Source organism: Isoptericola sp. F-RaC21 (genome assembly GCF_038593535.1).
Taxonomy (GTDB): Bacteria; Actinomycetota; Actinomycetes; order Actinomycetales; family Cellulomonadaceae; genus Isoptericola.
Window position 1 is genome coordinate 397,351 of the sequence record NZ_JBCFYX010000002.1, and the last position, 115,343, is coordinate 512,693.

Sequence of the window (115,343 nt, forward strand, 5' to 3'; positions counted from 1 at the left end):
CACCGCGCCGCGCTGGGACGACGACGCCGCCGACCCGGGGTCCGGCGCGCCCGGGTGGGTGCGCGACGCCGCGGCGGAGGCGCACGACGGGGGGCCGGGCGACGGCCGGCCGCGGGCGCGCGGGGCGTTCTCGCACCTGGACCCCGAGGCGCTGCTGGAAGGGCTGAACCCGCAGCAGCGGGCCGCCGTCGAGCACGCGGGCTCGCCGCTGCTCATCGTCGCCGGCGCCGGGTCGGGCAAGACGCGGGTGCTCACGCACCGCATCGCCTACCTGCTGGCCACGGGCCGGGCGCGGGCGGGGGAGATCCTCGCGATCACGTTCACGAACAAGGCCGCGGCGGAGATGCGCGAGCGCGTCGAGCACCTGGTGGGCCCCGCCGGCGGCCGGATGTGGGTCTCGACGTTCCACTCCGCGTGCGTGCGGATCCTGCGCAAGGAGGCCAAGACCCTCGGCCTGCGCTCCAGCTTCTCCATCTACGACGCGGCGGACAGCCAGCGCCTCATCACGCTCGTGACCCGCGAGCTGGACCTCGACGCGAAGAAGTACCCGGCGCGCTCGCTGGCGCACAAGATCAGCGACCTCAAGAACGAGCTGATCGACCCCGAGACGTACGCGCAGAGCTCGGGCGCCGACGCCACGGAGGAGGGCTGGCGCGAGCGCGCCGCCCGCGCGGCGTCGTCGGGCTCGCTGCCGTCGCAGGGGCCGGAGTTCGACACGGTGCTGGCCGACGTCTACCGCCGCTACCAGCAGCGCCTGGCCCAGGCGAACGCGCTCGACTTCGACGACATCATCATGACCACGGTGAACCTGCTGCAGGCGTTCCCGAACGTCGCGGAGCACTACCGGCGCCGGTTCCGGCACATCCTGGTGGACGAGTACCAGGACACGAACCACGCGCAGTACGTGCTGGTGCGCGAGCTGGCCGGCGCGACGGCGGACGGGCCCGGCGTCGACGGCCTCGACCCCGCCGAGCTCACCGTCGTCGGCGACGCCGACCAGTCGATCTACGCGTTCCGCGGCGCCACGATCCGCAACATCGTGGAGTTCGAGGAGGACTACCCGGACGCCACGACCATCCTGCTGGAGCAGAACTACCGCTCCACCCAGACGATCCTGTCGGCCGCGAACGCGGTGATCTCGCGCAACCCGGACCGCAAGCCGAAGCGGCTGTGGACCGACGCCGGGGCGGGGGAGAAGATCGTCGGCTACGTCGCCGACGACGAGCACGGCGAGGCGCGGTTCGTCGCGGAGGAGATCGACCGGCTGGGCGACTCCGACGGGGTGCGCCCCGGCGACGTCGCGGTCTTCTACCGCACCAACGCGCAGTCGCGCGCCCTGGAGGAGGTGCTGATCCGCGTCGGCCTGCCGTACAAGGTGGTGGGCGGCACCCGGTTCTACGAGCGTCGCGAGATCAAGGACGCGGTCGCCTACCTGCGGGCCCTCGCCAACCCGGACGACGACGTCAACCTGCGCCGCGTGCTCAACGTGCCCAAGCGCGGCCTGGGCGACAAGGCGGAGTCGCTGGTCGCGTCGTTCGCCGACCGCGAGCGGGTCTCGTTCGGGGCGGCGCTGGAGCGCGCCGACGAGATCGGCGGCATGACGAGCCGCACGCTCAAGCCGCTCACCGCGTTCCGCGACATGATGCGCGAGCTGCGCGCCCTCGTCGACGACGGCGAGCCGCCCGCCACGATCCTCGGCGCGGTGCTCGACCGGACCGGCTACCTGGCGGAGCTGCGGGCGTCCGACGACCCGCAGGACGCGTCCCGCGTCGAGAACCTCGCCGAGCTGCACGCCGTGGCGGCGGAGTTCAGCGAGCTGGACCCCGAGGGCGACCTGGCGGACTTCCTCGAGCGCGTGTCCCTCGTCGCCGACGCCGACCAGATCCCCGACGAGGACGTGGCCGACGGGGAGGCCGAGCAGGAGCCCCAGGAGGACCAGGGCGTCGTCACCCTCATGACGCTGCACACCGCCAAGGGGCTGGAGTTCCCCGTCGTCTTCCTCACGGGCATGGAGGACGGCACGTTCCCGCACATGCGGTCCCTGCACGACGACTCGGAGCTCGCCGAGGAGCGGCGCCTGGCGTACGTCGGGATCACGCGCGCGCGGCAGCGGCTGTACGTCAGCCGGTCGGCCGTGCGTTCCGCGTGGGGGACGCCCAACGAGTTCCCGCCGAGCCGGTTCCTCGAGGAGGTGCCGGACGAGCTGTGGGACTGGCGGCGGCGCGAGTCGTCCACCCAGTACCTGCGGCGCGGCGGGTCCGCCTGGGGTGGGTCGGCGCGGAGCGGGGCGGCGCGCGGCGGGGCCCGCGCGGGCTCGTCGGGCGGCACCTGGTCGCCGCAGCGGAAGTCGCCGTCCGAGGGGGTCGGCGGCCGGATCGGCCGGCCGAAGGACGCGGCCACCCCGGCCGGGTCGGCGGGCACGGGCGCGACGTTCGGCTCGGCCACCCCCCGCAAGGACGCGGACGTCCCGTCGCTCGACGTCGGCGACAAGGTGACGCACGACGCGTACGGCCTCGGCACGGTCGTGTCGCTCGAGGGGAGCGGGCCCAACGCCGTCGCGCGGATCGACTTCGGCGCGGACGGCACCAAGCGGCTGCTGCTGCGGTACTCGCCGGTCACCAAGCTCTGAGTCGGGCGTCGCGGAGGGGAGAGGTCCCCATCGCGGCAGGTCGCGGGCGTGGGCTAGCGTCGCCGGCACAGGGCAGACCGAACGGATGAGGAGCGCATGGGCAGGCTGGGTGCGGACGTCGACGAGCTCGCGCGACTGGCGCGCACATTGGACCGGGCCGCGGAGACCTTGGAGGACGACCGACGCCTGGTGGCACGGCAGATCCGGGGCACGGGCTGGGACGGCGGCGACGCCCGGCGGTTCCTGTCCGAGTGGGAGAGCAGCCACAGCCCGGTGATGCGGGAGGCGTCGCAGGCGTTCGCCGCCGTCGCGCGCCACGTGCGCGCGCAGGCCGACGAGCAGCGGAAGGCGTCGGGCCTCGGCGGGTCGGCGCCCGCAGGCCCGGGCGGCCCCGCCGGTCCGGGCTCGCCTGCTCCGGGGACGACCACCCTGTCGGGGGACGCGACCGCCCAGGACGAGGACCTCAAGAACTCCCTGAACGGCTGGTCCACCGGCAGCACCGCGGCGGGGCTCGCGCAGGACGGCATCAACGCGATCGCCCTCAAGGGCTCCAAGCTCGCCGAGGCCGCCGACCCGTTCTCGACCCGGACGATCTCGACCCTGTCGGACCTCGGCCCCGGCGGCAAGATCATGAGCGGCATGAGCAAGGGCTTCGGCGTCGCCGGCATCGGCGTGGGGGCGTTCCAGGTCTACGAGGGCATCAAGACGGGCGACCCGTACTATGCCGCGGACGGCGGGGTCACGGTCGCGCTGTCGACGGCAGCGATGATCCCCGGGGTCAACGTGGTCGGCGCGCCGGCCGCCGCGATCTGGGGCGGGGCCTCGCTCATCAACGGCCTGGTCTCGGAGGAGCCGCTGACCAAGAACATCGCCGACGGGATCGGGCACCTCGGGGACGCCGCCTCCAAGGTGGGCGACTTCCTCGGCTTCTGAGCCGGTCGCCCGCACCCGACCGACCCGCACACGATCGACCGAAGGACGAGATGACCACCCCCACCACCACCGCGAACGACGCCGTCGTGGAGCTCACCAGCTACGAGCTGATGACCCTGTTCCACGTCGCGACCACGCCCGAGGCGCAGCGCACCCGGGAGGCGATGCGGCTGCCGGCGCTCGAGGACGGCTCGCCGCTGCTGGACGCCGCCCTGGCCTCGCTCGTGCTGCGCGGGCTCGCCGACGACCAGGACGGGCGGCTCGTCCCGGCGGGCGCGCTCGTCGGGCTGGTGAACGTGCTGGGTACGGCGACGTCGTGGGTCGAGGTGGTCGTGACCACCGAGCACGTGCGCCAGGGCGCCCTCGTGGTGGTCTCGCCGCACGGGCACGCGCTGCTCGAGGCACGGCCCAGCCGGGTGTGGCAGGCGGTGCCCCTGGAGGCGCAGGTGCCCGTGCTCGCCACCGCTGCCGGCTACGTCGCGGCGGGCTTCGAGTCACGTCCGGAGCGGCCCTTCGGCGGCGTCGTCACGCTGATCGACGGCGCCGGCTCCCGCACCACGGGCGTGCGCGTGGACCCTGACGGCGCCTGGTCGGTGGTCCGCGGCTCGGGCGAGACGCTCTCCGAGCCGGCCCGCGTCGAGCCGGACCCCACGTTCGCGTTCCTCGCGGAGGCCGCGGCGTGACGGGCCCGGGCCCTCAGGACCCCGGACGCCGGTCCGTGGCCGCGCTGTGGTTCGGCGCCACCGACCCGGGCGTCGTGCGCCGGCTCGCGACGCTCGCGACGCTGGCCGCCGTGGTTCCCGCCGTGATCGGCGGGTTCGTCGCCGTCATGTGGTGGTACGCCCAGGTGTCGCACCGAGCGACGTCGGGCTCGCGCGGCTACGTCGAGGGGTCGCCCTTCCCGTGGCTGCCCGTCGGGCTCCTGGCCCTGCTCACCGTGGCGTGCGTCGTCGTCGCCGTCGTCCAGTGGGCGCGGTACGGCCGGCTGCGCCGGGACGCCGCGGGGCCTCAGCGCTAGCAGGCCGCGCATGGGGACCGCTCCCCATCGCACCGACCGCCCCGCCGGCCCTACCGTCGTCGCGACGACGACGAGCGCGGGGGTGCGGTGATGGGCAGGCTGGGCGCGGACGTCGACGAGCTGTCGCGGCTCGCGAGGGCGCTGGAGGCCGCCGCGGAGACGCTGTCGGACGACCGCCGGCAGGTCGGCGCCGCGATCCGCCGAGCACGGTGGGACGGGTCCGACGCGGAGCGGTTCCGCCACGACTGGGGCGCCGTGCACGGGCCGCGCCTCGACGCGGCGGCCCGGGCCCTCGAGGACGGGGCGTCGACGCTGCGCGCCGAGGCACGGGCGCAGCGGCGTGCGTCCGACGGGTTCGACGTCGGCCCGACGGGGTCGCGGTACGCCGCAGGTGCCTGGGCCACGATCACCCCGCCGCCCGCGGTCGTCGCGACGGCGCTCGGCGACGTCGAGGCGCCGGACGGTGTCGGCGGTCGGGTCACGACGGGGGTGAGGCAGGCGCTCCGCCTGCTGGACGTCGCCGGCGGCTCCCCGACGGTGGACGACGGCGTCCGGTGGGTCCTGGGCGGTGACTCGGCCGAGCTGTTCGGGGCGTCGCCCGCGTGGGGCGTCGTGCCCGAGGGGGACGGCCTGTGGTCCGACCGGCCGCTCCCGCAGGACCCCGTCGCCGTCGGGGACACGGCCCTCGACCTGCTCGGACTCCGGAGCCACCCATGACCCTCAGCACCGTTCGACCCGACACGATCGAGGACCGACGCATGATCCAGCATCCCGCCCCGCGACCGACGACCGCGCGCGCGACGCCGCCCGCGAACCTGGTCCGCCTGACGGGGCACGAGCTGATGACCCTGTTCCACGTCGCGACGCCGCCCGAGGCGCAGCTGACGCGCGAGGCGCTGCTGCTGCCGGCGCTCGCGGAGGGTGACCCGGTGCTGCGTGCGGGGTTCAGCTCGCTCGTGCTGCGCGGCCTGGCGCGCGACGAGCACGGCCGCCTGGTGCCGGTGGGACACCTCGCGGCGCTGTGCGCGGTGCTGTTCACCGCCACCCAGTGGACCGAGGCCGTGGGGACGGTGGGGGACCAGCGGCACGCGGCGATGATCGTCCGGTCGCCGCACGGCAGCGCGATCCTCGAGTCGCGGCCCACCGGCATCTGGCAGGCGCTCCCGGTCGACCCGGACGTCGCCACGGCGCGCGCGGCCGCCGGGTACGTCGCGGCGAGCTTCGGCGCGCTGACGGGCCGGCCCTTCGGCGGGGTGGTCACGGTCGCGGACGCGCACGGCGCCCGGACCGCCGGGGTCCGCGTGGACGACGACGGGACGTGGACGCTCGTGCACGGCCCGGTCGACGACCTGCGCGGCCCGGAGCGGGTCGCCGCCGACGCGGCGTTCGGCCTGCTGGAGGAGGCGCTGGGCTGACGCGGCGCCTCAGGCGGCGTGGCGGGACCGCTCGACGGCGAGGCGCAGCGCGGCGACGTCGGAGCCGGCCTCGCGCAGCGCGGCCTCGAGGACGCGGCCGCCCGGGCAGTCCGCCCGCACGACGCCGAGCAGCAGGTGCCGTTGGTCGATGCCCTTGTCGCCGAGGCGGACGGCCTCGCGCAGCGCGAGCTCGAGCGCCTTCTTCGCGTCGGGCGCGAACGGGTGGTGCGAACGGCGCCGGCCCTGTCGGCCCGCGCGGTCGAGCGCGCCCTGACCGAACACCTCGTCGGTGCGGCGGCGGACCTCCGCGAGGTCGATCCCGACGGCGGCCAGCGCCTCGTCGTCGAGCCCGCCGTCCGCCGCGACCGACCGCCGGGCCCGGGCCGCGACGTCCGCCGGGTCGAGCCCGCCGTCGTGCAGCGCGCCGGCCGCGGCGCCGCCCGACTCGGCGAGCGTCACCACCAGGTGCCGCGTGTCGATCGTCGCCGAGTGCAGGGCCTGAGCCACCTCCTGGGCGCCCACGACCGCGGCGCGCGCGTCCTTCGTGAACCTCTCGAACATCAGATCCTCCTGCCGTGCTTCTTGTGGACCGCCTGCCTGCTGACGCCGAGCGCGTCCGCGACGTCCTGCCACGACCAGCCGAGGCTCCGCGCCCGCTCCACCTGGAGCAGCTCGAGGCGGTCCGCCAGGTCGCGCAGCGCGCGCACCGCGCGGAGGCCTTCTCCCGGGTCGTCGCCGGCGGCCGCGCCGACGAGCGTCTTCTCCGTCATGGCGTCAACTATGGTTGACGATCGGTCCCGTGTCAACCCGGGTTGACGAGCGGAGGAGAGGCTGTTTACTGACCGATCGGTAGGGTTTACGGTGTGCGGCGACAGGCGTCCTCGGGCGCTCGAACGACACAGGAGTCGTCATGCCTCATCTCCGCACCGGGCGGTCCCGCCGCCCGATCCTCGCCGCCACGCTGCTCGCCGTCGTCGCGTCCTCGACGCTCGCCGCGGTGCCCGCGACCGCCGCCGTCGCGACCGCCGCTGCGCCCGCGGGCTCGCCCGCGACGTGTGCGTCGGCCGTCCCTGCCGGGACCAGTCGCGTCGACGTCGAGCTCGACGGGACCACCTATCCCGTGCGCGTGCACGTGCCCGACGACGCCCGGCGCGACAAGCCCCTCCCGACGGTCGTGAACCTGCACTTCAGCAACGGGAACGCTGACATCCAGGCCGACTACAGCGGGCTCGACGACGTCGCAGACCGCGAGGGCTTCATCACCGTCGCGCCCGACGCCGCCATCCCGACCGGCGACTCGGACCTCGGCCCCGTCGGGGTGTGGAACGTCCCGGGCGTTCCCACCGTGGCCGGGCAGTACCCGCCCGCGGGGGCGCGGGACGACGTCGCCTTCCTTACCCGCGTGATCGACACCGTCGTGGGGCTCGGCTGCGCCGATCCGCACCGCGTCTACCTCACCGGCCACTCGGGCGGCGCACGCATGGCCTCGGCGTACGCCTGCGCGCACCCGGAGAAGATCGCGGCCGTCGCGCCCGTCGCGGGGCTGCGGTCCGGCACGCCCGACCAGGACGACCCGTCCGCCGTCGTCCCCGGGTCCTGCACGCCGTCCCTCCCGGTGCCGGTGATCACCTTCCACGGCGACGCCGACACGACGAACCCCTTCGAGGGCAACGACGACCCCCGCTGGGGCTACCCGGTCACGCAGGCCGTGACCGGCTGGGCGCACCTCGACGGCTGCGCGGCGCGGCCGCGACAGACGCCCGTCACGACGCACGTCACCCGCGTCACGTACGCCGGCTGCGACCAGGGCGCGCAGGTCCAGCTCTACCGGGTCGCGGGCGGTACGCACAGCTGGCCGGGGAGCGACCTCGACCCCACGGCGACGCAGGAGGTCGACGCGGCGAGCCTGATCTGGGACTTCTTCTCCCACCGCCGGCGCTGACGGCCGACCCCGGCCTGTGGGATCGGTCACCTCGGGCCGGGGTTTCTCCGCGGGACGTCGCGGCCGTGTCGCGGCTCGGACTACCCTGTTCGGGGATGTCTTGATGTCGAGACATCCGTTCGTGCCGGCCTCTGCCGACCCAGGGGCACCACCGATGGAAGGACGCAGCAGGGTGGACCTGTTCGAATACCAGGCTCGCGACATCTTCGAGAAGCACGGCGTGCCCGTGCTCGGCGGCGTCGTCGCGACGACGCCCGAAGAGGCTCGCGCGGGTGCAGAGAAGCTCGGCGGCGGGACCGTCGTCGTCAAGGCCCAGGTGAAGACCGGCGGCCGCGGCAAGGCCGGCGGCGTCAAGCTGGCCCACTCCCCGGCGGAGGCCGAGGAGAAGGCCACCGAGATCCTCGGGATGGACATCAAGGGCCACACGGTCCACCGCGTGATGATCGCGCAGGGCGCCAAGATCGCCGAGGAGTTCTACTTCTCCGTGCTCCTGGACCGCGCGAACCGCAACTACCTCGCCATGTGCTCCGTCGAGGGCGGCATGGAGATCGAGCAGCTCGCCGTCGAGCGTCCCGAGGCGCTGGCCCGCGTCGCCGTCGACCCGATCGTCGGCATCGACAAGGCCAAGGCGCGCGAGATCGTCGACGCCGCGAACTTCGCCGAGGACCTCAAGGCCCCCGTCGCCGACGTCATCCAGAAGCTCTGGACCGTCTTCACGGCCGAGGACGCCACGCTCGTCGAGGTGAACCCGCTGGTCCGTACCGAGGACGGCTCGATCGTCGCCCTCGACGGCAAGGTCTCGCTGGACGACAACGCCTCCGAGGTGCGCCACCCGGACCACGAGGCGCTCGAGGACAAGGCCGCGGCGGACCCGCTGGAGGCCAAGGCCAAGGAGAACGGCCTCAACTACGTCAAGCTCGACGGCGAGGTCGGCATCATCGGCAACGGCGCGGGCCTCGTGATGAGCACCCTCGACGTCGTCGCGTACGCCGGCGAGGAGCACGGCGGCGTCAAGCCCGCCAACTTCCTCGACATCGGCGGCGGCGCCAACGCGACCGTCATGGCCAACGGGCTCGACGTCATCCTGAACGACCCGCAGGTCAAGAGCGTGTTCGTCAACGTCTTCGGCGGCATCACCGCCTGCGACGAGGTCGCCAAGGGCATCGTCGGCGCGCTGGAGATCCTCGGCGACGAGGCCACCAAGCCGCTGGTCGTGCGCCTGGACGGCAACAACGTGGACCTCGGCCGCGCCATCCTGCGCGAGGCCAACCACCCGCTGGTCACCCTGGCCGAGACCATGGACGGCGGCGCCGCCAAGGCCGCCGAGCTGGCCCACCTCTGAGCGCCCCGCCGACGTCGAAAGCAGAGATTCGAGAGCTATGTCGATCTACCTGAACAAGGACAGCAAGATCATCGTCCAGGGCATCACCGGCGGGATGGGTGCCAAGCACACCGCCCTGATGCTCGACTCCGGCGCGCAGATCGTGGGCGGCGTGAACGCCCGCAAGGCCGGCACCACCGTGACCCACAAGGACCACGAGGGCAACGACGTGACGCTGCCGGTCTTCGGCACCGTCAAGGAGGCCATGGCTGAGACCGGCGCGAACGTGTCGGTCCTGTTCGTGCCCCCGGCGTTCACCAAGGACGCGGCGATCGAGGCCGTCGACGCCGAGATGCCGCTCATCGTCGTCATCACCGAGGGCGTCCCGGTGCAGGACTCGGCCGAGGTCTTCGCCTATCTCCAGGGCAAGAAGACCCGCATGATCGGCCCGAACTGCCCGGGCATCATCACGCCGGGCGAGTCGCTCGCCGGCATCACGCCCCACACCATCACCGGCAAGGGCCCGATCGGCCTCGTGTCGAAGTCGGGCACCCTGACCTACCAGATGATGTACGAGCTGAAGGACCTCGGGTTCTCCACCGCCATCGGCATCGGCGGCGACCCGGTCATCGGCACCACGCACATCGACGCGCTCGAGGCCTTCGAGAACGACCCGGAGACCAAGGCGATCGTCATGATCGGCGAGATCGGCGGCGACGCCGAGGAGCGCGCGGCGGCGTACATCGCCGAGCACGTGACGAAGCCCGTCGTCGGCTACGTGGCGGGCTTCACCGCCCCCGAGGGCAAGACCATGGGCCACGCCGGCGCCATCGTCTCCGGCTCCGCGGGCACCGCGCAGGCCAAGAAGGAGGCCCTCGAGGCCGTCGGCGTCAAGGTCGGCAAGACGCCGTCCGAGACCGCCGAGCTCATGCGCGAGATCCTCAAGGCGCTCTGACAGATCCGCTGGTTGAGCTTGTCGAAACCCCTCGAGGTTTCGACAGGCTCTACCAACGACGTGGGTTCGACGAGCTCAACCGGCGGTTCGACGACGGCGCCCGTCCCTCCGGGGGCGGGCGCCGTCGTCGTGTCTGCACCGCGCCGGGGGCGCGGCGGGTGACGATGGGCCGGTGAGCGCACCACCCGGAACCCGACCCGCCCGCACCGCCCGGACCGTCGACGGCGACGGTCCGGCGCGGCGCCTCGGCCGCGGGAGCGAGCGGTTCGCCGCTGCGACGTCGGGCGCCTGGGCGACGGTGCAGGGCGTCGTGCTGTCAGGTGCCGTCGTCGTGCTCCTCGCGGTGGTCGGGGTGCTCGGCGGGGCGCCGGACTCTGCCTGGACCGGCGCCGTCGGCGTGGCCACCGGCCTGTGGCTGCTGGGCCACGGCGTGCCGATCGACGCCGGGGCCGGCGCGATCACGCTCGTGCCGCTCGGGATCGGCGCGCTCGCCGTGTTCACCACCTACGTGTCGGTCAAGCGGTCCGCCCTGCCCACCCTGGCCGCGTGGGTCGCGGCGACCGCGACCTACGCCGTCGTGACCGTCGCCCTCGCCGCCGCGACCGCCGGCGTGGCGGGCGGCGACGGGCTCGCGGCCGGGGCGCCCCGGCTGGCCCTCGCGGCGCTCGGCGGCGCCGTCGTGGGCGGTGCGGGGTCCGCGCTCGGCATCCTCGTGCCGCCGGACCGGCCCGAGGTGGTCGTCCCCGGCGGCCTGATCGACCGGGCCGTGCCGGACGTCGTGCGCCTCGGCCTGCAGGCGGGGACGGTCGCGCTCGTCGCGCTGGGCGGCCTGGGCGCGGCGCTCACCCTCGTGTGGGTCGTCGCCGGGCGTGCGACGTCGGAGGACGTGGTGACCGGGCTCGACCCGGGATGGATCGGCGGGATCGTCTTCGCCGTCGCGCAGCTCGCGCTGCTGCCCAACCTGGTGCTCTGGGCGACGTCGTGGCTCGCCGGCACGGGGTTCGCCGTCGGGCAGGGCACGTCGTACGCCCCGGGCGGCACGGAGACCGGCCCGCTCCCGGCCGTGCCGCTGCTGGGCGCGCTGCCCGGCCCGGACTGGTCCGGCCTGACGGCGGCGGTCGCGGGGCCGCTCGCGGTCGTCGCGTGCGGCGCGCTCGCCGGCTGGTTCGCGTGGCGGCGGCTCGACCCCGACCGCGTGCGCTGGGTCGACCTGGCCCAGGTGCTCGCGGGGACGGTGCTGCTCGCGGTGGTCGTCACGACCGTGCTGCAGCGGTGGGCCGGGGGAGCGGCGGGCGCCGGGCGCCTGGCCGAGGTGGGTGCCGAGCCGCTGCTGACCGGCGCCGTGGTCGCCGTCGAGGTCGGGGTCGGCGCGGCGGTCGTGCTGGCGGGCGCGTACCTTCAGGTCGGCGCGCGGCTGCGGCGGGAGTAGACCCGGCGTCGGCCCGGAGGCCGCCCGGCGCGGCGGGAGCGCGCGGGTAGGGTGACGTCGTGCAGACCCCGTCCGGCCACCCCGTCGCGTCCACCTCTGCCCAGGGCACGGCCCAGGCCAGGCTCGTCGTCCTGGCCTCCGGGGGCGGCTCCAACCTCGCCGCGCTGCTCGCGGCCCACGACGACCCCGCCTACGGCGCCCGCGTCGTCGGTGTCGTCTCCGACAAGCCCGGGGCCGGCGCGCTCGACCTCGCCCGCGACGCCGGCGTGGCGTCCGTCGTCGTCGCCCCGGGGGACTTCGACGACAGGCCCGCGTGGAACGTGGGCGTGGCCGAAGCCGTCGCCGTCTTCCGGCCCGACTACGTGGTGCTGGCCGGGTTCATGCGCATCCTGGCGCCGTCGTTCGTGGAGCGGTTCGCGGGGCGCATCGTCAACACCCACCCCGCGCTGCTGCCGTCGTTCCCCGGCGCGCACGGCGTGCGCGACGCCCTCGCCTACGGCGTGAAGGTCACCGGCTGCACGGTGCACGTCGTCGACGCCGGCGTCGACACCGGGCCGATCCTCGCGCAGGCCACCGTGCCCGTGCTCGACGGCGACGACGAGGCCTCCCTGCACGAGCGGATCAAGGTCGCCGAGCGCGCGCTGCTCGTCGAGACCGTCGGCCGCGTCGCGCGCGACGGGCTGCGCGTGGACGGACGCCGGGCGGCCATCGGCTGACCGGTGCCGCCCCGCGAGCTGTCAGGGCGAGCGCGCTGCATCCCGTGCGCTCGCCCTGACAGGTCGGTGTCAGACGGCGGACCAGCCGCCGTCGGAGGCGACGATGGTGCCGTTGAGGTTCACGGCGTCGCGGGACAGCAGGAAGGTGATCGACGCCGCGAGGTGCTCCGGCGTCGCGACGCCGGGCAGGTTGCCCATGTACTTGCCGAGCCGCGGGGCGCCGAACTCGGCCTGGCCCGGGCGCAGCCCGGTGGCGACGCCGCCCGGGGCGACGGCGTTCACGGTGACGCCCGTGCCCGCGTACATCACGGCCGATGACTTGGTCAGCCCGACCACCGCGTGCTTGGACGCGGTGTACGCGGCCCCGGCGGCGGAGCCGCGCAGGGCGGCCTCGGACGCGACGTTGACGATGCGGCCGTCCTTCGCCGCGAGCATCCCCGGCAGGACGGCGCGCATCAGGCGCATGGTGCCGTCGAGGTTGACGCGCAGCACGCGCTCCCAGGTCGCGTCGGTCATCTCGTGCACCGCGCTCATGTCGTCCATGATCCCGGCGACGTTGGCGAGCGCGTCGACACGGTCGCCGGCGGCGCGGACGATCTCCTCGACCGACTCGGCGGCGGTGATGTCGCCCGCGACGGCGACGATCTCGGCCTCGGGCAGGGAGGCGGCGAGCTCGTCGAGCTTGTCCTTCGCGAGGTCGACGGCGACGACGCGGCCGCCCTCGCGCGCGACGCGGGAGGCGACGGCGCGCCCGATGCCCGACGCCGCGCCGGTGACGATCACGGTCTGGCCGGCGAAGCGGCCCGGGGTGATCCGCTCGGCCCACGGCTGGGCGGCGGGGGACTCGGTGGGGGTGTCGGCGTCGTCGGGGGCCTGCTCGCGGTAGGCGGCGACGAGGCCGGCGACCATCTCGGCCGGGAACTGCCCGTTCGACAGGGTGACGAGCTGCTCCAGCGGCAGGTTCCGCGCCGGGGCGAGGGCCTCGGCCGACGCGCCGGCCTGCTCGAGGACGCCGGCGAGGATGCGGCCTCCGACGGGGTGGTCGAGCCACTCGCCGACGGTCGAGGATGCGGACAGGGCCATGGTGATCTCCTAGGTGACGGGTCCCGAGCTAACAACCGGACAACATTGTCCGGTTGCTAGTGTATTCCGGTGCCCACCTCTCGCACCAACCCCGGCCCCGCGGCCGCCGCCCGCAACCGGGCCGCCCTGCTGGAGGCCGCGCACGCCGTCTTCGCGGAGTCGGGCACCGCGGCCCCGCTGAGCTCGATCGCGCGGCGCGCGGGCGTCGGGCAGGGCAGCCTCTACCGGCACTTCCCGGACCGGCTCTCGCTCGTCGCCGCCGTCGTCGAGGAGAACGTCGCGGAGCTCGAGGCCGCCGCCGCCGCCGACGGCGCGACGCTGGCCGACCTGCTCGGCACCACGACGCGGCACGCCGTCGAGTCCGTGGCGGTCGTGGACCTGCTCGTGGCCGACCGGCCGGGGCGGATGCTGCAGCTGCGGGAACGGGTCGAGACGGCGCTCGCGGCGCACCTCGACGCCGCGCTGGCCGCCGGGGACGTGCCGCCCGGGACGACGGTCGCCGACGTCATGCTCGGCGTCGAGCTCGTGGCCGGGGCGCTCACCCGCAGGCCCCCGGCCGAGCGGACCGCCACGGCCGTGCACGCGTGGCGGCTCCTCGGGATGCGGGTCGTCCTGCCGTGACTCCGGGCGACGGCGTTCGGTAGACTCGCCGCGGCCGTGACTGGCGAAGGTGGACAACCACCGGGGAGCGGCCGCCCCCAGATCGACCCGCGATGCGCGCCGCCCGCCTGGGTGCCAGGGTCTTCGAGAGACACGACTCTTCGAGGAGACCGCATGTCAGTCGCCCACTCCGCCCCCCATGTCTCGGCCCCCGACGTCCAGCTCGCCGACGACGCCCAGCGTCCCGTGAAGCGGGCGCTGCTGAGCGTCTACGACAAGACCGGCCTGGTCGAGCTCGCCACCGCGCTGCACGCGGCCGGCGTCGAGCTCGTCTCGACCGGCTCCACCGCCGGGAAGATCGCCGACGCCGGCGTCCCCGTGACCCGCGTCGAGGAGCTCACCGGCTTTCCCGAGTGCCTCGAGGGCCGCGTCAAGACGCTGCACCCGCGCGTCCACGCCGGCATCCTGGCCGACACGCGCAAGGCCGACCACCTCGCCCAGCTCGCCGACCTGGGCATCGAGACGTTCGAGCTCGTCGTCGTGAACCTCTACCCGTTCGCCGCGACGGTCGCGTCCGGCGCGGGTCCCGACGAGGTCGTCGAGCAGATCGACATCGGCGGGCCGTCGATGGTCCGCGCCGCGGCGAAGAACCACCCGAGCGTCGCCGTCGTCGTCGACCCGGCCCGGTACGACGACGTCGTGGCCGCCGTGACCGGCGGCGGGTTCACCTTTGCCCAGCGCAAGCGCCTCGCGGCGGCAGCGTTCGCGCACACCGCGCAGTACGACGTGGCCGTCGCGTCCTGGTTCGCGAGCGTCTACGCCCCGGACGAGACCGCGCTCGAGTCCCACATGCCCGACGTCACCGGGGCCGCGTTCGAGCGCGCCGCGGTGCTGCGCTACGGTGAGAACCCGCACCAGAAGGCCGCGCTGTACACGCGGACCGACGGCGGCACGGGCCTCGCCCAGGCCACGCAGCTGCACGGCAAGGCGATGAGCTACAACAACTACGTCGACGCCGACGCCGCCTGGCGCGCCGCGCACGACCACTCCGGCCCCGCCGTGGCGATCATCAAGCACGCCAACCCCTGCGGCATCGCGGTGGGCGACGACATCGCGCAGGCCCACGCCCGCGCGCACGCCACCGACCCCGTCTCCGCGTACGGCGGCGTCATCGCCGCCAACCAGGTGATCACGAAGGCCGCGGCCGAGAGCATCGCGCCGATCTTCACCGAGGTCGTCGTCGCCCCGGGCTTCGAGCCCGAGGCGCTGGAGATCCTGCAGAAGAAGAAGAACGTGCGCCTGCTCGTGGTCGACACCCCGCCGCACGCCGTCGCCGAGAACCGCCCGATCTCCGGGGGCATGCTCGTCCAGGAGGTCGACCGGTACCAGGCCGAGGGCGACGACCCGAGCACCTGGACCCTCGCCGCCGGCGAGGCCGCGGACGAGGCCACGCTCGCCGACCTCGCGTTCGCGTGGAAGGCCGTGCGCGCCGCCAAGTCCAACGCGATCCTGCTCGCCGCCGACGGCGCCGCCGTCGGCATCGGCATGGGCCAGGTCAACCGCGTCGACTCCTGCCGCCTGTCCGTCGAGCGTGCCAACACGCTCGCCGAGGGCGACTCCGGCCCCGTCGAGCGGGCGCGCGGCGCCGTCGCGGCGTCGGACGCCTTCTTCCCGTTCGCGGACGGCCTGCAGGTGCTGCTCGACGCCGGTGTCCGCGCGGTCGTGCAGCCGGGCGGGTCCATCCGCGACGCCGAGGTGATCGAGGCCGCGCAGGCCGCCGGCGTCACGATGTACCTCACCGGCACGCGCCACTTCGCGCACTGACTGCCCCGCCGGTCGAGCCTGTCGAGACCCGGTGCTTCCGCTGGTTGAGCTTGTCGAAACCCGGTAGGCGTGGGTTTCGACAGGCTCAACCGGCGACCGCAGCCTTGAGCCGGACGGAGGGGTCGGTGGCCTTCGCGAGGTCGAGCCGCAGCGGCTCGCCGCGGCCCATGAGGCGGCGGACGCCGCCGACGTCGCGCGGCGAGTCGACGAGGAGGACGGCGCTGACCGTCGCGACGCCGTCCGCCCCGCCTGCGGCCGTGCCAGGGCCGGCCGGGTCGAGGTACAGCGCCGCCCACGGGCCCGCGCCGGGGGTGCCGCGCAGCACCACCGGCGAGTCCGTGGCGGGCAGGCCGAGCAGCGCCAGGTCGTGCCCGAGCTGCTGGGAGAAGACGTACGGCGCGTGCGCGGCGCCGGCCGGCTCGACGCCGAGCATCGCGCGGACGGTCGGGTCCGGGTCGTGCAGCGCCGCCGACCAGTGCCCGCCCGGCACCGTGCCGAACACCGGGTGCGCGCGCGAGGCGACGTCCCCGACCGCCCACACGCGCGGGTGGCCCGGGACGCGACCGTCGCCGTCCACGAGGAGCGCGCCGCGCGGGTCCAGCGGCAGCGTGCCGGCCAGCCAGCCCGACGCCGGCCGGGCGCCGACCGCCGTGAGCACGAGGTCGGCGGGCACGCGCTCGCCGTCGGCCAGCACCACGCCCGCGTCGTCGACCGCCGTCACCGCGGCGGCCGTGCGCAGCCGCACCCCGGCGTCCGCGTACCAGCCCGCGAGGTGCGCGCCGACGCCGGGCCCGAGCTGTCGTGACAGCGGGGCGCCGGCGGCCTCCAGGACCGTCACGTCGGCCCCGGCGCCCGCCGCCACGCCCGCGACCTCGGCGCCGATCCACCCCGCACCGACGATCACCAGGCGCAGCCCGCCGTCGCGGCGCAGCGCCGCCCGCAGGCGGTCCGCGTCGGCCGCGTTGTGCAGCAGCGACGACGCGGCGAAGCCGGGCGGGACGATCGGTGCGGAACCGACGGCGAGGACGGCCGCGTCCGCCGCGACCTCGCCGCGCGCCGTCGTCAGGACCACGCCGTCCGGCCCCGACGCCAGCGCCCGGGCCGGCTCGTCGAGGCGCACGTCGTCGGCCAGCGCGTCGACGTCGACGCCGAGGTCTGCGCTCAGCCACACGGGCTCGGGCCGCGACAGCAGCTCCTTGGACAGCGGCGGCCGGTCGTACGGCGGCACCCCCTCGGCGCCGAGCAGCGTGATCCGCCCGTCGAAGCCGTGCGTGCGGAGCGCGGCGACGGTCTGCGCGCCGGCGAGGCCGGCACCCACCACGACGACGGACCGGGGGACGGGGGAGGGGCGGGACGTGGCGGCGGAGGTCGGCTCGGGCACGGTCCTCACCGTAACCCCGCGGGTGTGGAGGTCCGGCGCTCGCCCTCCCGCCGCGACGGTAGGCTCGGCTGCCGTGGATCCCCGTGCGCTGCCCGACCCCCAGCGAGAGCCCGGAGGGCACGAGCCCGCGTCCGGTGGGCACTCCGTCGGGGCCGCGGCCGAGGAGCCGGCGCGCGCCCTGCCCGGCCCCGAGCGCGCGATCGTCACCGTGCTCAGCGGCATCGTGCTCGCCGTCGTGCTCGGCGTGCTCGTCGGCGCCCGCGTCGGCACCGGCACCATCGCGCTCACGCTCGCCGTCGCCGGCACCTGGCGGGCCATGTCGTCCACCGGGCCGGTCGGGCTCGTCGTGCGCAGCCGGGGTTTCGACGTCTTCCTGTGCTGGGGCGGCGCCGTCGTCATCGGCGCGCTGGCCCTGACCGCCCCCGGCCTCGGCTGAACCTGTCGCCCGCACGCGGGCGAGCCGAGGCGACCGGGGACCGACACCGTCGGCGGGCCGTCGTAGCGTCTCCCGGATGACGAACACGGACCCGACCGAGCCGTGGCGGCTGTGGCTGGCCGACGGCGGCGCCCTCGTGGCCGAGCTGCACGTCGACCCCGCGCGCTCCGACTTCCCGTTCCTGTGCGCACGGGTGGAGCGCGGCCCTGCGTTCGGCCCAGTGGCGCAGCTGTTCGCGGACGAGGTGCGTCTCTCGGAGGCGGAGGACGAGGACGACGACTCGGACGGGGAGGACTGGGAGGCGGCGTACGCGGCGATCCGTGCGGCGACCCGCCTCACCTCCCCGGACGGGCGCACCGTCCCCGAGTACCTGCTCCACGTCGACGGCGACGAGGCGTGGTGGCGCTGGTCCGACGAGACGTTCGGCTGAGCCGCCGCCGGACGACGAAGGGCCGGCACCCCGCGGGGTGCCGGCCCTTCGTGCGTGGTGCGGGTCGTCAGGCGCGCGGGGCGTCGCCCTTGCCCTCGGGGCCGTCCTCGCGGGGCGCGGGCTCGTCGACGCCTGCGCGGTCCCACTCGCCCTCGTTCTCGTCGACCTCCGCCTGCGCCGGGAGGGCGCCGTCGTCGACGACGTCGTGCTGGCGGGGCTCGTCGCCCAGGTCGTCACCGGCCGCGGATCCGACCTCGACCCGGGAGAGCGAGGGGATCGGGGCGAACGCCCGGTAGAACAGCGCGGCGAGCGCGCCGCCCAGCAGCGGGGCGACGATGAACACCCAGAGCTGCCCCCACGTCCAGCCGCCGCCGAACACCGCCGAGGCGAACGACCGGGCCGGGTTGAGCGAGGCGTTGGTGACCGGCCAGGCGACGATCAGCATCGCGCCGAGCGTGAGGCCGATGACGACCGGGGCGAACGTGATCTTCGAGCGCTTGCTCGTCACGCCGAGGATGACGCCGACGAACACCGCCGTGACGATCACCTCGACGAGGATCGCGGCCCACATCGAGAACTCGGCAGGCGTGCCACCGCTCTGCGCGGCGGACGCGGTGAGGGCCGCGAGGGGCGAGTGCGCGCCGAAGCCGTTCGCGGTGCCCTGGAAGACCGCGGCCTTGTCCTCGGCCCCGGTGAGCGCCGGGAACGTGTCCGGGATGATCGAGAACATCACGGCCGCGGCCGCGGTGCCGCCCACGAGCTGGGCGAGCCAGTACGGCACGAGGTCGCGCCAGGAGGCCCGGCCCGCGAGCGTCAGGCCGAAGGTGACGGCCGGGTTGAAGTGGCCGCCGGAGACGCCGCCGACCGCGGCGATGGCGCCCATGACGAGGATGCCGCCGGCGAGCGCCACCGGGAGGATCTGGCTGTTGTTGACGGCGTTGAACGTCGCGGTGCCGACGATGCCGAGCACCAGCACGAACGTGCCGAAGGCCTCGGCGGCGAGCCGCGCGAACAGGCCGTACTCCGTGGGGGCGGCCGCCGTCTCGACGTCGACCGAAGCCGTACCGCTCTCGGCGGCGATGTCCTGGGACATGAGGGTCCTTCTCTGCTCGGGAGACGGGCGTCTCGGTGTGCCCCCCGCGGTGGGAGGGCCGGTCGTGCGTGACCGGCCCTGGGGCCGGCTGCGCGGGCATGCTTCCACCGTGGTCTGAACGGTTGCTGAGCGCGGGCCGACGGTGGCGCTTCTGGCACGTTACCGCGCGTCGTCCCAGGTCGCGCTCTGCCACGACGGTCGGCGTGCCGGCCGGGAGCTCGTCCGGGGTGGCGGTCGACCCCGGCGCCCGGCTGCGTCAGAGTAGGGGCATGACCACACCAGTGAACGTCACCGTCACCGGGGCGGCGGGCCAGATCGGGTACGCGCTGCTCTTCCGGATCGCGTCGGGCGCGATGCTCGGCCCCGACACCCCCGTGCGGCTCCGGCTGCTGGAGATCCCGCAGGCGGTGAAGGCCGCCGAGGGCACCGCGATGGAGCTGGACGACTGCGCGTTCCCGCTCCTGGACGGCATCGACATCCACGACGACCCGACGGCGGGCTTCGAGGGCACCAACGTCGCGCTGCTGGTGGGCGCCCGCCCGCGCGGCCCGGGCATGGAGCGCGCGGACCTGCTCGAGGCGAACGGCGGCATCTTCGGCCCGCAGGGCCGGGCCATCAACGCGGGCGCGGCCGACGACGTGCGCGTGCTCGTGGTGGGAAACCCCGCCAACACGAACGCCCTGATCGCGGCGTCGAACGCGCCCGACGTGCCGAAGGACCGGTTCACGGCCATGACGCGCCTCGACCACAACCGCGCGCTGTCGCAGCTGGCGAAGCGGGCGGACGTCCCCGTCTCCCAGGTGCGCCGCGTGACGATCTGGGGCAACCACTCCGCGAGCCAGTACCCGGACGTCTTCCGGGCCGACGTCGCGGGCACGCCGGGCTCCCGGTACGCGGAGGAGGACCGGCTCTGGCTCGCCGACGACTTCATCCCGACGGTCGCCAAGCGTGGCGCCGCGATCATCGACGCCCGCGGGGCGTCGTCGGCGGCGTCCGCGGCGAACGCGGCGATCGACCACGTCCACGACTGGGTGCTGGGTACGCCCGAGGGCGACTGGACCAGCGCGGGCCTGTGGTCGACCGGGCAGTACGGCGTGCCCGAGGGGCTGGTCTCGTCGTTCCCGGTGACGTCGTCCGGCGGGGCGTGGGAGGTCGTCGAGGGGCTCGAGATCGACGACTTCTCCCGCGAGCGGATCGCCGCCAGCGTGCAGGAGCTCACCGAGGAGCGGGAGGCCGTGCGCGCGCTCGGCCTGATCTGACGAAAAATCTGCGGCGGAGCGTCGGGGGCGCCGCATAGGCTTCTCGGGCCATGATCGACGCCCCTGCCGCCCGCGCGGACCAGACCACAGCCGCCGCGACCCTGCCGTCGACGGACCCGTCCCGCCGCCTCGACTGGCGGCGGCTGCGCGGGCCGGTCGCCGCCGTCGCGCTGGTCGCGCTCACCCTCGGCGCGGTCGGTGCCGCGCTGGGCACCGTCGTCGCCGGCCGCCTCGCGGAGGACCCGACGGGGGCGCTGCTGTCGCTGCTCGCGCTCTGCGTCGTCGGCGCCGCACTGTTCGACACGGCCGGACAGGTCGTGTGGGCGGGCGTCGTCGACCGCGCCGAGGGGCGGCTGCGCGGCGACCTGCTCACCGCGGCGCTGCACCAGCCGCTGGCCACGCTCACCGAGCAGGCCGTGGGCGAGGTGCTCGACCGGGTCGACGACGACACGCACGCGGTCGGCACGCTCGTGCGCCGCCAGCTCTGGGGCGCCGGCCGCACCGTGGTCGGCGTCGTGCCCATGTACGTGGTCGCGGGCCTCACCTGGTGGCCGGCCTGGGTGCTGTTCCCGCTGCTGGGTGCGCTCGCGGGCGTCCTCGTGCGGCCGATGCTCGGCGAGATCGCTCGCCGCAAGGTGATCGAGGAGGCCGCGTGGACCGACCACGCGGCGGCGTTCGAGGAGTCGGTCGCCGCCCGCGACGACCTGCGCACCAGCCTCGGCCAGCCCTTCGCCGTCCGCCGCCTGGCCCAGCGCTCCGCGGACGTGCACCGCAAGTTCCGCGACGTGGTGATCGTCGAGTCGAAGATGCTGCGCCGGGCCGGCCTGGTGCTCGCGTCCCTGCTGGCCGGCGTCGCCGTGGCCGGGGCCGCCCTGGCCTCCGGCGGCAACCTCGCGGTCCAGGAGCTCGTGACGCTGTTCCTCGTCACGGCGATGTTCGTGGGCCAGGTGGACAACCTCATCCACCACCTGCCGGACATCCAGGAAGGCCTCGGCGCGATCACGCGCATCAAGCAGATGCTCGGCGTCGAGCCCGAGCCGACGGGTGGCCGCGACCTGCCCGAGGGGCCGGTGGGGATCGAGCTTCGCGACCTGCACTTCTCCTACTCCGAGGGCACGTTCGCGCTGCAGGGCGTGAACCTGCACGTGCCCGCCGGCCAGACCGTCGCGCTCGTGGGCCGCACGGGCTCCGGGAAGTCGACGCTCGCGTCGCTGCTGTCGCGGGCCGTCGAGCCGGAGCCGGGCACGGTGCTGGTGGGCGGCGTCGACGTGTGCGACCTCGACCTGCAGAAGCTGCGCGCCGCCGTGGGCGTGGTCACGCAGCGCACCGAGATCCTTGCCGGCACCCTGGCGGAGAACATCGCGCTGTTCGCCGACGTGCCGCGCGAGGACGTCGAGGCCGCGGTGCGCGAGCTGCGCCTGGACGCGTGGGTGTCCGGCCTGCCCGACGGTCTCGACACGCTGCTCGGCCCGGGCGGCACGTCGCTGTCCGCAGGAGAGGAGCAGCTCGTCGCGTTCGCGCGCCTGCTCGTGCGCGACGTCCAGGTCGTCGTGCTCGACGAGGCGACCGCCCGGATGGACCCGCTCACCGAGGCGCGCGTGGTCGCGGCGTCCGAGCGCCTGCTCGCCGGCCGCACGGGCGTGCTCGTGGCGCACCGCCTCACCACGATCGAGCGCGCCGACCTGCTGGCCGCGCTCGACCACGGCCGCGTCGTGCAGCAGGGACCCCGGGCCCAGCTCGCCCGCGAGGACGGCCCCTACCGCGACCTGCTGCTGGCGAGCGACGCCGCGGACGCGCCGGTGGTGGAGCCTGTCGCGAGTGCTCGGGTGGTCGAGCCTGTCGCGAGTGCGCCGGCGGTTGAGCCTGTCGCGAGTGCGCCGGTGGTTGAGCCTGTCGAAACCCGGCACGTGGTGTCGACAGACTCCACCAGCGAGGCGGTCGGCGGGCGGCGGCGCCGCGGCGCGCCGCCGGAGCTGTCGGACCCGGGCGAGGGACCGAGCCTGGCGCGGGGCGTGCTGCACGCGCTGTTCGTGCGGCCCGCGTGGGGCGTGGTCGGTGCGGCGCTGTTCCTCGTGGCGAGCCTGGTGTCGGCGCAGGGCGCGCTCACCGGGTTCCTGTGGGGACAGGCCGTGGAGGATCTCGGCGACGGCTTCCCGACGGCGCTCATGGTGTCCTTCGTGGTGCTGCTCGTCGCCGCCCCGCTGGCCCTGGCCTGGGCCCTGTACGTCTACCCGCGCTGGTGGGTGGAGGTGCTGCTGCGGGTGCGGATGGCGGTCATGACCGGCCAGACCCGGCAGGAGCGGCTGCGGGCGACCCCGCCCGGCGAGGTCGTGGCGCGGGCCATGGACTCCGACCGCTTCGTCCGGTACGCGGACCGCTGGGTCGACTTCGTCAACGGCCTCGTGATCGCGGGCGTGACGGCGCTGCTCAGCGGGTCGTGGCTGGCGGGCGGCGTGCTCCTGGCCGTGATGGTGGTGTCGGCGGCCGCGTCGGCGATCGGCCGGCCGATCGCGGGCCGCTCGGCCACGCGCTCGTCCGCCGCCCGGGCGCGGTTCGGACGCGCCCTGGTCTCGGCGCTCGACTCCGCGCGCACGGTCAAGCTCGCCGCGCGCACGCCGCAGGTGCACGCGCACCTGCACGAGGTGGACGGCGGCCGCGTGCGCGCGGCGATCTTCGAGCACCGCGTGCAGGCCGCCCTCGACGGCGTGCCGATGATCATGGTGCAGCTCGGCGTCGTCGCGGCCTGGGCGGGCCTGCTCACCGGCACGTGGGGGCTGGCCACGGCGCTGCTGGTCGCGAACGCGGTGAACGGCTTCGGCTGGTTCGGCGTCGTCGCGGGGGCGGTCGTCACGGAGGCGCCCGGCACCCGGTCGTGGCAGCGGGCCACCGGCCGGTTCGCGGCCGGCGCGGACCTCATGGACCTCCCGGCGGGCGTCGACCTCCTCACGGGCGACGCGCCGCGGCCCGCCGAGGGGCGGCGCGAGGAGCTGGAGCGCCTGCGCCTGGAGGGCGTCACGGCGGTGCACGACGACGGCACCATCGGCGTGTCCGGCGTCGACCTGGAGGTGCGGCGCGGGGAGCTCGTGCTGCTGCTCGGCCAGGTGGGGTCGGGCAAGTCGAGCCTGCTGTCGGCGCTGAGCGGCCTCATGGAGCACACCGGCAGCATCCGCTGGAACGAGCGGGACGTCGCCGACCCGCAGGCCTTCCTGCGCCCGGGGCAGGTGGCGCACGTCGCTCAGGTGCCGCGCGTGCTGTCCGGCACGTTCAGCGAGAACGTGCGCCTCGACCACGAGCGCGACGTCGACGGCCCGGTCGCCGCGGCGCGCCTCGGGCAGGACGTCGAGGAGGCGGGCGGGGCGGACGCGCTGGTCGGGCATCGCGGCGTGCGGCTGTCGGGCGGCCAGGTGCAGCGGCTCGCGCTCGCCCGCGCCCTGGCGACGGACGCCGAGCTGCTGCTGGCCGACGACGTCTCCAGCGCGCTCGACGCCACCACGGAGATCGAGCTGTGGGCGTCGCTGCGCGAGCGCGGCACCACCGTGGTCGGCGCGACGTCGAAGCGGGCGGCCCTGTCGCGCGCCGACCGCGTCGTCGTCCTCGCCGACGGCGAGGTGGCGGAGGTCGGTCCGTGGCACGAGCTCGCGCCGCGCTGGGGGCACCTGGCCGGCTGAGGGCCGCACGACAGAGGGAACGGCGGGGCGCCCGAGGTGGGTGCCCCGCCGTTCCCGCGATCGTGCCCAGGGTGCTGGAGGGCCCGGAGCATCGACCGCTCCTACCAGCGAAAACTCTGCATCGATGTATCGCCCGGAGGTGTCCGCCGGCGATTGCCCCGGCGAAATGTGAGCGCTAACATCACGTCGCCGGCGGCGGCTGACAGCTGTCGCCCAGCACGACGAACGGTCCCGGTGTCGACGACGCGCCGGGCCTCGCGCGAGACGAAGGAGTGGCGTGGACGTGCACAGATCACAGAGCAGGACCATCAGAACAGGCAGACGCCGACGACAGGTCGCGCTCGCGACGGCGACCGCCGCCGCCGTCGGGGCGTCGCTGCTGGCGTCGACCTCCGCGGCGTCCGCCGACCCCGGGGACGCGGACCGGAGCGCGGCCCCGGCGTCGTCGATCACCGTCGACGGGGCCGGCGCGGGCCGGACCTACGACGGTGTCGGGGCGACGTCGGGCGGCGGTGCCACCACGCGGCTGCTGCTCGACTATCCGAAGCAGGAGCGCGACGAGGTCCTCGACTACCTCTTCACGCCCGGGTACGGGGCGTCGCTCCAGCTCCTCAAGGTCGAGATCGGCGGCGACACCAACACGACGGACGGCTCCGAGTCCAGCCACATGCACGAGCGCGGCGTCGTCGACTGCGACGCGGGCTACGAGTGGTGGCTGATGGAGGAGGCGACGAAGCGCAACCCCGACATCACGCTGGGCGGGCTGGCGTGGGGCGCTCCCGGGTGGCTGGACGAGTACTACTCGCAGGACACGATCGACTACTTCCTGAGCTGGCTCGGCTGTGCCGACCAGCACGGGCTGCACATCGACAACATGGGGCTGCGCAACGAGCGCGACTACGACATCCCCTGGGTCAAGAAGTTCCGCAAGGCCCTTGACGACGCCGGCTACGAGGACGTCCGGATCATCGGCGCCGACCAGGCCGCGGTGAAGGGCGAGTGGCAGATCGCCGCCGACATGGTGGCCGACCCGGAGCTGGCCGACGCGGTCGGGCTGCTCGGCAACCACTACTCGTTCGGCCCCAGCTCCGAGAAGGCACGGTCGTTGAACAAGCCGTTGTGGATCTCGGAGGGCGGGCCGTGGTCCGCGGAGTGGGGGTTCGGCGGCTCGGCCAAGTCGGTCCCGTCGCTCCTGAACCACGCGTACATCGAAGGGCGCATCACCGGGGTCAACTTCTGGAACCTCCTCACGTCGTACTACGAGGGCCTGAGCATCTCCGACGCCGGCCTCATGCGCGCGAACACGCCGTGGTCGGGCGCCTACCAGGTGCAGTCCGCGATCTGGGCGGTGGCGCAGACCACGCAGTTCGCGTCGCCGGGCTGGCGCTATCTCGACACGGCGTCTGGGTATCTCGCGGCGGACGACACGACGCAGGGCAGCTACGTGACCCGGCGCTCGCCCGACAGCGGCGACTGGAGCACCGTGATCGAGACGATCGGCGCCGCAGGCCCGCGACAGGTCTCGCTGTCGGTCACGGGAGGCCTGGACGCCGACGACCTGCACGTGTGGCGATCCAGCGCCGACGAGCAGCTCGCGCAGCAGCCGGACCTGGTGCCCGCCGCCGACGGCACGTACACCGTCACGGTTCCCGCGGACTCCGTGGTGACCGTGACGACGGCCGAGCGTCGAGGCCGGGGCGAGGCCGCCGGCCGGGCGGACTCCGCCTTCCCGTTCCCGTACCACGACGGTCTGTCGCGCGGTGGCCCGAGCGGTCAGACGCCGTACTTCTCCCAGATGGAGGGCGCGTACGAGGAGCGGCCGTGCGCGAAGCCGCGCAAGGGGACGTGCCTGACCCAGGTCTCGCCGGAGCCCGCCATCTCCTGGGCAGCCTGGAAGAAGCCCGCGGGCATCATCGGTGACCTCGACTGGGCCGACTATCAGGTGTCCGTCGACGCCTACGTGCCGGCGTCGGGCCAGGCCCAGGTGCTGGGTCGGGTGTCGAACGACGCGATGCAGCCGGTCCCGAACGGCTACGGGTTCACCGTGACGGCGGACGGCACGTGGTCGATCGGCCGCGGGGAGCCCGGCGGCCGCACCTGGGCCGAGCTGACGACCGGGTCCCTCGAGCGCGGCGGGCCGGGCTGGCACCGGCTCGGCCTCGCGTTCGACGGCGACGTGATCACGGCCTCGGTGGACGGCGCATCGGTCGGGTCGGTCACCGACAGCACCTGGGTGAGCGGGATGGCAGGGCTCTCCGGCGACTACTCCCCGACGCAGTTCGCGGATCTCGCGATCGAGCCGCTGGACGACGTCGTCGTGATCGACGACGCCGCGGCGGGCGTGCGGTACGACGGCGACTGGGCACGATGCACCGAGAAGCGGCATCGCTGCGGTGACTACACCCCCGCTCAGGTCCGCGCGGCATCGGCGGGCACGATCGCGGGCAGCGACCGCAGGGGCGACGTCGTGACCGTGAGGTTCGAGGGGACCCAGGGGACGCTGGTCGGTGCCAGGAGCCCGCACGGAGGCGACGCTCTGGTGTCGGTCGACGGCAACGCGCCCGAGCGGATCTCCTTCGGCCGGTCGGGCCCCGACTCGGTGGTCCGCTGGCGCACCCCGGTGCTGATCGACGGCGTGCACACGCTGCGCGTCGAGGTCGCGGGGTCGGGCTGGGTGGGGCTGGACGCCGTCGAGGCGGTCGCCGGGCGCGGACACGCGAGCTCGGTGGACGACCAGGAGACCGGGACCGGGCAGGGCCGCCTCGACTACCGGGGCGACGGGTGGACGAGCTGCCCGGGATGCATCAACCGCACCGGTCTCTACCACTCCTCGGTCACGTCGACGCAGGCAGCGGGCGACTCGGTCGACTTCCGCTTCACCGGGAGCGCCGTCGACCTGTACGGGCTGCGCGCGTCCAACCAGGGGACGGCGACCGTCCTGATCGACGGCCGCGAGGCGGGCACGGCCGACTTCTACGGCAAGCAGCGCGCCGGCAACCAGCTGATCTGGTCCAGCGGTGAGCTGGAGCCCGGGGAGCACACGGTCACGCTGAGGTCGACCGGGTCGGGGAGCGGCTCGGGGACGGAGATCAACGTCGACCGGTTCGTGGTCCGGCAGTAGCGCGCCGCTGGCCCGGCCCGTCGGCGAGTCGACGTGGCCGGGCCGGCATCGATGAGCTCGCCCCCGGGGACGGGCGGTGTCTCGAGACGCCGCTCGTCGCCGGGGCTCCGTTCGCCCGGGGGCGGACGCTGTGCCGCAGTGACGCCGGAGCCCTGTCTTTGGCGCCCGAAGCGAAGCGGCCGGCCTTGACCGGCGGCCAATCGTCGTCCGGTCGGTCCGTGCGCTGCGGTGATCAGGGCGAAGATCCTGACGATCTGGACCGTGAGCGCGGGATCTCGACGCTCGTCGCCCGGCGTCGTGACCGGATCGTTACGCCTTCGTGTCCACTGCCCTTTGACTTCGGAACTCGAACGCAGCAAGGTGTACCGCGGACCGGCTCGGCCGTCCGGGGACGAACCCGGCGTCCGGGCGCCGGCGGCGAAGGTCGCTGCCGGGGGACACTCGACGACGAGAAGGAGCGCGAGGATGCGACTCGCCAAGACGATGAGCGCGGTGGCCGCCGGTGCGGTGCTGACGCTGGGCCTCGCCGCGTGCGGCGGCTCCGGTGCCGGCGGTGGCGGCGGCGACGCGGGCGGTGCCGCCGGGAACGGTGACGACGACATCAAGGTCGGCGTCGCGATGCCGACGCAGACGTACGAGCGCTGGATCCAGGACGGCAACAACATCAAGAAGGGCCTGGAGAAGCTCGGCTACGAGGCGGACCTGCAGTTCGCCAACGACGACATCCCGACCCAGACGCAGCAGATCGACTCGATGATCACCGAGGGCGTCGACGTCCTCGTCATCGCCTCGATCGACGGCACCGCCCTCTCGAGCCAGCTCGAGGCGGCGGCCGCGGCGAACATCCCGGTCATCGCCTACGACCGGCTCATCCGCGACAGCAAGAACGTCGACTTCTACGTCACGTTCGACAACTACGAGGTGGGCGTCCAGCAGGGCACCGCGCTGCTGCGCGGCCTCGGGCTGGTCGACGAGAAGGGCGAGAAGACGGGCGAGAAGGGCCCGTTCAACATCGAGCTCTTCGCGGGGTCGCCCGACGACAACAACGCGACCTTCTTCTGGCAGGGCGCGATGGACACCCTCAAGCCGTTCCTCGACGACGGCACGCTGAAGGTCCCGTCGAAGCAGACGAAGTTCGACCAGGCCGCCACGCAGCGCTGGGAGCAGGAGACGGCGCAGAAGCGCATGGAGAACCTGCTCACCTCCACCTACAACGACGGCACCAAGCTGGACGGCGTGCTCGCCCCGGCCGACCCGCTGTCGCGCGGCATCATCACCGCCCTCAAGGGTGCCGGCATGGGCCCGACCCTGTCGGACGGCCTGCCGGTCGTCACCGGGCAGGACGCCGAGATCGCGTCGGTCAAGCTCATCCAGGACGACGTGCAGTCCTCGACGATCTTCAAGGACACCCGCAAGCTCGCCGACCAGGCGGTCAAGGCCGCGCAGGCCTTCGCCGAGGGCAAGGAGCCGGAGGCGAACGACACCAAGACGTACGACAACGGCGTCAAGGTGGTGCCGTCGTACCTGCTCGACTTCGACACCATCTTCAAGGACGACATCCAGTCAAAGCTCGTCGACACGGACTACTACACCGCGGACGAGATCAAGAAGGGTCAGACCGACTGACCTGATCCTCCGGGACGGGGCCGCCCCACGCGGGGCGGTCCCGTCCCGGGCCGCGCGTGCAGCTCGCGCGGCCCGCACCCACTCAGAAGGGACGAAGGGCGCATGAACGCTCCCCACGTCATTGCCCGGGCAGCCGAGGGGGCCGCGCGATGAGCACCATCCTCGAGATGCGGTCGATCATCAAGGAGTTCCCCGGCGTCAAGGCGCTCGACGGCGTCGACCTCGACGTCCGCCGGGGCGAGATCCACGCCATCTGCGGCGAGAACGGCGCCGGCAAGTCGACGCTGATGAAGGTGCTGTCGGGTGTCTACCCGCACGGCAGCTACGACGGCGAGATCGTCTACGACGGCGAGACCGCCACGTTCTCGTCGATCAACGACTCCGAGAAGCGCGGCATCGTCATCATCCACCAGGAGCTCGCCCTGGTGCCGTACCTGTCGGCCGCCGAGAACATCTTCCTGGGCAACGAGCAGCGGGGTCGCTCCGGGCTCATCGACTGGAACAAGGTCAACACCGAGGCCGCCAAGCTCATGGCGCGCGTCGGCCTCGACGAGAACCCCGTCACGCCGGTGAACCAGCTCGGCGTCGGCAAGCAGCAGCTCATCGAGATCGCCAAGGCGCTCTCGAAGGAGGTGCGCCTGCTCATCCTCGACGAGCCGACCGCCGCGCTGAACGACGACGACTCCGAGCACCTGCTGGACCTCCTGCGCCACCTCAAGGGCCAGGGGATCACCTCGATCATCATCTCCCACAAGCTCAACGAGATCGAGGAGATCGCCGACCGCACCACGATCATCCGCGACGGCCGCACGATCGAGACCCTCGACATGAGCGAGGCCGGCTCCACCCAGGACCGGATCATCCGCGGCATGGTGGGGCGCGACCTCGAGCACCGGTTCCCGGAGCGCTCGACCGTCGTCGGCGACGAGGTGCTGCGCGTGGAGGACTGGACGGTCTACCACCCCACGCAGATCGGGCGGAAGATCGTCGACGGCGCCTCGTTCAACGTCCGCGCGGGCGAGGTCGTCGGCATCGCCGGCCTCATGGGCGCCGGGCGCACCGAGCTGGCGATGAGCATCTTCGGCCGGTCGTACGGGCGCGCGATCTCGGGCCGCCTGTTCAAGGACGGCAAGGAGATCCAGGCGCGGACGGTCGCGGAGGCGATCGAGCACCACATCGCGTACGCCACCGAGGACCGCAAGGTCTACGGCCTCAACCTCATCGAGGACATCCGGCGCAACGTGTCGTCCGCGGGGCTGGGCAAGCTCGCCCCGCGCGGCTGGGTCAACGACAACGAGGAGATCCGGATCGCGGAGGAGTACCGCACCAACCTCAACATCAAGTCCCCGGACGTCCTGTCGATCGTCGGCCAGCTCTCCGGCGGCAACCAGCAGAAGGTCGTGCTGTCCAAGTGGCTGTACACCGACCCGGACGTCCTCATCCTCGACGAACCCACCCGCGGCATCGACGTCGGGGCCAAGTACGAGATCTACACGATCATCAACAAGATGGTCGCCGCCGGGAAGGCGGTCGTGGTGATCTCCTCCGAGCTGCCCGAGCTGCTCGGCACCTGCGACCGCATCTACACGCTGGCCTTCGGCCGCATCACGGGTGAGCTCCCCGTCGCCGACGCGACGCAGGAGCGGCTCATGGAGCTCATGACCCTCGAGCGCGACCAGCCCCTGCCCACGAAGGAAAACGCCTCATGAACGCCATCGCCTCGGCCCGGGACATGCTGACCCGGAACCTGCGGCAGAGCGGGATCCTGGTCGCGTTCGTCGTGATCGTCGCGATCTTCGCGCTGCTCAACCCGATGTTCCTGTCGCCGACGAACCTCACGAACATCGTCCTGCAGTACACGTACATCCTGATCCTGGCGATCGGGATGGTGATGATCATCGTCGCCGGACAGATCGACCTGTCCGTGGGATCGGTGGTCGCCCTCACGGGCGCGGTGTCCGCCGTCGTCGTCATCAAGCAGGGCCTGCCCTGGTGGATGGGCGTGCTCGCGGCCCTCGTCGTCGGCCTCCTGGTCGGCGCGTGGCAGGGCTTCTGGGTGGCCTACGTCGGGATCCCGGGCTTCATCGTCACCCTGGCGGGCATGCTGCTGTTCCGCGGCCTGACCTACGTGGTGCTGGACAACATCTCCCTGTCGCCGTTCGGCACGCCGTACTCCGACATCGCCAACGGCTTCCTCAACGGCCTGCTCGGCGGGTACGGCGTCGACGTCTTCACGCTGGTGATCTTCGCCATCGGCGTCGTCGGCTACGCGGTGGCGCAGTGGCGCGGCCGGCAGAGCAAGATCGCGTACCACCAGACCGTCGAGTCGATGCCGCTGTTCGTCACCAAGCTCGTGGTGATCGCCGCCGTCGTCATGTGGTTCGCCTACCAGCTGGGCAGCTACCGCGGCCTGCCGGTGGTGCTCATCATCCTCGCGGTGCTGACCATCGTGTACACCCTCGTCACGCAGAAGTCGGTGTTCGGCCGGCACGTGTACGCCGTCGGCGGCAACAAGCACGCCGCCGAGCTGTCGGGTGTCAAGGTCAAGAAGGTCAACTTCTGGATCTTCGTCAACATGGGCCTGCTCGCCGCGGTGGCGGGCGTCGTGTACTCGTCCCGCATGAACGCCGCCCAGCCGGCCGCGGGCAACATGTTCGAGCTCGACGCCATCGCGGCCTGCTTCATCGGCGGCGCCTCGACCTCGGGCGGCGTCGGCCGCGTGGGCGGGGCGATCATCGGTGGTCTCATCATGGCGGTCATCTCGAACGGCATGCAGCTCATGGGCGTCTCGACGTCCGTGCAGCCCATCGTCAAGGGTCTCGTGCTGCTGCTGGCCGTGGCCTTCGACATCTACAACCGGCGCCGCGCGGCCGCGCTGCGCTGAGCGGCCACGCACTGCAGGCGCTCGCGGTCACGACGACGCGCGGGACGGCGGACCCCCGCCGCCCCGCGCGTCGTCGCACCATAGACTCCCCGGCGTGAGAGGACGGCTGCCGATGGTGGGATCCCAGTCCTCGTTGCGCGAGGCGAACCGGGCCCGCGTCGTCGACGCCGTGAAGCGGCACGGCGGCCTCACGCAGGTGGAGCTGTCGGGCGCCACGGGGCTGTCCCCGGCGACGGTGTCCACCATCGTCAAGGAGCTCGTCGCCGCGGAGCTCGTCGAGGTGCGCAACACCGTCCGCTCGGGCCGGCGCGCGCAGCTCGTCACGCTGGCGCACCGGGTGGGGCTCGTCGCCGGGGTGCTGGTCGGCACCCGGCAGCTCACCGTGGCGATCGCGGACGTGTCGCACGAGGTGCTCGCCGAGCAGGTGCTGCCGCTGCCGGCGGAGCACCGCGCGGACACCAGCCTCGACCGGGCGGCACTGCTCGTGGTCGACCTGCTGGAGCGCGTCGGCTCCGAGCTCGACGAGGTGCTCGGCATCGGGCTCGGCCTGCCGGCGCCCGTCGACGCGTCGAGCGGCCAGGTCACCGTCCGGGGCATCCTGCGCGGCTGGGACGGCGTGCCGGTGGCGCAGGTGCTGTCCAAGCGGCTGGCCCGGCCGGTGTTCGTGGACAACGACGCCAACCTGGGCGCGCTCGCCGAGAGCACCGTGGGCGCGGCCCGCGAGGTGCACGACGCGCTGTACGTGCGCGCGGGCCACGGCGTGGGCGCCGGGATCGTGCTGGCCGGGCGCGTGCACCGCGGGGTCGCGGGCACGGCCGGCGAGATCGGGCACGTGCAGGTGGACCCGGGCGGCAACATCTGCTCGTGCGGCAGCCGCGGCTGCCTGGACACCGTCGTGGGGGACCGGGCGCTGCTCGAGCCGCTGCGCAGCAGCCACGGCCACCTCACCCTGGCCGACGTGGTGCGGCTCGCGGGCGAGGACGACCCGGGCTGCCGGGAGATCGTGGCCGACGCGGGCGCGGTGGTCGGCGGGGTGGTGGCCGGGCTGGCCACCTCGCTCAACCCCGAGCTGGTCGTGGTGGGCGGGGCGCTGTCCACGACGGGCGAGGTCTTCCTCGGGCCGTTGCGCGAGGCGCTGCGACGGCGCACCCTCCTGCAGCAGGTCGTGCCGCTGGAGGTGGTGCCGGCCGCGCTGGGCACGCGCGCCGAGCTGGAGGGCGCCCTCGCGCTCGCGCTGCAGCACACCGACCTGCTGGAGCAGCAGGCCGACGCCGGCCCGCCCGGGGCCGTGGTCGTGGGACAGATCGGGACGGGGAAGGGGAACCGGTGAGGGCTCGCACGCCGCTGCTCGCGCTGCGGCAGGTCAGCAGGTACTTCGGCGCCGTCGAGGCCCTGGTCGACGTCGACCTGGAGGTGCACGCGCACGAGGTGGTCGCGCTCGTGGGCGACAACGGCGCGGGCAAGTCGACGCTCGCGCAGATCGTGGCCGGCGTGCTGACGCCGAGCTCGGGGCAGGTGGAGATCGACGGGGAGCCGGTGTCCATCTCCTCGCCGTCGGCGGCGAACCAGCTCGGCGTCGCGAGCGTCTTCCAGGACCTCGCCGTGTGCGAGAACCTCGACGTCACCGCGAACGTCTTCCTGGGGCAGGAGCTGCGGGGCCGGGGCGGGCTGCTGCGCGACGGCGCGATGGAGACCGAGACGCGGGAGCTGCTGGAGCACCTCACCGTGCGCATCCCGTCGGTGCGCACCCCGCTGCGGCACCTGTCCGCGGGGCAGCGGCAGGCGGTCGCGATCGCGCGCACCCTCATCGGCCAGCCGCGCATCGTGGTGCTCGACGAGCCGACGGCAGCGCTGTCGGTGGCGCAGACCGCCGAGGTGCTGACGCACATCCAGCGGCTGCGCGAGCTGGGGCTCGGCGTCGTGCTCATCAGCCACAACCTCAACGACGTGCGGGCCGTCTCGGACCGCATCGAGGTGCTGCGGCACGGCCGCAACAACGGCTCGTACCCGGCCACGGCCACGCACGAGGAGATCCTCGCCGCGATCACCGGCGCCGCCTGAGCACCCGGGGAGACGCCCCGAAGGTCACGAGCACGACACGGCTTGAGTTCGTTTGTTGACCTCAAGAATCGGCAGGTCTAGCGTCGCCGGTGCGTTGCTCACCGGGCCGTCGCCGCCGACGACCCGTCGCTCGAAGGAGAGTCGATGGCCGAGAACCATGCCGTGCTCGAGATGCGGTCGATCACGAAGGAGTTCCCGGGCGTCCGCGCGCTGGACGACGTCTCCCTCGAGGTCCGGGCCGGCGAGATCCACGCGATCTGCGGCGAGAACGGCGCGGGCAAGTCGACGCTCATGAAGGTCCTGTCCGGCGTGTACCCGCACGGTTCGTACACCGGCGACATCCGCTTCCAGGGCGAGGTCGTCGAGTTCAAGGACATCCGCTCCAGCGAGCAGGCGGGGATCGTCATCATCCACCAGGAGCTCGCGCTGATCCCCGAGCTCTCCGTCACGGAGAACATCTTCCTCGGCAACGAGGTCCGGGCCCGGGTCGGGATCGACTGGGGGACGGCGCGGCAGCGGGCCACCGAGCTCCTCGCGCGCGTGGGCCTGCGGGCCTCGCCGGACACGCTGGTGAAGAACCTCGGCGTCGGCCAGCAGCAGCTCGTCGAGATCGCGCGGGCCCTCGCCAAGGAGGTGCGCCTCCTCATCCTGGACGAGCCGACGGCGGCGCTCAACGAGGACGACTCGGAGCACCTGCTCGACCTCCTGCGCGGCCTGCGCGCCAAGGGCCTGACCTGCATCATGATCTCCCACAAGCTCAACGAGATCGAGGAGATCGCGGACTCGATCACGATCATCCGCGACGGCCGGACGGTCGAGACGCTCGACGTGCGCGCGGGCGGCATCGACGAGGACCGGATCATCCGCGGCATGGTGGGCCGCTCCCTGGCGTCGCGGTTCCCGGACCACACCCCCCGGGTCGGGGAGACGTTCTTCGAGGTCGACGGCTGGACGGTGGAGCACCCGGACGTCCCGGGGCGCCTGGTGTGCAAGCAGTCCACGTTCCACGTGCGCCGCGGCGAGATCGTCGGCTTCGCCGGGATCATGGGCGCCGGGCGCACCGAGCTCGCCCGGTCGATCTTCGGCCGCAGCTACGGCCGCTACCTGTCGGGCACGATCCGGATGGACGGCAAGGAGATCGTCGTCGCCGACGTGCTCGCCGCCATCCGGCACCGCATCGCCTACGTCTCCGAGGACCGCAAGGCGCTCGGGCTCAACCTGCTCGACACGATCCAGCAGACGATCGTCTCGGCGAACCTGCCGCGCGTCTCCAGCGGCCCGGTGATCGACCACGACCGCGCCTACCTCGCCGCCGAGGAGTACCGGAGGTCGCTCGCCATCAAGTCGCCCAGCGTGCGCGACGGCGTGGCCACCCTGTCCGGCGGCAACCAGCAGAAGGCGCTGCTGGCGAAGTGGATGTTCACGGAGCCGGAGCTCCTCGTCCTCGACGAGCCCACCCGCGGCATCGACGTCGGCGCCAAGTACGAGATCTACGGCCTCGTGCAGCGCCTGGCCGACCAGGGCAAGGGGGTGGTCGTCATCTCCTCGGAGCTGCCCGAGCTCATCGGGCTGTGCGACCGCATCTACACCGTGTTCGAGGGCCGGGTGACCGGCGTCGTCGACCGGGCGGACGCCACCCAGGAGGAGCTCATGCGCCTGATGACCGGCGCGCCCGCCCCCGCGCGCTGACACGCGGCGTCACACCCGTCGACGTCACACCCCATCCAGGAACGAAGGACGAGGATGTCTTCACTCAAGCAGCTGTTCGGCGGGGGGATCCGCCAGTACGGGATGGTGATCGCGCTCCTCGCGCTCATCGCCTTCTTCCAGTGGCGGACGGGCGGTCTGGTGCTCACGCCGTCCAACGCGCAGAACATCATCATCGGCAACAGCTACATCCTCATCCTCGCGATCGGGATGGTGCTGGTGATCATCGCGGGGCACATCGACCTGTCCGTCGGCTCGGTCGCCGCGGTGACGGGCATCATCGTGGCCATCGCCCTGCGGGACTGGGGCATCCCCTGGTGGGCGGGCATCCTGCTCGGCCTGGCCGTCGGGGCGGTGATCGGCGCGTGGCAGGGGTTCTGGGTGGCGTACGTCGGCATCCCGGGCTTCATCACGACGCTCGCCGGCATGATGCTGTTCCGCGGCCTGAACCAGCGCATCGGCCACTCCTCCACGGTGCCCGTCCCCGAGGAGCTGCAGCGGATCGGCGCGGGCTACCTGTGGGAGTGGGGGCCGAACACCGGGCTGAACAACTCCACGCTGCTGCTGGGCGCGCTCGCCGTCGTCGCGGTGGTCTGGTCCGAGCTGCGGCGCCGCGCCCGGGCCACGCGCCTCGGCCTGGAGCAGCCGCCGCTGTGGGTCGTCGTGGTGCGCGTCGTCGTCGTGGCCGCCGTGATCGCCTACGTCACGTTCCTGTTCGGCAGCGGCCGGTACGGCACGTCCTTCCCGATCGCGGGCCTCGTGCTGGTGGCGCTCGTCATCCTGTACAACTTCGTCGCGTCGCGGACGATCGGCGGCCGGCACGTGTACGCCGTCGGCGGCAACCGGGCCGCCGCCGCCCTTTCCGGGATCAACATCCGGCACGTGAACTTCTTCGTGATGATGAACATGTCGATCCTGGCCGCGGTCGCGGGGATGGTGTTCGTGGGCCGCGCGACGGCGTCGGGGCCGTCCGACGGCAACATGTGGGAGCTCGACGCCATCGCCGCGGTCTTCATCGGCGGGGCGGCCGTGTCGGGCGGCGTGGGCACCGTCGTCGGGTCGGTCATCGGCGGCCTGGTGATGGCGGTGCTGAACAACGGCCTGCAGCTCATGGGCGTGGGCTCGGACACGACGCAGATCATCAAGGGGCTCGTCCTGCTGGTCGCCGTGGCCTTCGACGTGCACAGCAAGGTGACCGGACGGCCGTCGATCATCGGCCTGGTCTTCCCGTGGCTGGGCAGGAAGAACCGCGGGGCGACGCCCGGCTCCGACGAGACGGGGCCGGAGGTCCCCGTCGCCGACGGCGCGAGCTCGCGCGGCTGACCCCGCCGACGCGGCCGACGTCGCCAGGCGCCGGCGCACGATCCACGAACTGGCACCCGACGAAGGGTGTCGCGAAGAGAAAGTGGGACCCCATGAAGACGAAGTTCGCGACGGGGCTCGTGGCCCTGGCTGCGGCGGGCGCCCTCGCGCTGACGGGCTGCTCGTCCTCGGACCGGGGCGGTCCCGGCGCCGAGGAGTCGGGCGGCGCCTCGGCGGCCGCCGGGTTCGAGGACGGCGCCAAGATCGGCGTGGCCCTGCCGCAGAAGACGTCGGAGAACTGGGTGCTCGCCGAGAACCTGTTCAACGACGGGCTCAAGGAAGCGGGCTACGACCCGATCGTCCAGTTCGCCAACGGCGGCGTCTCGGAGCAGCAGAACCAGATCCAGGCGATGATCGAGCAGGGCGTCAAGGTGCTCGTGGTGGGCGCCATCGACGGTTCGCAGCTCGGCTCGCAGCTCGAGGCGGCGAAGGCCCAGGGGATCCCGGTCATCGCCTACGACCGGCTGCTCGAGAACACCGACGCGGTCGACGTGTACGAGGCGTTCGACAACTTCCACGTCGGCGAGCTGCAGGGGCAGTCGCTGCTCGAGGGCCTGGCCGACCGCAAGGGCGAGGCGCCGTACAACATCGAGCTCATCGCCGGCTCGCCCGACGACGCGAACTCGAAGCCGTTCTTCGACGGCGCGATGAGCGTGCTCCAGCCGAAGATCGACGACGGCACCCTCGTGGTGAAGTCGGGCCAGACCAGCCAGCAGCAGGCGGCGACGCAGGGCTGGGAGGCGGAGAACGCCCAGAACCGCATGGACACGATCCTGTCGGGCAGCTACAAGGACGCGGACCTCGACGGCGTGCTGTCGCCGAACGACACGCTGGCGCGCGCCGCGCTGACGTCGGCCAAGCAGGCCGGCAAGGACGTGCCCGTCCTCACGGGGCAGGACTCCGAGGTCGAGTCCGTGAAGTCGATCATGAACGGGGTGCAGTACTCCACGATCTACAAGGACACGCGCAAGCTGGTCCAGGCGACGATCGACGCCGTCGACGCCTACAAGGCGGGCGACGAGCCCGAGGTGAACGACACCGAGTCGTACGACAACGGCGTCAAGGTGGTGCCGGCCAACCTGCTCGAGCCGGTCATCGTCACCAAGGAGAACGCGGCCGACGTGTACGCGGGCGACCCGAACCTGGAGGACCTGACGAAGTGACGGCCTGACGCCGCCGGCACGCCCGGCCCGCGGGGATCCGAACCCCGCGGGCCGGGCGTCGTCGTCAGGACGTCGCGGACCCGCCGTCACCGGGCTCGCCGCCGTTGAGGACGTCGAGCACGGCGTGGTACGCGGCCTTCTTCTGACCGTTGCCGTCGAACAGGAGCGGCGTGCCGCTGGCGCGCCACGAGTCGGTGTCCCGCACGCCCCACACGGTGATGCCGGTGCACCGCTCCACCGCCAGGCACGCCTGCGTCACGCCGGAGAACTGCTCGGCCTGCGAGCCTCCCGAGCCCTCGATGTCCAGCTCGGTGATCTGCACGTCCACGCCCAGGTCGGCGAAGCGCTGCAGCGTCTCGTGGTAGTTGTTCGGCACCGGGTTGCCGCTGTTGAAGTGGGCCTGGAAGCCGACGCAGTCGATCGGCACCCCACGGGACCTGAAGTCCTTCACCATGGCGTAGACGGCCTGGGTCTTGGGGTTGGTCCAGCTGTCGGTGTTGTAGTCGTTGTAGCAGAGCTTGGCGTCCGGGTCGGCGGCGCGGGCGGCCTCGAACGCCGCCTCGATCCAGTCGTTCCCGGTGCGCTGCAGGTTGGAGTCGCGACGACTGCCGTCGCCGTTGTCGGAGAACGCCTCGTTCACCACGTCCCAGGCGTAGACCTTGCCCCGGTAGTGGGTGGCCACCTGGGTGACGTGGTTCAGCATCGCCTGGCGCAGCGCCGAACCCTCCATGGACTGCATCCAGCCGGGCTGCTGCGAGTGCCACGCCAGCGCGTGGCCGCGCACCTGCTTGCCGTGGCCGGTGGCCCAGTCGACGATCCGGTCGCCGGCGGAGTAGTCGAACACCCCCTGCTGCGGCTCGGTGGCGTCCATCTTCATCTCGTTCTCGGCGGTGATCATGCCGAACTCGCGGTCGGCGATCGTCGTGTACTGCGTGTCGTTCAGCTTGCCCTGCGCGAGCGCGGTGCCGAAGTAGCGGCCCTGGTCCGCGGCGGCCTCGTGCAGGGTGCTCCCGGCGGCCTGGGCGCTCAGGGCGGTCGCGGCGAGCAGGCCGAGACCGGCCACCGTCGCTCCCATCGTCACGCGCCATCTCCTCGTCGTGCGGTTCATCGATCCCATCCTTCGTTCTCGAGCCTGCTCATCCTTGAGTGGTGCTCGGCCACGAGGCCTCGTCATCGAGCGGTCGGGGTCGCCGACGTCCCGAGGCTAGGTAGAAAACGATTTCGAATCAACCCGAGCGGGTGAATTTCTCTCGAGGGCGGGGTCGTCTGTGCGCGGCCCGACGGGCGGTCGTCAGCGCGCTGGGCGGTCGTTCCGACCGAAGTGGTCGTGCGGGTCGATGTGCGCGAGGACCTTGCCGAGCGCGCCGGTCAGCGTGCGGAGCTCGTCCGGGCCGAGGTCGTCGAAGACGTTCTCCAGCACGGTGCGCGCGTGGCCGGGGGCGCTCGCGACGACCTTGCGCCAGCCGTCCTCGGTGAGGTGGGCGATGGTCGCGCGGCGGTCGTCGGGGGCGGTGCAGCGCTCGACGTAGCCGCGCCCCTCGAGCCGGCGTGCCACGTGCGAGAGGCGGGGGAGGGTCGCGCTGGTGAGGCGTGCGAGCTCGGTCATGCGCAGGGCACGGTCGGGGGCCTCGGAGAGCATCGCGAGCACCATGTACTCGAAGTGCGTGAGGTCGGCGTCGCGGCGCAGCTGCTGGTCGAGGGCGGAGGGCAGCAGCTCGATCACCGCCTGCAGCCGCAGCCAGGTGCGCATCTGCTCGGCGTCGAGCCAGCGCGGCTCCTCGGCAGCCCGCCGTGCGCCCCCTGTCGCGTCCCGCGTCGTCGTCACGTGGTCCCTCCCGGATCGGTCCCCTCGAATGAAGGTTGACGCTACAACTATAGCGGTCTATGTTGGTTGTAGCGTCAACCAAACGGGTCGACGACGGATCCTCAGGAGGAACCATGGCCACCATCAGCATCCTCGGCACCGGGAACATGGGCACCGCGATCGCCGGGCTCGCGCTCGCCGGCGGCAACGACGTGCAGGTCGTCGCCCGCGACGTCGCCAAGGCCGCGGCGGTCGACGCCGCCGTCACCGCCACCGCGTTCGGCGAGCCGCTCACGGGGGAGATCGTCGTCCTGGCCCTGCCGTACCCGGCGCTGGACGACGTCGTCGCGACCTACGGCGACCAGCTCGCCGGCCGCACCGTCGTCGACCTCACCAACCCGCTCGACTTCGCCACCTTCGACGCGCTCGTCGTGCCCGCGGACTCCTCGGCGGCGGCCGGGCTGGCGGAGAAGCTCCCCGGCGCGACCGTGCTCAAGGCGTTCAACACGAACTTCGCCGCGACCCTCGCGAGCGGCACCGTCGGCGACGTGCCCACCACCGTCCTCGTGGCCGGCGACGACACCGACGCCAAGGCCGCCTTCGCCGCCGCGTTCGCGGGCTCTGCCGTCCGCGTGGTCGACGCCGGATCCCTCAAGCGAGCCCGCGAGCTCGAGGCCCTCGGATTCCTGCAGCTGACCCTCGCCGCCGGGGAGAAGACCCAGTGGACCACCGGGTTCGCGCTGCTCTGAGCCTCGTCCACCCCCAGCACCAGGAGCCGATCATGACCCGCCACCCCGACCTCCTCGCCGCCGACACCGCGATGGGCGCCGTCACCCTGCACGTGGGCGACCTCGGCGCGATGAGCGCCTACTACCGCGAGGCGATCGCCCTCGAGGAGATCCCGGCGCTAGGTGCGCCGGACCGGGTGGTGCTGGGGCGCGGCGGCGTGCCCGTCGTCGCGCTCCAGCACACGCCGGGCCTGCCGGCGACCTCGCGGAACCAGGCCGGGCTGTTCCACACGGCCGTCCTGTTCGACACCGAGGAGGCGCTCGCCGCCGCCGTCGCGCACGCCGCGCAGCACCCGCTGTCGAGGTTCGCGGGGAACTCGGACCACTGGGTGTCGCGGGCGTTCTACTTCACGGACCCCGAGGACAACGGCATCGAGCTCTACTGGGACCGGCCGCGTGAGGCCTGGCAGCACGACGGCGGCGGCCGCGTGGCGATGGGCTCCGACTGGTTCGACCCGCAGGAGTTCCTGCGGCGGCACCTCACCGAGGACGCCCTGGCCGGCGCCACCGGTCAGGCCGCCCAGGTGGGGCACGTCCACCTGCAGGTGGGCGACATCCCCACGGCGCAGCGGTTCTACGTCGACACCCTCGGCTTCGAGATCATGGCGACGTACCACGGCGCCCTGTTCGTCGCGGCGGGCGGGTACCACCACCACATGGCGATGAACACCTGGAACAGCGCCGGCGCCGGGCCGCGGGCCGCCACGCTCGGCCTCGGCCAGGTGGCCCTCACGGTGCCGACGCGCGACGAGGTCGGCGCGCTCGCCGACCGGCTGCGGCACGCCGGCGTCGCGGTGCGCGACGACGACCGGACCCTGCGCTTCGACGACCCGTGGAACACGCTCGTCGAGGTGTCGGTCGCCTGACCCGGCCAACCGCCTGTTCGGCAGTGGGCGGGGCGGCGGCGGTCAGCGGAAGACGACCGTGCGGTGGCCGTCGAGCAGCACGCGGTGCTCGGCGTGCCACCGCACGGCGCGCGCGAGGGTGCGGCGCTCGACGTCCTCGCCGATCGCGACCAGGTCGGTCACGGCGCGCGAGTGGTCCACGCGCTCGACGTCCTGCTCGATGATCGGGCCCTCGTCGAGGTCGCCCGTCACGTAGTGCGACGTCGCGCCGATGAGCTTGACGCCGCGGTCGTGCGCCTGGGCGTACGGGCGGGCGCCCTTGAAGCTCGGCAGGAACGAGTGGTGGATGTTGATGACCTTGCCCTGCAGGTCGCGGCACAGCTCGTCCGACAGGATCTGCATGTACCGCGCGAGCACGACCAGCTCGACGTCGAGCTCGCCCACCAGCTTGCGAAGGCGGTCCTCGGCCTGCGCCTTCGTGTCCTTCGTGACCGGCACGTGGTGGAACGGCTTGCCGTAGAACGCGGCCATGTCCGCGAGGTCCGGGTGGTTGCCCACGACGCCGACGACGTCGACCGGCATGCCCTGGTACCGCTCGCGGTACAGCAGGTCCGCCAGGCAGTGCGGCGCCTTGCTGACCAGCACCAGCGTGCGCAGGCGGCGGCCGACGACGTCGAGCTGCCAGGTCATGCCGAAGTGCTCCGTGACCGGGGCGAGCGCGGCGGTCAGCGCCTCGCGCCCCGCCTCCTCCTCGACCTCCAGCTCGACCTGCACGCGCATGAAGAACAGCCCCGACGCCGGGTCCCCGAACTGCTGCGACTCGGTGATGTTGCCGCCGTGCTCGGCCAGCACGCCCGCCACGGCGTGCACGATCCCGGGGCGGTCGGGGCAGGAGAGGTTCAGCACCCATTCGGTCGTCACCCGGCCATTGTCGCCGACGGCGCTCGGCGCGCGACGACATGTCCGTCGTCCGTCTGCCACGATGTCCCCATGAGCGAGGCACGCGGCACTGACGCCCAGGAAGTCCAGCAGGAGAACGACGACACGCTGCGGATCGCGCTGGTCGCGGACGACCAGGCGGGCGAGCTGCTGACCCTGCGCCGGGCGGCGTTCGTCAGCGAGGCGCAGCTGTACGACGACCCGCACATCCCGCCGCTGACGCAGACGCTGCACGAGCTGCGTGACGACATGGCGCGCGACGACGTCGTCACGGTCGGCGCGTGGGAGGGGCACCGGCTGGTGGGGTCGCTCCGCCTGGAGATCGAAGGCCCGAAGGCGACGATCGGCCGGCTCGCCGTCGCGCCGGACCAGCAGGCCAAGGGCATCGGCACGTCCCTGATGTTCGCGATCCTGCAGTTCCTGCCGTCCGAGGTGACCGAGGTGTGGGCGTTCACGGGCAAGGACTCCAAGAGGAACCTCGCCATGTACACCAAGCACGGGTACGAGGAGCAGTACGACCGGGCGGCGGGCAAGCTCACGCTCACCTACCTGCGCCGGGTGCTGGGCGAGGTCGACGCGAGGAACGCGGCGCAGGACCGATGACCGACGCCGGTGGGCGGGCCGCCGCGCGTCCCCGGTCGCGGCGCCCGTCGATGGCCGACGTCGCGGCGGTCGCGGGGGTCTCACACCAGACGGTCTCCCGGGTCCTCAACGACCATCCGAGCGTGCGCGGCGAGACCCGCGAGCGCGTGCTGGAGGCCATCGCGGGCCTCGGCTACCGGCGCAACAGCGCCGCGCGGGCGCTGGCGACGGCACGCTCCACGACCCTCGGCGTGGTCACGACGGGGTCGGCGCTGTTCGGCCCCACCAGCACGCTCATCGCGATCGAGGGCGCCGCCCGCGACCAGGGGTACTACGTCTCCGTCGCCACCTTGCGGCGCTACGACGCCGAGGCGATGCACGAGGCCCTGGAGCACTTCATGGACCAGGGCGTCGAGGCGATCGTGGTCATCGCGCCGCAGGACGACGTCGCGGCCGCCGTCGAGTCCTTCCGCGCGCCCGTGCCGGTGCTGGTGGTCGCGGCGCTGGAGAAGCTGCCGCGCGACGCCGGCACGACGGCGGCCGGGCCGACGACCCTGTCGCTCGCCGTCGACCAGCGGGCCGGGGCGCGCGCCGTGACCGAGCACCTGCTCGACCTCGGGCACCGCGACGTGCTGCACGTCGCCGGGCCGCAGGACTGGTTCGACGCCCGGGAGCGCGCCGCCGGCTGGCGGGAGGCGCTCGAGGCGCGGGGGATCGTGCCGAGCCGGCCGCGGTTCTGCACGTGGTCGGCCGAGGACGGGTATTCCGCGGGCCGCGACCTGGCGGAGGCCGTGGTGGCGCAGGAGGGCCCGACGGCGGTCTTCGCCGGGAACGACCAGCTCGCGCTCGGCATCCTGCGCGCGTTCTGGGAGCGCGGGCTCTCCGTGCCCGACGACGTGTCGGTGGTGGGCTTCGACGACGTCGCGGGTGCGGCGTACTTCGTGCCGCCCCTGACCACGGTGCGCCAGCCGTTCGGGGTGCTGGGGGAGCGCAGCGTGGCGATGGTCGTGGCGGCGCTGGCCGGCGGGAGCGTCCCGACCGAGCGGATCGTGCCGGAGCTCGTGGTGCGCTCGAGCACCGCGCCGCCGCCGGACCATCTCGCGGGGACCTGAACTACCTCGCGGGGACCTGAACTACCTCGCGAAGATCTGAACTACCTCGCGGTGATGTGAACTACCTCGGCAGGGTTGGGCGCGCGCCATGTGAGCGCTAACATGAATCGACCACCACGACGCCCGGGACGGCCGGGCAGGGACGGAGCAACGATGACGCAGGCGGCGCAGCCGGACGGCACCTCCGCGATCCGGGAGGCGATCGCCGAGGGTCGTGCCTCGCTGGGTATCGAGCTCGGCTCCACCAACATCAAGGCGTGCCTGATCGGGCCGGACCACGCGCCCCTCGCGAGCGGCGCGCACGCCTGGGAGAACGACCTCGTCGACGGCGTCTGGACGTACTCCCTCGACGCCGTGCACGCGGGGCTGCAGGGCGCCTACGCCGCGCTGGTGGCCGACGTCGAGCAGCGCTACGGCGTGCGCCCCACCACGTACGCGGGCCTCGGCGTCTCGGCGATGATGCACGGCTACCTGCCGTTCGACGCCGACGACGAGCTGCTCGTGCCGTTCCGCACCTGGCGCAACACGAACACCGGGCCCGCGGCGGCGGAGCTGTCCGCGCTCTTCGGGCACAACATCCCGCTGCGCTGGTCGATCGCGCACCTCTACCAGGCGATCCTCGACGACGAGCCGCACGTGCCGCAGGTCGCGTCGTTCGCGACGCTCGCCGGCTACGTGCACCGCGCCCTGACCGGGCGCCACGTGCTCGGCGTCGGCGACGCGTCGGGCATGTTCCCCATCGACCCGGCCACGGGCGACTACGACGCACGGATGCTCGAGCAGTTCCGGCACCTGGCCGCCGCCAAGCGGCCCGGCCTGCACGTCGAGGGCCTGCTGCCGCAGGTGCTCACCGCGGGCGAGGACGCCGGCCGGCTCACCCCCGAGGGCGCTGCGCTGCTCGACCCCAGCGGCACGCTGCAGCCGGGCGTGCTGTTGTGCCCGCCCGAGGGCGACGCCGGCACCGGCATGGTCGCGACCAACTCCGTCGCGCCGCGCACCGGCAACATCAGCGCGGGCACGTCGATCTTCGCCATGGTGGTGCTCGAGAAGCCGCTCACCAGCGTGCACCACGAGCTCGACCTCGTCACCACGCCGGCGGGCGACCTCGTCGCGATGGTGCACTGCAACAACGGCGCCAGCGAGCTCGACGCGTGGGCCGGCGTGTTCGGCCAGTTCGCGGCCGCGCTCGGACGGCCGGCCGAGCCGGACGCCGTCTTCGGCGCGCTCTTCCGGGCCGCGCTCGACGGCGCGCCCGACGGCGGCGGGCTGCTCGCGTACAACTACCTGGCCGGCGAGCCCATCACGGGCCTCGACGAGGGCCGCCCGCTCGTGGTGCGCACCCCCGACAGCCGCCTGACGCTCGCGAACTTCGCGCGCACCCAGATCTACGGGGCGTTCGGCACGCTCGCGCTCGGCATGCGCGTGCTGCACGGCGAGGGCGTCGCGATCGACACGATGTTCGCCCACGGCGGCCTGTTCAAGACCGCGGGCGTGGCCCAGCGGCTGCTCGCGGGCGCGATCGACGCGCCCGTCGCCGTGGGGCAGACGGCGGGGGAGGGCGGCGCCTGGGGCATCGCCGTCCTCGCGGCCTACGCGAGCGCCCGCGCCGAGACCGCCGCGGCCGGAGAGGCGGCGCCCGCCCTCGACGCGTACCTGACCGAGCGCGTGTTCGCCGGCGTCGAGCTCGACGTCGCCGCGCCGGACGCCGCCGACGTCGCCGGCTTCGCCGCCTATCTGGAGCGGTACTCCGCCGGCCTCGCGGTCGAGCGCGCCGCCACCGCAGCCCTCTGACGACACCCCTGTCGCGACCCGAACCCCCGCACTGGAGAAGCACATGAGCACCCTCACCGAGGTCCCCGCGCACCTGCGCGAGGCCGTCGACGCCGCCAAGGAGAAGGTCGCGGCCCTGCACGCCGAGCTGCCCCGCTGGGAGCTCGTCGTGTGGACCGCCGGCAACGTGTCCGAGCGCGTGGTGAACCCGGACGGCGACGACCTGCTGGTCATCAAGCCGTCCGGCGTCGCCTACGACGACATCACCCCGGAGTCCATGGTGGTCTGCGACCTGGACGCGAACCTCATCGAGGGCGACCGGTCGCCGTCGTCCGACACCGCCGCGCACGCCTACGTGTACTCGCACATGCCCGAGGTGGGCGGCGTCGTGCACACGCACTCCACCTACGCGACGGCCTGGGCCGCGCGCGCCGAGGAGATCCCCTGCGTGCTGACGATGATGGCCGACGAGTTCGGCGGGCCCATCCCCGTGGGCCCGTTCGCGATCATCGGCGACGACTCCATCGGCCGCGGCATCGTCGAGACCCTGAAGGACTCGCGCAGCCCCGCGGTGCTGATGCGCAACCACGGCCCGTTCACGATCGGCAAGGACGCGCGGGCCGCGGTCAAGGCCGCCGTGATGTGCGAGGAGGTGGCCCGCACCGTGCACGTCTCGCGCCAGCTCGGCGAGCCGCTGCCCATCGCGCAGGAGCACGTCGACTCCCTCTACGCCCGCTACCAGAACGTCTACGGCCAGCACTGACACCCATCGGCGGTCGAGCCTGTCGAAACCAGGTTTCGACAGGCTCGACCAGCGGGTCTCGACCGGCTCGACCAGCGACATCGACTCTCGAAGGAGACGCACCACATGAGCAAGCCGTACGCCGACCGCGAGGTCTGGTTCTTCACCGGCAGCCAGGACCTGTACGGGCCGGAGACGCTGGAGCAGGTCGCCCAGCAGTCGCAGGAGGTGGCGCGCGCGCTCGACGCGTCGTCCGACGTGCCCGCGACCGTCGTGTGGAAGCCCGTGCTCAAGGACGCGGACTCCATCCGCCGGGCGATGCTGGACGCGAACGCCGACGACAAGGTGCTCGGCGTCATCACGTGGATGCACACGTTCAGCCCCGCGAAGATGTGGATCTCCGGGCTCGACGCGCTGCGCAAGCCCCTGCTGCACCTGCACACGCAGGCCAACGTCGAGCTCCCCTGGTCGGAGATCGACATGGACTTCATGAACCTCAACCAGGCCGCGCACGGCGACCGGGAGTACGCGTACCTGGCCACGCGCCTGGGCGTCGCGCGTACCACCGTCGTCGGGCACGTGTCCAACCCCGCCGTCTCGCGCCGCGTCGGCACCTGGGTGCGCGGCGCCGCGGGCTGGGCCGCCACGCACGAGCTGAAGCTCGTCCGCTTCGGCGACAACATGCGCAACGTCGCCGTCACCGAGGGCGACAAGACCGAGGCGGAGCTGCGCTTCGGCGTCTCCGTCAACACGTGGGGCGTCAACGACCTGGTCGCCGCCGTCGAGGCGGTGGACGCCGCCGCCGTGGACGCGCTCGTCGCCGAGTACGAGGACCTCTACGACGTGGTGCCCGAGCTGCGCAAGGGCGGCGAGCGGCACGAGTCGCTGCGCTACGCGGCCCGCCAGGAGATCGCCATGGAGGCGTTCCTCGTCGAGCGCGGCGCCAAGGCGTTCACCACGAACTTCGAGGACCTCGGCGGCCTGCGCCAGCTCCCCGGCATCGCGGTGCAGCGCCTCATGAGCAAGGGGTACGGCTTCGGCGCCGAGGGCGACTGGAAGACCGCCGTCCTGGTGCGTGCCGCGAAGGTCATGGGCGAGGGGCTGCCCGGCGGCGCCTCCCTCATGGAGGACTACACCTACGACCTCACGCCCGGTTCCGAGGTCATCCTCGGTGCCCACATGCTCGAGGTCTGCCCGTCGCTCACGACGACGAAGCCCAAGGTGGAGATCCACCCGCTCGGCATCGGCGACCGCGAGGACCCGGTCCGCATGGTCTTCGACGCCGACGCGACCGAGGGCGCCGTCGTCGTCTCGCTCGCCGACATGCGCGACCGCTTCCGCCTCACCGCGAACGTCGTGGACGTCGTCGCGCCCGCCCACGAGCTGCCGAAGCTGCCCGTGGCCCGCGCCGTCTGGGCACCCCGCCCCGACTTCACCACCTCGGCCGAGGCCTGGCTCACCGCCGGCGGCGCGCACCACACCGTGATGTCGACGGCGGCGGGCGTCGAGGCCTTCGAGGTGTTCGCGAACATCGCGCGCACCGAGCTGCTCGTCATCGACGAGGACACCACGCGCCGCGGCTTCGCCGACCAGGTGCGCTGGAATCAGGTGTACTACCGCCTGGCCCAGGGCCTCTGAGCAGTACCGGTCGGACGCCGGCGGTTCGGTAGGCTGACGCCGCCGAGCCGCCGGGGCCGGCCGGTGGACGCACCCCGTGGAGGCCACGCATGGCGAGTCCCGCCGGCGACAAGCCGAACATCCGGCAGGTCGCGCAGCTCGCCGGCGTCTCGCACATGACGGTGTCGCGGGTGCTCAACGACCACCCGAACATCCGCGAGGCCACCCGCCGCCGCGTCGAGGAGGCCATCGAGCAGCTCGGCTACCGGCCGAGCATGACGGCCCGGGCCCTGGCCACCCAGCGCAGCCGGCGCATCGGCGTGCTGGTGGAGAGCGCGGCGACCTTCGGCCCGACCAGCACGCTGTACGCCGTCGAGTCCGCCGCCCGCGCGTCCGGGTACGTGGTGAGCTCGGTGCTCCTGCGGGCGGGGGAGGAGATCACCCCCCAGGAGGCCGTCGACCACCTCGTCGCGCAGGGGGTCGACGCGCTCTGCGTCGTGGCGCCCCGGTCGTCGTCGATCGCGGCGCTGCGCCGCATCGCCGTCGGGGTCCCGGTGCTGGTGGTCAAGCCCGACAAGGACCCGACGTTCCTCACCGTGACCGTCGACCAGCAGGCGGGGACGGCGCTCGCCGTCGACCACCTCGTCTCGCTCGGGCACCGCGACATCCTGCACCTGGCGGGCCCGCTCGACTGGCTGGACGCCCGCACGCGCGAGCGCTCCTTCCACGCCCGGGCGAAGTCGTGGGGGCTGCGCGAGCGCCCCATCGTCGTCGGGGACTGGACGGCCGACTTCGCCTACGACTTCGCGCGCGGGATCCGCGAGCTGCCGGAGTACACGGCGATCTTCGCCGCGAACGACGACATGGCGGTGGGCCTCGTGCACGGCCTGCACGACCGCGGCTTCTCGGTGCCCGACGACGTCAGCGTCGTCGGCTTCGACGACATCCCCCTGGCGCGGCACGTCATCCCGCCGCTGACCACGGTGCGGCAGAACTTCCACGCGCTGGGCGTCTCGGTGGTCGACGTGCTGCGGGCCGCGATCGAGGAGCAGGAGATCCCGCCGGTCACGAAGATCCCCCCGGAGATCGTGGCGCGGGCGTCGAGCGCCGCGCCGCGGAAGGCCACGTCATGAGCTCGCGTCCCGGGGCGCCCGCCCCGGTGGTCGAGATGCGCGGGATCACGGTGGAGCGTGCGGGCGTGCGGGTCCTGGACGACGTGGACCTGGTGCTGCGGCCCGGCGAGGTGCACGCGCTCATGGGGGAGAACGGTGCGGGCAAGTCGACGCTCATCGGCGCGCTGACGGGCACGCTGCCGATCCTGGCGGGGACGGTCGTGGTCGACGGCGCCCCGACGACGCCGACGAGCGTGGCCCGGAGCCGCGCGGACGGGATCGCGACCGTCTTCCAGGAGACGCACCTGAGCCCGCACCTGACCGTGGCCGAGAACGTGATGATCGGCCACGAGGTGCGCGGCCGGCTCGGCATCGACTGGGGTCGGACCCGGGAGCGCGCGTCGGCCGCGCTGGCCGCGCTGGGGATCGAGGACATCGACCCGCGCGCCCCGCTGTCGGCGCTGTCGCCCGCGACCAAGCAGCTCGTGGCGGTGGCGCGGGCGATCGTGCTCGAGCCGCGGGTGCTCGTGCTCGACGAGCCGACGTCGAGCCTCGACGCGGACGAGGCCGCCCGCCTGCTCGGCGTCGTGCGCCGCCTGCGCGACCAGGGCGCCGCCGTGCTGTTCGTCTCCCACTTCCTGGAGCAGGTCTTCGAGGTGAGCGACCGGATGACGGTGCTGCGGGGCGGCCGCGTCGTCGCGGAGTACCGGACGGCGGACGTCGAGCGCGCCGAGCTGATCTCCAAGATGATCGGCGAGGACATCGACGCCCTCCAGGCGCTGCGCTCGCAGCGGCTCGCCCACCACTACGCCGGGACGGGCGAGGCGACGCTGCGGGCGGCGTCGCTCGGGCGCCAGGGCGTCCTCGAGCCGACCGACCTGGAGCTGTCGCGGGGCGAGGTCGTCGGGTTGGCAGGGCTGCGGGGCTCCGGGCGTTCCGAGCTCGCCCGGCTGATGAGCGGGGCGGAGCGCGCCGACGCCGGGGAGCTGTGGCTGGACGGCGTCCGGGTGCAGCTGCGCAGCCCCGCGGCCGCGCTGCGGCACCGGATCGCGATGTCGAGCGAGAACCTGCGCGACGACGGCATCGTCGCGGGCCTCACGGTGCGGGAGAACATCGTGCTGGCGCTGCAGGCGCTGCGCGGGTGGTCGCGGCCGCTGTCCCGCGGCGAGCAGGACGCCGTCGTCGACACCTACCTGGACGCCCTGCACCTGTCGGCCGAGGACCTCGACCGCCCGGCCGGCGAGCTGTCGGGCGGCACGCAGCAGAAGGTGCTGCTCGCCCGGCTGCTGGCCACGCGGCCGCACGTCCTCATCCTCGACGAGCCGACGCGCGGCATCGACATCGCGGCCAAGCTCGAGATCCAGCGCCGGGTGGCGCGGCTGGCGGGCGAGGGCGTCGCCGTCGTCTTCATCTCCTCCCAGCTCGAGGAGGTGGTGCGGCTCGCCGACCGCATCGTGGTGCTCAAGGACCGGGAGAAGATCGGCGAGCTGAGCAACGGGCCCGGCGTCACCGTCGACACCATCGTCGAGATGATCGCCGCGGACGTCGACGAGTTCGACGCCGGCGACTCCTGAGCCTCGTCGTGGGGCCGCTCGTGGCCCCCTGCACGACCAGAACGGGGCCACGAGCGGACCCACGACGATCACGGGGACGGCTGCCGCGGCCGTTACGGAACCGTGACGTCGAATCCTGGACCACCTCTATGTGACCGGTCACATCTCCGCTATGTTAGCGGTCACACAAGCGTTGCCGGAGGGTCAGAGCAGACCCACGGACCGGGCTACCGGTCGGCCGGCGTCTCAAGGAGGAGATCATGAGCACACACTTCCGGCGCGCCGGTGCGGCGCTCTTCGCCGCGGCCCTCACGACGGCCTCGCTGGTCGCGTGCAGCAGCGAGCAGGCACCCCAGGGCGGCGGGGACGGCGGCGGCGAGTCGGCCGCGGCCTCCGACACGATCACCCTCGGCTTCTCGCAGGTCGGGGCCGAGTCCGGCTGGCGCGCGGCCAACACCAAGTCGATCCAGGACACGCTCACCCAGGAGAACGGGTTCGACCTCAAGTTCTCCGACGCGCAGCAGAAGCAGGAGAACCAGATCCAGGCGATCCGGTCCTACATCCAGCAGCAGGTCGACGTCATCGCCTTCTCGCCGGTCGTCGAGACCGGCTGGGACGCGGTGCTCGAGGAGGCCAAGGCCGCGAACATCCCGGTGATCCTCACCGACCGCGCCGTCGACTCCGAGGACGACACCCTGTACGAGTCGTTCATCGGCTCGGACTTCGTCGAGGAGGGCAAGCGCGCCGGCGAGTGGGCCAAGGAGCAGTACGACGGCGAGGGCTACAAGGCCGTCGAGCTGCAGGGCACCACCGGCGCGGCCCCGATGATCGACCGGCAGAAGGGTTTCGCCGACGCGATCGCGGGCTCCGACATCGAGATGATCGACTCGCAGACGGGCAACTTCACCCGCACCGAGGGCAAGCAGGTGATGGAGGGCTTCCTGCAGAAGTACGACGACATCGACCTGGTCTTCGCCCACAACGACGACATGGGCCTGGGCGCCATCGAGGCGATCGAGGCCGCGGGCAAGGTGCCGGGCAAGGACATCAAGATCATCACGGTCGACGGCGTCAAGGACGGCATGCAGGCGCTCGCCGACGGCAAGATCAACTACATCGTCGAGTGCAACCCGCTGCTCGGCCCGGACCTCGCGGAGATCGCGAAGAAGGTCGTGGCCGGCGAGGAGGTCGAGAAGCGCATCGTCACGAAGGACGAGGCGTTCGACTCCGAGGCCGCGAAGGCCGCGCTGCCGGACCGCCAGTACTGACCGTCGGTACGCTCCACCGAGACCCGCGGTGGGTGCGGCGCGGGACGCCCGCGCCGCACCCACCGCGCTCCACGGAAGGTCAACGATGACGCCAACGGACGCCGGCGACGCCGGCAGCACCCCCGACGTCCCCCAGGACGTGCGCCCCGTCGTCGAGATGACCGGGATCTCCATCGAGTTCCCGGGCGTCAAGGCGCTCGACGGCGTGGACCTGCGGCTCCTGCCGGGCGAGGTGCACGCCCTCATGGGCGAGAACGGCGCGGGGAAGTCCACGCTGATCAAGGCGCTCACGGGCGTCTACGGCATCGACTCCGGCGAGATCCTCGTCGACGGCCGGCCGCACCGGTTCTCCGGGCCGGGCGAGGCGCAGGCCGCGGGGGTCGCCACCGTGTACCAGGAGGTCAACCTCTGCGAGAACCTCACGGTCGCGGAGAACATCATGCTCGGCAACGAGCCCCGGCGGCTCGGCGCCATCGACTGGCCGCGCACGCGCCGCCGGGCGGTCGAGCACCTCGCCACCATGGGGCTCGACGTCGACCCCGCCTCGTCGCTCGGCTCGCACTCGATCGCCGTGCAGCAGCTCGTCGCGATCAGCCGGGCCATGGTGGTGGACGCCAAGGTGCTCATCCTCGACGAGCCGACGTCGAGCCTCGACGCCGACGAGGTCGCGCGGCTCTTCGCCGTCGTGCGCCGGCTGCGCGACCAGGGCGTCGCGATCCTGTTCGTCTCCCACTTCCTCGAGCAGGTCTTCGAGCTGTCCGACCGCATGACCGTGCTGCGCAACGGCACGCGGGTGGGGGAGTACCGCACGTCCCAGATCACGCGCAGCGAGCTCGTCTCGCGGATGATCGGCCGGTCGATGGAGGTGCTCGAGGACCTGGAGGTCCGCACCGAGCGCGCCGTCGACGCGAACCGGGGCACGCCGTTCGTCCAGGCCGTGGGCCTGGGGCGGCGCGGCTCCGTGCAGGCGTTCGACCTCGACGTCCACGAGGGCGAGGTCGTGGGGCTGGCCGGCCTGCTCGGCTCCGGGCGCACGGAGGTGGCCCGCCTGCTCGCCGGCGCGGACCGGGCCGACACGGGCACGCTGTCCGTGAAGGGGGTCCCGACCCGCCTGCGCACGCCGCGCGCCGCGATCGGGCGCAAGATCGCGTTCTCCTCGGAGGACCGCAAGGGCGAGGGCGTGGTCGGCGACCTCACGGTCCGCGAGAACATCGTGCTGGGCCTCCAGGCCGAGCGCGGCTGGGTGCGTCCGCTGCCGGGCAGGCAGGTCGACGAGATCGTGCACCGGTACATCGACGCGCTGAACATCCGGCCCGCCAACCCCGACGCCCTGCTGCGCAACCTGTCGGGCGGCAACCAGCAGAAGGTGCTCCTCGCCCGCTGGCTCGCCACCGCGCCCGAGCTGTTCATCCTCGACGAGCCCACCCGCGGCATCGACGTCGGCGCCAAGGCGGAGATCCAGCGCCTGGTGTCCGACCTCGCGGGCCGCGGCATGGCGGTGCTGTTCATCTCCGCCGAGCTCGAGGAGGTGGTGCGGCTCAGCCACCGCATCGCCGTGATGCGCGACCGGCAGAAGGTCGCCGAGCTGACCAACACCGACACCGTCGGCGTCGACGACGTCGTCGAGCTCATCGCGAGCGGAGGGGACCGCTGATGCCCACGTCTCAGGCCACCGGCGGGTTCGGCGCCGTCGTGCGCCACCACCTGTTCTGGCCGGTCGTCGCCCTCGTCGCGCTGCTCGCCGTCAACACGGCCGTCCGCCCGGGCTTCCTGTCCGTGTCGATCCTCGACGACCACCTCTTCGGGTCGCCGATCGACATCCTGCGCAACTGCGCCCCGCTCATGCTGGTCGCGCTCGGCATGTCGCTGGTGATCGCCACGCGCGGCATCGACCTGTCCGTCGGGGCCGTGGTCGCGATCTCGGGGGCGGTGGCCCTCACCTTCATCGCGGGCGCGCCCGATCCCGCCTCGACCACGACCGTGCTGCTCGCGATCGGCATGGCCCTCGCGCTCGGGCTGCTGCTCGGCGTGTGGAACGGGTTCCTCGTGTCGGTGCTCGGGATCCAGCCGATCATCGCCACCCTCATCCTCATGACCGCCGGGCGCGGCGTCGCGATGCTCATCACCGAGGGGCAGATCACCACGGTCACGAGCGCCCCGTTCAAGACGCTCGGCGCCGGGTACTGGCTCGGGCTGCCCGTCGCGACGCTCGTGGCGTTCGGCGTGTTCGCGCTCGTCGCGCTGCTCGTGCGGCGCACCGCGCTGGGCATGCTGGTCGAGTCCGTCGGCATCAACCCGGCCGCCAGCCGGCTCGCCGGCGTGCGCGCGCGGACCATCGTGTGGACCGTCTTCGCGCTCTCGGGGCTCTTCTCCGCCCTCGCCGGGCTGATCCTGTCGTCCAACGTCATGGCGGCCGACGCGAACAACGCCGGCCTGTTCATCGAGCTGGACGCGATCCTCGCCGTCGTCATCGGCGGCACGTCGCTGGCCGGGGGCAAGTTCTCGCTGTCGGGCACATTCGTCGGTGTGCTCATCATCGCGACGCTGTCCCTCACGGTGACGAACGTGGGCATCTCGCCGCTCGTGACGCCGCTGTTCAAGGCGCTCGTCGTCGCCGCGGTGACGCTGCTCCAGTCGCCCGCCATGCGGCGCAAGCTCTCGGAACGCACGCGACGGCGGGGCAGGACGGCGCCGATCGCGCCGTCGGACAAGCCCGCGGACGTGTCCACGGACAAGGTGGTGGCCTCATGACGACCCTCGCATCCTCGCGCCCGGGGGCGCCGTCCCCGGACCGCGTGCCGTCCGTCGGCCGCCGCCTGCGCGTCGACCGGCGCTACCTGCCCGTGGTCGGCACCCTCGTGGTGTTCGTCCTGCTGCTCGTGGTCGGCGGCGCGCGCTACGACAACTTCCTGTCCGTCGGCGTGCTCGCGAACCTGTTCATCAACAACGCGTTCCTCATCGTGCTGGCGGTCGGGATGACGTTCGTCATCCTCACGGGCGGCATCGACCTGTCGGTCGGCTCGGTGCTCGCGCTGTCCGGCGTGACCGCGGCCTACCTGCTGCGCGCGGGCGTCCCGGCCGGCGTCGTGATCCCGCTGGTGGTGCTCATCGGCTCGCTGATCGGGCTCCTCGTGGGCGCCATGGTGCACGTCTTCGAGGTGCAGCCCTTCATCGCGACGCTCGCGGCGATGTTCTTCGCGCGCGGGCTGTGCTTCCTCATCGCCCCGGAGTCGATCCCGATCGACGACCCGACCTTCGTCGCCCTGGCGTCCTGGGACACGTGGGCCGGCGGGCAGTGGCGGATCACCTCGAGCGTCGTGATCGCGCTGGTCGTGGTGGCCGTGGCGTTCTACCTGCTGCACTACACCCAGTTCGGCCGCACCGTGTACGCGATCGGGGGCGGCGAGCAGTCGGCGAAGCTGATGGGCCTGCCCGTCGCGCGCACCAAGGTGCTGGTGTACGTCATCAGCGGCACGTGCGCCGGCCTCGGCGGCCTGCTGTTCGCCATGTTCTCGCGGTCGGGCTACTCCCTGACCGGCGTGGGCATGGAGCTCGACGCGATCGCGGCCGTCGTCATCGGCGGCACGCTGCTCACCGGCGGCACGGGCTTCGTGCTCGGCTCGGTGCTCGGCGTGCTCGTGCTCGGACTCATCCAGACGATCATCACCTTCGAGGGCACCCTCTCCTCGTGGTGGACCAAGATCGTCATCGGCGCGCTGCTGCTGGTCTTCGTGGTCCTGCAGCGGCTCCTCGCGCTGCGGCGCTCCTAGCGCCCGTCAGGGTGGAGGCACCCGGCGGCGCAGGGCGCCGTCGGGAGCCCCGCCCTTCGCTACCCCCGCACCTGTACGACGACGTACTCGAACCGGAGGACTACAACGATGCACACCCGATCCCGATGGTCGACGCCCGTGGCGCTGGCCCTCGCCCTCGCGCTGCCCGCGACGGCGGCCGCGGCCGTCCCGCCACGAGCGGCTCCCGCCGAGGCCGCCGCGCCCTCGGCGTCCACCGCCGTCGACGACCAGGGCGCCTACGTCTTCCCCTACTTCGCCGGCGAGCAGGACGGCGGGGAGAAGATCTACCTGGCCGTCAGCGAGGCCGACGACCCCACCGCGTGGACCACCCTGAACGACGGCGAGCCCGTGCTCGAGTCCACCCTCGGCACGAAGGGCCTGCGCGACCCGTTCCTCACCCGCAACCCCGAGACCGGCACCTACTACCTGCTGGCCACCGACCTGAAGATCGCGGGCGGCGGCAACTTCGGCGACGCCCAGGAGACCGGCAGCCGGTCGTTGATGGTGTGGTCGTCGGACGACCTGATCCACTGGTCCGACCAGCAGGAGGTCGAGCTGGCGCCGCCGAACGCCGGCAACCTGTGGGCGCCGGAGGCGACGTGGGACGCCGAGGCCGGGCAGTTCCTCGTGTACTGGGCCTCCGCGCTGTACCCGGACGACGTCGCGCCCGAGGACCGCGACATCGCGACGTCGTACCAGCGGATGCTGTCCGCCACGACGCCCGACTTCTCGCCGGGCAGCTTCTCCGAGCCGAAGCCCTGGATCGACCAGAAGCGCGGCGAGGGCCGCGGGATGATCGACTCCACGATCGCGGTCGAGGACGGCACCTACTACCGGTTCACCAAGGACGAGGCGGACATGACGGTCCGCGAGGAGTCCTCCGACGACCTGTCCCGCACGCAGGGCGTGACCGACGGCGACGGCTGGGACCTGGTCGCCGAGCACGTCGGCGTCGGCCAGCCCAACCCGTGGGGCGGGGAGTTCACCGCCGGGGAGGGTCCCACCGTCTTCCCGTCCCTCACGGACGACTCCTGGTACATGATGATCGACCAGCCGTCGTACCACGGCGGCCAGGGGTACCTGCTGTTCCGCACCGACGACCTGGCGAGCGGCGACTGGACGTCCGTGCCCGACGCGGAGCTGCCGAGCCACCCCCGCCACGGCACGGTGCTGCCGATCACCACCGCCGAGCAGCAGGCGCTGCTCGAGGCCTTCCCGCCTGGCGAGCCGGACGTCGTCGAGCAGCGGCTGACGATCGACTCCGCGGCCGAGCGCACCGAGATGAGCGACGACCTTTACGGCGTGTTCTACGAGGACATCAACTACGCCGCCGACGGCGGCCTGTACGCCGAGCTGGTGCGTAACCGGTCGTTCGAGTTCGACGCGTCCGACAACCGGTCGTTCACCGGGCTGACCGGCTGGGCGAAGACCGGCGGAGGCGAGGTCGCCGTCGAGTCCGAGCGCGGCGAGTGGCTGAACGACAGCAACCGGCACTACCTCACGGTGACCTCCGACGGCACCACGGGCGTCGCCAACTCCTCCTACAACGAGGGCGTCGCCCTCGAGAAGGGCGCGTCGTACGACTTCTCCGTCTGGGCGCGCAGCGACGTCGCGCAGGACCTCACCGCGACGCTCGTCTCCGCCGACGGCGCGACGACGTACGGCACGGCGAGCGTGGCCGTCGAGGGTTCCGACGAGTGGACGCAGTACACGGCCACGGTCACGGCGTCCGCGACGACGGACGCCGCCCGGCTGCAGGTGGCCTCGGGCGCCGAGGGCACGCTGCGCCTGGACATGGTGTCCCTGTTCCCGCAGGACACGTGGGTGGGGCCGGTCAACGGCAAGAGCACGCTGCGCAAGGACCTCGCCGAGAAGGTCGCGGCGCTCGACCCGAGCTTCCTGCGGTTCCCCGGCGGCTGCGTCACCAACGTCGGCACCTTCGACTCCTACCTCGAGTCCGACGGCCAGGACCGCCAGCGCACGTACCAGTGGAAGGAGACCATCGGCCCGGTCGAGGAGCGCCCGACCAACTGGAACTTCTGGGGCTACAACCAGTCGTACGGCATCGGCTACCTCGAGTACCTCGAGTTCGCCGAGGACCTCGGCGCCTTCGCGCTGCCCGTCGTGTCCGTGGGCGCCAACGGCTGCGGCTCGACCATCCCGGAGATGACCGACGCGCAGCGCCCGCGCTGGATCCAGGACACCCTGGACCTCATCGAGTTCGCCACGGGCGCCACCGACACCGAGTGGGGCGCGAAGCGCGCCGAGCTCGGGCACCCGGAGCCGTTCAACCTGCCGTATATCGGCCTGGGGAACGAGGAGAACACCCCGAAGTTCCAGGAGAACTTCCCGGCCTTCCGGGACGCCATCGAAGCCGAGTTCCCCGACATCACGATCATCTCGAACTCCGGCCCCGACGACGAGGGCGCGCGGTTCGACGAGCTCTGGGACTTCAACCGGGAGCAGGGCGTCGCGATGGTCGACGAGCACTACTACAACGACCCGTCGTGGTTCCTCACGCACACCGAGCGGTACGACTCCTACGACCGGAACGGGCCGCACGTCTTCCTGGGCGAGTACGCGTCCAAGGGCAACACCTTCGGCAACGCGCTCGCGGAGGCGGCCTACATGACCGGCCTGGAGCGCAACTCCGACGTCGTCGAGCTCGCGTCGTACGCGCCGATGTTCGCCAACGAGGACTACGTGCAGTGGTCGCCGGACATGATGTGGTTCGACAACGACGAGTCCTGGGGCTCGGTGAACTACTACACGCAGCAGATGTTCATGAACAACACCGGCGACCAGGTCGTCCCGTCCGAGCTGGGCGACGGGCCCGACGTCGTCCCGCCGGACGTCGACGGCGGCGTCTTCCTGTCCACATGGGCCACGCAGGCGTCGTACGACGACGTGAGGGTCACGGACACCGCGAGCGGCGACGTGCTGTTCTCCGACACGTTCGACGACGCGTCGCAGTGGGAGCCGCAGCGCGGCACCTGGGCGGTGGCGGACGGGCGGTACACCCAGTCCGACGCCGCGGTCGAGGACGCGCGCACGCTGATCACCGGCGCGTACGACAAGGACTGGAAGAACTCCACGATGGAGGTCACCGCCCGGAAGACCGGCGGCGCGGAGGGCTTCCTCGTCGGGTTCGGCGCGGGCGCGAGCGACGACTTCTACTGGTGGAACCTCGGCGGCTGGGGGAACACCCGCTCGGTGCTGGAGCGGGCCGACGGCGCGCGCCAGGGCGAGGTCGCCGCGGCCGAGTCGTTCACGCCGCTGGAGAACGGTCGGGACTACGCGATCAAGGTCGTCGTCGAGGGGCGCACCATCAAGCTCTACCTCGACGGCGAGCTGCAGCTCACCTACACCGAGCCCGTGACGAAGTCGCTGTTCCAGGTCGTGACCCACGACGAGGAGACCGGCGAGCTCGTCGCCAAGGTGGTCAACGTCGGCGACGCCGTCGCGCGGACCGACGTCGAGGTCACGGGCGGCTTCGATCCGGCCGCCACCGCGCAGGTCACCGAGATGGTCGCCGACCCGTCGGCGACCAACACCAAGGCACGCCCGGAGCGCGTGGTCCCGGTGGACCGGACGTTCGAGGGGGCGGGGGAGTCGTTCACCTACGACTTCCCGGCGCACTCGATCACGTTCCTGCGGCTCGCCCCCGACCGCTCGGGGGAGACCGGCGACACGCCCAGCGCCGTGCGGGCGCAGGTGAAGCCGGCGTCCGTCGTCGCGGGCACCGACGCGCGCGTCGACGTCACGGCGACGGCCGCCCAGGGCCGCGGGTCGGCGCCCCGGGCGACCGGGACGGTGACGGTCGACCTCGACGGGCGGGCCGTCACGGCCCACCTGAAGGAGGGCCGCGCCACCGTGACGGTGCCGACCCGGGGCGTGGACCCCGGCCGCCACGACGTCGTCGTCCGCTACGGCGGGGACGCACGCTACGCACCGAGCGAGGTGACGAAGACGCTCACGGTCCGGGCACCCCGGAAGTAGGCGGACTGCCCCGGGCGCTGCGGCGCCCGGGGCAGTTCTCGGCTCCTCGGCACCGGGCACAGCTCGATCCTTCACGTCGCCGGCACGGACGACTGGTACATCGCCTACCACCGCTTCGGCATCCCCGGCGGCGACGGCACGCACCGGGAGACGACGATCGACCGGCTCGACGTCGGCGACGACGGGCTCTTCCAGCCCGTGGCGCCGACGCTCACCGGCGTGGACCCCGTCGACATCGGCTGATCGCGCCGCCGGTCGAGCCTGTCGAGACCACGCGCTGGGTCTCGACAGGCTCGACCGGTCGGTATCGGTCAGGCGAGCTTGGCCCGCGCGGCGGTCCGCACGACCTTCTCCGCGTCGGCGGCGCTCAGCAGGCCCTCGCCGACGAACCGGTCGGCGACCTCGGCGACGCGGGCCACGAACCGGCCGCGGTTCGGGAAGCCGCCGCCGGACCAGACGGCGTCGAGCAGCGACGTGCCGTCGGGTCGACGCACGTTCTCGACGCCCGCGTCGTCCCCGCCGAACACCACCCGCGGCTCGGACCGCCGCACGTACATGTGGTAGCTCGTGTTGTCGCCGGACCAGGCGGGCTCCAGCTCGAGGTCCCCCATCCGGAAGTAGCCGCCCCCGGTGGGCGTGAGCGCGCCGTCCACCGTGCCGTCGAGAGCCATGTGGCCGTAGAACGACAGCTCGAGGTAGTCGGTCTGCTTCGAGCGGGCCAGCAGCACCGTCGGCCCCCACTCGATGCTCACCAGGCCCGGGTCGTCGACGGTCGGGACCACGCGCACGCCGAGCGGCATCTCGACGTCGACCACGTCGCCCGGCGACCAGCGGCGGTCGAGGCTCACGTACCCGCCGGGCGCCGCGTCGACGTCCTGGCGACGACCGTTGACCCGCACCGTGAACCCGCGGGCGATCCATCCGGGCACCCGCAGCCGAAGGTCGAGCCGCCCCGAGCCCTCCACCCGCAGCCGGCTGGAACCGACCTTCGGGTACTCGGTCTCCTGCGTGACGCGGAACCCTCGGTCGGCCCACTCCAGCGTCGACGCGAGGTACAGGTTCACCCACAGGGTGCGGCCGTCCGTGCTGCGGAAGTAGATCGAGTCCCGGTACTTCGTGTGGTTCTCCAGGCCCGTGCCGCCGCAGCAGGTGCCGGTGTTGCCGTACTCGCGGAGCGTGCCCGGGTTGACGCCGTACATGTACGTGACGTCGGGGCTCGTGCTCGAGGTCCGGTTCCGCTTGGACCCCACGATCTGGTTGAGCAGCCCCCGCTCGTAGAAGTCCATGTACCGCCCGTCGAGCGAGTGCCAGAACAGCAGGCGGGACAGCTTGAGCATGTTGTGCGTCCCGCACGTCTCCGCGTTGCGGGGCCCGATGTTCCCGGCGACCGTGTGCGCCGGCCCGAACCGCTCGCCCTCGCCGTGGCCGCCGTGCGCGAACGTGCGCCCCGGCACGACCATGCCCCAGAAGCCCTCGGCCGCCTTGAGGTACTTCTCGGAGTCCGTGAGGTCGTACGTCTTGAGGTACCCGGTGATCTGCGGGATGTGCTGGTTGGCGTGCAGGCCGTTCAGCGTGTCCCGGCCCCGGGCGCACGCGTCGACGAGCGACGTGAGGTCGAACAACCGGGCCGTGTCGACGTGCGTGTCGTCGCCGGTGAGAGCGGCGAGGTCGCAGAGCACCTCGTTCATGCCGCCGTACTCGCCGGCGATGTAGATGCCCCACATCTTCTGCCGCTGCTCCGCCGGCAGCGGCGCCAGGCGGCCGCGCACCCAGTGCGCCATCGACGTCGCGATGTCGAGCGCCTGGGCGTTGTCCGCGAGCGTCGCGGCGTCGCGGAGCCCGGCCATGATCTTGTGGCACGTGTAGTAGGGCGCCCAGATCTCGCCGTAGAGCGCGTACTTCTCGAGCTGGCTGAACTGCCACTCGCCGTAGGCGGCGAGGAACCCGGGGTGGCTGTACCGGCCGGACGCGGCCAGCGCGGCCTGCACCTCGCCCAGACCCTCGACGACGGCGTCCACCTTGTCCTTGAACACCTGCTCGCCGGTGCTCGCCCACGCCTGCGCGAGCGCGGACAGCCAGTGGCCGCCGTAGTGCCCGCGCAGCAGGTTGGCGCGCGGGGCGTCCTTGCCCGGGTAGTCGTCGGGGCCCCAGGCGTCCTCGTCGGGGTCGCCGAAGCCCTCCCACCCGCCGGGCGGCTGCGCGCCGCGGGTGTCGAGGCCGGCGTTGCGCCGGAAGACGGCGAGCACCCGGTCGGTGGGGTAGGCGCGCAGCAGGCGCAGGACCTGGTCCTGCGCCCGCGTGGCGACGCTGTCCGCGAGGGACACGTCGGACAGGCGGAACGGCTCGGCCACCCAGTGGTCGAGGGTCGGCGTACGGTCCAGCATCGCGCGGTAGCGTGCGGGCAGGACGGCGCCGGCGACGGGCGCGCCGTTCGCGGGCGCCGCGGCGGCGGAGCCGGCCGTGCCCAGGGCCGCGGCCGTGCCGGCGGCGCCGGTCAGGCCGAGGCCCAGCAGGGCACGCCGGGACAGGCCGGGTGCAGGGGTGGTGCGTGCGGAGATCTGGGACATCGGTGTCGTTCAGCTCCTCGGGTGGTCTCAACGTCGAGCGTCTGCTCCGGCGGCGGTGCCGAAACTGACCGAAAAGGCTTTCGGTCGAATGTAGGGCGGGGCCGCGGCGTCGTCAAGAGATGCCGGAGTGGCACACTGCCAGCACGGCCGAAGGTGGCACCGGGTCGGGGAAGGGGACGTGACGGTGGCGGACGACGGAGGACCCGCGCGTGCCGCGACGCTCACTGACGTCGCGAGGATGGCCGGCGTGTCCACCGCCACGGCATCCAAGGCGATCAACGGGCGCGCCCAGGTCCGGGCCGAGACGCGTGCGCGGGTGCTCGAGGCGGCCGAACGGCTGTCGTTCGCCCCGAACGCGCTCGCGCGCAGCCTGCTGGAAGGGCGCACCGGAACCGTCGGCCTGCTGACGTCCGACCTCGAGGGACGCTTCTCCATCCCGGTCCTCATGGGCGCCGAGGACGCGTTCGGAGCCGGTCAGGTGTCGGTGTTCCTGTGCGACGCGCGCGGCGACGCGATCCGCGAGCAGCACCACCTCCGCGCCCTGCTGTCGCGCCGGGTGGACGGGCTGATCGTCGTGGGGTCGCGGACGGACCCTCGGCCGCCGCTCGGTGGCAGCCTGCCGGTCCCGGTGGTCTACGCCTATGCGCCGTCCCTCCACCCCGACGACATGTCCGTCACGACCGACAGCGTCGATGCGGGGCGGCTCGCGATCGAGCACCTGCTCTCCTGCGGGCGGCGCCGCATCGCGCACGTGACGGGCGACATCGAGCACCGGGCCGCGCAGGACCGGGCGGCGGGTGCGAGAGAGACGCTCGCGTCCCACGGCCTGGAGCTGGTGGGCGGCAGGGCGTTCTTCGGGTCGTGGAGCGAAGGGTGGGGCCGGGCCGCGGCGCGCACCCTCCTCGAGCGCTTCGACGACGTGGACGGCTTCTTCTGCGGCAGCGACCAGATCGCCCGGGGCGTGCTGGACGGCCTGCGTGAGGCGGGGCGCGACGTGCCCGGCGACATCTCCGTGATCGGCTTCGACAACTGGGAGGTGCTCGCTGCGAACGCGCGGCCACAGCTCACCAGCGTCGACATGAACCTGGAGCAGGTCGGCCGGGTCGCGGCGCAGCGGCTGTTCGCGGCGATCGACGGGGAGCGGGCGTCCGGAGTCGAGGAGCTGCCCTGCCGCATCGTCACGCGGGAGTCGACCCTGCCTGTCGCCTGACCGTCGAGCGACCGCGGCCGGGACCGTGCAAGCGCTGCAAGAAGCGCAAGCGGCTTGCGTGATCGCGTGTACAGTCGAGCGCATGTCGAGACGACTGGCCGACGTGGCCGCGAAGGTGGGGGTCAGCGAGGCGACGGTCAGCCGGGTGCTCAACGGCAAGCCCGGCGTGTCGCAGGCGACGCGGGACGCCGTGCTCACGGCGCTGGACGTGCTGGGCTACGAGCGCCCGACCAAGCTGCGTGGCGACCGGCCGCGCCTGGTGGGCCTGGTGCTGCCGGAGCTGGCGAACCCGATCTTCCCCGCCTTCGCGGAGGTGGTGGGCGGCGCCCTGGCGCAGCAGGGCTTCACGCCCGTGCTGTGCACGCGGACCGCGGGCGGCATCTCCGAGGCGGAGTACATCGACCTGCTGCTGGGCCAGCAGGTGTCGGGAGTCATCTTCGCGGGCGGCTTCTACGCCGAGCGCGACGCCGACCACGCGCACTACGAGCGGCTGCAGGCGCTGAACCTGCCGGTGGTCCTCATCAACGCCTCCATCGAGAGCCTCGACTTCCCGCACGTCTCGTGCGACGACCTGATCGCCACGCACCAGGCGCTGGAGCACCTCGTGTCCATGGGACACACGCGGATCGGGCTGCTGCTGGGCCCGCGCGACCACGTCCCGTCCGAGCGCAAGCTCGCGGCGGCACGCGGCTTCGCTCGGCGGCACGGAGTCGAGATCCCGGACGAGCTCGTGGTGCACAGCCAGTACTCCCTCGAGAGCGGCCAGGCCTCGACGGGCCGCCTGCTCGACGCCGGTGCGACGGCGATCCTGTGCGCGTCGGACCCGCTCGCCCTCGGCGCGGTCCGCGCGGTGCGGCGCGCGGGGCTCGAGGTGCCGCGCGACGTGTCGGTGGTCGGCTACGACGACTCCGCGCTGATGAACTCCACGGACCCGGCGCTCACGACGGTCCGGCAGCCGATCGACGCGATGGGCCGGGCCGCCGTCGACATCCTGGCCAGCATGATCGGCGGCGCCACGGTGTCGCGCGACGAGCTGCTCTTCGAGCCGGAGCTCGTGGTGCGACGCTCGACGGCCGCCGCCCCGCGTCCCACGGGCTGACGCCGGGCCGTCGCCGCACGGCCGGTCGGGCGACCTCCTGTCGCCCGGCCGGCCTTTGTCGTGCCCGGGTTCGGGACGTACCGATGTCGCAGTTCGGTAACGCATCTGTCGAGTTCTTGCGCACGTCACGTCGCATCATTACTGTCCTGCTCATCGACGGCGATGTGGAAGGGGCTCATCGGTGAGCACAGGGCAGGACGCCGAGTGGTGGCGCAGCGCGGTGATCTACCAGGTCTACCCGCGGTCGTTCGCCGACGGGAACGGCGACGGCACGGGTGACCTCGCGGGGGTGCGGCAGCACCTCGGCTACCTCCAGGACCTCGGCGTCGACGCGCTGTGGTTCACCCCCTGGTACGTGTCGCCGCTGGCGGACGGCGGGTACGACGTCGCGGACTACCGCGCGATCGACCCGCAGTTCGGCACCCTGGCCGAGGCCGAGACGCTCATCGCCGAGGCCCGCGCGCTGGGCATCCGCACGATCGTCGACATCGTGCCCAACCACGTCTCGTCGGAGCACCCCTGGTTCCGTGCGGCGCTCGCGGCCGGCCCGGGCTCCCCCGAGCGCGAGCGGTTCTGGTTCCGGCCGGGCCGTGGCCCGGGCGGCGACGAGCTGCCCACCCGCTGGGTCTCGGACTTCCAGGGCACCACCTGGACCCGCACCACCGATCCCGACGGCACGCCGGGCGAGTGGTACCTCCACCTGTTCGCCCCGTCGCAGCCCGACCTCAACTGGGACCACCCCGACGTGCGCCGCGAGCACGAGGACATCCTGCGGTTCTGGTTCGACCGCGGCGCCGCCGGCATCCGCATCGACTCCGCGGCGCTGCTGGTCAAGGACCCGGCGCTGCCCGAGGTGCCCGAGGACCCGGGGCCGGGGGAGCACCCGCACGTGGACCGCGACGAGCTGCACGACGTCTACCGTTCCTGGCGGGCCGTGGCCGACTCCTACGACGAGCCGCGCGTGCTGGTCGGGGAGGTGTGGCTGCCCGACACGGAGCGGTTCACCCGGTTCCTGCGCCCGGACGAGATGCACACGGCGTTCAACTTCGACTTCATGGCCCGCCCGTGGGAGGCCAAGGCGCTGCGCGAGTCGATCGCGACGACGCTCGACGCGCACGCCCCCGTCGGGGCGCCCGCCACCTGGGTGCTGTCCAACCACGACGTCACCCGCCCGGTGACCCGCTACGGCCGCGAGGACTCGTCGTTCGCGTTCGCGGCCAAGCGGTTCGGCACCCCGACCGACATGGACCTCGGACGCCGCCGGGCCCGCGCCGCCGCCCTGCTGGTGGCCGCCCTGCCGGGCGCCCTCTACGTCTACCAGGGCGACGAGCTCGGCCTCCCGGAGGTCGAGGACCTGCCGCGCGAGCTCATCCAGGACCCGATGCACGACCGGTCCGGCGGCGTCGACCCCGGCCGGGACGGCTGCCGCGTGCCGCTGCCGTGGACGCGCGGCGGCCCCTCGCTCGGATTCGGCCCCGACGGCGGGGCGCCGCCCTGGCTGCCGCAGCCCGCAGCGTGGGGCGGCCTGTCGGTCGAGGCGCAGGAGGCCGCCCCCGCGTCGATGCTGTCGCTGTACCGCCGCGTCCTCGCCGCCCGGCGCGCCGAGCCCGCGCTGCGCGGGGGCGGCCTGCGCTGGCTCGACTCCCTCGCCGGCGTCCCGCTGCGCGACGACATCCTCGCCTTCGTGCGGGAGGCCGCGACGGGCGACCGCCTGGCGTGCGTCGTCAACCTCGGGCCCGAGCCCGTCCCGCTGCCGGCCGACGCCGACGTCGTGCTGCACAGCGCCGACCCTCACCCGATCCGGCAGGTTGCGACGGACGTCGCGGCCTGGCTCCGGCTGTGAGCCGGCCGTGCCTCGCGCCGGCCGTCACCGCCGGGCGTCCCCGCAGCACCAGCAGCACCACCGCGGTCCCATCCACGAAGGAGTGACGATGAAGTCCACACGAAAGCCGGCCGCGCTCGTCCTGGTGGGCGCGCTCACGACGGGCGCGCTCGCCGCGTGCTCCGGCGGGAGCGACCCGCAGGACGAGAGCACCAACTCGGCGGGGCAGGTCACCCTCTCGGTGGTCTCCCTGCTGCCCGGGTCCACCGAGGAGGCGGTCGCCGCCTTCGAGGACCAGGTCGCGGAGTTCGAGAAGGCGAACCCCGACATCGACGTGCAGCCCGAGGAGTACGAGTGGAAGGCGACGACGTTCGCCGCCCAGCTCGCGGGCGGCACGCTGCCCGACGTCTTCGAGATCCCCTTCACGGACGCGCAGGGCCTGGTGGAGAACGGCCAGCTCGCCGACATGGACGCGCAGTTCCGCGCCTTGCCGTACGCCGACCAGTTCAACCCGACGATCCTCGAGGCGGGCACGGGCGCCGACGGCCACGTCTACGCGATCCCGGCGAAGAACGCCTACCCCGTGGCGCTGCACTACAACCGGGCGCTCTTCGAATCGGCCGGGCTCGACCCCGACCAGCCGCCGACCACCTGGGAGGAGGTCCGCGAGGACGCGAAGAAGATCGCCGACGCCAACCCCGGCGTCGCCGGCTTCGCCACGATGACCCAGAACAACACGGGCGGCTGGCAGCTCACCGCGCAGACCGTGGCGCGCGGCGGCCGCACCGTCGAGACCGACGCGGACCAGAAGGCCACGGCGACCCTCGACAACGCGGGCACCAAGGAGGCGCTCCAGTTCCTCCACGACCTGCGGTGGGAGGACGAGTCGATGGGCGGCAACTTCCTGCTCGACTGGGGCAGCATCAACCAGGAGTTCGCGGCCGGCCAGGTCGGCATGTTCACCTCCGGCTCCGACATCTACACGTCCCTGGTGCAGACCAACGCCGTCGACCCGGACACGTACGGGCTCGCGCCGATCCCGCTGTCCGACACGCCCGAGGCGGCGACGCTCACCGGGGGCACGCTCGCCGGTGTGCCGGCGAACGTGGACGACGGCGTCAAGGACGCCGCGATGAAGTGGATCGACTTCTTCTACCTGAACAAGCTGGTCGATGAGGACCGCGCGGTCGCCGACGCCGAGACCCTCGCCAAGAACGACCAGCCGGTCGGCACGCCCGTCCTGCCGATGTTCTCGAAGGAGCAGTACGAGCAGAACCAGGAGTGGATCGCGGACTACGTCAACGTGCCGCTCGACCAGATGACGGCGTTCACCGACGCGATGTTCGACCTGCCGCTCGCCGGCGAGCCGTCGCAGAAGACGCAGGAGGTGTACGCGCTGCTCGACCCGGTCGTGCAGGCGGTGCTCACCGACGAGAACGCGGACATCGACGCCCTGCTCGCCGACGCGAACACGCAGGCCCAGGCGCTGCTCGACCAGGGCTGACCGTGACCGTCACGACCACCCCTCCTCGCGGCGACGTCGCGGCCCCGACGCGGGCGGCCGGCACCGGCCGCCCGCGCCGGGGACCGGCCAGCTGGTGGCGCGGGGGCGGGCTGCACAGCCTCGTGTTCCTGCTGCCGCTGCTGGTGATCTTCGGCGTCTTCTCGTGGTTCCCGATCGTGCGCGCCGTGATCATGAGCGTGCAGGAGACGAACCTCGTCACCGACCCGACGTTCGTCGGGCTGGACAACTTCCGGCACGTCCTGGCCGACCCGCTGCTGTGGAAGGCCGTGCAGAACACCCTGTACTTCGCGTTCCTGGCGCTGCTGTTCGGCTACCCGGTGCCCCTCGTGGCGGCGGTGCTTATGCGGGAGGTGCGCCGCGCACGCGGGCTGTACTCGGCGCTCGCGTACCTGCCGGTGGTGGTGCCGCCCGTCGTCGCCGTCCTGCTGTGGAAGTTCTTCTACAAGGGCGGGCCGACCGGCGTGTTCAACACGGTCCTCGGCTGGGTCGGGCTCGGTCCCTACCCGTGGCTGCAGGACGCGTCCTGGGCGATGCCGTCCCTCGTCCTGGCCGCGACGTGGGCCGGGGCGGGCGGCACGGTCATCATCTACCTGGCGGCCCTGACGAGCGTGCCCGCCGAGCTGTACGACGCCGCCGAGGTGGACGGCGCCGGCCTGTGGCGCAAGATCTGGCACGTCACGCTGCCGCAGCTGCGCGGCGTCCTGTTCATCACGCTGATCCTGCAGGTCATCGGCACGGCGCAGGTGTTCCTCGAGCCGTACCTGTTCACCGGCGGCGGGCCGAACAACGCCACCGTCACCGTGCTGCTGCTCATCTACCGGTACGCGTTCCAGAACAGCCTCGGGGGCGACTACGGCGCCGCGACCGCGCTGTCGCTGATGCTCGCGGCGGTCCTCGCGGTCTTCTCCGTCCTCTACTTCCGGCTCACCCGGTCCTGGAGCACGTCATGACGCTCTCGCCCACCGACCGCCCCCGCCCGGCACCCACCGCGCGTCGTCGTCCCGCCGCCGACGACGGCGACCGCGGCGCGCTGTCCGCGCCCGACTGGCGCCGCCCGGCGGTGCGCTGGGGGATGGGCGGCACGCACGTGCTGCTCCTCGTGCTGCTCGTCGTCGTCGGCCTCGGGCCGATGCTGCTGCTGGCGAAGTACGCCGTCACGCCCACGCAGGACATCCTGCGCACGCCGATGGCCCTCTTCCCGCACGGCGTCGCGTGGGAGAACCTCGAGCGGGCCTGGAACGACGTGCAGATCAGCCGCTACTTCATGAACACGGTGTGGCTCGCGCTCGGGTCGTGGGCGTCGCAGATCGTGGTCGCCACCACGGGCGGGTACGCGCTGTCCGTGCTGCGGCCGCGCTACGGGCGGGTGGTGCAGGCGCTGGTGCTGTCCACCATGTTCGTGCCCGCCGTCGTGCTGCTCGTGCCGCTGTACCTGACGATCCTCGACCCGCCGCTGCTGGGGCGGTCGCTGGTCGACAGCTTCTGGGCCGTGTGGCTCCCGGCCGGAGCCAGCGCGTTCAACGTGCTGCTGGTGCAGCGGTTCTTCGACAACCTGCCGCGCGAGGTGTTCGAGGCGGCGCGGGTCGACGGCGCCGGGCCGTACCGACTGTTCTGGTCGGTCGTGCTGCCGATGTCGAAGCCGATCCTCGGCGTCGTGTCCGTGTTCGCCGTCATCGCGGCCTGGAAGGACTTCCTGTGGCCGCTGCTGGTGCTCAAGGACCCGGCGATCCAGCCGCTGTCCGTGCGGCTGCCGGCGATCGAGGCCTCGACCGACCTGGGCGTCTTCCTCGCCTCGCTCGCCATCGCGACCGTGCTGCCCGTGGCGATGTTCCTGGTCTTCCAGAGGCTGTTCCTGCGCGGCGCCGGGCTCGGGGGAGCGGTCAAGGGCTGACCCCGCGAATTGTCAGACCCAGGGGGCGCTATAGCCCGCCGTGGGTCTGACAACTCGCGCGGTGGTGGGTCAGGCCCGGGCGAACGTCCCGGCGAACGCGGTCCAGGACTCCGGCGCGAGGCGCACGCGCGTGGTGCCGCCCTCGCCCGGCGTCGCGGCGGCGGCGACGTCGACGGCGGACCAGCAGGCCTCGGCGACCTTCGCCGCGTGCTCCGGGCCCTCGACGGCGGGCTCGTGGTCCGCGACCATCTGCCAGCCCTCGACCAGGCCGAGCGCGGCGCCGACGTGCGCCAGCTCCACCTCGACCACCCGGTCGGACCGGTTGGTGAGGAACAGGCCGAGCGAGCCGTCGTCGTCCACCGTCGCGGCGGCCGTCACGACCGGGGCCGAGCCGTGCCGCGCGGTGTCGTACGACGGCGCGTCCACGCGGACGTCGAGCGCGGTGCCGCGGGCCAGCCGCGACGTCGTCGCGAACGGGTGGAAGGTGGGCTGACGCCACGCCTCGCCGCCGGGGGCGGTCATGATCGGCGCGATGACGTTGACGAGCTGCGCGAGGCAGGCCACCGGCACGCGGTCGGCGTGGTTGAGCAGCGTGACCAGGAGGTCGCCGACCACCACGGCGTCGAGGCCGGAGTAGACGTCCTCGATGATGCGCGGGGCGTCGCGCTGGATCGGCAGGTTCTCCTCGCCCGGGAAGCGGGTCTCGAGGTACCAGACGTTCCACTCGTCGAAGCTGATGGTGATCTTCTTGTCGCTGCGGCGCTCGGCGCCGACGGCGTCCGCGGACGCGACGACGCGGTCGATGAAGCGGTCCATGGCGGTGCCCGAGGCGAGGAAGGACGCGCGGTCGCCGCCGACCTCCTCGTAGTAGGCGTGCATGGAGATGTGGTCGACCAAGTCGTACGTGTACGACAGGACGGTGCGCTCCCACTCGCCGAACGTGTCCATCTGCATGGAGGAGGAGCCGCAGACGATCAGCGAGATCGACGGGTCGACGAGCTTCATGGCCTTGCCGGCCTCGGCGGCGAGCTTGCCGTACTCGTGGGCGTCCTTGTGGCCGATCTGCCACGGGCCGTCCATCTCGTTGCCCAGGCACCAGAGCTTCACGCCGTACGGCTTCTCACGCCCGTTGGCGATGCGCAGGTCGGCCCAGCGGGTGCCGGCCTCGCCGTTGCAGTACTCGACCAGGGCCGCGGCGGCCGCGACGCCGCGGGTGCCGAGGTTGACGGCCATCATCGGCTCGACGCCCTCGCGCTCGGCCCACTGCAGGAACTCGTCGGTGCCCACCAGGTTGGGCTCCACCGTGCGCCACGCGAGGTCGAGGAACGGCTTGCGCTGCTCGACAGGGCCGACGGCGTCCTCCCACACGTAGTTGGAGACGAAGTTGCCGCCCGGGTAGCGCACCATCGGGACGCCGAGCTCGTGCACCAGGTCGGCGACGTCGCGACGGAAGCCGTGCTCGTCGGCCTCGGGGTGCCCGGGCTCGAAGATGCCGGTGTAGACGGCGCGGCCGAGGTGCTCGACGAACGAGCCGAACAGGCGGCGGTCGACGGCGCCGCGGCGGAAGTCGGGGTGCAGGGTGACGCGCGCCGCGGTGGCGCCAGCGGTGGCGTCGGGAGTGGTGGGGGCGGGGCGGGCATCGGTCTGGGGAGCCGTCATGGGTCTCACGTTCCTCGTCGAAGTGGGCGATGGTGAAGCCACCGTGTACAACGATGTAGAGTCAACCACGGTCGCCGCGCGCGGCACCAATCGGCCCAGGATGGTCTGGGCTCGGACGACTCGAGGAGGAATCGGCATGCGCAGAGGCTTGCGACGCGCCGTGGCGGCGTCGGCCGCCGGGCTGGCCGGCCTGTCGCTCGCGGCGTGCGCGCCCGGCGACGACACCGGACCGGCGAGCAACACGAGCTGCAGCAACACGATCACGAAGCCCGACGCCACCCAGGTGACCCTGTGGGCCTGGTACCCCGCCGTCGAGCAGATCGTGGACACGTTCAACGCCCAGCACGACGACGTCCAGATCTGCTGGACCAACGCGGGCCAGGGCGCCGACGAGTACGGCAAGTTCTCCACCGCCCTCGAGGCAGGTACCGGCGCGCCCGACGTCATCCAGCTCGAGTCCGAGATCCTGCCGACCTACACGATCCTCGACGGGCTGGCCGACCTCGCACCGTACGGCGCCGGTGACCTGGAGGACCAGTTCCCGGCAGGGGCGTGGTCCGACGTGTCCAGCGGCGACTCGGTGTACGCCGTCCCCGTCGACGGCGGCCCCGTGGGCATGCTGTACCGGGCCGACATCTTCGACAAGTACGGCGTCGAGCCGCCGACCACCTGGGACGAGTTCGCCCAGGCCGCGCAGGACCTGCGCGACGCCGGCTACGACGGCTACATCACCAACTACGCCACCAACGGCGGCGCGTTCAACTACGCGCTGTTCGCGCAGGCCGGCTGGGCGCCGTTCACCTACGACCCCGCCCAGCGCGACCAGATCGGCATCGACGTCGACACCCCCGAGGCGCGCAAGGTCCTGTCCTACTGGGAGGACCTCATCGACCGCGGGCTCGTGTCCAGCGACGACGCGTTCACCAGCGACTACAACACCTCCCTGGTGGACGGCACCTACGCGGTCTACATCGCCGCCGCCTGGGGACCCGGCTACCTCGAGGGCCTGTCCGACGCGGACTCCGGCGCCGAGTGGAAGGCCGCGCCGCTGCCCCAGTGGGACCCGGCGAACCCGGTGCAGGTCAACCAGGGCGGCTCGGCGCTCGCGGTCACCTCGCAGGCGAAGGACCCGGAGGCCGCCGCGACGGTCGCGATGGAGCTGTTCGACGACGAGGAGACGTGGAAGATCGGCGTCGAGGACGCCGGGCTCTTCCCGCTGTGGAACCTCGCGCTCGACGCGCCGTGGTTCACCGACCGCCGCTACCCGTTCTTCGGCGGCCAGCAGGTCAACCGCGACGTGTTCCTCGACGCCGCCGCGCAGTACCCGGGCTTCACCTTCAGCCCGTTCCAGGTGTACGCGTACGACCGCCAGACCATGGCCCTCTACGACATGGTCGAGGGCCCCGCGACCGCCGCCGACGCGCTGGCGACCATCCAGGACAGCCTGGTGCGCTACGCCGAGCAGCAGGGGTTCACGGTCCGATGACGCGCACAGAATCGACCGGAGGGAGCGCCTCGATGGCCTCGACGACGACGAAGCCGCCCGCCGCGCCCGCCCGGGCCGGGAACCGGCGCGGCGGGCAGAGCCTGCTGGACACGAAGCGACAGTGGTGGGGGTGGCTCTTCCTCGCCCCGTTCACGGTCGTGTTCGTGCTGTTCCTGCTGGTGCCGCTGGCGTACGCCTTCTGGCTCAGCCTGCACACCAAGGGCATCGCGACGGGCGGCGAGAGCGTCTTCACCGGCGTCGCCAACTACGTGCGCGTGTTCACGGACGCGGACTTCCTGTCCGGCATGGCCCGCGTGGGCAAGTTCGTGCTCGTCATGGTGCCGATCCAGATCGGCCTCGCCGTGGCGATCGCGCTGGTGCTCGACACGCTCGCCACCAAGCTGTCCCAGGCGTCGCGGCTGCTCGTGTTCGTGCCGTACGCGATCCCGGCCGTCATCGGCGCGCTCATGTGGGGCTTCCTGTACAGCCCCCGCTTCGGCCCGGCCAACGACATCTTCGGGGTCTTCGGCCTGAACGCCCCCGACTTCCTGTCCCGGGACCTCATCTTCGGCTCGCTGGTCAACATCGTGACCTGGCAGTGGGTCGGCTACTACATGATCATCGTCTACGCCGCGCTGCGGGCGATCGACCCGTCGGTCTACGAGGCGGCGAAGCTGGACGGCGCCGGCAACTGGGCCATCGCGTTCCGGATCAAGATCCCGATGATCGCGTCGTCGATGGTGATGATCGTGGTGTTCGCCCTCATCGGCACCCTGCAGTTCTTCACCGAGCCGACGGTGCTGCGGTCGGTCGCGCAGGGCGCGATCCCCACCACCTACACCCCGAACATGTACGCGTACTCGATGGCGTTCTCCTACAGCCAGTTCAACTACGCCTCCACGATCGCGTTCGCGCTGGGGATCCTCGTGTTCATCGGGTCGTACATCTTCCTGTACGCGACCCGCAAGCAGAGCGGACTGAAGTGATGACGACGGCGACGACGACGCAGACCTCCGCGCGCGGCACCGAGCGGCGCGCCGGCGGACGACCCCGCGGACAGCGACGGATCGGCTCCCACCTCTTCCTGCTCCTCGCGGTGCTGTACTTCGTGGTGCCGCTGTGGTGGCTCGTGGTCGGGTCCACGAAGTCGAACAGCGGACTGTTCGTGGGCTCCGGCGGCGCCCTGTGGTTCAACGACGAGTTCGCGCTGTGGGACAACGTCAAGCAGCTGTTCACGTACCAAGGCGGCATCTACTGGACGTGGATGCGCAACTCGTTCGTGTACGCGATCGTCGGCGGCGTCGGCTCCACGGTGCTCGCCGTGCTGGCCGGGTACGCCCTGGCGAAGTACCGGTTCCGGGGGCGCAACCTCTACTTCTCCATGCTGCTGGGCTCGGTCATGGTGCCGCTCACGGCGCTGACCATCCCCACGTTCGTGCTGCTCAGCCAGCTCGGCATGATCAACACGATGTGGGCGGTCATCCTGCCGTCGCTGCTCAGCCCGATCGGCGTCTACCTCGTGCGCGTGTACGCCGTCGACGCCATCCCGGACGAGATGCTCGACGCCGGCCGCGTCGACGGCGCGGGGGAGCTGCGGCTGTTCTTCCGGGTGGCGCTGCCGCTGCTGCGCCCGGCGTTCGTCACGGTGCTGCTGCTGACCACCGTCGCGACGTGGAACAACTTCTTCCTCCCGCTGGCGGTGCTGCGCGACCCGCAGCTGCTGCCCGTCACCGTGGGCATCAACCAGTGGCAGGCGCTGTCGAACGCGGGCGCGGGCGGCGAGCAGGTGTGGAACCTCATCACCACCGGCGCGCTCGTCTCGATCCTGCCCCTCATCGTGGCGTTCCTCGGCCTGCAGAAGTACTGGCAGGGCGGCCTGTCCCTCGGGTCGATCAAGTGAGCGCCGGCGCCGGGCGCCGCAGGCCGTCCCGTGCGGCGGTTGCCCTAGGCTGTGGGGGGCGAACGGGGAGGTGAGCGGCATGCGCGTGACCATGCACGACGTGGCCCAGCGGGCGGGCGTGTCGATCAAGACGGTGTCGAACGTCGTCAACGGGTACCCGCACATCCGGCCCGAGACCCGCGAACGCGTCGAGGAGGCCATCGAGCACCTCGGCTACCGCCTCAACACCACGGCCCGCAACCTGCGCACCCAGCGCACGGACATGATCACGCTCGCCGTGCCGGAGCTGCGGCTGCCGTACTTCGCCGAGCTCGCGGACTCCGTGATCCGGTCTGCCGAGGAGCAGGGCCTCACCGTGCTCATCGAGCAGACCGGGTCGGTGCGCGAGCGCGAGATCGAGCTGCTGGACGGCCGGCGCCGGCACCTCACGGACGGCGTCATCTTCTCCCCGCTGGCGCTCGGGCAGGACGACGTCGGCCTGTTCGAGGTCGACTTCCCGCTCGTCGTGCTGGGCGAGCGCGTCTTCGACGCCCCGGCCGACCACGTGACGATGAACAACGTGGCGGCCGCGCGCGCCGCCACGCAGCACCTCGCGTCCCTCGGCCGGAAGCGGATCGCGGTCGTCGGCGCGCACGAGGGCGAGCTGGTCGGCTCGGCCGCGCTGCGCACCGAGGGCTACCGCCAGGGGCTCGAGGCCGCCGGGCTGCCCTACGACCCGGCGCTGGTGAGCGAGGCGGGGCTGTGGCACCGCTCGACCGGGTCGGAGTCGATGGGCCGGCTGCTCGACTCCGGCGTCGAGATCGACGCCGTCTTCGCCCTCAACGACGCCATGGCCCTCGGCGCGCTGCACGCGCTGCACGCGCGCCGGATCGACGTGCCGGGCGACGTCGCGCTGATCGGCTTCGACGACGTCGACGACGTGCGCTACTCGGTGCCGACGATCAGCTCCGTCGACCCCGGGCGCGAGCAGATCGCCCGTACCGCGGTGGACCTGCTCGTCGAGCGCATCGCGGGCGGCTCCGACCGGCCCTACCGGCGGGTGGTCACCGGGTCGCGGGTCGTGGGACGGGAGTCCACCGGCGACGCGGCGGAGGGCGAGGAGAACGTCGTCGCCGTCCAGCCCGGCGGCAACGAGGAGATCGTGTCGCCGGTCAGCGCGACGGCGTGAGGACCCGCGGCCCGGGCATGTCCCGCAGGCCGCGCAGCGGGCTGCGCACGGCGCTCAGGCAGGCGACGCAGTGCACCGCCGCCATGAGCAGCACGGTCTCGCGGACGCCCAGCACCTCGCCGAGCGCGCCGGCGGCCAGCCCGGCGAGCGGCATCGTGCCGAAGTTGACGAACTGGCTCGTCGTGACGACGCGGCCCATGAGCGGCTGCGGCACGTAGCGCTGCCGCCACGCGCCGCGCACCACGTTGCCCGCGACGACCGCGAGCCCGACGAGGAAGAGCCCGGCCACCGTCCAGGCGATCCGGGCGCCGCCGCCCCCGAGCCCCACAAGGAGCGCGGGCGGGCCGCCGGCGACCATGAGCAGCACCGTGGCGCGGGCACTGCCGAGGCGCCGGCTGAGCCAGGTCGCGACGCTGGCGCCGAGGAGCCCGCCGCAGGCACCGACGGTCATGACGACGCCCAGCGCGGAGGGGCCGAGCCCGGCCGTGTCCACGAGGAACAGCACGAGGAGCGCGGTGTAACCGGTGAGCCCGAAGTTCGAGATCCCGCCCACGACGACGAACCAGCGCAGATAGCGGTCGGCGGCGACGAACGCCACGCCCTCGCGGATGCGCACCCGCAGCGGGGCGGTGGGCGGTACCTCGGGCCGGCGTACCGCGCGGACGCGCCAGAGGCACACGGCCGAGACGACGAAGCTCGCCGCGTCGAGGGCGAGCCCCGCGGCGGCGCCGAGCGCCTGGGCCATGGCGCCGCCGAGGCCCGGGCCCGCCACCTGCATGCCCGACTCGGTGCCGAGCAGGCGGGCGTTGGCGGCCTCGAGCTGCACGCCGGGCACGACCTGGGGGAGGAAGACGACGTAGGCGGTGCGGAAGAAGACGGTGCTGACGCCGGCCGCGAGCGCGGCGCCGACCAGGTGCGGGAGGGTCAGGGCGTCGAGGGCCGCCGCCACGGGGACGCTGCCGATGGCGACGGCGGCGACCAGGTCGGCCGCGATCATCACGGCCCGCGCGGGGAGCCGGTCGACCCACGCGCCGGCCGGCAGGCCGATCACGAGCCACGGCAGCCAGGCCGCCGCGGTGAGCAGGCCGGCGACCGCGGCGCCGGCGTCGAGCTCGAGCACCGCGACCAGCGGCAGCAGCACCGACGTGGTGGCGTTGCCCAGCACGCTGACGCCCTCGCCGAACCAGAGCCGCCGGAACCCGGGGTTGCGGGCCAGGGGCGCAGGGTCGGAGCCGGCCACCCGGCCCGTCGTGGCGGTCATGGCTGGGCGGGGAACCCGCGGGCGAAGACGAGCACGGGCTCGCGCTCGACGTCGTCGTCGGGCCGAGGGCGCTCCGCCCACCGCACGAGGACGGCGGTGAGCTCCTCGCCCATTGCGGCGAGCTCGGCGGGGGACAGGTGCACCCAGGTCTCGGTGGAGAAGGCGGCGCGGTCCCACTCGGGGGCCGACTCGGCGTTCGCCTGCCAGTCGCGCACGCGCTCGAGCTGGCGCTGGAGGTGGAGCGCCTCGGCGGCCTGGGCGGCGGTGACGGCGGCGGGGTCCTGGGCGAACTCCTGGCGCGACCAGCGCAGGCGCGGCGCGACGAGTCGCCACCAGCGCTCGCGCCGGTCGCGGGCGAGCTCGGGGGCCTCGGCGACGAGGCCCGCGTCGTGCAGCACCTTGAGGTGGTGGCTGGCGCTGCCGACGGCCTGCCCGGTGCGGCGGGCGAGCGCGGACGCGGTGGACGGCCCGTCGACCTTGAGCGCGTCCATGAGGCGCGCCCGGTAGGGGTTGGCCAGCGCGGCGAGCGCCTTCGCCTCGGTGACGGTGCGCACGGGTTCGGGCGTGCGCTCGGGGGCGGGTTCGTGAGCGGGGACGGGAGGCTCGGTCATGCCGCCACCGTAGACCCACAAGAGTTGTTGTACAAGAGTTCTTGTGGAACTGGGTTCAGGCCGCGGATCTCCCGGACGCCTGGGCGTCGACCCGGTCGAGACGGTCGGCGGCGAGCCGGCCGGCCGCCCACAGCCAGAAGCCCGGCCCCACCAGCACCGCCAGCAGCGGCAGCGCCCAGGCGGCGGCGAGCAGCGCCCCGGCCACGACGAGCACCGCGAGGGACGTCGTCGGGCCGAGCAGGGGGAGCAGCAGCAGGAACCGCCACGTGTCGACGACGCCGCGGTCGTAGCGGGACACGACCACCGGCCACGCGGCCAGGACGACGGCGCCCCACGCGGCGACGACCAGCAGCCCCCCGGTCAGCACGGCCCGCGCCGGCCCGTCGAGCAGGCCGAGGGCCACGCCGTCGAACCACAGCAGGGCGCCGACCGCCCAGACGGGCGCGAAGAGCGCGTTGGTGCGGCCGAACCCGTCGCGCCAGGCGCGCCAGAACGTGCGCCAGGGGGTGGGCTCCGCGGTCATGCGGGCGGCGACGACGCCGCCGGCCCGCAGCGCCGGGCCGAGGCCGAGCAGCACGCCGCCGGCCAGGGCACCCAGCGCCACCATGACGGTCACCTCGACCAGCAGGGTCGCCCAGCGCAGCGCCAGCATGACGCCGCCCGCCCAGCCGGGCACCTCCGCCTCGGCGACGGCGGCGCGGGCGGCGGCCCGCTCCGGCACGGGCGCCGTCACGGGAGCCTCGTGGCGAGGGTGACGCGCCCGGCGTCGTCGAGCGCCTCGAGGCACAGGGCGGCGCGGTCGCGCACGGCGTCCCACCCCGGGTGCACGACGGCGGACACGGCCGCGCCGTCGGCGGCGGTCCAGGCGAACCGCCCGCCGCCCAGGGCGCGCACGTCGGCGCGCGGGGGCAGCGGCCCGACGGCGCCGTCCTGGACCTGCGTCGGGTCGGCGCCGGGGGTGAGCTGCTCCCAGTCGCCGTCGAGGATGGCCGGGTCGACCGGCCACCGGGAGACGTCGTCCACCTCCCGGTCGGCACCCGCCCACGGCTGCGGGGCCACGAGCGGCCAGCCGTCGTGCGTCCACACGAGGCGCCGCAGCTGGAGGCGGTGCTCGGTCGGCGCGTCCGCGTCGCGCACGTGGTGCACCAGGAGCTGGCGCCCGTGCGAGCCGGCCTCCGGCGCCACGCCGGGGCGGGAGGCGGGCACCCGTTCGGTGAGCACCGACGCGTGGCCCGGGGCGAGGATCCCCGGCCCGCCGGCGAGCCGGTGGCCGGACAGCACGGGCACGCCGACGGCCCACGGGTCGGCGTCGAGGTCGGTCATGAGGCGGCCGGCGCGGTCGCGGTACGGGCCGGGGACGGCGTCGCCCACGGCGGCCCGCAGGTGGTAGCTGCCCGCGAGCGAGTCGTACGACACCAGCAGGGCCCAGCCGCCGCCGGGGCGGGCCAGGACGAACGCGCCCTCGACCGCGCCGTCGGCGGAGCGTGCCCGCCGGGCGAGGAGGCGGCCCGGAGCCGCGTGCAGCTCGCCCGGGGCGGGGGCGAGGCCCTCGGCGACGAGGCCCGTGGCCGCGTCGAGCGGGAGCACGTGGATGCCGCTGAAGAACGACCCGTAGACGAGCCACTGCGACCCGTCCGCCTCCGTGACGACGTTGGCGTCGATCGCGTTGGGCTGTCCGAGTCCCTCGGGCGGCTCCGCGTGCTCGCTCGCGACCACGATGCCGCGGTCGGTCCACGGGCCGGCGGGGTGCGGCGCGTCGGCGAGGCCGATCGCGGACCGGCGGGAGCCGAACGTCGAGGCGGAGTAGTACATCCGCCAGACGACGCCCGCGCCGCCCGGGACGTCCGGGACATCGACGCGCACGACCTCGGGGGCCCAGAGGCCCTCGGCGCCGGACCACGCGGAGGCCGGCCCGGGCACGCCGGGCAGGGCCCAGCCGTGGAAGTCCCAGGTCACCAGATCGGTCGAGCGGCGCACCTGCACGCCCCCGCGGACGGGGCCGTCCCAGCGGGCGTCGGTGGAGAAGAGCCAGTAGACGCCGTCGTCGTCGCGCACCGCGGTGGGGTCGTGCACGTGGCGGCCGCCCCAGGCGGAGGTGTCGGGCGCGCCCGGACCCGTCGTCGTGTCGGTCTGGGTCACGGTCAGCCCTTCGTGCCGGTGAGCGCGACGGACTCGATGATCTGCCGCTGGAAGACGAGGAAGACCACGAGGATCGGCAGCAGCGCCACCACGGACGCCGCCATGATGAGCGGGTAGTCCCGCTGGGTCGCGTACTGCACGTTCATGTTGGCGATGACCACCTGCAGGGTCTGCCGCTCCGGCGTGTTCAGGTAGAGGATCGGCGCGAGGTAGTCGTTCCAGACGGCCATGAACCACAGGATGAACTGGGCGGCGACGGCCGGGCGGATGATCGGCATGATCATGCGCCAGAAGATCTGCCAGTAGGAGGCGCCGTCGATCTTGGCGGCCTCGACCAGCGAGTCCGGCACGCTCGACAGGTACTGGCGCAGGAAGAAGATCATCACGATGTTGCCGAAGATCGCCGGGACGATCAGGGGCAGCAGGGTGTCGACCCAGCCCAGCCTCGAGAACATCACGAACTGCGGGATCATCAGCGTGGGGAACGGGATCATGATCCCGGACAGCAGGCCGATGAAGATCGCGTTCTTGAACGGCATGCGCATCTTGGCCAGGGCGAACGCCGCCAGGGCGCAGGTGAACGTGCCGACCACCGTGACGGACAGCGACACGATCAGGCTGTTGCGGATGCCGTCCAGCACGAAGGAGTCGCTCCACATCCGCACGTACGTGTCCCACTGGGGCACGTCGGGGATCCAGACGGGCGGGAGGGCGAAGACCTCGAGCTTGGTCTTGATCGAGGTGGAGAACATCCACAGCAGGGGCGCGACCATGAAGATCGCGCCCGCCGCGAGGATGACCCAGACGACGGTGTCGGTGAGGCGCGAGCGCGCCCGACGCCCGAGGCGGGGGTGCGTGCCGCTGCCCGTGGCGGGGGCGGCCGGGGCCGTGGTGGTGGTCATGATGTCTCCAGGCCTCAGTCGATGGCGAAGCTGTTGCGCCGGTTCAGGCGGAACTGGACGAGCGTGATGATGAGGATCAGCACCCCGAGCACGATCGCGCCCGCGGTGGCGTAGCCCATCTGCCGGTACTGGAAGGCCTGCTTCCAGATGTAGAAGACGGCCGAGGCCGTCGAGTACTCGGGGCCGCCGGTGGGCGTCATGATGTTGATCTCGGTGAAGATCATGGCGCCGCCGATGACCTGCGTGACGACGAGGAAGAACGTCACGGGGCGCACCATCGGCAGCGTGATCGCCCGGAACTGGCGCCAGGCGCCTGCGCCGTCGAGGGCGGTGGCCTCGTAGAGCGAGCGGGGCACGGACTGGATCGCGGCCAGGTACAGCAGCATCGAGTACCCGAGGCCCTTCCAGACCATCATGAGGATGATGGCGGGCTTGGACCACGTCGGGTCGGCGAGCCAGTTGGGGCCGTCGATCCCGAAGAAGGCGAGGAACTGGTTCACCAGCCCGAAGTCGCCGTTGTAGGCCCACTGCCACAGGATCGCGACGGCGGCGATCGACGAGATCACCGGGATGTAGTAGATCGTGCGGAAGGCGGTGAGCCCGACGATCTTGCGGTTCATCGCGATGGCGAGCGCCAGCGAGATCGCGAGCCCGATCGGGATGCCGAGCATGTAGAAGAACGTGTTGAACAGGGCCTGGCGGAAGCGCTCGTCGCCGAGCAGCGCGACGTAGTTGTCGAGACCGATGAACTGCATCGGCCCCAGGCCGTTCCACCGGGTCAGCGACGCGTACAGCGCGAAGAGCGTCGGGTACAGCACGAACAGCAGGTAGCCGAGCACGGGCGCCGCGACGAACAGCAGCGCCCACTTCTTCTCGTTGCGGTGCAGGCGTGACGAGCCGCCGCCCGGCCGCGACGAGGCCGGCGCGGTGTGGGGCGCGGGCTGCGGCGCGGGGGTGCGACGGCCGGCGGTCGCCGGCGAGGCCGTGGACGTCATCGCTGACTCCTTCGTCCGGGGTGTCCGGTGGGTGCGGGAGGGCGGGCCGGCCGCCGCCGTCGGGGGACGACGACGGCGGCCGGCTCGGGGGACCGGGTCGGTCGGCCGGGGGAAGGCGGGGTCAGCCGGCGGCGCCGGCGGCAGCGGCCTGCTCCGCCTGCTCGTTCGTCTGGTCGAGCAGCTCCTGCATGCGCGGCTGCACCTCGGCGAGGTAGTCGGCCGCGGTCTTCTTGCCGTCCAGCACCGGCTGGATGTCGACGAACAGCTCGTCGTACCACTGAGGGCTGAAGGTGTACGCGGCCGGCATGGCGCGGCCGTAGTCCTGGACGATGTCGAGGAACTCCTGGCGGTTGGCCGGCTCGGAGTCCTTCGCGTCGGCCCACTTCTCGGCCGTGTCGATCCGGTTGGGGATCTGGATGTTGGCGTCCACGAGGGTCTGCTGCGCGCCCTCGTCGGTCGACAGGTACGTGGCGAGCTTGACCGCGTCCTCCGGCAGGGCCGTGGTGTTCGAGACGCCGATGCCCAGGGAACCGATGTACGTGGCGGGCTCACCCGTCGCGCCGGTCGGCCACGGCATCAGGTCGTAGTCGAAGTCCAGGTCGTTGTACGTCGAGACGTCCCACGGGCCCACGGGGAAGAAGGCGATCTGGCCCTCCATGAACCGCTGGTAGGTGTCGAGCGTGGCGGACTGCTCGGTGTTCGGGGTGACCTTCTCCTTGGTGGTGAGGTCGGCGAAGAACTGCAGCGCGTCCGCGAACTCCGGGGAGTCCACGGTCACCTGGGTGTGGTCCTCGTTCGTCCAGTCGCCACCGTTGCTCCAGACGAACGACGGCAGCGTCCAGTTGACGTTGAGGCCGGTGCCCCACTGGTCGGTCTTGCCGTCCCCGTCGGTGTCCTTGGTGACCTTCTTGAGGATCTTGAGCCACTGCTCGCGGGTCATCGGCTCGTCGGCGTCGGGGAGCTCGACGCCGGCCTTCTCCAGCATGGTCTTGTTGTAGCCCAGGGCCATCGGGCCGACGTCCTTGGGGAGCGCGTAGAGCTGACCGTCGGGCGTGCCCTGGACCGTGCCGTCGAAGCGGTAGGAGTCGACGCCGTAGGGCCAGACGTTGTCCAGGTCGACGCCCTGGTCGGCCACCTGGTCGGTGATGTCCATGAGCACGCCGGAGGAGACGTACGACTGCAGGCTGCCCTGCTCCACGTAGAAGACGTCGGGCACCTTGTTGCCGGCGACGGCGGCCTGGAGCTTGGTGGCGTACTGGTCGGCGTCGGTGACGATGACCTTCACCTTGACGCCGGTGTCCTCGGTGAAGCGGTCGATGGCGTCCTGGTAGGCCGCCTTCTCGGCGTCACCGCCGCGGAACATGAACGTGAGCGTGTCGGCGTCGGCGCCGCTCCCGCTGCCGGAGCCGCAGGCGGCGAGGGTGCTGGCGGCCACCACGGCGGTGGCGATGCCGGCGATCAGGCGTGACTTCCTCATCACGGGGGTCCTCTCGGGGAGATCCGATCCGCGCCGGCGCGGCGTCGCCCCGTTGCGGTTTACATCGATGAAGAGCCATCGACGGCGCCCAATGTGGCACGGCTCGCGCGGCGCGGTCAAGTGGCCGAGGTCACGGCTCTGCAACGATGAAGAGGCCCGCCGCGCGCCGCGGTGGCGCGGTTGACCGCCGTCGGCCGCGGCGGGCAGGATGACCACCTCTACAACGATGTACGCGGGCGACGGTCGCGCGTGACGAGGGGGAGCGATGGCGCACCAGGAGGACCGGGGACACCCGCGGGCACGGAGGTCGGGGGAGACGGACCGCCCACCGATGGGCTGGAACTCGTGGGACAGCTACGGCACCACCGTGACCGAGGCCGAGGTGCTCGCGAACGCGCGGTTCCTGGCCGGGCACGACGGCGGCGTCCTGGCCGACGCCGGCTGGGACACCGTCGTCGTCGACATCCAGTGGTACGAGCCGACGGCCCGCCGCGGCGGCTACAACGACGCCGCGCCCGTGCTGTTCGACGACCACGGGTTCCTGCGGCCGGTGCCCGAACGCTTCCCGTCCTCCGCGGGCGGTCGGGGCTTCGCGCCGCTCGCCGCCGCGGTCCACGACCTGGGCCTGCGCTTCGGCATCCACCTCATGCGCGGCATCGCCCGGCGTGCCGTCGAGGCCGACCTGCCCGTGCCCCGCACGCCGTACCGCACGGGCGAGATCGCGGACACGGCCAGCACCTGCCCCTGGAACTCCGACTGCTACGGCCTGCGGCACGACCACCCCGGCGCGCAGGCGTGGCTCGACGCGATGATCGACCACGTCGTCGGCTGGGGCGTCGACTTCCTCAAGGTCGACGACATGCTGGCGCCCTACCACGCCGACGCCGTCGAGGCCCTCTCGCTGGCCGTCCGGCGGGCGGAGCTGCGGCACGGCCGGCGGGTGCTCGTCTCGCTGTCGCCCGGCACCGGGCTGTCGCTCGCCCACCTCGAGCACCTGCGCGAGCACGCCGACATGTGGCGGGTCTCCGACGACCTCTGGGACCGCTGGCCCGACGTCGAGGCGCAGCTCGGCCGGATGGCACGCTGGGCCCCGCACTCGGGCCCCGCCGGGTGGGCGGACGCCGACATGCTCCCCCTCGGCCGGATCGGCGTGCGGGCGGAACGGGGCGAGCCGCGCCACTCGCTGCTCACCGCCGACGAGCGCCGCACCATGCTCAGCCTGTGGTGCCTGGCGCGCTCGCCGCTGTTCGTCGGTGGGGACCTGCCGACCTCCGACCCCGACACGATCGCGGACCTGGCCCACCCCGGCGTCCTCGCGGTCGCGCACCGGTCCGCCGGCGGGCGCGAGCTGCTGCGCGAGGGCGGGCCGGGCGCCGAGACCGTCGTCTGGGGCGCCGCGACCGACGACGGCTCGACGCGCTGGGCGGGCGTCTTCAGCACGGCGTCCGAGGCCCGCAGGGTCCGGGTGCCCGCGGCCTCCGCGGGCCTGCCCGGCGCCCCGGCCGCCGTCGTGGACGTGTGGACCGGCGAGCTCGTGCCGCTGCGGCCCGCGGACGCCACCACCGGGGGCGACACCGTGCTCGACGTCGAGGTCCCCGCGCACGGCGTCCGGCTGCTGCGCCTCGACGCGGCCACGGGAGCGTCGGGAGGCGCCGCGTGAGGCGGTCGGCCGTGGCGTCGGCGGCGCTCGCGGCGGTCGTCGTCGCCGGGGGAGCGGTCCTGGCCGTCGCGCGCCCGTGGGCGCCGTCGGAGGCCGAGCCCGTGGCGCTCGAGCTGGAGGGCGACCTGGCCGTGCACGACCCGGCGCTGGTCGTCGGCGACGAGGGTGAGCCCTGGTTCGTGTACTCCACCGGCGACCTGCGCGTCGGGTTCGGCGCCCCGCAGATCCGCCGGTCCGACGACGGCGGCCGCACCTGGGAGCCGGCGGGCACGGCGTGGGACGCCTCGGGCGACCCGGCGTGGGTCCGCGACCCGGACACCGGGATCGCGGGCGTCGAGAACTACTGGGCGCCGGAGCTCGTCGAGCACGACGGCACCTGGTACCTCTACTACTCCGCGTCGACGTTCGGCTCGAACTCCTCCGCGATCGGGCTGGCCACGGCCAGCACCCTGGACCCCGCGGACCCGGACTTCGGCTGGACCGACCAGGGCATGGTGATCCGCTCGACCGCGGGCACGGACGACTACAACGCCATCGACCCCGGGGTCGTGACCGACGACGACGGCAGGCCGTGGCTGTTCTTCGGGTCCTTCTGGGGCGGGATCCAGCGGGTGTCCCTGGCCTGGCCGAGCGGGAAGCCGGCGGACGACGCCGAGCCGGTCACCGTCGCGAGGCGGTCCGGGGTGCCGGACCCCGCGATCGAGGCGCCGTACGTCGCCGAGCACGACGGCTGGTACTACCTGTTCGTGTCGTGGGACCGGTGCTGCGCCGGCGAGGACTCCACGTACTCGATCCACGTGGGGCGCGCGCGGGACGTCACCGGCCCGTTCCTCGACAAGGACGGCAGGGACATGGCGGACGGCGGCGGATCGCTGGTGCTGGGCACCGACGGCGCGAGGATCGGCCCCGGCGGGCAGTCGCTGTCGCAGGGCTATCTGGGCTACCACTTCTACGACGGGGAGAACGGCGGGGCGCCGCGCCTCGGGATCCAGCGCCTGGGCTGGGACGACGACGGCTGGCCCGTGGCGAGGTAGTCCGAGCCCTGCCGAGGTAGTCCAGATCTCCGTGAGGTAGTTCGAGTCCTGCCGAGGTAGTTCCGGCCGAACTACCTCGCGGAGATCTGGACTACCTCGGCAGGATGTGGACTACTTCGGCGAGCCCAGGTCGCGGCGGGCCGGGCTCGCGCCGGGCGGGATCGGCTAGGATCGCGAGGGTCGCGACTGGCGTACAGGTGGATCACCACCGGGGAGCGACGCGCTGTGCTGACGACGGGTCGTTCGCCTGGGCCCGGTCGTCGTCCGACACCCCGCCGGGTCGAGGCCTCCGACGCCCGGTGAGTCCGACCGCCGTCCGACACAGCAGGAGAACGCCGCATGAGCACTCCCGACCCCACGTTCAACGCGCCCCTGGCCGAGCTCGACCCCGAGATCGCGGCCGTCCTCGACGGGGAGCTGGCCCGCCAGCGCGACACCCTCGAGATGATCGCGAGCGAGAACTTCGTCCCGCGCGCGGTGCTGCAGGCGCAGGGCTCCGTCCTGACCAACAAGTACGCCGAGGGCTACCCCGGCCGCCGCTACTACGGCGGCTGCGAGCAGGTCGACATCGCCGAGAACCTCGCGATCGCCCGCGCCAAGGACCTCTTCGGCGCCGAGGCCGCCAACGTGCAGCCTCACTCGGGCGCGCAGGCCAACGCGGCCGTGCTGCACGCCCTCATCAACGCGGGCGACAAGATCCTCGGCCTCGAGCTGGCCCACGGCGGCCACCTCACGCACGGCATGAAGATCAACTTCTCCGGCAAGCTCTACGACGTCGGCGCCTACGGCGTGGACCCGCAGTCGTACCGCATCGAGATGGACGAGGTGCGCAAGCGCGCGCTCGAGCACCGCCCGGACGTCATTATCGCCGGCTGGTCCGCGTACCCGCGCCACCTCGACTTCGCCGCGTTCCGCGAGGTCGCGGACGAGGTCGGCGCCAAGCTGTGGGTGGACATGGCGCACTTCGCCGGCCTCGTGGCCGCGGGCCTGCACCCGAGCCCCGTGCCGCACGCCGACGTCGTCTCCTCCACCGTGCACAAGACCATCGGCGGCCCCCGCTCCGGCTTCATCCTGAGCAAGGAGGAGCACGCCAAGAAGATCAACTCGGCCGTGTTCCCGGGCCAGCAGGGCGGCCCGCTCATGCACGTCATCGCCGCCAAGGCCGTGGCGTTCAAGGTCGCGGGCACCGACGAGTTCAAGGCCCGCCAGGAGCGCACGCTGCGCGGCGCGCAGATCATCGCCGAGCGCCTGTCCCAGGCCGACGTCGCCGAGCAGGGCGTGTCCGTGCTCACCGGCGGCACCGACGTGCACCTGGTGCTCGTCGACCTGCGGAACTCCTCGCTCGACGGCCAGCAGGCCGAGGACCTCCTGCACGACGCCGGCATCACCGTGAACCGCAATGCTGTGCCGTTCGACCCGCGCCCGCCGCGCGTCACCTCCGGCCTGCGCATCGGCACGCCAGCGCTCGCCACGCGCGGGTTCGGCGACGCCGAGTTCACCGAGGTCGCGGACATCATCGCGGTCGCGCTGCGCGACGGCGCGTCGGCCGACGTCGACGGCCTCGCGGCCCGCGTCGCGAAGCTCACCGCCGACTTCCCGCTCTACCCCGGGCTGCAGCAGTGACGGCCCGCCTGCTGCCGGGCAAGCCGGTCGCCGAGGCGGTCTTCGCCGACCTCGCCCCGCGGATCGACGCGCTGATCGCCGCGGGGCACCGTCCCGGCCTCGGCACGATCCTCGTCGGGGACGACTCGGCCAGCGCCGGCTACATCCGGATGAAGATGGACAAGGCGAACGAGCTCGGGTTCACCTCGCCGCACATCCACCTCCCGCAGGACGCGACCCAGGCGGACGTCCTGGCCGCCGTGCGGGAGATGAACGACGCCAAGGACGTCGGCTCCGTCCTCATCCAGAACCCGCCGCCCCCGCAGATCGACTTCGACGCGGCCATGCTCGCGCTGGACCCGGACAAGGACGTCGACGGCCTGCACCCCGTCAACATGGGACGCCTCGCCCTCGGCATGCCGGGCCCGGTGCCGGCGACGCCGGCCGGGATCGAGACGCTCCTGGCGCACTACGAGATCCCGGTCGCCGGTCGCGAGGTCTGCATCCTCGGCCGCGGCACGACGCTCGGGCGCCCCCTGGCCCTGCTGCTCTCGCAGAAGCGCCCGACGGCCAACGCGGCCGTCACCGTGGTCCACACCGGGGTGCCGGACTGGCAGGAGTACACCAAGCGGGCCGACATCGTGATCGCGGCGGCGGGCGTCCCGGGCATCCTGCAGCCCGAGCACCTGACGCCGGGCGTGACCGTCGTCGGCGGCGGCGTCCGGTACGAGGGGCGCAAGCTGCTCCCGGACGTCGACGAGTCGTGCGCGGAGGTCGCCGGGGCGATCACGCCGCGCGTCGGCGGCGTCGGGCCGACCACCATCGCCATGCTGTTCCGCAACGCGGTGGAAGCCGCGGAGCGCGCCGCCCGGGGGTAGCGCCTGCCTGATCCCGCCGCGCACCTCGCGAGCACCGTCCGGGCCCGTCGTCCCCCTGGGGGCGACGGGCCCGGCCGCGTCCGCCATGATGTGCCCATGGTCGCGAGAAGCCAGCGTGGGTGGTCGGGCGAGCCGGGCGAGCTGCTGAAGGTGGGGCCGGGGTTCCGGCTCGCGGACGTCGACCCGGACGCCAAGCCCGGTTACGCCGGGAAGAAGAAGGACGGCGCGGCCGACCTGCTCGCCGGTGAGCAGGAGCTCGACGAGCTGCAGGAGCGCCTGTACGCCCAGAGCCGCGAGGACCCGTCCGCGCCCGCCGTGCTGCTCGTGCTGCAGGCCATGGACTCCGCGGGCAAGGGCGGCATCGTGCGGCACGTCATCGGCGCGACCGACCCGCAGGGCGTGCACCTCGTGGCGTTCAAGAAGCCGACGCCGCAGGAGCTGGCGCACGACTTCCTGTGGCGCGTCGAGAAGGAGGTGCCCGAGGCCGGGTACATCGGCGTCTTCGACCGCTCGCACTACGAGGACGTGCTCATCGGGAAGGTGCGCGAGCTCGCCCCGCCCCAGGAGATCGAGCGGCGGTACGGCGCGATCAACGCGTTCGAGGCGGAGCTCGTGGCGCGCGGCACGCGGATCGTCAAGGTGATGCTGCACATCTCGCCCGAGGAGCAGAAGGCGCGGCTCGGCGAGCGGCTCGAGCGCCCCGACAAGCACTGGAAGTACAACCCCGGCGACGTCGACGAGCGCCTGGAGTGGCCCCGCTACATGGACGCCTTCCAGATGGTCTTCGAGCGCACCTCGACGGACCACGCGCCCTGGTACGTCGTCCCCGCGAACGCCAAGTGGTACGCCCGGCTCGCCGTGCAGGCGCTGCTGCTGGACGCGCTCGAGGACATCGACCCGCGGTGGCCCGCCGCGACCTTCGACGTCGAGAAGGAGAAGGCGCGGCTCGCGGCGTCGTGACGCCCCGGCCCGACGCTCAGGCCGCGGGGGCGGGACCGGCCGGCTGCTCGACGTCGTCGGGCAGGTTGGCGTCGAGCGGCTCGCGGTCGGTCTTGGTCCACGTGCGCCGGCCCAGCAGCTCGCGCGCCAGCGCCACCGTGACCACCGGCCACAGCAGCCACGTGTAGAGCATGTACGGGATCAGCCCGAACACGGCCCGCAGCAGGGGGCGGCGGCCCGGCTCGTTGGTCATGAGCAGGGACAGGAAGCTCGGCACCAGGGCGATCGTCGCGAAGAACACGAGCGATGGCCACCAGCCGGAGTGGAACGGCACGTCGCCGAACAGCCAGAACAGCAGCGACAGCACGAGGCCGAGCCCCATCAGCAGCTGCAGCAGCGGCATCAGCAGGTAGGCGAGGTGGTCGAGGCGGGCCCCGACCGACACGGGCGCGCGGAACGCCCCGCGCAGCAGCGAGAACGCCTGCCAGTTGCCCTGCGCCCAGCGCACGCGTTGCTTGAACAGGCGGCGCAGGCTGGTCACGCCCTGCTGGTCGACCGTGGTGAGCACCGTCTGGCGCCCCCGCCACCCGGCGCGGATCAGCCGCACGCCGATGTCCTGGTCCTCGGTGAGGCGGTCGCGCCACGGCCCGCGCTCGATGCCGGGCGGGAGCTTCTCGGTGACGACGACGTCGTCCAGCGCCGCGAGCCGCACGTACTGGCCGTTGCCGCCCATGTTGGCGGTGCCCCAGGCGGAGCGCCCGAGCTGGTAGACGTACGCCATCACCCCGAACTCCACGTCCTGGCCCCAGGTGAGGTAGTGCCGGCGGTTGTAGATGCGCACCAGCGCCTGCACGCCGCCCACCCGCTCGTCGGTGAACGCGCCGGCCAGGGCGCGCGGCGCGTCCGGCGGGATGCGGCCGTCGGCGTCCACGACGCCCACGATCACGCGGGTCGTCGGCCAGCCGGCGTAGTCGCCCGCGAGCACCTCGGAGTGCACGAACTCCCACGCGTCGTCGAGGCCGGCCGACTTGCCCACGCGGGCGTTCGGCAGCTCGCGGCGCAGCACGTGCAGCTCGGGCACCTGCGCCCGCAGGCCGGCGAGCACCTCGGGCGTGCGGTCGTCCGACCCGTCGTCGATGACGACGATCGCCTTGTGGGTGGCCTCGACCGCGACGAGCCGGCTCACGCTGTCGGCGATCGTCACCTCCTCGTTCAGCGCGGGAACGACGAACACCCACAGGTACTCGTCCTCCCGGGCCCGCTCGACGGCCTTGCGCTGGCGACGCCGCTCGAACCACGCGCGCACGACGAGCCAGACGATGACGCCGAACGTCACGAGCGTCAGGGCGAGCAGGAACCACATCAGCACCTGCACGCCGGGGGGCATGCCGCGGTACGGGTCCCACCACGGCGCGGTGACGGCGGCGCCGACGGCGGTGCTCACGACGGCGCTCACTCGGCCGCCGATCGGTGCGGGGCGCCGTCGCTCGGCGCGGCGTCGTACGGGTCGACGGTCGACTTCGGCGCGATGACGACGCCCTCCAGGTCGGCCGGGACGCTGTCCACCGGGGTGGGCTCGCGCACGAACTCGGGGCCGTCGATCGCGTCGGTGCGGTGGAACCCCGCCCACTCCAGCACCTGCGCGCGGACGAAGCCGGGGCCGGAGGTCTGCGGCACCGGCGTGTTGAAGACGAGGTGCTCCAGGGCGGTGACGATGCGCTCGGAGGCGTGCCCGTCGCCGTAGGGGTTGGGCTGCCGCGAGAAGGCGGCGTGCGCCGCGGGGTCGGTGAGCACCCGGGTGGCGGCGGCGACGATCGTGTCGGCGTCCGTGCCGACCAGCTCCAGGGTGCCCGCCTCGACGCCCTCGGTGCGCTCCGTGGTGGAGCGGGCCACGAGCACGGGCACGCCGAGCGCCGGCGCCTCCTCCTGGATGCCGCCGGAGTCGGTGATCACCAGGGTCGACCGCGCCAGCAGGCGGGCGAAGGTGTGGTACTCCATGGGCTTCGTGAGCGTGACGGCGGCGACGTCGTCGAGCTCGTCGCGCACCGTCTGCGCCACGCGCGGGTTGGGGTGCACCGGCACGACGAACCGGACGTCCGGGTGCGCGTCGGCCAGCCGATGCACCGCCGTCGCGATGCTCCCGATGCCCTCGCCCCAGTTCTCCCGGCGGTGCGCGGTGACGGTGACGACGCGCGACGTCGTGTCGTCCTCGAGCCAGGCGAGCTCGGGCCGGCGGTAGGGCAGGCGCCGCGCCGCAGCCCACTGCAGCGCGTCGATGCCGGTGTTGCCCGTGACGAACGTGCGGCCGATGTCGACGCCCTCGCGCACGAGGTTCTGCACGTTCGCGCGGGTCGGCGCGGCGTGGAACGACGCGATGCGCGCCACCAGCTGGCGGTTGAGCTCCTCGGGGAACGGCGTGAGCGTGGTGCCGGTCCGCAGGCCGGCCTCGACGTGCACCACGGGGATGCGCAGGTGGAACGCCGCCAGCGCCGCCGCGGCGGCGCTGGAGGTGTCGCCGTGCACGATGCAGCCGGCGGGGTAGTGGTCCTCGCGGATGCGCCCGCTGATCCGCTCGGGCGCCGGGCCGTACCGCCCGGTGACGAACTCGTCGAGGCCGGCGATGACGGACGAGGACAGCTCGTTCAGCGTCAGCCCCGGGCGGCCGACACCGAGGTTGCCGGCCACCTCGCACCCGGCCTCCTGCAGCACGTAGTCGACGAGCTCCTTGTGCTGGCCGGTCGTGACGACGACCGGGCGCAGGCGCGGGTGGTCCTGCAGGCGCTGGATCAGCGGGAACAGCTTGATCGCCTCCGGGCGGGTGCCCAGCACGACCAGGATCTCGGGGCTGACGGGAAGCGGCATGTCTCTACCTTCGTCGAGCGAGGTGCCGGGACGGCGGACCGACACCGATGAGTTCCGGTTCGCCCGTCGGTCGGAAGGGAGCCGCACCGGCCGCGAGGGACGGTGCCCGTCGGAGGGAGCGGCCATGGTGACCGCACGCACGCACCTGTGGTTCGGGAACAACCGCGCGCACGAGGCGGCGGCGTTCTACGCCGAGCACATCCCGGGGTCGTCGGTGGACTCCGTGCTCACGTCGCCCGAGGGGGTGCCGGGGGCACGGGCCGGCGAACCGTTCGTCGTCGAGTTCACGGTAGCGGGGCTTCCTGTGACCGGGCTGAACGCCGGCCCCGAGTTCCGGCTGAACGAGGCGTTCAGCTTCTACCTGCGGGTCGACTCGCAGGACGAGGTGGACCGGTACTGGGACGTGCTCATCTCGGACGGCGGGGAGCCCGGGCCGTGCGGCTGGTGCAAGGACAAGTTCGGCATCTCCTGGCAGGTGATCCCGAAGCAGCTCGAGGAGCTGTCCGGCGACTACACCACCGAGGCGAACCTGCGGGTCATGAACGCGATGCTGCAGATGCACAAGATCGACGTCGCCGCGCTGGAGGCCGCCTCCCGCGGGGAGTGAGGCACGCGACGCCCGCGCGGTGCCGCTGAGCGCGGGCGGTGTCGTCGGCGTGTGATGGGATGTCGGGCGTGCTGACCGTCGCCACCGCCAACGTCAACGGCATCCGTGCCGCCTTCCGCCGCAACATGCCCGCCTGGATCGCCGCCCGCACCCCCGACGTCCTGCTGCTGCAGGAGGTGCGCGCGCCCGACGAGCTCGTCCACGAGTACCTCGAGGGCTGGCACGTGGCGCACCTGCCCAGCGACATCAAGGGGCGGGCCGGGGTCGCCGTCGCGTCGCGGCTGCCGTTGCGCGCGGTGCGCACGGGGCTGGCCGCCCACGGTCCGGACGGCGAGCCCGAGCCGCCGGTCGACACCGGCCGCTGGGTGGAGGCCGACGTCGAGCTGCCCGGCGGCGGCCTGCTCACCGCCGTCTCCGCCTACCTGCACTCGGGCTCCAACGCCCCGGGGCAGGAGCACACGATGGCGGCCAAGTACGCGCACCTCGACAAGGTCACCGCGCGCCTGGCCGAGCTGTCCGCCGCCGAGCATCCTTCGGTGGTCGCCGGCGACCTCAACATCGCCCACCGGAACGTGGACATCGCGAACTGGAAGGGCAACCTCAAGAACGCCGGCTTCCTGCCGCAGGAACGGGCGTACGTCGACAGGTGGACGGGCGAGCTCGGCTGGGCCGACCTGGGTCGCGCGCACGGCGGCGAGGGCCCCGGGCCGTACACGTGGTGGTCGTGGCGCGGCCAGTCGTACGTCAACGACCGCGGCTGGCGGATCGACTACCAGCTCGCGAACGCCGCCCTGGCGCCGCGCGCCGTCAAGGTCGAGGTCGACCGCGCCCCCACCTACGAGGAGCGCTGGTCCGACCACGCCGCCGTCGTCGCCACCTACGACCTGTAGATCGTTGTGGGTGGGCGTTCGGCCCTGTTTCGGATCGAAACAGGGCCAAACGCCCACCCACAACGGCTCAGCGGTGGCCGTGGGGGAACATCGCCCGCTGGACGGCGTCGTGCACGTCGGTGTTGAGCTGCGGCCCGGACAGCCGCTCGGCGCCCGGCCCCTGCGCGGTGATCGGCGTGGCCTCGCCCGTGTGCCCGCCGGTGGTCCAGTCGACGGAGAACTCGAGGTCCGTGCCCGGCACCGGGAACGGGCCGTCCTCCGCGGTGGCGCCCTCGCCCGACTCGTCCTCGGGGTCGACGTTCTCGATCGCGAGCCCGCCGGTGGCGTGGTCGCCGACGACGAGCACCAGCGTGTCGCGGTGCTTCTTCTGGAAGTCCAGGGCGAGGGCGACGGTCTCGTCGAGCGAGCGGCCCGCCTCGATCGTGCGCGTCGCGTTGCTCTGGTGGGCGAACTCGTCGATCGCCTCCTCCTCGAGGAAGAGGAAGAAGCCGTCGCGGTCGCGCTGGAGCACCTCCAGCGCCTTGGCGGCCATGTCGACCAGCGGCACCTCGGGGGAGTAGACGTCGCCCTCGCCCTCGTTGGCCTGCTGGAACATCTCCTCGTTCGCGAACAGGCCGAGCAGCTTCCGGCCGTCCGCGCCGGCGAGCCCCTCGGCGTCGCTGACGTAGGTGTACCCGAGCTCCTGGGCCCGCTCGACGAGGTTGCCCGCCGTGCCCTTGCTCTGCTCCTCGGGATCCTCCGGGGGGTTGTCGGGCCAGGCGCCCGGCTCGCCCTCCGGGTACCAGAAGTCCTCGCCGCCGCCCAGCAGGACGTCGGGCCGCGACTCCTCGAGGTACTGCCGCGCGATCTCGCTCTGGTCGTAGCGGTCGGTGACGTGCGCGCCGAACGCGGCCGGGCTGGCGTCGGTGACCTGCGCCGTCGAGACGAGACCCGTGGCCTTGCCGGCCCGCCTCGCGTCCTCGAGCAGCGTGGGGACCGGGGTGCCGTCGGCGTCGACGCCGACCGCCCCGTTGAACGTGCGGACGCCTGTGGCGAACGCCGTCGCACCGGCCGCGGAGTCGGTCACCGCCTCCTCGGGGTCGGCGGAGTCGGTCGCGGTCCAGCCGGCCTCGTCCAGGGTGTCCATGACGAGGTGGCCGTCCTTGCCCACGCTCGCGAGGCGGATCAGCTCCCGTGCCGCCAGGCCCATGCCGTCGCCCTGGAGCACGATGACGTTCCGTGCCCGGTCCTTGTCGTGCCGCCCGTCGTGCCCGCCGCGCCCGCGGTCGGTGTCAGCTCCGGCCGTCGCGCCGACCGCCGTCCCCGCGGCGACCAGTGCCGTGAGCGCCGCCGCGCCGACGCGGCGCATCGTGGTGCGTGCTGCCATCGCTCCTCCTCGAACGATCGGGCCGGCGGCGGTGGTGCCGCCGGCCCTCGCACCGTAGGCAGGGGCCGCGTCGCCGGCATCCGGGAGAGGAGGGACCGCGGTGCGCCGCCGCGACCGTCAGGCGGTGCGGCCCGCCGGCGCCGACGGCGGGGCGAGGAGGAACGCCGGGGCGCGCAGCCCGGCGTCGTCGAACGCGCGCTGCACGGCCGCCGCGACCGTGTCGACCTCGTCGGCGCGCACCAGGGCGATGGCCGAGCCGCCGAACCCGCCGCCCGTCATGCGGGCGCCCAGCGCGCCCGCGGCCAGCGCGGCGTCGACGACGAGGTCGAGCTCGTGCGCCGAGACCTCGTAGTCGTCGCGCAGCGAGGCGTGGGACGCGACCATCAGCGGCCCGACCTCGCCGGCGCGCCCGGCCGTGACAAGGTCGCGGAAGCGTGCCGTGCGGTCGATCTCCGTGACGACGTGCCGCACGCGCCGGGCCAGGACGCCGTCGGCGTCGTGCGGCGCGAGGGCGGCGAGCGTCTCGTCGAGGCGGCCCGGATCCACCTCGCGCAACGTCTGGACACCGAGCAGCCCCGCGGCGCGCTCGCAGGTGGCCCGTCGCTCGGCGTACTGGCCGTCGACCAGCGCATGCTCCGCGCGCGTGTCGACGACCAGCAGCGTGAGGCCCGCGGCCGCCAGGTCGAACGGCACCGGCGTGCCGGACTCCAGCGCGGACAGGCCGGGCCGCGAGTCCACCAGCAGCGCGTGCCCCGCCGTGGCGCGCAGCGACGCGGCCTGGTCCATGCCGCCGGTCGGCGCGCCGGCGATCTCGTTCTCGGCGCGGACGCACGCCGTGACGAGGACGGCGCGCCCGGCGTCGGTGCAGGCAAGGCCGAGCCCGCCCGTCTCGTCGAGCGCGACCGCGACGGCGCACTCCAGCGCGGCGGAGGACGACAGCCCCGCGCCGAACGGCACGCACGAGTCGACGACGGCGTCGAAGCCGCCCACCTCGTGCCCGTCCCGCGCGAGCGCCCACGCGACGCCCGCGACGTACGCGCCCCAGCCCGTCACCGCGCCCGGCGCGACGTCGGCCAGGCGCGCCGACCACAGCTCGCCCGGCGCCTGCGCGGACCCGAGGCGCACGACGTCGTCGTCCCTGCGCCGCAGCGCGACGTACGTGCGGTGGGGGAGCGCGGTCGGCAGGGCCAGCCCGCCGTTGTAGTCCGTGTGCTCACCGATGAGGTTGACCCGGCCGGGGGCCGACCAGACGCCGTCGGGCGCGCCGTCGGCGTCGCCGAAGACCTGGGCGAACAGGTCGCGGACGCGCCGCGCCCCCTCGTCGTCGGACCAGGACTCGAGCCACTCGGGCGTGCTCATGGCGGGACAGCTCCTTCGCAGGCAGGACGACGGGGGCGGGCGCCGACGAGGCGCCCGGGGGAGGGTATCGCGGGTCAGCCGTTGACCGGGCTGCTGACCGGGCTGAGGTTCAGCCGCATCCCCGCGAGGCCGCGGGAGCGGCCGGCCAGCGCGCGGGCGACGTCGCGCAGCACGCGCGCGCCGGCGGAGTCGGGGTCGCAGAGCACGACCGGCGTGCCGTCGTCGCCCGCGGCCCGGACCGCGACGTCGAGCGGCACCTGGCCCAGCAGGGGCACGGCGGTGCCGAGCGTGGCGCCCAGCCGGTCCGCGACGCGCTGCCCGCCGCCGGAGCCGAACACCTCGAGCCGCGTGCCGTCGGGCTGCTCCAGCCACGACATGTTCTCCACCACGCCCACCACGCCCTGCGACGTCTGCGTGGCGATCGAGCCCGCGCGCTCCGCGACCTCGGCCGCGGCGGCCTGCGGGGTCGTCACGACGACGATCTCGCTGCCGGGCAGCAGCTGCGCCACCGAGATGGCGATGTCGCCGGTGCCCGGGGGCAGGTCGAGCAGCAGCACGTCGAGGTCGCCCCAGAACACGTCGGCGAGGAACTGCTCGAGCGCGCGATGCAGCATCGGCCCGCGCCACACCACCGGCTGGCCCTCGGGCACGAACATGCCGATCGACACGACCTTCACCCCGTGCTCGATCGGGGGCAGCAGCATCAAGTCCACGCGGGTGGGCTGGCGGTCGACGCCGAGCATCCGCGGGATGGAGAAGCCGTAGATGTCGGCGTCGACGACCCCGACGTTCAGCCCGTCGGCCGCCATCGCGGCCGCCAGGTTCGCCGTCACGCTCGACTTGCCGACGCCGCCCTTGCCCGACGCGATCGCGTACACCTTCGTGAGCGAGCCGGGCTGCGCGAACGGGATCACCGGGTCGCCCGCGCCGCCGCGCAGCTGCGAGCGCAGCGCCTGCCGCTGCTCCGGGGTCATGACGCCGAGCTGCACGTCGACCCCGGTCACGCCGTCGAGCGCCTCGACGGCGGCGGTGACGTCGCGCACCAGGGTGCCCTTCATGGGGCAGCCGGCCACCGTGAGGTCCACGCCCACCGCGACGCGTCCGCCGTCCTGCACGTCGACCGACCGGACCATGCCGAGGTCGGTGATCGGCCGGCGGATCTCCGGGTCGACCACCGAGGCGAGGGCGGTGCGGACGCGGTCGGCCAGCGGTGCGGGGCCGTCGGGGGAGCCGGTGGTCATGCCTCGATCCTAGGCGCGACGGGCCGAGGCGCCGGTGCGTCGTGGGTCACGACCGGACAGCCCTGCCGGACAACGCGGTCGTGACGCGCCGGGCCAGCGCGTCGACGTCGACCGGGCCGGTCGTGTCCAGCCGCACCACCGGGCCGAGCGCCAACGGGGCGCCCCGGGCCGACCACGCGGCCCAGTCCCCGTCCTGGTCCCTGTCCCGGCCCCTGGCCGTGCCGCGGCCGTCGGCGTGCACGGGGTGCCGCGTCGCCGCGCGGGCCTCGAAGCGCCGCCGGGCGACGTCGGGCGGCACGTCGCACCAGACCTCGACGACGGCGTCCGCCCCCGCGGTCGCGAGCCCGCGCAGCGCGTGGTCCAGGTCGCGCGGCCGGAACCACCACGACTCGACGACCACGCGCGGCAGCGGGGCCGCGGCCAGCCGCCAGACCGCCTCCATGGCCGCCGGCCCCACGAGCCCGGCACCCAGCAGCGCGGGGGAGCCGGGCCCGACGGCGTCGGCCAGCGCCTCCTCGACCGCGTCCTTGGCCAGCAGCGGCGCGCCCAGGCGGCTCGCGAGCGGGCCGGCGAGCGTCGTCTTGCCCGAGCCGGGCAGCCCGTTGACGAGCACCACCTGACGCGCCACGCGTCCGCCTCCGCTCGTCGCCCGCCCGCCACGGACACCCTGGACGCCCGCAGACTATCGGGCGGGTCCGGGCGGCGTCGGCCCTGGTCGGAGCCGTCGCGCCCGGTCAGGGCGACGAGGTGTCGCGGCTGCGCTCCGGCCCCTTCTCGTCCAGCTCCTCGAGGAGGTTGCGGATCTCCGACCGGACGAAGTCGCGCGTGGCGACCTCACCGAGCGCGATCCGCAGCGCCGCCATCTCGCGGGCCAGGTACTCCGTGTCGGCGAGGTTGCGCTCCGCGCGCTGCCGGTCCTGCTCCGCGGTGACCCGGTCGCGGTCGTCCTGCCGGTTCTGCGCGAGCAGGATGAGCGGCGCCGCGTAGCTCGCCTGCAGCGACAGCATGAGGGTCAGGGCCGTGAAGCCGTTCGACGCCGAGTCGAACCGGAGCGACTGGGGCCCCCACGCGTTCCACACGAGCCACAGCGCGCAGAACACGGTGAGGTAGATGAGGAAGCGCGGGGTGCCGAGGAAACGGGCGATCGCCTCCGTCGCCCTGCCCACCGCGTCCTGGTCCATCTGCGGCCGGGGGATGAAGGTGCGCCGGAACTCCTTCGGCTGGTCGAGGCGGTCAGCCACGCGGCACCTCCTCGAGGTTCTCGTCGATGTGCTCGCGCCAGTCGTCCGGGAGGATGTGGTCGAGCACGTCGTCCACGGAGACCGCGCCCAGCAGCCGCTTCTCGCTGTCGAGGACGGGCAGCGCGAGCAGGTCGTACGCCGCCAGCAGGCGCGTCACCCGGCCCACGGGCGCGTCCGGCGTGAGCCACTCCGTGTCCGTGTCCAGCACCGACCCCACCGACGCGTGCGGGGGCTCGCGCAGCAGCCGCTGGAAGTGCGCGACGCCGAGGAACCGGCCCGTGGGCGTCTCCAGCGGGGGCCGCACGACGAACACCATCGACGCCAGCGCCGGCGGCAGGTCCTGCTTGCGGATCTGCGCCAGCGCGGTCGCGATCGTCGTCTCGGGGCCCAGGATCACCGGCTCGGTGGTCATGAGGCCGCCCGCCGTGTCCTCGTCGTAGGACAGCAGGCGACGCACGTCCTTCGCCTCCTCCGGCTCCATGAGCTCCAGGAGGCGGGCGGCCTGCTCGTCGGGCAGCTCGTGCAGCAGGTCGGCGGCGTCGTCCGGCTGCATGGCCTCCAGGACGTCGGCCGCGCGCCCCGAGTCCAGGCGGGACACGATCGAGACCTGGTCGTCCTCCGGCAGCTCCTCCAGGACGTCGGCCAGGCGCTCGTCGTCCAGCGCGCTCGCCACCTCCAGGCGGCGCGTGTCGCCGAGCTCGTGCAGCACGTCCGCGAGGTCGGCCGGGCGCAGGTCCTCGTACGCCTCCAGCAGCTTGGTGGCCCCCTGCTCCTGCGTGGAGCCGGCGAGCCCCGTGACGGCGTCCACCGGCACGACGAACGTCTCGCCCCGGCGGCGCAGCGACAGGCCGCGCGCGGGCTGCTTGCGCCGCACGAAGAGCTGGTCCACCAGCCAGTCGCCCGTGCGCTGGCGCGTGATCGACAGGTCCTCCACGATCGCCTCGCCCGAGCCGTCCACCAGCCGCACCGTGCGGTCCAGCAGCTCGCCCAGCACCAGCGACTCCATCGCGCGCTGCTCGAACCGGCGCATGTTGAGCAGGCCCGTCGAGATCACCTGGCCCGCGTCGATCGCCGTCACGCGCGTGAGCGGGAGGAACACCCGCCGCCGGCCGGGGACCTCGACGACCAGTCCGACCGCGCGGGGCGCCCCCTTGGCGCGGACCAGCACGACGGCGTCGCGCACGCGCCCCACCTCGTCACCGATCGGGTCGAAGACCTGGGTGCCGGCGAGCCGTGCCACGAAGACCCTGGTTGCCACGCTCACGTCGGTCAGCCTACGCGGGGCGGCTCCGTCGGTCCTGGTAGGAGGCGCGCAAGGACGTGCCGTGCGCGGCTGGTGTGGTGGTGCCGGGGCCACGACTGGGCCAGACTGGGCGAATGAGCTTCAACCGCCCGAACGCCGTGCCCCGCGTCCCCACCCTGCCGGCAGGGGACGAGGTCGCCGCGTACGACACGTACCTCGAAGCCCAGCAGGCCGTCGACTACCTGTCGGACCACAAGTTCGCCGTCGAGCACGTCACCATCGTCGGCACCGACCTGCGCATGGTCGAGCGGGTCACCGGGCGGCTGTCCTACGGGCGGGTGGCGCTCGCGGGCGCGCTCTCGGGCGCCTGGTTCGGGTTCTTCGTCGGTCTCCTGCTGAGCCTCTTCGGCGGGGCCGCCGCGGGCGGGGTGCTGCTGGTCGGCATCGGGCTGGGCGCCGGGTTCGGGCTGCTCTTCTCGGTGCTGTCGTACGCGCTGACCGGCGGGCGTCGTGACTTCACGTCGTCCTCGCAGATCGTCGCGTCCACCTACGCGATCCTCTGCGCCGCCGAGCAGGCCGGCGACGCGCGGTCCATGCTCCTGCAGTCCCCGGGCGGGCTGGGCAAGGCGCGGCGCGGCGCGGCCACCGCGGCGCCGACCTCGCCGGTCGGGGCGCCCGCCGTCGGCGGCCCGGCCGCCCCCGCGGCACCCGCCGCGCCGCGCACCCCCGACCCGCGCTGGACCACCCCCAGCGGCGCCCCGCGGTACGGCGCCATGCGGCCGACACAGGAGCAGGCCCCGTCGACGGAGCCCGCGCCGGCGCCACAGCCGCAGAACCCCGAGCCGCAGACCCCCGAGCCGCAGACCCCCGAGCCGCAGGGCCCGCAGCCGGGCACGCACCAGCCGGAGCCCCGGCAGCCGCAGGAGGGCGACCCCGAGCAGCCGAAGGCGCCGGAGCACGACGACCCGTACCGCCCGCCCCAGCCCTGACCTGGTGAGATCGGTCATCTGGTGCGAGATCGGTCCAGATCCGGACCGATCTCGCGCCAGATGACCGATCTCACGGCGGGGGCGGCAGGAGCGGGTTGACCCGGAACCCCAGCCGGACGTCGGCTGGGAACCGCGCGGCGATGCGCGCCACAAGCTGCGAGACCTCTCGGCCGCGCGTCGCCATGACACGCACGGGGTCGTAGCCAGCCTCCCGGATCGCCTCGTACCTCGCTTTCTCGCGCAGCAGCTCGGTGGTGCCGTCGTGGTCGTCGCGCAGGACGCCGTCGCGATACTTCACCCGGCCGTCGAACTCCGCGAGCACGTCCCACTCCGGCCACCCGAGGTCGCAGTGCACCTCCCCGATCCTCGTGACGACCGGCGCCTGGGTGATCGGCCGCGGGAGCCCCGCACGGAGGCAGACGTACCGCAGCCAGGTCTCCCAGACCGAGTCGACGCCCGTCTCCGCGTGCTCCAGCACCCACCGCGCCCTGGCGCGGCCCTTCCGCGCCGGCGCCGCGGCGAGGATCCCGGGTGCGTCGCGGAGGCCGTGCCCGGCACGGAGCGCGGCGTCGGCGACCGCCAGGGACTCGAGCGGATGCATCGTCAGCGCGCAGTCGACGACGGTGCGCGCGAGCGTCGTCACCGGAAGCCCGTCCCGGGTGGTCACGTGGGAACCGGGAAGGTGGAGGACGTGGCGGGCGATCTCGCGCGAGGCATGCCCGGAGGCTCGGTACGACTGGATGACGTGCGTCCGGGCGGGCGTGCGCCACAGACGAAGCCCCCAGCACAGGGCCGCGGTCTCGTGGCTGAGCACGTGGGGGCGGTGAGCTGCCGGTGCACGGCGATCGCGACGTCGAGCGCCCGGGACCGCTCGGCGCTCCGGGGCGGAGCGGCCGGCGGCGGCACCCGGTAGGCGCCGTACCGCAGCCGCTCCACCTCGCCCGCTGCGAGGGCACGGCTGAGGAGGGGGCGGGAGAGCTCGCGGGACAGGATGACCTCGCCTGGTTCGACCATGCCGGGAGCATGGCGCCGGCCGCCCAGGGCCGGAGCCGTCGAGGACGGACCTGTGGACGAGTCCCTTCTGGGGGCAGGCTCCGCCCCACGGGAACGAGATCGGTCATCCGGTACGAGGTCGGCAGGGATCCCGACCGACCTCGTACCGGATGACCGATCTCAGCGGAGCGGATCAGCCGCGCAGGCGCGCCATCCAGGCCTCGACGTCCTCGGGACGGCGGGGGAGGGCGGCGGACAGGTTCTCGTTGCCGTCGGCGGTGACGAGCACGTCGTCCTCGATGCGCACGCCGATCCCGCGGTACTCCTCGGGCACGGCGAGGTCGTCGGCCTTGAAGTACAGCCCCGGCTCGATGGTGAACACCATGCCGGGCTCGAGGACGCCGTCCAGGTAGAGCTCGCGCCGCGCCTGCGCGCAGTCGTGCACGTCCAGGCCGAGGTGGTGGCTGGTGCCGTGCACCATCCACCGGCGGTGCTGCTGGCCCTCGGGGGACAGCGACACCTCGGCGGTGACGCCGTCGGGCAGCAGGCCCCACTCCTCGAGGCGGGCGGCGATGACCTCCATCGCGGCGGCGTGGATGTCGCGGAACTTGGCCCCGGGCTTCGCGACGGCGAACGCGGCGTCGGCGGCGTCGAGCACCGCGGTGTAGATCCGGCGCTGCACGTCCGTGAACTCGCCGTCCACGGGCAGGGTGCGGGTGACGTCCGCGGTGTACAGCGAGTCGACCTCGACGCCCGCGTCCAGCAGGACGAGCTCGCCGGAGCGGACGACGCCGTCGTTGGTGATCCAGTGCAGCGTGGTGGCGTGCTCGCCCGCGGCGGCGATCGTCTCGTAGCCCACGGTGTTGCCCTCGAGGCGGGCGTGCGCGTCGAACGTCGTCTCGATGACGCGCTCCCCGCGGCGGTGCGCGAGGGCCTTCGGCAGCGCCGGCACGACCTGCTCGAAGCCCTCGATCGTGCGGGCCACGGCCTCGCGGAGGTGCTCGACCTCGAGGGCGTCCTTGACGAGGCGCAGCTCGGAGGTGGCCTCGACGAGCTGGTCGTCCTCGGCCTCCGCCTCGACGCCGGCCTCCTCGCGGATGGCCTCGACGAGCGTCTCCACGGTCTCGTCCGCGCCCGTCACCACGAGCACGCGCACGCCGTCGGCGCCGACGTCCTTGGCGAGCGCGTCGCGCAGCTCGTCGACGTGGCGCGCCTCGACGCCGGTGAGGGTCGTGACGTCGTCGAGCGACGGCCGGGCGCCCACCCAGAACTCGCCGTAGCGGGCGTCGGCGTAGAACTCCTCGGTGTCGCGGGCCGCGAGCGGGCGGACGTACAGCACGGCGTGGTGGTGGGTGCCGTTGCCGTGGCCGTCGGGGTCGCCCTCGCCGTCGGCCACCGGGTGCAGCACGAGCACGGCGTCGGGCTCCTGGTCGGTGCCGAGCCCCGTGAGGTGCGCGAACGCGGAGTGCGGGCGGAACCGGTAGTCGGTGTCGTTGGAGCGCACCTTGAGCCCGCCGGCCGGCACCACGAGCCGGGTGCCCGGGAAGCGGGCGGACAGCTTCGCGCGGCGCTCGGCGGTGTACGGCACGGCCGCGCCGGGCTCGACGTCGAGGGCGGCGCGCTCGCCCCACTGCGAGGTGATGAACGACTTGAACGCCTCCGAGACGGGGCGCTGGGAACGGTTGCTGCCGCGGTCCTCGGTGCTCGCGGGGGCGGGGGGCGCGGTCTCGTCGACGGGGGTGGTGTCGGTCATGGTTCCCAGTGTCGCACCCGGCGCGGGGGCCCGGGCCCGGACGGCGCCCGGTCGGCGAGGGCCCTCGTCAGGCGCGCGCGAAGTCGTGCAGCGCCCGGGTGAGCACGCGGTTGAACGCGTCCGGGGCGTCGGAGTTGACGTCGTGGCCGGCGTCCGGCACGACGACGAGCGCGCCGCGGTCGGCGGCGGCGACGTGGCGCGCCTCCTCGAGGCGCAGGCGGTCGCGCGCCCCGTTGACGAACCACACCGGCACCTGCAGGGCGCGGGTGCTGGCGACCGACGAGCGGCCCGCGAGGTGGGTGAGCGCGTCGGTGACGATGCCCCAGCCGGGCCGCGGGACGGCGTCGCCCAGCAGCGCCGCGACCTCGAGCCCGCCGGCGCGCGACCGGCCGCCGGTGAGGGCGGAGCGCCAGGCGAGGGACGCGTCGCGCAGGCCGCGGCGCACCGCCGTCGTGCCGGTGACGGCGAGGTGCGCGACGTCGCGGAACAACGCCACGGGCTTGCCCTTGGGGTCGGACGTGCAGCCCGCCGCGACGACGCCGGCCAGCGGCGGTGCGGAGGCGGCCGTGGCATGGTGCGCCGCCCAGGCCAGCGACGTGTAGCCCCCGAGCGAGAGCCCGACGACGACCACCGGCGTCCCGGCGCCGAACGACCCGGCCGCCTCGTCGAGCACCTCGAAGGCGCGCGGCATGGAGAACCGCTCGCGGTGGAGCGCGCCGTGGGCGGGGAGGTCGACGGCCACGGCGTCGTGCCCGGCGTCGCGCACGTGGTCGACCTGCCGCTCCCAGATGGCCGACGACGTCCGCATGCCGTGCACGAAGACGATCCCGGCCCGCTGCGGTGCGGGCCCGGGGTCGGCGGGCGGGGTGGGGGCGACGTCGGCGCTGCGGGAAGTCATCGCGACGATCGTGCCCTGCCGGTCGGGGCGTGTCGGGGGCAGCGGCGGCGGGCGCGGTGGAGAGGTTGTGCCGACGCCTTCACGGGTGCGGGCCGTGGGAGTGTCGGACGTCGCACCGCCGCGGCCCCCGGATCGCGCGTGCGGGCGCGCGGGGCTCCCTAGAATCGGTGATCGTGACGCCGCCCCGGATCGACCTCCACACGCACTCGCGGGCCTCCGACGGCACGGACTCCCCGCGCGGCGTGCTCGAGGCGGCGGCCGCGGCCGGGCTCGACGTCGTCGCCCTCACCGACCACGACACGACCGCCGGCTGGGCCGAGGCCGTGGCGGCCGTGGCGACCACCGGCGTGGCGCTGGTGCGGGGCACGGAGATCTCGACGCGCGTCACGACCGAGGGCGGCAGCATCAGCGTGCACCTGCTGTCCTACCTGCACGACCCGGACGATGCCGCCCTGCGCGCCGAGCGCGAGCGCACCCGCGACGACCGGCTCACCCGGGCCCGGCGCATGACCGAGCGGCTGGCCGAGGACTTCCCGCTGACGTGGGACGACGTCGTCGCCCAGACGGGCGACGACGCGACGGTCGGCCGCCCGCACCTCGCGGACGCGCTGGTCGCGGCGGGCGTGGTGGCCTCGCGGGACGAGGCGTTCGCGACGATGCTGCACCCCGGCGCCCGGTACTACGTGCCGCACTACGCCCCGGACACCGACGCCGCGGTGCGCGCGGTGCTGGGCGCCGGCGGCGTGCCGGTCCTGGCGCACCCGGGCGCCGGCGCGCGCGGCCGCACGGTGAGCGAGGAGACGATCGCGGCGCTCGCCGCCGCCGGCCTGGCCGGGCTCGAGGTGGACCACCGCGACCACGACGCCGCCACCCGCGACCGGCTGCGCGGCCTGGCGGGGGAGCTGGGGCTGCTCGTCACGGGCTCGAGCGACTACCACGGCACCGGGAAGCTCAACCGCATCGGGGAGCACACCACGGCCCCCGAGGTGCTCGCACGGATCGAGGAAAGAGGTCTGCTGGACGTGATCCGCCCGTGAGCGCGCTGCTGGACACCGCGTTGTTCACCGAGGTCTTCGTCACCCTGTTCGTCATCATGGACCCGCCCGGCACGGTCCCGGTGTTCCTCGGGCTGACGTCGGCCATGGGCGCCAAGCAGCGCAACCGCGCCGCCCGCCAGGCGATCCTCGTCGCGTTCGGCGTGATCGTCGTCTTCGCGCTGTTCGGCCAGCAGGTGCTGCACTACATGGGGATCTCACTGCCGGCGCTGCAGGCGTCCGGCGGCCTGCTCCTCCTGCTGGTCGCGATGGAGCTGCTGACCGGCAAGATGGAGGAGGCGACGCCGTCGGGCAACAAGGGCGTCAACGTGGCGCTCGTCCCGCTGGGCACGCCGCTGCTGGCGGGGCCGGGCGCGATCGTCGCCACGATGGTCTTCGTCCAGCAGACCCGGGTGTCCGACGACGCCGCGGCGCCCCAGTTCGTCGCCATCGCCGTGGCGATCGTGCTGGTGCACGTGTGCCTGTACCTGGCGATGCGGTTCGCGAACGTCATCCACCGGGTGCTCAAGGACTCGGGCGTCACCCTGGTGACGCGCATCGCGGGCCTGCTGCTCGCCGCGATCGCGGTGCAGCAGATCGCGACCGCGGTCACCGAGTTCGTCAGGATGGCGCAGTAGCGGACCCGTCCGGCCCGCGCCCGGTCCCGGCCGCGTGCAAACATGGGATGTTAGGGTCTTTGGGTGTCCGAACCCGTCGCGCCCTCGGCCGTGCCCATGACGTCGCCGATCGCCCCGCCCCGCAAGGTCTCCGAGCTGGTCGTCGAGCACCTGACCGACCTCGTCGAGCGGGGGGTGTGGCCCGTCGGCTCGCGCATCCCCGCCGAGCCCGAGCTCGTCGCCCAGCTCGGCGTCGGGCGCAACACCGTCCGCGAGGCGGTGCGCGCCCTGGAGCACGCCGGCATCCTCGAGCCACGGCGCGGCGACGGCACGTACGTGCGGGCCGCCAGCGGCCTCGACGCCGCCATCGGGCGCCGGGCGCGGACCTCCGACGCGCTGCAGGTGCTCGAGGTGCGCTCGGTCCTCGAGCGCGGGGCGGCGCGGGTGGCCGCCGGCCGGCACGACGCCGGGGCGCTCGCGGGGCTGCGGGCGGCGCTGGCCGCCCAGGAGGCCGCCGCCCGCGAGGGCGGCGAGGACGAGTTCCGGGCCGCCGACATCGCGTTCCACGCCGAGCTCGTGCGCTCCGCCGGGAACGGCCTGCTCGCCGAGCTGTACGACGGGATCGACCACGTGCTCGTCCGCACCCTCGCGACCGACGCCCACGGCCGCCACCACCGCGACGTGCCCGGCCACCGCGAGGTCGTCGACGCCGTCGCCGCCGGGGACCCGGACGCCGCCGAGAGCGCCGTCGAGGCGACGATGGCGGCCGTCCGCGCCCACCTCGTCGCCCAGGCGACCGCCACGACGACGGAGGTGGACGCGTGAGCCTCCGTCGCCCGCTCGGGGCGGGGGCCGTCCTCGCCATCGTCCTCGCCGCGCTCAACCTGCGGCCCGGCGTCGTCGCCGTCTCGCCCCTGCTGGGCGACATCCTGGCCACCGAGGGGCTCAGCGCCACCGCCGGCGGCGTCCTGACGACGCTCCCCGTCCTCTGCTTCGGGATCCTCGCGCCCGTGGCGCCCGGGCTGGCCCGCCGGGTCGGCCTCGAGCGCGCGCTGTTCGGCAGCCTCGTGCTGCTGTGCCTCGGCTTCGCGCTGCGCCTCGTGCCCGGGACCGCGCCGCTGCTGCTGGGGACCCTCGCCGTCGGGTCGGCGATCGGGCTCGGCAACGTGCTGCTGCCGGCGCTCATCAAGCGGGACTTCGCCGACCGGGTCGGCCTCATGACCGGGCTGTACTCCATGGCCCTGTCGGGCGGGGCGGCGCTCGCCGCGGGGCTCACGGTGCCGATCGCCACGGCGACGGGGATGGACTGGCGAGCGACGCTCGCGTCGTGGGGGCTGCTCGCCGTCCTGGGGGCGGTCGTGTGGGCCCCGCGCGCCCTGCGTGCCGCGGGCGCCGGGCCCGTCGGGCCGCTCCGGCCGCCGGGAGCCGCGCCCGCCGACGCCGTGCGCTCGGTGTGGCGCAGCCCGCTGGCCTGGGCCGTCACCGTGCTCATGGGCACCCAGTCGCTGTCGTTCTACGCCGTGAACGCGTGGCTGCCGGAGATCTTCGTCGCCTCCGGCCGGAGCATCGCGGTGGGCGGGTGGCTGCTGGCGCTGACCAACCTGTTCGGCATCGTCGGCTCGTTCGTCGCGCCGGTGCTCGCCGGGCGCATGCGGCGTCAGCGGGCGCTCGGCGTCGTCATCGTCGCGCTCATCCTGTCGGGCCTGCTGGGGCTCATCCTCGCCCCCGACGCCGCCGTGCTGTGGGTGGTGCTGCTCGGCCTCGGGCAGGGCGGCGGCATCAGCCTCGCGCTGACGCTCATGGCGTTGCGCACCGAGAACGCCGCGCGGACGTCCGAGCTGTCGGGCATGGCGCAGAGCGCCGGGTACGTGCTGGCGGCCTGCGGGCCGCTCGGCCTCGGCGTCGCGCACGACGCCACCGGCTCGTGGACGGCGCCGCTCGTGCTGCTCGTGGTGGCGTCGCTGGTGCAGGGCGTGGCCGCCTGGTTCGCCGGCCGCGACGAGATCGTGCGCTGACCGGGCGACGGGCTCACAGGCCGACCGGCTCCAGCGTGACCTCGACGACGTCGCCCGGGCCGATGCCCTCGGCCTGCCGGACCGACCGCTTCAGCGGCAGGATGTAGCCGCGCTGCTCGTCGCTGGGGAACACCGACGTGGTCCAGGTGGTGGCGCCGACGGTGATGGTCACCTTGATCGACCCGAAGCCGCGCGGCGGCAGCGGCAGCTCGGCGAGCTCGTCCGAGGCGTCCGGCGGCACGGTGAGGAACCACCACTGCGCGTCCGTGCGCACCTGCCACAACCACGACGGCGCGGAGAACGTCAGACGCATGCCCGCACCGTACGCGGCGCCGCCGACGGCGGGACGGCGGTCGAGCCTGTCGGGACCCGGCCCCGGGTCTCGACAGGTTCGACCGCCGTGGTGGGGTCAGCCCTCCGACGAGCCGCCCTCGACCGGGCGGCCGCCGCGGGTGCGACGACGGTTGCGGCTGCGGCGACGACGCTGCTCGCCGTCGCTCTGCTCGCCCGAGGCCGGCGCCGCGTCGGAGCGCTCGCCCTGCGCGGACCCGCCGCGCGAGCCCTGCCCGGAGCGCGCGCCTCCGCGGCCGCCGCGCGACCCGCCGTCCCGGCGACCGCCGTCGCGCTGACCGCCGTCGCGCCGCCCGGGCTGCGAGCCGGTGCGCTTGCCCGTCTCGCCGAGGTCCTCGAGCTCCTCGGCCTCCAGGCCGGCGAGCTTGCGCTTCTCCTTGGGCAGGCGGCCCTTGGTGCCCTCGGGGATGCCGAGGTCGGAGAAGAGGTGCGGCGAGCTGGAGTACGTCTCGACCGGCTCCGGGAACCCGAGGTTCAGGGTGCGGTCGATGAGCTGCCAGCGGGGCACGTCGTCCCAGTCGACGAACGTGACGGCCGTGCCCTGCTTGCCCGCGCGGCCCGTGCGGCCGATGCGGTGCAGGTAGGTGCGCTCGTCCTCGGGGCACTGGTAGTTCACGACGTGGGTCACGTCGTCGACGTCGATGCCGCGGGCGGCGACGTCGGTGGCGACGAGGACGTCGATGTGGCCGTGGCGGAAGGCGCGCAGCGCCTGCTCGCGGGCACCCTGGCCCAGGTCGCCGTGGATGGCGCCGGCGGCGAAGCCGCGGTCGCGCAGCTCGTCGGAGACCTTCGCCGCGGTGCGCTTGGTGCGGGCGAAGACGATCGTGCGGCCGCGGCCCTCGGCCTGCAGGAGGCGGGCCAGCACCTCGACCTTGTCGAGCGCGTGGGCGCGGTAGACGACCTGGCGCGTGTTCTTCACGGTGGCGCCGTCGTCGTCCGGCTCCGCCGCCCGGATGTGCGTGGGCTGCGACATGTAGCGCCGGGCCATGGAGACGACCGGGCCGGGCATCGTCGCGCTGAACAGCATGGTGTGCCGCACCGCGGGCGTGCGCGCGAGGATCTTCTCGACGTCGGGCAGGAAGCCGAGGTCGAGCATCTCGTCCGCCTCGTCCAGCACGACCGTGGCCGCGCGGGTGAGGTTGAGGTGCCCCTGGTTGAGCAGGTCGACCATGCGGCCGGGCGTGCCGACGACGACCTCGACGCCGTCGTTGAGCATCTCGATCTGGGGCTCGTACGCGCGCCCGCCGTAGATCTGCGCGATGCGGACCGAGCGCTTCTTCGAGGCCGTGGCGAGGTCGTTCGCGACCTGGACCGCGAGCTCGCGGGTCGGCGCGACGACGATCGCCTGCGGCTTGCCGGGCGCGGGCAGCTCGTCGAAGCCGGGCTCGCCCGGCGCGACGACGCGGTGCAGCAGCGGCACTCCGAAGCCGAGGGTCTTGCCCGTACCGGTCTTCGCCTGGCCGATGATGTCGTGCCCCTGCAGCGCCACCGGCAGCGTCATCGCCTGGATGGGGAAGGGGTGGGTGATGCCGGAGTCGCGCAGGGCCTCGACGATCTCGGGGCGCACCCCGAAGTCGGCGAAGGAGACGTCCTGCGCCTGGATAGCGGCGGGGCTGGAGTAGTCGGGCTCGCCGGAGTCGCCGGGAGCGGAGGCCGCGGTGGCGGCGGTGTCGGTCGTGGTCACGGGTACCTTCGTCTGCTCGTCGGCGCGCACGGACCGAGGGGCTCCTGAGCGGGCGGGGTCCGTCGACGGGCCGCACCGTGCAGGTCACTCTCGTCGGGTCGCGAGGAGCGCCGAGGTGGTCGGCAGCCGATCGTGGAAGAACGTCGCTCAGGCTCGGCGGGAATCCCGCCGTGCCGCTGCGGTCGAGTCAGTGGATTGAGACCCATGGCGTGACGACCGGGCAACCGAAGTACTCCTCCATGGTACGCGACGGGGGCCTCGGCGCGGGTGTGACACGGCTCCGGCGGGCGCGGCGCCCCTATCCTGGGGCGCGTGAGCCAGCAGCCGAGCACCCCGGACCCTGCCCTGTCGACGCTGGTGGGCCTCGCCGCCTACACGGAGCTCGCGGCGTTCGGGCTGCTCGCGGCCCGGTCCGTGGACGCGCCCGACCTCGCGGCCCGCCAGACCCTGGCGACCGCGGCGGGGGACGCCCTGGGCCGCCAGGAGCGGCTGCTCGGCCTGGCCGTCCTGCCCGGGCCCGCGGGCGCGGCGTCCGCGATGGCGCCGTTCGACGGCGCGCTCGCCGACTTCGACGCCCGCACGGCGCCGTCCGGCTGGGCGGAGGGGCTGCTCAAGAGCGTCGTGGGGCTCGGCGTCGCCCAGGACCTGTGCCGGGAGCTCGCGACCGGCCTGGCCGACGGCGCTGCCGGCTTCGCGGCCGCCGTGGGCGAGCCGCGCACCGACGACCCCGCGACCGCGGTGCTGGCGGACGCCGCGTCGGCGGACGGCGTCCTCGCCGCCCGCCTGGCGCTGTGGGGGCGGCGCGTCGTCGGCGAGGCGCTGGGCCTCGTGCCCGTGCTGCTCGCGGCGCACCCGCCGCTGGCCGCCCTGGCGGACCGCGCGCGGGAGGCGGCGGACGACGGGGGTGCGTCCGCGCAGGCGTGGCTCGTCTCCCGGCTCACCGCCGAGCACACGCGCCGGATGGACCGCCTGGGCCTCGCGGCCTGACCGCGGTCGCCCGGGTCAGAGGGCGCCGAAGCCGACCTTCGGCTGCTCCGTGGCGCCGACCTCGACGTAGCCGATCGTGGCGGTCGGCACGAGGATCGTGCGGCCGCGCGAGTCCGTGAGCTCGAGGACGCCGCCGTCGGAGATCGCGCTGCGCACCGCGGCGGTCACGTCCTCGGCGGTCTGGTCGGTCTCGACGACCAGCTCGCGGGCCTGGTTCTGCACACCGATCGTGATCTCCACGTTGTCTCCTTCGCGAGCCGCGCCGGTCGTGCCGGCACGGCGGTCGGCCGTCTGGTGGTCCCGGTCGCCCAGGACGTCGCGTCGATCCTAGTCACGGCACCCGGCACGGACGGCCCCGGGGCGCGTTTGTCAGCGGAGGGTGAAACTGCCGGTCCTCGGCGTGGCCGGGCCGGAGCGCACTGCCGGCGCGGGCGGTGTCGGTGGGGCGTGGTCGAATCGCTGCCGTGACGTCAGCACCGACCCTCGCCCCTCGTCTCGTGGCCCCGCCGCGCGCCGACGCGCCGAGCTCCGGCGTCGAGCTCGACGCGACGCAGGAGGCGGCCGTCGCCGCCGCGCTCGGCGGGGCGGTCACCCTCGTCGTCGGGGCGCCGGGCACGGGGCGCACCACGGTCGCGTCGACGGTGGCGGTGCGCGCCCTCGCGGGCGACGACGGCGCGCCGGGGGCGGACCCGTCGAGCGTGCTGGTCCTCGCGGCGTCGCGCCGTTCGGCGGCCCGGCTGCGGGACGAGGTCACGGCCCGCGCCGGGCGCACGGTCGGCGCGCCGATGGTGCGCACGCCGGCGTCGGCGGCCTTCGCCGTGCTGCGCGCGCGGGCGGCCGCGCACGGGGACCCGGCGCCCACGCTGGTGTCCGGCCCGGAGCAGGACCTGGTGCTGGCCGAGCTGCTCGAGGGGCACCTGTCCGGGGAGGGCACGGACCTCGAGCTGCCGCCGGGGCTCCCGGAGGACTCGCTGGGCCTGCGCGGGCTGCGCCAGGAGCTGCGCGACCTGCTGATGCGCGCGGCCGAGCGCGGGCTGGGCCCGGTGGACCTCGACGAGCTGGGGCGCCGGCACGACCGGCCGGAGTGGGTGCTCGCCGCGCAGCTGTACGAGGAGTACCTGGACGTCACCACGCTGCGGCTCGGCACGCCGGACGCGGGCGCCCGGTACGACCCGGCCGGGGTGATCGACGAGGCCGCGCACGCGCTCGCGGGCTGGGACGACGAGCTGCCGGACGTGCCGCGGCCCGCGTGGGACCTCGTCGTCGTCGACGACTACCAGGAGGCGACGGTCGCCACCGCACGCCTGCTGCACGTGCTGCACGACGCCGGCGCGCGGCTGGTGCTGCTGGCGGACCCGGACTCGGCGGTGCAGGGGTTCCGCGGGGCGTCGCCGGGGCTGGTCGGGCGCGCCGCCGCGCCCGCGCGCGCCGGGGTGGTCGGGGCGTTCGACGCGCGCACCGTCGTGCTGGGCACGGCGTGGCGGCAGCCGGACGAGCTGCGGGCGGTGACGCGGGCGGTGACGTCGCGCATCGCGACCGTCTCCGGCGCGCTGCACCGCGGCGCCGGCCCGCGGCCCGGACCGGCCCGGCCTGCCGACGCCGCCGAGGACGATGTCGAGGAGGATGTCGAGGGCGGAGTCGGGGACGACCTCGGCCCGGACGACGTCGACCAGGACGCGGCGCCCGACGAGACGGCCCCGGCGGGCGTGCAGGTCGCGGTGCTCGCGGGCCCGGCGCAGGAGGCGGCGTTCGTGGCGCGCGAGCTGCGCGCGGAGCACCTGCTGCACGGCACGCCGTGGGAGCGGATGGCGGTCGTGGCGCGCAGCGGCGACCGGCTGGCGTCGCTCCGGCGCGACCTGGTCGCGGCGTCGGTGCCCGTCGCGCTGCTCGGCTCCGACCTGCCGCTGCGCGACGAGCCCGCGGCGTCGCCCCTCCTGGCGGCGCTGCGCGTGTGCGCGGCGGGCGGCGGCGTCGACCGGCTGCTCGCCGAGGAGCTGGGGGAGCCGGGCGTCGGGTCGGCGCTCGACGCCGAGACCGCGGCGCTGCTCCTCACCTCGCCGGTGGGCGGGCTCGACGCCGTGGCGCTGCGCCGCCTGCGGCGCGCGCTGCGGGCGGAGGAGCTCTCGGGCGGGGGCGGCCGCTCGTCGGACGCGCTGCTGGTCGAGGTGCTCGACGACCCGGCGCGCGCGGAGACCCTCCCGGCCCCGGTGCGCCGCGGGCCGCTGGCGGTGGCGCGCGTGCTGGCCGCGGGCCGGGCCGCCGCCGCCGAGCCGGGCGCCACCGCGCAGACCGTGCTGTGGGCCGTCTGGGCGGCCACCGGGCTCGCCGACCGGTGGCGCGACCAGGCGTTGGCGGGCGGGCCCGCCGGAGCGCGCGCCGACCGCGACCTGGACGCCGTCCTGGCGCTGTTCCGCGCGGCCGAGACGTACGTGGACCGCATGCCCGGTGCCCCCGTCGCCGCGTTCGTCGACTACCTCGCGTCGCAGGACCTGCCGGCCGACTCGCTCGCGGCGTCGGCCACCGGGGCGCACGCCGTCGAGGCGCTGACGCCCGCGGGGGCGGCGGGGCGCGAGTGGGACGTCGTCGTCGTGGTCGGCGTGCAGGACGGCGTGTGGCCGGATCTGCGGCTGCGCGACTCGCTGCTGGGCTCGCAGGCGCTCGTGGAACTCCTCGCCGGGCGCTCCGACGACGCGCACGGCATCGGCCCGGAGGCCCGCCGCCAGGTGCTGGCGGACGAGCTGCGGGCGTTCGCGGTCGCGACGTCGAGGGCCCGGCGGCGGCTGGTCGTGACGGCGGTCGAGGACGCCGAGGACGCGCCGTCGGTGTTCCTCGACCTCGTCGAGCCGCCGGACGGCGACCGTGCGACGGCGGAGGGGCCCGACCCGCGGCGCGTGACCGTGGGGCCGCCGCTCGACCTGCGCGGCGTGGTGGCCGAGGCCCGGGCGACGCTGGTCCGCGCGGCCGGCGCGAGCGACGGCACCCAGGGCACCGCCGGGCCGGTGGCGGCGGCCGCCGCCCTGCTCGCCGACCTGGCCGACGCGGGGATCGCGGAGGCCGACCCGCGCACCTGGTACGGCGTGGCCGCGACGTCGAGCGAGGCGCCGCTGTGGGGGCCGGACGACGTCGTGACCGTCTCGCCGTCCAAGGTGGAGACGGTGAGCACCTGCGCCCTGAAGTGGGCGTTCGAGTCGGCGGGCGCGACGGCCCCCGACGCCACCCACCAGACGCTCGGCACGCTGGTGCACGCGATCGCGGAGGATCTCCCGAAGGCGTCGCTCGCCGACCTGCGCGCCGAGCTCGACCGCCGCTGGCCCGAGCTCGCGCTGCCCGAGGGGTGGCCCTCGCGTCAGCTGCGGAACCGCGCCGAGCGGATGATCGAGCGCCTCGCCGCGTACTACACCGAGGCGGGC

General features: G+C 73.5%; 95 protein-coding genes and 2 riboswitches (2 of these 97 only partly in view). Of the genes, 64 read left to right on the top strand and 31 right to left on the bottom strand.

Translation table 11 applies throughout. From position 1 onward, the window contains the following. The 6 genes from AAG589_RS07260 to AAG589_RS07285 all read left to right on the top strand — a co-directional run. Positions 1-2,629: the 3' portion of a UvrD-helicase domain-containing protein gene (locus AAG589_RS07260; RefSeq protein ID WP_430566574.1), read on the top strand. Its footprint begins 77 nt before the window's first position; only the last 2,629 of its 2,706 coding nucleotides appear in the window; its start codon lies beyond the left edge, outside the window; the stop codon is at positions 2,627-2,629. A 96-nt stretch (positions 2,630-2,725) separates the two neighbouring features. Beyond that, a complete protein-coding gene (locus AAG589_RS07265) occupies positions 2,726-3,562 on the top strand; it encodes a hypothetical protein (RefSeq protein WP_430566575.1) in 837 nt (278 codons plus the stop codon). 50 nt (positions 3,563-3,612) lie between these two features. Beyond that, a complete protein-coding gene (locus AAG589_RS07270; RefSeq protein ID WP_430566576.1) occupies positions 3,613-4,245 on the top strand; it encodes a hypothetical protein in 633 nt (210 codons plus the stop codon). After that, a complete protein-coding gene (locus tag AAG589_RS07275; protein ID WP_430566577.1) occupies positions 4,242-4,580 on the top strand; it encodes a hypothetical protein in 339 nt (112 codons plus the stop codon). The genes AAG589_RS07270 and AAG589_RS07275 overlap by 4 nt, the downstream gene beginning before the upstream one ends. 90 nt (positions 4,581-4,670) lie before the next feature. Continuing rightward, the gene (locus tag AAG589_RS07280) at positions 4,671-5,297 is read left to right on the top strand and encodes a hypothetical protein (RefSeq protein WP_430566578.1); all 627 of its coding nucleotides are present in this window, start codon (positions 4,671-4,673) and stop codon (positions 5,295-5,297) included. Positions 5,298-5,338: 41 nt separating this feature from the next. After that, complete coding sequence (locus AAG589_RS07285) at positions 5,339-5,995, top strand: hypothetical protein (RefSeq protein WP_430566579.1); 657 nt, start codon at positions 5,339-5,341, stop codon at positions 5,993-5,995. Positions 5,996-6,004: 9 nt separating this feature from the next. Here the strand turns inward: AAG589_RS07285 and AAG589_RS07290 are convergent, their stop codons facing one another. Together AAG589_RS07290 and AAG589_RS07295 are read right to left on the bottom strand one after the other, a co-directional pair. Continuing rightward, positions 6,005-6,556, bottom strand: coding sequence for a Clp protease N-terminal domain-containing protein (locus AAG589_RS07290; protein ID WP_430566580.1), 552 nt, complete (start codon positions 6,554-6,556; stop codon positions 6,005-6,007). Further along, positions 6,556-6,765: an RNA polymerase subunit sigma-70 gene (locus AAG589_RS07295; RefSeq protein WP_430566581.1), complete on the bottom strand. Its 210-nt coding sequence runs from the start codon at positions 6,763-6,765 to the stop codon at positions 6,556-6,558. The genes AAG589_RS07290 and AAG589_RS07295 overlap by 1 nt, the downstream gene beginning before the upstream one ends. Before the next feature lie 140 nt (positions 6,766-6,905). Here AAG589_RS07295 and AAG589_RS07300 point away from each other — a divergent pair, with 140 nt between their 5' ends. From AAG589_RS07300 to purN, 5 genes are all read left to right on the top strand, one after another. Further along, complete coding sequence (locus tag AAG589_RS07300) at positions 6,906-7,937, top strand: extracellular catalytic domain type 1 short-chain-length polyhydroxyalkanoate depolymerase (RefSeq protein WP_430566582.1); 1,032 nt, start codon at positions 6,906-6,908, stop codon at positions 7,935-7,937. Positions 7,938-8,109: 172 nt separating this feature from the next. Beyond that, positions 8,110-9,279, top strand: a complete 1,170-nt coding sequence (sucC, locus tag AAG589_RS07305; protein WP_430566583.1) for an ADP-forming succinate--CoA ligase subunit beta — start codon at positions 8,110-8,112, stop codon at positions 9,277-9,279. Between the two features lie 37 nt (positions 9,280-9,316). Beyond that, the gene (sucD, locus tag AAG589_RS07310; RefSeq protein WP_430566584.1) at positions 9,317-10,213 is read left to right on the top strand and encodes a succinate--CoA ligase subunit alpha; all 897 of its coding nucleotides are present in this window, start codon (positions 9,317-9,319) and stop codon (positions 10,211-10,213) included. 172 nt (positions 10,214-10,385) lie between these two features. Beyond that, positions 10,386-11,642: a cell division protein PerM gene (locus tag AAG589_RS07315; RefSeq protein ID WP_430566585.1), complete on the top strand. Its 1,257-nt coding sequence runs from the start codon at positions 10,386-10,388 to the stop codon at positions 11,640-11,642. Between the two features lie 59 nt (positions 11,643-11,701). Further along, the gene (gene purN, locus AAG589_RS07320) at positions 11,702-12,358 is read left to right on the top strand and encodes a phosphoribosylglycinamide formyltransferase (RefSeq protein ID WP_430566586.1); all 657 of its coding nucleotides are present in this window, start codon (positions 11,702-11,704) and stop codon (positions 12,356-12,358) included. A 69-nt stretch (positions 12,359-12,427) separates the two neighbouring features. On the opposite strand, the gene AAG589_RS07325 is transcribed toward purN, so the two are convergent. Then, positions 12,428-13,441, bottom strand: coding sequence for an SDR family NAD(P)-dependent oxidoreductase (locus AAG589_RS07325; RefSeq protein ID WP_430566587.1), 1,014 nt, complete (start codon positions 13,439-13,441; stop codon positions 12,428-12,430). Between the two features lie 69 nt (positions 13,442-13,510). Here AAG589_RS07325 and AAG589_RS07330 point away from each other — a divergent pair, with 69 nt between their 5' ends. Both AAG589_RS07330 and purH read left to right on the top strand, forming a co-directional pair. Further along, the gene (locus AAG589_RS07330) at positions 13,511-14,062 is read left to right on the top strand and encodes a helix-turn-helix domain-containing protein (RefSeq protein WP_430566588.1); all 552 of its coding nucleotides are present in this window, start codon (positions 13,511-13,513) and stop codon (positions 14,060-14,062) included. Between the two features lie 26 nt (positions 14,063-14,088). After that, positions 14,089-14,182, top strand: a riboswitch (ZMP/ZTP riboswitch). Positions 14,183-14,215: 33 nt separating this feature from the next. Next, the gene (gene purH, locus AAG589_RS07335) at positions 14,216-15,865 is read left to right on the top strand and encodes a bifunctional phosphoribosylaminoimidazolecarboxamide formyltransferase/IMP cyclohydrolase (RefSeq protein ID WP_430566589.1); all 1,650 of its coding nucleotides are present in this window, start codon (positions 14,216-14,218) and stop codon (positions 15,863-15,865) included. Between the two features lie 85 nt (positions 15,866-15,950). Here the strand turns inward: purH and AAG589_RS07340 are convergent, their stop codons facing one another. Further along, the gene (locus AAG589_RS07340) at positions 15,951-17,246 is read right to left on the bottom strand and encodes an FAD-dependent oxidoreductase (RefSeq protein WP_430566590.1); all 1,296 of its coding nucleotides are present in this window, start codon (positions 17,244-17,246) and stop codon (positions 15,951-15,953) included. 73 nt (positions 17,247-17,319) lie between these two features. Here AAG589_RS07340 and AAG589_RS07345 point away from each other — a divergent pair, with 73 nt between their 5' ends. Continuing rightward, positions 17,320-17,682 carry a DUF3017 domain-containing protein gene (locus AAG589_RS07345; RefSeq protein WP_430566591.1) on the top strand — a complete coding sequence of 121 codons (363 nt, stop codon included), beginning with the start codon at positions 17,320-17,322 and terminating at the stop codon, positions 17,680-17,682. A gap of 76 nt (positions 17,683-17,758) precedes the next feature. Then, positions 17,759-18,112: a hypothetical protein gene (locus AAG589_RS07350; RefSeq protein ID WP_430566592.1), complete on the top strand. Its 354-nt coding sequence runs from the start codon at positions 17,759-17,761 to the stop codon at positions 18,110-18,112. A gap of 67 nt (positions 18,113-18,179) precedes the next feature. Here AAG589_RS07350 and AAG589_RS07355 read toward each other — a convergent pair whose 3' ends face one another. Next, positions 18,180-19,205 (bottom strand): MIP/aquaporin family protein, encoded by a 1,026-nt coding sequence (locus AAG589_RS07355; RefSeq protein WP_430566593.1) that lies wholly within the window; start codon positions 19,203-19,205, stop codon positions 18,180-18,182. A gap of 269 nt (positions 19,206-19,474) precedes the next feature. Between AAG589_RS07355 and AAG589_RS07360 the strand changes: the two genes are divergently transcribed. From AAG589_RS07360 to AAG589_RS07410, 11 genes are all read left to right on the top strand, one after another. Further along, entirely contained in the window at positions 19,475-20,464 is a 990-nt protein-coding gene (locus AAG589_RS07360; protein WP_430566594.1) for a malate dehydrogenase, read from the top strand. 50 nt (positions 20,465-20,514) lie between these two features. Beyond that, positions 20,515-24,132 carry an ABC transporter ATP-binding protein gene (locus tag AAG589_RS07365; RefSeq protein ID WP_430566595.1) on the top strand — a complete coding sequence of 1,206 codons (3,618 nt, stop codon included), beginning with the start codon at positions 20,515-20,517 and terminating at the stop codon, positions 24,130-24,132. A gap of 283 nt (positions 24,133-24,415) precedes the next feature. Continuing rightward, on the top strand, positions 24,416-27,253 hold the full coding sequence (locus AAG589_RS07370) for a hypothetical protein (RefSeq protein ID WP_430566596.1): 2,838 nt from the start codon (positions 24,416-24,418) through the stop codon (positions 27,251-27,253). Positions 27,254-27,718: 465 nt separating this feature from the next. Further along, positions 27,719-28,879, top strand: a complete 1,161-nt coding sequence (gene chvE, locus AAG589_RS07375; protein WP_430566597.1) for a multiple monosaccharide ABC transporter substrate-binding protein — start codon at positions 27,719-27,721, stop codon at positions 28,877-28,879. Between the two features lie 149 nt (positions 28,880-29,028). Next, on the top strand, positions 29,029-30,588 hold the full coding sequence (mmsA, locus tag AAG589_RS07380) for a multiple monosaccharide ABC transporter ATP-binding protein (RefSeq protein WP_430566598.1): 1,560 nt from the start codon (positions 29,029-29,031) through the stop codon (positions 30,586-30,588). After that, positions 30,585-31,763 carry a multiple monosaccharide ABC transporter permease gene (mmsB, locus tag AAG589_RS07385; protein WP_430566599.1) on the top strand — a complete coding sequence of 393 codons (1,179 nt, stop codon included), beginning with the start codon at positions 30,585-30,587 and terminating at the stop codon, positions 31,761-31,763. The genes mmsA (AAG589_RS07380) and mmsB (AAG589_RS07385) overlap by 4 nt, the downstream gene beginning before the upstream one ends. A gap of 112 nt (positions 31,764-31,875) precedes the next feature. After that, positions 31,876-33,093: an ROK family transcriptional regulator gene (locus AAG589_RS07390; protein WP_430567163.1), complete on the top strand. Its 1,218-nt coding sequence runs from the start codon at positions 31,876-31,878 to the stop codon at positions 33,091-33,093. Further along, the gene (locus AAG589_RS07395; RefSeq protein ID WP_430566600.1) at positions 33,090-33,824 is read left to right on the top strand and encodes an ATP-binding cassette domain-containing protein; all 735 of its coding nucleotides are present in this window, start codon (positions 33,090-33,092) and stop codon (positions 33,822-33,824) included. Before AAG589_RS07390 ends, AAG589_RS07395 begins: the two co-directional genes overlap by 4 nt. A 144-nt stretch (positions 33,825-33,968) precedes the next feature. Continuing rightward, positions 33,969-35,513 (top strand): multiple monosaccharide ABC transporter ATP-binding protein, encoded by a 1,545-nt coding sequence (mmsA, locus tag AAG589_RS07400; protein ID WP_430566601.1) that lies wholly within the window; start codon positions 33,969-33,971, stop codon positions 35,511-35,513. A gap of 54 nt (positions 35,514-35,567) precedes the next feature. Continuing rightward, positions 35,568-36,854 (top strand): multiple monosaccharide ABC transporter permease, encoded by a 1,287-nt coding sequence (gene mmsB, locus AAG589_RS07405; protein ID WP_430566602.1) that lies wholly within the window; start codon positions 35,568-35,570, stop codon positions 36,852-36,854. 92 nt (positions 36,855-36,946) lie between these two features. Further along, entirely contained in the window at positions 36,947-38,056 is a 1,110-nt protein-coding gene (locus tag AAG589_RS07410; RefSeq protein WP_430566603.1) for a sugar-binding protein, read from the top strand. Positions 38,057-38,120: 64 nt separating this feature from the next. Here AAG589_RS07410 and AAG589_RS07415 read toward each other — a convergent pair whose 3' ends face one another. Next, positions 38,121-39,164, bottom strand: coding sequence for an endo-1,4-beta-xylanase (locus tag AAG589_RS07415; RefSeq protein WP_430566604.1), 1,044 nt, complete (start codon positions 39,162-39,164; stop codon positions 38,121-38,123). Positions 39,165-39,347: 183 nt separating this feature from the next. Next, the gene (locus tag AAG589_RS07420) at positions 39,348-39,881 is read right to left on the bottom strand and encodes a MarR family winged helix-turn-helix transcriptional regulator (protein ID WP_430566605.1); all 534 of its coding nucleotides are present in this window, start codon (positions 39,879-39,881) and stop codon (positions 39,348-39,350) included. A 113-nt stretch (positions 39,882-39,994) separates the two neighbouring features. Between AAG589_RS07420 and AAG589_RS07425 the strand changes: the two genes are divergently transcribed. Continuing rightward, a complete protein-coding gene (locus AAG589_RS07425; RefSeq protein WP_430566606.1) occupies positions 39,995-40,609 on the top strand; it encodes an NADPH-dependent F420 reductase in 615 nt (204 codons plus the stop codon). A 32-nt stretch (positions 40,610-40,641) separates the two neighbouring features. Then, positions 40,642-41,514 (top strand): VOC family protein, encoded by an 873-nt coding sequence (locus AAG589_RS07430; RefSeq protein ID WP_430566607.1) that lies wholly within the window; start codon positions 40,642-40,644, stop codon positions 41,512-41,514. A gap of 42 nt (positions 41,515-41,556) precedes the next feature. Here the strand turns inward: AAG589_RS07430 and purU are convergent, their stop codons facing one another. Continuing rightward, the gene (gene purU / locus AAG589_RS07435; protein ID WP_430566608.1) at positions 41,557-42,414 is read right to left on the bottom strand and encodes a formyltetrahydrofolate deformylase; all 858 of its coding nucleotides are present in this window, start codon (positions 42,412-42,414) and stop codon (positions 41,557-41,559) included. A 69-nt stretch (positions 42,415-42,483) separates the two neighbouring features. Between purU and AAG589_RS07440 the strand changes: the two genes are divergently transcribed. The 12 genes from AAG589_RS07440 (at position 42,484) to AAG589_RS07495 (ending at position 59,978) form a co-directional block, all read left to right on the top strand. After that, on the top strand, positions 42,484-43,035 hold the full coding sequence (locus AAG589_RS07440; RefSeq protein ID WP_430566609.1) for a GNAT family N-acetyltransferase: 552 nt from the start codon (positions 42,484-42,486) through the stop codon (positions 43,033-43,035). 50 nt (positions 43,036-43,085) lie between these two features. Next, positions 43,086-44,126 carry a LacI family DNA-binding transcriptional regulator gene (locus AAG589_RS07445; RefSeq protein ID WP_430567164.1) on the top strand — a complete coding sequence of 347 codons (1,041 nt, stop codon included), beginning with the start codon at positions 43,086-43,088 and terminating at the stop codon, positions 44,124-44,126. A 153-nt stretch (positions 44,127-44,279) separates the two neighbouring features. Further along, complete coding sequence (locus tag AAG589_RS07450; RefSeq protein ID WP_430566610.1) at positions 44,280-45,917, top strand: xylulokinase; 1,638 nt, start codon at positions 44,280-44,282, stop codon at positions 45,915-45,917. 43 nt (positions 45,918-45,960) lie between these two features. Further along, positions 45,961-46,659, top strand: a complete 699-nt coding sequence (locus tag AAG589_RS07455) for an L-ribulose-5-phosphate 4-epimerase (RefSeq protein WP_430566611.1) — start codon at positions 45,961-45,963, stop codon at positions 46,657-46,659. Between the two features lie 105 nt (positions 46,660-46,764). Next, entirely contained in the window at positions 46,765-48,276 is a 1,512-nt protein-coding gene (araA, locus tag AAG589_RS07460) for an L-arabinose isomerase (RefSeq protein ID WP_430566612.1), read from the top strand. 89 nt (positions 48,277-48,365) lie between these two features. Further along, the gene (locus tag AAG589_RS07465; protein ID WP_430566613.1) at positions 48,366-49,388 is read left to right on the top strand and encodes a LacI family DNA-binding transcriptional regulator; all 1,023 of its coding nucleotides are present in this window, start codon (positions 48,366-48,368) and stop codon (positions 49,386-49,388) included. Then, positions 49,385-50,941 (top strand): sugar ABC transporter ATP-binding protein, encoded by a 1,557-nt coding sequence (locus AAG589_RS07470; protein WP_430566614.1) that lies wholly within the window; start codon positions 49,385-49,387, stop codon positions 50,939-50,941. The genes AAG589_RS07465 and AAG589_RS07470 overlap by 4 nt, the downstream gene beginning before the upstream one ends. Before the next feature lie 239 nt (positions 50,942-51,180). Further along, positions 51,181-52,188 carry an ABC transporter substrate-binding protein gene (locus AAG589_RS07475; RefSeq protein WP_430566615.1) on the top strand — a complete coding sequence of 336 codons (1,008 nt, stop codon included), beginning with the start codon at positions 51,181-51,183 and terminating at the stop codon, positions 52,186-52,188. 85 nt (positions 52,189-52,273) lie between these two features. After that, complete coding sequence (locus AAG589_RS07480) at positions 52,274-53,842, top strand: sugar ABC transporter ATP-binding protein (protein ID WP_430566616.1); 1,569 nt, start codon at positions 52,274-52,276, stop codon at positions 53,840-53,842. Then, positions 53,842-54,939, top strand: coding sequence for an ABC transporter permease (locus AAG589_RS07485; protein WP_430566617.1), 1,098 nt, complete (start codon positions 53,842-53,844; stop codon positions 54,937-54,939). Before AAG589_RS07480 ends, AAG589_RS07485 begins: the two co-directional genes overlap by 1 nt. Then, positions 54,936-55,958: a galactofuranose ABC transporter, permease protein YjfF gene (gene yjfF, locus AAG589_RS07490; protein WP_430566618.1), complete on the top strand. Its 1,023-nt coding sequence runs from the start codon at positions 54,936-54,938 to the stop codon at positions 55,956-55,958. Before AAG589_RS07485 ends, yjfF begins: the two co-directional genes overlap by 4 nt. A 108-nt stretch (positions 55,959-56,066) precedes the next feature. After that, on the top strand, positions 56,067-59,978 hold the full coding sequence (locus tag AAG589_RS07495; RefSeq protein ID WP_430566619.1) for an alpha-L-arabinofuranosidase C-terminal domain-containing protein: 3,912 nt from the start codon (positions 56,067-56,069) through the stop codon (positions 59,976-59,978). A gap of 311 nt (positions 59,979-60,289) precedes the next feature. On the opposite strand, the gene AAG589_RS07500 is transcribed toward AAG589_RS07495, so the two are convergent. After that, positions 60,290-62,545, bottom strand: a complete 2,256-nt coding sequence (locus AAG589_RS07500; RefSeq protein ID WP_430566620.1) for a glycoside hydrolase family 127 protein — start codon at positions 62,543-62,545, stop codon at positions 60,290-60,292. Positions 62,546-62,729: 184 nt separating this feature from the next. On the opposite strand from AAG589_RS07500, the gene AAG589_RS07505 reads away from it, so the two are divergent. The 6 genes from AAG589_RS07505 (at position 62,730) to AAG589_RS07530 (ending at position 70,092) form a co-directional block, all read left to right on the top strand. After that, complete coding sequence (locus AAG589_RS07505) at positions 62,730-63,755, top strand: LacI family DNA-binding transcriptional regulator (protein ID WP_430566621.1); 1,026 nt, start codon at positions 62,730-62,732, stop codon at positions 63,753-63,755. Positions 63,756-63,837: 82 nt separating this feature from the next. Further along, the gene (locus AAG589_RS07510; RefSeq protein ID WP_430566622.1) at positions 63,838-64,854 is read left to right on the top strand and encodes a LacI family DNA-binding transcriptional regulator; all 1,017 of its coding nucleotides are present in this window, start codon (positions 63,838-63,840) and stop codon (positions 64,852-64,854) included. A 181-nt stretch (positions 64,855-65,035) separates the two neighbouring features. Then, entirely contained in the window at positions 65,036-66,697 is a 1,662-nt protein-coding gene (locus AAG589_RS07515) for a glycoside hydrolase family 13 protein (protein ID WP_430566623.1), read from the top strand. An 88-nt stretch (positions 66,698-66,785) separates the two neighbouring features. Continuing rightward, positions 66,786-68,180, top strand: coding sequence for an extracellular solute-binding protein (locus tag AAG589_RS07520; protein ID WP_430566624.1), 1,395 nt, complete (start codon positions 66,786-66,788; stop codon positions 68,178-68,180). 2 nt (positions 68,181-68,182) lie between these two features. Beyond that, positions 68,183-69,151 carry a carbohydrate ABC transporter permease gene (locus tag AAG589_RS07525; RefSeq protein WP_446719686.1) on the top strand — a complete coding sequence of 323 codons (969 nt, stop codon included), beginning with the start codon at positions 68,183-68,185 and terminating at the stop codon, positions 69,149-69,151. Next, positions 69,148-70,092 carry a carbohydrate ABC transporter permease gene (locus AAG589_RS07530; RefSeq protein ID WP_430566625.1) on the top strand — a complete coding sequence of 315 codons (945 nt, stop codon included), beginning with the start codon at positions 69,148-69,150 and terminating at the stop codon, positions 70,090-70,092. The genes AAG589_RS07525 and AAG589_RS07530 overlap by 4 nt, the downstream gene beginning before the upstream one ends. Positions 70,093-70,161: 69 nt before the next feature. Here AAG589_RS07530 and arfA read toward each other — a convergent pair whose 3' ends face one another. After that, positions 70,162-71,751, bottom strand: a complete 1,590-nt coding sequence (gene arfA, locus AAG589_RS07535; protein ID WP_430566626.1) for an arabinosylfuranosidase ArfA — start codon at positions 71,749-71,751, stop codon at positions 70,162-70,164. Positions 71,752-71,887: 136 nt separating this feature from the next. Between arfA and AAG589_RS07540 the strand changes: the two genes are divergently transcribed. From AAG589_RS07540 to AAG589_RS07555, 4 genes are all read left to right on the top strand, one after another. Beyond that, entirely contained in the window at positions 71,888-73,237 is a 1,350-nt protein-coding gene (locus tag AAG589_RS07540) for an ABC transporter substrate-binding protein (protein WP_430566627.1), read from the top strand. Between the two features lie 32 nt (positions 73,238-73,269). Further along, complete coding sequence (locus AAG589_RS07545) at positions 73,270-74,223, top strand: carbohydrate ABC transporter permease (protein ID WP_430566628.1); 954 nt, start codon at positions 73,270-73,272, stop codon at positions 74,221-74,223. Then, entirely contained in the window at positions 74,223-75,137 is a 915-nt protein-coding gene (locus AAG589_RS07550; protein ID WP_430566629.1) for a carbohydrate ABC transporter permease, read from the top strand. The genes AAG589_RS07545 and AAG589_RS07550 overlap by 1 nt, the downstream gene beginning before the upstream one ends. Positions 75,138-75,216: 79 nt before the next feature. Further along, positions 75,217-76,305, top strand: a complete 1,089-nt coding sequence (locus tag AAG589_RS07555) for a LacI family DNA-binding transcriptional regulator (RefSeq protein WP_430566630.1) — start codon at positions 75,217-75,219, stop codon at positions 76,303-76,305. Here the strand turns inward: AAG589_RS07555 and AAG589_RS07560 are convergent. The 7 genes from AAG589_RS07560 to AAG589_RS07590 all read right to left on the bottom strand — a co-directional run bounded on the left by AAG589_RS07560 (position 76,289) and on the right by AAG589_RS07590 (position 83,690). Beyond that, positions 76,289-77,566, bottom strand: coding sequence for an MFS transporter (locus AAG589_RS07560; RefSeq protein ID WP_430566631.1), 1,278 nt, complete (start codon positions 77,564-77,566; stop codon positions 76,289-76,291). The genes AAG589_RS07555 and AAG589_RS07560 overlap by 17 nt on opposite strands. Then, complete coding sequence (locus tag AAG589_RS07565; protein WP_430566632.1) at positions 77,563-78,177, bottom strand: ArsR/SmtB family transcription factor; 615 nt, start codon at positions 78,175-78,177, stop codon at positions 77,563-77,565. The genes AAG589_RS07560 and AAG589_RS07565 overlap by 4 nt, the downstream gene beginning before the upstream one ends. A 55-nt stretch (positions 78,178-78,232) precedes the next feature. Continuing rightward, complete coding sequence (locus tag AAG589_RS07570) at positions 78,233-78,910, bottom strand: DUF624 domain-containing protein (RefSeq protein WP_430566633.1); 678 nt, start codon at positions 78,908-78,910, stop codon at positions 78,233-78,235. Further along, positions 78,907-80,316: an arabinan endo-1,5-alpha-L-arabinosidase gene (locus AAG589_RS07575; protein ID WP_430566634.1), complete on the bottom strand. Its 1,410-nt coding sequence runs from the start codon at positions 80,314-80,316 to the stop codon at positions 78,907-78,909. The genes AAG589_RS07570 and AAG589_RS07575 overlap by 4 nt, the downstream gene beginning before the upstream one ends. Before the next feature lie 2 nt (positions 80,317-80,318). Then, positions 80,319-81,218, bottom strand: a complete 900-nt coding sequence (locus AAG589_RS07580; protein WP_430566635.1) for a carbohydrate ABC transporter permease — start codon at positions 81,216-81,218, stop codon at positions 80,319-80,321. 14 nt (positions 81,219-81,232) lie between these two features. After that, positions 81,233-82,213: a carbohydrate ABC transporter permease gene (locus AAG589_RS07585; protein ID WP_430566636.1), complete on the bottom strand. Its 981-nt coding sequence runs from the start codon at positions 82,211-82,213 to the stop codon at positions 81,233-81,235. 121 nt (positions 82,214-82,334) lie between these two features. Continuing rightward, the gene (locus AAG589_RS07590) at positions 82,335-83,690 is read right to left on the bottom strand and encodes an ABC transporter substrate-binding protein (RefSeq protein WP_430566637.1); all 1,356 of its coding nucleotides are present in this window, start codon (positions 83,688-83,690) and stop codon (positions 82,335-82,337) included. Between the two features lie 265 nt (positions 83,691-83,955). Here AAG589_RS07590 and AAG589_RS07595 point away from each other — a divergent pair, with 265 nt between their 5' ends. The 5 genes from AAG589_RS07595 to AAG589_RS07615 all read left to right on the top strand — a co-directional run bounded on the left by AAG589_RS07595 (position 83,956) and on the right by AAG589_RS07615 (position 89,824). Next, positions 83,956-85,350 (top strand): glycoside hydrolase family 27 protein, encoded by a 1,395-nt coding sequence (locus AAG589_RS07595; RefSeq protein WP_430566638.1) that lies wholly within the window; start codon positions 83,956-83,958, stop codon positions 85,348-85,350. Then, complete coding sequence (locus AAG589_RS07600) at positions 85,347-86,384, top strand: arabinan endo-1,5-alpha-L-arabinosidase (protein WP_430566639.1); 1,038 nt, start codon at positions 85,347-85,349, stop codon at positions 86,382-86,384. The genes AAG589_RS07595 and AAG589_RS07600 overlap by 4 nt, the downstream gene beginning before the upstream one ends. A gap of 172 nt (positions 86,385-86,556) precedes the next feature. Then, a riboswitch (ZMP/ZTP riboswitch) is annotated at positions 86,557-86,644 on the top strand. Between the two features lie 79 nt (positions 86,645-86,723). Beyond that, entirely contained in the window at positions 86,724-88,007 is a 1,284-nt protein-coding gene (glyA, locus tag AAG589_RS07605; protein WP_430566640.1) for a serine hydroxymethyltransferase, read from the top strand. After that, a complete protein-coding gene (locus tag AAG589_RS07610) occupies positions 88,004-88,864 on the top strand; it encodes a bifunctional 5,10-methylenetetrahydrofolate dehydrogenase/5,10-methenyltetrahydrofolate cyclohydrolase (RefSeq protein WP_430566641.1) in 861 nt (286 codons plus the stop codon). Before glyA ends, AAG589_RS07610 begins: the two co-directional genes overlap by 4 nt. A 96-nt stretch (positions 88,865-88,960) precedes the next feature. Then, on the top strand, positions 88,961-89,824 hold the full coding sequence (locus AAG589_RS07615; RefSeq protein ID WP_430566642.1) for a polyphosphate kinase 2 family protein: 864 nt from the start codon (positions 88,961-88,963) through the stop codon (positions 89,822-89,824). 16 nt (positions 89,825-89,840) lie between these two features. Here AAG589_RS07615 and AAG589_RS07620 read toward each other — a convergent pair whose 3' ends face one another. Together AAG589_RS07620 and wecB are read right to left on the bottom strand one after the other, a co-directional pair. Next, the gene (locus AAG589_RS07620; RefSeq protein ID WP_430566643.1) at positions 89,841-91,247 is read right to left on the bottom strand and encodes a glycosyltransferase family 2 protein; all 1,407 of its coding nucleotides are present in this window, start codon (positions 91,245-91,247) and stop codon (positions 89,841-89,843) included. 8 nt (positions 91,248-91,255) lie between these two features. Beyond that, a complete protein-coding gene (gene wecB, locus AAG589_RS07625; protein ID WP_430566644.1) occupies positions 91,256-92,665 on the bottom strand; it encodes a non-hydrolyzing UDP-N-acetylglucosamine 2-epimerase in 1,410 nt (469 codons plus the stop codon). Positions 92,666-92,789: 124 nt separating this feature from the next. Here wecB and AAG589_RS07630 point away from each other — a divergent pair, with 124 nt between their 5' ends. Together AAG589_RS07630 and AAG589_RS07635 are read left to right on the top strand one after the other, a co-directional pair. After that, positions 92,790-93,272, top strand: a complete 483-nt coding sequence (locus AAG589_RS07630; protein WP_430566645.1) for a VOC family protein — start codon at positions 92,790-92,792, stop codon at positions 93,270-93,272. 68 nt (positions 93,273-93,340) lie between these two features. Beyond that, positions 93,341-94,162 carry an exodeoxyribonuclease III gene (locus tag AAG589_RS07635; protein WP_430566646.1) on the top strand — a complete coding sequence of 274 codons (822 nt, stop codon included), beginning with the start codon at positions 93,341-93,343 and terminating at the stop codon, positions 94,160-94,162. Between the two features lie 67 nt (positions 94,163-94,229). Here AAG589_RS07635 and AAG589_RS07640 read toward each other — a convergent pair whose 3' ends face one another. From AAG589_RS07640 to AAG589_RS07665, 6 genes are all read right to left on the bottom strand, one after another. After that, positions 94,230-95,528 carry an alkaline phosphatase gene (locus AAG589_RS07640; protein ID WP_430566647.1) on the bottom strand — a complete coding sequence of 433 codons (1,299 nt, stop codon included), beginning with the start codon at positions 95,526-95,528 and terminating at the stop codon, positions 94,230-94,232. Between the two features lie 117 nt (positions 95,529-95,645). Then, entirely contained in the window at positions 95,646-96,887 is a 1,242-nt protein-coding gene (gene galK, locus AAG589_RS07645) for a galactokinase (protein ID WP_430566648.1), read from the bottom strand. A 74-nt stretch (positions 96,888-96,961) separates the two neighbouring features. Further along, entirely contained in the window at positions 96,962-98,128 is a 1,167-nt protein-coding gene (locus AAG589_RS07650; protein ID WP_430566649.1) for a P-loop NTPase, read from the bottom strand. A gap of 46 nt (positions 98,129-98,174) precedes the next feature. After that, a complete protein-coding gene (locus AAG589_RS07655) occupies positions 98,175-98,756 on the bottom strand; it encodes an AAA family ATPase (protein ID WP_430566650.1) in 582 nt (193 codons plus the stop codon). Between the two features lie 106 nt (positions 98,757-98,862). Beyond that, the gene (locus AAG589_RS07660; protein WP_430566651.1) at positions 98,863-99,369 is read right to left on the bottom strand and encodes a DUF1003 domain-containing protein; all 507 of its coding nucleotides are present in this window, start codon (positions 99,367-99,369) and stop codon (positions 98,863-98,865) included. Continuing rightward, complete coding sequence (locus AAG589_RS07665; protein ID WP_430566652.1) at positions 99,362-100,633, bottom strand: magnesium transporter MgtE N-terminal domain-containing protein; 1,272 nt, start codon at positions 100,631-100,633, stop codon at positions 99,362-99,364. Before AAG589_RS07665 ends, AAG589_RS07660 begins: the two co-directional genes overlap by 8 nt. Positions 100,634-100,746: 113 nt before the next feature. Here AAG589_RS07665 and AAG589_RS07670 point away from each other — a divergent pair, with 113 nt between their 5' ends. Beyond that, entirely contained in the window at positions 100,747-101,601 is an 855-nt protein-coding gene (locus tag AAG589_RS07670) for a general stress protein (protein WP_430566653.1), read from the top strand. Positions 101,602-101,671: 70 nt separating this feature from the next. On the opposite strand, the gene AAG589_RS07675 is transcribed toward AAG589_RS07670, so the two are convergent. From AAG589_RS07675 to AAG589_RS07685, 3 genes are all read right to left on the bottom strand, one after another. Further along, positions 101,672-102,268, bottom strand: coding sequence for a hypothetical protein (locus tag AAG589_RS07675; RefSeq protein WP_430566654.1), 597 nt, complete (start codon positions 102,266-102,268; stop codon positions 101,672-101,674). A gap of 519 nt (positions 102,269-102,787) precedes the next feature. After that, positions 102,788-104,347, bottom strand: coding sequence for an aminopeptidase P family protein (locus AAG589_RS07680; RefSeq protein ID WP_430566655.1), 1,560 nt, complete (start codon positions 104,345-104,347; stop codon positions 102,788-102,790). 67 nt (positions 104,348-104,414) lie between these two features. Next, the gene (locus AAG589_RS07685) at positions 104,415-105,245 is read right to left on the bottom strand and encodes an alpha/beta fold hydrolase (protein ID WP_430566656.1); all 831 of its coding nucleotides are present in this window, start codon (positions 105,243-105,245) and stop codon (positions 104,415-104,417) included. A 173-nt stretch (positions 105,246-105,418) separates the two neighbouring features. On the opposite strand from AAG589_RS07685, the gene AAG589_RS07690 reads away from it, so the two are divergent. From AAG589_RS07690 to AAG589_RS07705, 4 genes are all read left to right on the top strand, one after another. After that, positions 105,419-106,282, top strand: coding sequence for a PHP domain-containing protein (locus tag AAG589_RS07690; RefSeq protein WP_430566657.1), 864 nt, complete (start codon positions 105,419-105,421; stop codon positions 106,280-106,282). Further along, positions 106,279-106,917 carry a MarC family protein gene (locus AAG589_RS07695; protein WP_430566658.1) on the top strand — a complete coding sequence of 213 codons (639 nt, stop codon included), beginning with the start codon at positions 106,279-106,281 and terminating at the stop codon, positions 106,915-106,917. Before AAG589_RS07690 ends, AAG589_RS07695 begins: the two co-directional genes overlap by 4 nt. 63 nt (positions 106,918-106,980) lie before the next feature. Then, complete coding sequence (locus tag AAG589_RS07700) at positions 106,981-107,721, top strand: FadR/GntR family transcriptional regulator (protein ID WP_430566659.1); 741 nt, start codon at positions 106,981-106,983, stop codon at positions 107,719-107,721. Next, positions 107,718-108,911: a CynX/NimT family MFS transporter gene (locus AAG589_RS07705; protein ID WP_430566660.1), complete on the top strand. Its 1,194-nt coding sequence runs from the start codon at positions 107,718-107,720 to the stop codon at positions 108,909-108,911. The genes AAG589_RS07700 and AAG589_RS07705 overlap by 4 nt, the downstream gene beginning before the upstream one ends. 13 nt (positions 108,912-108,924) lie before the next feature. Here AAG589_RS07705 and AAG589_RS07710 read toward each other — a convergent pair whose 3' ends face one another. Together AAG589_RS07710 and AAG589_RS07715 are read right to left on the bottom strand one after the other, a co-directional pair. Continuing rightward, positions 108,925-109,224 (bottom strand): DUF1905 domain-containing protein, encoded by a 300-nt coding sequence (locus tag AAG589_RS07710; RefSeq protein WP_430566661.1) that lies wholly within the window; start codon positions 109,222-109,224, stop codon positions 108,925-108,927. Positions 109,225-109,320: 96 nt separating this feature from the next. Further along, positions 109,321-110,946: a DEAD/DEAH box helicase gene (locus tag AAG589_RS07715; RefSeq protein ID WP_430566662.1), complete on the bottom strand. Its 1,626-nt coding sequence runs from the start codon at positions 110,944-110,946 to the stop codon at positions 109,321-109,323. A 312-nt stretch (positions 110,947-111,258) separates the two neighbouring features. Between AAG589_RS07715 and AAG589_RS07720 the strand changes: the two genes are divergently transcribed. Continuing rightward, positions 111,259-111,933, top strand: coding sequence for a ferritin-like fold-containing protein (locus tag AAG589_RS07720; RefSeq protein WP_430566663.1), 675 nt, complete (start codon positions 111,259-111,261; stop codon positions 111,931-111,933). A gap of 15 nt (positions 111,934-111,948) precedes the next feature. Here AAG589_RS07720 and AAG589_RS07725 read toward each other — a convergent pair whose 3' ends face one another. Next, positions 111,949-112,173 carry a DUF3107 domain-containing protein gene (locus AAG589_RS07725; protein WP_430566664.1) on the bottom strand — a complete coding sequence of 75 codons (225 nt, stop codon included), beginning with the start codon at positions 112,171-112,173 and terminating at the stop codon, positions 111,949-111,951. 224 nt (positions 112,174-112,397) lie between these two features. On the opposite strand from AAG589_RS07725, the gene AAG589_RS07730 reads away from it, so the two are divergent. Continuing rightward, positions 112,398-115,343, top strand: the 5' portion of a protein-coding gene (locus AAG589_RS07730) for a PD-(D/E)XK nuclease family protein (RefSeq protein WP_430566665.1). It continues 462 nt past the right edge of the window; 2,946 of the gene's 3,408 nt are visible here — the first part of the coding sequence; the start codon lies at positions 112,398-112,400; the stop codon falls past the right edge of the window.

Excerpts from the sequence above, each read along its gene's own strand:
- AAG589_RS07270 (WP_430566576.1), top strand. The coding sequence starts at position 3,613 with ATGACCACCCCCACCACCACCGCGAACGACGCCGTCGTGGAGCTCACC.
- AAG589_RS07530 (WP_430566625.1), top strand. The coding sequence starts at position 69,148 with ATGACGCTCTCGCCCACCGACCGCCCCCGCCCGGCACCCACCGCGCGT.
- AAG589_RS07350 (WP_430566592.1), top strand. The coding sequence starts at position 17,759 with ATGACGAACACGGACCCGACCGAGCCGTGGCGGCTGTGGCTGGCCGAC.
- AAG589_RS07585 (WP_430566636.1), bottom strand. The coding sequence starts at position 82,213 with ATGACGTCCACGGCCTCGCCGGCGACCGCCGGCCGTCGCACCCCCGCG.
- AAG589_RS07670 (WP_430566653.1), top strand. The coding sequence starts at position 100,747 with ATGAGCTTCAACCGCCCGAACGCCGTGCCCCGCGTCCCCACCCTGCCG.
- AAG589_RS07355 (WP_430566593.1), bottom strand. The coding sequence starts at position 19,205 with ATGTCCCAGGACATCGCCGCCGAGAGCGGTACGGCTTCGGTCGACGTC.
- AAG589_RS07475 (WP_430566615.1), top strand. The coding sequence starts at position 51,181 with ATGAGCACACACTTCCGGCGCGCCGGTGCGGCGCTCTTCGCCGCGGCC.
- AAG589_RS07520 (WP_430566624.1), top strand. The coding sequence starts at position 66,786 with ATGAAGTCCACACGAAAGCCGGCCGCGCTCGTCCTGGTGGGCGCGCTC.
- araA (WP_430566612.1), top strand. The coding sequence starts at position 46,765 with ATGAGCAAGCCGTACGCCGACCGCGAGGTCTGGTTCTTCACCGGCAGC.
- AAG589_RS07545 (WP_430566628.1), top strand. The coding sequence starts at position 73,270 with ATGGCCTCGACGACGACGAAGCCGCCCGCCGCGCCCGCCCGGGCCGGG.
- AAG589_RS07580 (WP_430566635.1), bottom strand. The coding sequence starts at position 81,218 with ATGACCACCACCACGGCCCCGGCCGCCCCCGCCACGGGCAGCGGCACG.
- galK (WP_430566648.1), bottom strand. The coding sequence starts at position 96,887 with ATGAGCACGCCCGAGTGGCTCGAGTCCTGGTCCGACGACGAGGGGGCG.
- AAG589_RS07280 (WP_430566578.1), top strand. The coding sequence starts at position 4,671 with ATGGGCAGGCTGGGCGCGGACGTCGACGAGCTGTCGCGGCTCGCGAGG.
- AAG589_RS07650 (WP_430566649.1), bottom strand. The coding sequence starts at position 98,128 with ATGACCACCGGCTCCCCCGACGGCCCCGCACCGCTGGCCGACCGCGTC.
- AAG589_RS07450 (WP_430566610.1), top strand. The coding sequence starts at position 44,280 with ATGACGCAGGCGGCGCAGCCGGACGGCACCTCCGCGATCCGGGAGGCG.
- AAG589_RS07290 (WP_430566580.1), bottom strand. The coding sequence starts at position 6,556 with ATGTTCGAGAGGTTCACGAAGGACGCGCGCGCCGCGGTCGTGGGCGCC.
- AAG589_RS07445 (WP_430567164.1), top strand. The coding sequence starts at position 43,086 with ATGGCCGACGTCGCGGCGGTCGCGGGGGTCTCACACCAGACGGTCTCC.
- AAG589_RS07640 (WP_430566647.1), bottom strand. The coding sequence starts at position 95,528 with ATGGCAGCACGCACCACGATGCGCCGCGTCGGCGCGGCGGCGCTCACG.
- AAG589_RS07300 (WP_430566582.1), top strand. The coding sequence starts at position 6,906 with ATGCCTCATCTCCGCACCGGGCGGTCCCGCCGCCCGATCCTCGCCGCC.
- AAG589_RS07465 (WP_430566613.1), top strand. The coding sequence starts at position 48,366 with ATGGCGAGTCCCGCCGGCGACAAGCCGAACATCCGGCAGGTCGCGCAG.
- AAG589_RS07550 (WP_430566629.1), top strand. The coding sequence starts at position 74,223 with ATGACGACGGCGACGACGACGCAGACCTCCGCGCGCGGCACCGAGCGG.
- AAG589_RS07510 (WP_430566622.1), top strand. The coding sequence starts at position 63,838 with ATGTCGAGACGACTGGCCGACGTGGCCGCGAAGGTGGGGGTCAGCGAG.
- AAG589_RS07440 (WP_430566609.1), top strand. The coding sequence starts at position 42,484 with ATGAGCGAGGCACGCGGCACTGACGCCCAGGAAGTCCAGCAGGAGAAC.
- AAG589_RS07430 (WP_430566607.1), top strand. The coding sequence starts at position 40,642 with ATGACCCGCCACCCCGACCTCCTCGCCGCCGACACCGCGATGGGCGCC.
- mmsA (WP_430566601.1), top strand. The coding sequence starts at position 33,969 with ATGGCCGAGAACCATGCCGTGCTCGAGATGCGGTCGATCACGAAGGAG.
- AAG589_RS07540 (WP_430566627.1), top strand. The coding sequence starts at position 71,888 with ATGCGCAGAGGCTTGCGACGCGCCGTGGCGGCGTCGGCCGCCGGGCTG.
- sucD (WP_430566584.1), top strand. The coding sequence starts at position 9,317 with ATGTCGATCTACCTGAACAAGGACAGCAAGATCATCGTCCAGGGCATC.
- mmsA (WP_430566598.1), top strand. The coding sequence starts at position 29,029 with ATGAGCACCATCCTCGAGATGCGGTCGATCATCAAGGAGTTCCCCGGC.
- AAG589_RS07425 (WP_430566606.1), top strand. The coding sequence starts at position 39,995 with ATGGCCACCATCAGCATCCTCGGCACCGGGAACATGGGCACCGCGATC.
- glyA (WP_430566640.1), top strand. The coding sequence starts at position 86,724 with ATGAGCACTCCCGACCCCACGTTCAACGCGCCCCTGGCCGAGCTCGAC.
- AAG589_RS07590 (WP_430566637.1), bottom strand. The coding sequence starts at position 83,690 with ATGAGGAAGTCACGCCTGATCGCCGGCATCGCCACCGCCGTGGTGGCC.
- AAG589_RS07630 (WP_430566645.1), top strand. The coding sequence starts at position 92,790 with ATGGTGACCGCACGCACGCACCTGTGGTTCGGGAACAACCGCGCGCAC.
- AAG589_RS07265 (WP_430566575.1), top strand. The coding sequence starts at position 2,726 with ATGGGCAGGCTGGGTGCGGACGTCGACGAGCTCGCGCGACTGGCGCGC.
- yjfF (WP_430566618.1), top strand. The coding sequence starts at position 54,936 with ATGACGACCCTCGCATCCTCGCGCCCGGGGGCGCCGTCCCCGGACCGC.
- AAG589_RS07500 (WP_430566620.1), bottom strand. The coding sequence starts at position 62,545 with ATGTCCCAGATCTCCGCACGCACCACCCCTGCACCCGGCCTGTCCCGG.
- AAG589_RS07480 (WP_430566616.1), top strand. The coding sequence starts at position 52,274 with ATGACGCCAACGGACGCCGGCGACGCCGGCAGCACCCCCGACGTCCCC.
- AAG589_RS07325 (WP_430566587.1), bottom strand. The coding sequence starts at position 13,441 with ATGGCCCTGTCCGCATCCTCGACCGTCGGCGAGTGGCTCGACCACCCC.
- AAG589_RS07685 (WP_430566656.1), bottom strand. The coding sequence starts at position 105,245 with ATGACTTCCCGCAGCGCCGACGTCGCCCCCACCCCGCCCGCCGACCCC.
- AAG589_RS07365 (WP_430566595.1), top strand. The coding sequence starts at position 20,515 with ATGATCGACGCCCCTGCCGCCCGCGCGGACCAGACCACAGCCGCCGCG.
- AAG589_RS07390 (WP_430567163.1), top strand. The coding sequence starts at position 31,876 with ATGGTGGGATCCCAGTCCTCGTTGCGCGAGGCGAACCGGGCCCGCGTC.
- AAG589_RS07565 (WP_430566632.1), bottom strand. The coding sequence starts at position 78,177 with ATGACCGAGCCTCCCGTCCCCGCTCACGAACCCGCCCCCGAGCGCACG.
- AAG589_RS07555 (WP_430566630.1), top strand. The coding sequence starts at position 75,217 with ATGCGCGTGACCATGCACGACGTGGCCCAGCGGGCGGGCGTGTCGATC.
- arfA (WP_430566626.1), bottom strand. The coding sequence starts at position 71,751 with ATGACGGCTCCCCAGACCGATGCCCGCCCCGCCCCCACCACTCCCGAC.
- chvE (WP_430566597.1), top strand. The coding sequence starts at position 27,719 with ATGCGACTCGCCAAGACGATGAGCGCGGTGGCCGCCGGTGCGGTGCTG.
- AAG589_RS07295 (WP_430566581.1), bottom strand. The coding sequence starts at position 6,765 with ATGACGGAGAAGACGCTCGTCGGCGCGGCCGCCGGCGACGACCCGGGA.
- AAG589_RS07560 (WP_430566631.1), bottom strand. The coding sequence starts at position 77,566 with ATGACCGCCACGACGGGCCGGGTGGCCGGCTCCGACCCTGCGCCCCTG.
- mmsB (WP_430566602.1), top strand. The coding sequence starts at position 35,568 with ATGTCTTCACTCAAGCAGCTGTTCGGCGGGGGGATCCGCCAGTACGGG.
- AAG589_RS07710 (WP_430566661.1), bottom strand. The coding sequence starts at position 109,224 with ATGCGTCTGACGTTCTCCGCGCCGTCGTGGTTGTGGCAGGTGCGCACG.
- AAG589_RS07495 (WP_430566619.1), top strand. The coding sequence starts at position 56,067 with ATGCACACCCGATCCCGATGGTCGACGCCCGTGGCGCTGGCCCTCGCC.
- AAG589_RS07470 (WP_430566614.1), top strand. The coding sequence starts at position 49,385 with ATGAGCTCGCGTCCCGGGGCGCCCGCCCCGGTGGTCGAGATGCGCGGG.
- AAG589_RS07285 (WP_430566579.1), top strand. The coding sequence starts at position 5,339 with ATGATCCAGCATCCCGCCCCGCGACCGACGACCGCGCGCGCGACGCCG.
- AAG589_RS07410 (WP_430566603.1), top strand. The coding sequence starts at position 36,947 with ATGAAGACGAAGTTCGCGACGGGGCTCGTGGCCCTGGCTGCGGCGGGC.
- AAG589_RS07455 (WP_430566611.1), top strand. The coding sequence starts at position 45,961 with ATGAGCACCCTCACCGAGGTCCCCGCGCACCTGCGCGAGGCCGTCGAC.
- AAG589_RS07680 (WP_430566655.1), bottom strand. The coding sequence starts at position 104,347 with ATGACCGACACCACCCCCGTCGACGAGACCGCGCCCCCCGCCCCCGCG.
- AAG589_RS07595 (WP_430566638.1), top strand. The coding sequence starts at position 83,956 with ATGGCGCACCAGGAGGACCGGGGACACCCGCGGGCACGGAGGTCGGGG.
- AAG589_RS07360 (WP_430566594.1), top strand. The coding sequence starts at position 19,475 with ATGACCACACCAGTGAACGTCACCGTCACCGGGGCGGCGGGCCAGATC.
- AAG589_RS07485 (WP_430566617.1), top strand. The coding sequence starts at position 53,842 with ATGCCCACGTCTCAGGCCACCGGCGGGTTCGGCGCCGTCGTGCGCCAC.
- AAG589_RS07415 (WP_430566604.1), bottom strand. The coding sequence starts at position 39,164 with ATGAACCGCACGACGAGGAGATGGCGCGTGACGATGGGAGCGACGGTG.
- wecB (WP_430566644.1), bottom strand. The coding sequence starts at position 92,665 with ATGCCGCTTCCCGTCAGCCCCGAGATCCTGGTCGTGCTGGGCACCCGC.
- mmsB (WP_430566599.1), top strand. The coding sequence starts at position 30,585 with ATGAACGCCATCGCCTCGGCCCGGGACATGCTGACCCGGAACCTGCGG.
- AAG589_RS07615 (WP_430566642.1), top strand. The coding sequence starts at position 88,961 with ATGGTCGCGAGAAGCCAGCGTGGGTGGTCGGGCGAGCCGGGCGAGCTG.
- purH (WP_430566589.1), top strand. The coding sequence starts at position 14,216 with ATGTCAGTCGCCCACTCCGCCCCCCATGTCTCGGCCCCCGACGTCCAG.